98 protein-coding genes, 6 tRNA genes and 2 pseudogenes (1 of these 106 cut by a window edge) are annotated in these 113,899 nt (G+C 61.7%); 55 read left to right on the top strand and 51 right to left on the bottom strand.

Annotated features, from left to right (window positions below):
• The 3 genes from CAF63_RS17285 to CAF63_RS17275 form a co-directional block, all read right to left on the bottom strand.
• A protein-coding gene (locus CAF63_RS17285; protein WP_085686712.1) for a TonB-dependent receptor crosses the window boundary here: on the bottom strand, positions 1-151 show its start. Its footprint begins 2,279 nt before the window's first position; only the first 151 of its 2,430 coding nucleotides appear in the window; it begins with the start codon at positions 149-151; its stop codon lies off the left edge, out of view.
• A 99-nt stretch (positions 152-250) separates the two neighbouring features.
• A complete protein-coding gene (locus CAF63_RS17280) occupies positions 251-1,210 on the bottom strand; it encodes a FecR domain-containing protein (protein WP_085686710.1) in 960 nt (319 codons plus the stop codon).
• Positions 1,210-1,716 carry a sigma-70 family RNA polymerase sigma factor gene (locus CAF63_RS17275; RefSeq protein WP_085686708.1) on the bottom strand — a complete coding sequence of 169 codons (507 nt, stop codon included), beginning with the start codon at positions 1,714-1,716 and terminating at the stop codon, positions 1,210-1,212. The genes CAF63_RS17280 and CAF63_RS17275 overlap by 1 nt, the downstream gene beginning before the upstream one ends.
• A 241-nt stretch (positions 1,717-1,957) precedes the next feature.
• Between CAF63_RS17275 and CAF63_RS17270 the strand changes: the two genes are divergently transcribed.
• Entirely contained in the window at positions 1,958-2,398 is a 441-nt protein-coding gene (locus tag CAF63_RS17270) for a carboxymuconolactone decarboxylase family protein (protein WP_085686706.1), read from the top strand.
• A 4-nt stretch (positions 2,399-2,402) separates the two neighbouring features.
• Here CAF63_RS17270 and CAF63_RS17265 read toward each other — a convergent pair whose 3' ends face one another.
• Together CAF63_RS17265 and CAF63_RS17260 are read right to left on the bottom strand one after the other, a co-directional pair.
• A complete protein-coding gene (locus tag CAF63_RS17265; RefSeq protein WP_085686703.1) occupies positions 2,403-3,995 on the bottom strand; it encodes a DHA2 family efflux MFS transporter permease subunit in 1,593 nt (530 codons plus the stop codon).
• Entirely contained in the window at positions 3,992-5,113 is a 1,122-nt protein-coding gene (locus CAF63_RS17260) for an HlyD family secretion protein (protein ID WP_085686701.1), read from the bottom strand. Before CAF63_RS17260 ends, CAF63_RS17265 begins: the two co-directional genes overlap by 4 nt.
• A 247-nt stretch (positions 5,114-5,360) precedes the next feature.
• Here CAF63_RS17260 and CAF63_RS17255 point away from each other — a divergent pair, with 247 nt between their 5' ends.
• From CAF63_RS17255 to CAF63_RS17230, 6 genes are all read left to right on the top strand, one after another.
• Positions 5,361-7,088 (top strand): ShlB/FhaC/HecB family hemolysin secretion/activation protein, encoded by a 1,728-nt coding sequence (locus CAF63_RS17255; RefSeq protein ID WP_085686699.1) that lies wholly within the window; start codon positions 5,361-5,363, stop codon positions 7,086-7,088.
• A gap of 94 nt (positions 7,089-7,182) precedes the next feature.
• Positions 7,183-11,652 (top strand): hemagglutinin repeat-containing protein, encoded by a 4,470-nt coding sequence (locus CAF63_RS17250; protein ID WP_085686697.1) that lies wholly within the window; start codon positions 7,183-7,185, stop codon positions 11,650-11,652.
• 111 nt (positions 11,653-11,763) lie between these two features.
• The gene (locus CAF63_RS17245) at positions 11,764-12,477 is read left to right on the top strand and encodes a class I SAM-dependent methyltransferase (protein ID WP_085686694.1); all 714 of its coding nucleotides are present in this window, start codon (positions 11,764-11,766) and stop codon (positions 12,475-12,477) included.
• A 107-nt stretch (positions 12,478-12,584) separates the two neighbouring features.
• Positions 12,585-13,085, top strand: coding sequence for a sigma-70 family RNA polymerase sigma factor (locus CAF63_RS17240; RefSeq protein ID WP_045121794.1), 501 nt, complete (start codon positions 12,585-12,587; stop codon positions 13,083-13,085).
• A gap of 40 nt (positions 13,086-13,125) precedes the next feature.
• Positions 13,126-14,109 (top strand): FecR family protein, encoded by a 984-nt coding sequence (locus CAF63_RS17235; RefSeq protein ID WP_085686692.1) that lies wholly within the window; start codon positions 13,126-13,128, stop codon positions 14,107-14,109.
• A gap of 98 nt (positions 14,110-14,207) precedes the next feature.
• Positions 14,208-16,631, top strand: a complete 2,424-nt coding sequence (locus CAF63_RS17230; RefSeq protein WP_085686690.1) for a TonB-dependent receptor — start codon at positions 14,208-14,210, stop codon at positions 16,629-16,631.
• Positions 16,632-16,764: 133 nt separating this feature from the next.
• On the opposite strand, the gene CAF63_RS17225 is transcribed toward CAF63_RS17230, so the two are convergent.
• Positions 16,765-17,916, bottom strand: a complete 1,152-nt coding sequence (locus CAF63_RS17225; RefSeq protein WP_064597996.1) for an MFS transporter — start codon at positions 17,914-17,916, stop codon at positions 16,765-16,767.
• Between the two features lie 196 nt (positions 17,917-18,112).
• Between CAF63_RS17225 and CAF63_RS17220 the strand changes: the two genes are divergently transcribed.
• Complete coding sequence (locus tag CAF63_RS17220; protein ID WP_085686688.1) at positions 18,113-19,108, top strand: diaminopimelate epimerase; 996 nt, start codon at positions 18,113-18,115, stop codon at positions 19,106-19,108.
• Positions 19,109-19,118: 10 nt separating this feature from the next.
• Here the strand turns inward: CAF63_RS17220 and CAF63_RS17215 are convergent, their stop codons facing one another.
• The 7 genes from CAF63_RS17215 to CAF63_RS17185 form a co-directional block, all read right to left on the bottom strand.
• Entirely contained in the window at positions 19,119-20,684 is a 1,566-nt protein-coding gene (locus CAF63_RS17215; protein WP_085686686.1) for a glucan 1,4-alpha-maltotetraohydrolase domain-containing protein, read from the bottom strand.
• Between the two features lie 141 nt (positions 20,685-20,825).
• Entirely contained in the window at positions 20,826-21,482 is a 657-nt protein-coding gene (locus CAF63_RS17210) for a carboxymuconolactone decarboxylase family protein (RefSeq protein WP_085686684.1), read from the bottom strand.
• Positions 21,483-21,596: 114 nt separating this feature from the next.
• A complete protein-coding gene (codA, locus tag CAF63_RS17205) occupies positions 21,597-22,832 on the bottom strand; it encodes a cytosine deaminase (protein ID WP_085686682.1) in 1,236 nt (411 codons plus the stop codon).
• A 13-nt stretch (positions 22,833-22,845) separates the two neighbouring features.
• Positions 22,846-24,117: a cytosine permease gene (codB, locus tag CAF63_RS17200; protein ID WP_085686680.1), complete on the bottom strand. Its 1,272-nt coding sequence runs from the start codon at positions 24,115-24,117 to the stop codon at positions 22,846-22,848.
• A 241-nt stretch (positions 24,118-24,358) separates the two neighbouring features.
• Positions 24,359-25,171 (bottom strand): alpha/beta fold hydrolase, encoded by an 813-nt coding sequence (locus tag CAF63_RS17195; protein WP_085686678.1) that lies wholly within the window; start codon positions 25,169-25,171, stop codon positions 24,359-24,361.
• Positions 25,172-25,381: 210 nt separating this feature from the next.
• Positions 25,382-25,738, bottom strand: a complete 357-nt coding sequence (queD, locus tag CAF63_RS17190; RefSeq protein ID WP_007955941.1) for a 6-carboxytetrahydropterin synthase QueD — start codon at positions 25,736-25,738, stop codon at positions 25,382-25,384.
• Positions 25,739-25,824: 86 nt separating this feature from the next.
• On the bottom strand, positions 25,825-26,904 hold the full coding sequence (locus tag CAF63_RS17185) for a hypothetical protein (RefSeq protein ID WP_085686676.1): 1,080 nt from the start codon (positions 26,902-26,904) through the stop codon (positions 25,825-25,827).
• Between the two features lie 145 nt (positions 26,905-27,049).
• On the opposite strand from CAF63_RS17185, the gene CAF63_RS17180 reads away from it, so the two are divergent.
• From CAF63_RS17180 to CAF63_RS17165, 4 genes are read left to right on the top strand one after another with little or no spacing between them, the layout of a single operon-like run.
• A complete protein-coding gene (locus CAF63_RS17180; RefSeq protein ID WP_085686673.1) occupies positions 27,050-27,358 on the top strand; it encodes a PepSY domain-containing protein in 309 nt (102 codons plus the stop codon).
• The gene (locus CAF63_RS17175) at positions 27,358-27,669 is read left to right on the top strand and encodes a PepSY domain-containing protein (RefSeq protein ID WP_011335106.1); all 312 of its coding nucleotides are present in this window, start codon (positions 27,358-27,360) and stop codon (positions 27,667-27,669) included. The genes CAF63_RS17180 and CAF63_RS17175 overlap by 1 nt, the downstream gene beginning before the upstream one ends.
• Before the next feature lie 3 nt (positions 27,670-27,672).
• Positions 27,673-28,341, top strand: a complete 669-nt coding sequence (locus CAF63_RS17170) for a response regulator transcription factor (protein ID WP_011335105.1) — start codon at positions 27,673-27,675, stop codon at positions 28,339-28,341.
• Positions 28,338-29,651, top strand: coding sequence for a sensor histidine kinase (locus CAF63_RS17165; protein WP_085686671.1), 1,314 nt, complete (start codon positions 28,338-28,340; stop codon positions 29,649-29,651). Before CAF63_RS17170 ends, CAF63_RS17165 begins: the two co-directional genes overlap by 4 nt.
• Positions 29,652-29,780: 129 nt before the next feature.
• Here the strand turns inward: CAF63_RS17165 and CAF63_RS29310 are convergent, their stop codons facing one another.
• Together CAF63_RS29310 and CAF63_RS29305 are read right to left on the bottom strand one after the other, a co-directional pair.
• Entirely contained in the window at positions 29,781-30,536 is a 756-nt protein-coding gene (locus CAF63_RS29310; protein ID WP_371807414.1) for a methyl-accepting chemotaxis protein, read from the bottom strand.
• Positions 30,537-30,638: 102 nt separating this feature from the next.
• Positions 30,639-30,785: pseudogene (locus tag CAF63_RS29305) on the bottom strand (HAMP domain-containing protein); the annotation flags it as partial.
• 1,457 nt (positions 30,786-32,242) lie between these two features.
• On the opposite strand from CAF63_RS29305, the gene CAF63_RS17155 reads away from it, so the two are divergent.
• The 3 genes and pseudogenes from CAF63_RS17155 to CAF63_RS29295 all read left to right on the top strand — a co-directional run bounded on the left by CAF63_RS17155 (position 32,243) and on the right by CAF63_RS29295 (position 35,450).
• Entirely contained in the window at positions 32,243-33,559 is a 1,317-nt protein-coding gene (locus tag CAF63_RS17155) for a Na+/H+ antiporter family protein (protein ID WP_085686667.1), read from the top strand.
• Between the two features lie 208 nt (positions 33,560-33,767).
• Positions 33,768-34,544, top strand: a pseudogene (locus CAF63_RS29300) (cache domain-containing protein); the annotation flags it as partial.
• Positions 34,545-34,628: 84 nt separating this feature from the next.
• Entirely contained in the window at positions 34,629-35,450 is an 822-nt protein-coding gene (locus CAF63_RS29295) for a methyl-accepting chemotaxis protein (RefSeq protein ID WP_371807413.1), read from the top strand.
• A 125-nt stretch (positions 35,451-35,575) separates the two neighbouring features.
• Here the strand turns inward: CAF63_RS29295 and CAF63_RS17145 are convergent, their stop codons facing one another.
• Positions 35,576-36,511 carry a LysR family transcriptional regulator gene (locus tag CAF63_RS17145; RefSeq protein ID WP_085686663.1) on the bottom strand — a complete coding sequence of 312 codons (936 nt, stop codon included), beginning with the start codon at positions 36,509-36,511 and terminating at the stop codon, positions 35,576-35,578.
• Positions 36,512-36,622: 111 nt separating this feature from the next.
• Between CAF63_RS17145 and CAF63_RS17140 the strand changes: the two genes are divergently transcribed.
• The 3 genes from CAF63_RS17140 to CAF63_RS17130 all read left to right on the top strand — a co-directional run bounded on the left by CAF63_RS17140 (position 36,623) and on the right by CAF63_RS17130 (position 38,224).
• The gene (locus CAF63_RS17140; RefSeq protein WP_085686661.1) at positions 36,623-37,111 is read left to right on the top strand and encodes a DMT family transporter; all 489 of its coding nucleotides are present in this window, start codon (positions 36,623-36,625) and stop codon (positions 37,109-37,111) included.
• Between the two features lie 3 nt (positions 37,112-37,114).
• Positions 37,115-37,570, top strand: coding sequence for a DMT family transporter (locus CAF63_RS17135; RefSeq protein ID WP_085686889.1), 456 nt, complete (start codon positions 37,115-37,117; stop codon positions 37,568-37,570).
• Positions 37,571-38,056: 486 nt separating this feature from the next.
• A complete protein-coding gene (locus tag CAF63_RS17130) occupies positions 38,057-38,224 on the top strand; it encodes a metallothionein (protein ID WP_085686659.1) in 168 nt (55 codons plus the stop codon).
• Positions 38,225-38,247: 23 nt separating this feature from the next.
• Here CAF63_RS17130 and CAF63_RS17125 read toward each other — a convergent pair whose 3' ends face one another.
• Both CAF63_RS17125 and CAF63_RS17120 read right to left on the bottom strand, forming a co-directional pair.
• Entirely contained in the window at positions 38,248-38,520 is a 273-nt protein-coding gene (locus CAF63_RS17125; RefSeq protein WP_085686887.1) for a hypothetical protein, read from the bottom strand.
• Between the two features lie 38 nt (positions 38,521-38,558).
• A complete protein-coding gene (locus CAF63_RS17120; RefSeq protein ID WP_085686657.1) occupies positions 38,559-38,786 on the bottom strand; it encodes a DUF6555 family protein in 228 nt (75 codons plus the stop codon).
• Between the two features lie 138 nt (positions 38,787-38,924).
• Between CAF63_RS17120 and CAF63_RS17115 the strand changes: the two genes are divergently transcribed.
• The 3 genes from CAF63_RS17115 (at position 38,925) to CAF63_RS17105 (ending at position 41,116) form a co-directional block, all read left to right on the top strand.
• Positions 38,925-39,707, top strand: a complete 783-nt coding sequence (locus CAF63_RS17115; RefSeq protein ID WP_085686655.1) for a helix-turn-helix domain-containing protein — start codon at positions 38,925-38,927, stop codon at positions 39,705-39,707.
• A gap of 247 nt (positions 39,708-39,954) precedes the next feature.
• Positions 39,955-40,128 carry a DUF1427 family protein gene (locus CAF63_RS17110; RefSeq protein ID WP_007958996.1) on the top strand — a complete coding sequence of 58 codons (174 nt, stop codon included), beginning with the start codon at positions 39,955-39,957 and terminating at the stop codon, positions 40,126-40,128.
• A 31-nt stretch (positions 40,129-40,159) separates the two neighbouring features.
• The gene (locus CAF63_RS17105; protein ID WP_085686653.1) at positions 40,160-41,116 is read left to right on the top strand and encodes a zinc-binding alcohol dehydrogenase family protein; all 957 of its coding nucleotides are present in this window, start codon (positions 40,160-40,162) and stop codon (positions 41,114-41,116) included.
• A gap of 70 nt (positions 41,117-41,186) precedes the next feature.
• Here CAF63_RS17105 and CAF63_RS17100 read toward each other — a convergent pair whose 3' ends face one another.
• Both CAF63_RS17100 and CAF63_RS17095 read right to left on the bottom strand, forming a co-directional pair.
• The gene (locus CAF63_RS17100; protein WP_085686651.1) at positions 41,187-42,209 is read right to left on the bottom strand and encodes a purine nucleoside permease; all 1,023 of its coding nucleotides are present in this window, start codon (positions 42,207-42,209) and stop codon (positions 41,187-41,189) included.
• Between the two features lie 14 nt (positions 42,210-42,223).
• A complete protein-coding gene (locus tag CAF63_RS17095; protein WP_085686649.1) occupies positions 42,224-43,183 on the bottom strand; it encodes a nucleoside-specific channel-forming protein Tsx in 960 nt (319 codons plus the stop codon).
• 315 nt (positions 43,184-43,498) lie between these two features.
• Between CAF63_RS17095 and CAF63_RS17090 the strand changes: the two genes are divergently transcribed.
• The 3 genes from CAF63_RS17090 (at position 43,499) to mnmH (ending at position 56,265) form a co-directional block, all read left to right on the top strand.
• Positions 43,499-54,025 carry an autotransporter-associated beta strand repeat-containing protein gene (locus CAF63_RS17090; protein ID WP_085686647.1) on the top strand — a complete coding sequence of 3,509 codons (10,527 nt, stop codon included), beginning with the start codon at positions 43,499-43,501 and terminating at the stop codon, positions 54,023-54,025.
• Between the two features lie 102 nt (positions 54,026-54,127).
• Entirely contained in the window at positions 54,128-55,162 is a 1,035-nt protein-coding gene (gene selD, locus CAF63_RS17085; protein WP_085686645.1) for a selenide, water dikinase SelD, read from the top strand.
• On the top strand, positions 55,162-56,265 hold the full coding sequence (gene mnmH / locus CAF63_RS17080; RefSeq protein ID WP_085686643.1) for a tRNA 2-selenouridine(34) synthase MnmH: 1,104 nt from the start codon (positions 55,162-55,164) through the stop codon (positions 56,263-56,265). Before selD ends, mnmH begins: the two co-directional genes overlap by 1 nt.
• A 149-nt stretch (positions 56,266-56,414) precedes the next feature.
• Here mnmH and CAF63_RS17075 read toward each other — a convergent pair whose 3' ends face one another.
• Positions 56,415-57,089 (bottom strand): histidine phosphatase family protein, encoded by a 675-nt coding sequence (locus tag CAF63_RS17075; protein WP_085686641.1) that lies wholly within the window; start codon positions 57,087-57,089, stop codon positions 56,415-56,417.
• A gap of 295 nt (positions 57,090-57,384) precedes the next feature.
• On the opposite strand from CAF63_RS17075, the gene CAF63_RS17070 reads away from it, so the two are divergent.
• Together CAF63_RS17070 and hemB are read left to right on the top strand one after the other, a co-directional pair.
• Positions 57,385-58,083 (top strand): glutathione S-transferase family protein, encoded by a 699-nt coding sequence (locus tag CAF63_RS17070; RefSeq protein WP_039770231.1) that lies wholly within the window; start codon positions 57,385-57,387, stop codon positions 58,081-58,083.
• Positions 58,084-58,329: 246 nt separating this feature from the next.
• Positions 58,330-59,304: a porphobilinogen synthase gene (gene hemB / locus CAF63_RS17065; protein WP_085686639.1), complete on the top strand. Its 975-nt coding sequence runs from the start codon at positions 58,330-58,332 to the stop codon at positions 59,302-59,304.
• A 128-nt stretch (positions 59,305-59,432) separates the two neighbouring features.
• Here hemB and CAF63_RS17060 read toward each other — a convergent pair whose 3' ends face one another.
• On the bottom strand, positions 59,433-60,962 hold the full coding sequence (locus CAF63_RS17060) for an FAD-dependent oxidoreductase (protein WP_085686637.1): 1,530 nt from the start codon (positions 60,960-60,962) through the stop codon (positions 59,433-59,435).
• Positions 60,963-61,157: 195 nt separating this feature from the next.
• On the opposite strand from CAF63_RS17060, the gene CAF63_RS17055 reads away from it, so the two are divergent.
• On the top strand, positions 61,158-62,246 hold the full coding sequence (locus tag CAF63_RS17055) for a DUF1615 domain-containing protein (RefSeq protein ID WP_085686635.1): 1,089 nt from the start codon (positions 61,158-61,160) through the stop codon (positions 62,244-62,246).
• 78 nt (positions 62,247-62,324) lie between these two features.
• Here the strand turns inward: CAF63_RS17055 and CAF63_RS17050 are convergent, their stop codons facing one another.
• From CAF63_RS17050 to CAF63_RS16995, 12 genes are all read right to left on the bottom strand, one after another.
• Positions 62,325-62,882: a phage infection protein gene (locus tag CAF63_RS17050; RefSeq protein ID WP_085722086.1), complete on the bottom strand. Its 558-nt coding sequence runs from the start codon at positions 62,880-62,882 to the stop codon at positions 62,325-62,327.
• 113 nt (positions 62,883-62,995) lie between these two features.
• On the bottom strand, positions 62,996-63,691 hold the full coding sequence (locus CAF63_RS17045; protein ID WP_085686633.1) for an anti-sigma factor domain-containing protein: 696 nt from the start codon (positions 63,689-63,691) through the stop codon (positions 62,996-62,998).
• Positions 63,688-64,221 carry a sigma-70 family RNA polymerase sigma factor gene (locus CAF63_RS17040; RefSeq protein WP_085686631.1) on the bottom strand — a complete coding sequence of 178 codons (534 nt, stop codon included), beginning with the start codon at positions 64,219-64,221 and terminating at the stop codon, positions 63,688-63,690. The genes CAF63_RS17045 and CAF63_RS17040 overlap by 4 nt, the downstream gene beginning before the upstream one ends.
• 162 nt (positions 64,222-64,383) lie before the next feature.
• Entirely contained in the window at positions 64,384-64,905 is a 522-nt protein-coding gene (locus CAF63_RS17035; RefSeq protein ID WP_085686629.1) for a DUF3455 domain-containing protein, read from the bottom strand.
• Positions 64,906-65,022: 117 nt separating this feature from the next.
• Complete coding sequence (locus CAF63_RS17030; protein ID WP_085686627.1) at positions 65,023-66,708, bottom strand: ABC transporter ATP-binding protein; 1,686 nt, start codon at positions 66,706-66,708, stop codon at positions 65,023-65,025.
• 14 nt (positions 66,709-66,722) lie between these two features.
• Positions 66,723-67,745: an ABC transporter permease gene (locus CAF63_RS17025; protein ID WP_085686625.1), complete on the bottom strand. Its 1,023-nt coding sequence runs from the start codon at positions 67,743-67,745 to the stop codon at positions 66,723-66,725.
• Positions 67,745-68,809: a microcin C ABC transporter permease YejB gene (locus CAF63_RS17020; protein ID WP_085686623.1), complete on the bottom strand. Its 1,065-nt coding sequence runs from the start codon at positions 68,807-68,809 to the stop codon at positions 67,745-67,747. Before CAF63_RS17020 ends, CAF63_RS17025 begins: the two co-directional genes overlap by 1 nt.
• A 1-nt stretch (position 68,810) precedes the next feature.
• Entirely contained in the window at positions 68,811-70,682 is a 1,872-nt protein-coding gene (locus CAF63_RS17015; RefSeq protein WP_085686621.1) for an extracellular solute-binding protein, read from the bottom strand.
• Between the two features lie 151 nt (positions 70,683-70,833).
• Complete coding sequence (locus CAF63_RS17010; RefSeq protein WP_085608296.1) at positions 70,834-73,539, bottom strand: TonB-dependent receptor; 2,706 nt, start codon at positions 73,537-73,539, stop codon at positions 70,834-70,836.
• Between the two features lie 208 nt (positions 73,540-73,747).
• Positions 73,748-74,149, bottom strand: coding sequence for a biopolymer transporter ExbD (locus CAF63_RS17005; RefSeq protein ID WP_011335072.1), 402 nt, complete (start codon positions 74,147-74,149; stop codon positions 73,748-73,750).
• The gene (locus CAF63_RS17000; protein ID WP_085608298.1) at positions 74,149-74,853 is read right to left on the bottom strand and encodes a MotA/TolQ/ExbB proton channel family protein; all 705 of its coding nucleotides are present in this window, start codon (positions 74,851-74,853) and stop codon (positions 74,149-74,151) included. The genes CAF63_RS17005 and CAF63_RS17000 overlap by 1 nt, the downstream gene beginning before the upstream one ends.
• A gap of 49 nt (positions 74,854-74,902) precedes the next feature.
• Complete coding sequence (locus CAF63_RS16995) at positions 74,903-75,721, bottom strand: TonB family protein (protein ID WP_085686619.1); 819 nt, start codon at positions 75,719-75,721, stop codon at positions 74,903-74,905.
• A gap of 1,079 nt (positions 75,722-76,800) precedes the next feature.
• Between CAF63_RS16995 and CAF63_RS16990 the strand changes: the two genes are divergently transcribed.
• The gene (locus tag CAF63_RS16990) at positions 76,801-77,424 is read left to right on the top strand and encodes a glutathione S-transferase N-terminal domain-containing protein (RefSeq protein ID WP_011335069.1); all 624 of its coding nucleotides are present in this window, start codon (positions 76,801-76,803) and stop codon (positions 77,422-77,424) included.
• A 134-nt stretch (positions 77,425-77,558) separates the two neighbouring features.
• Here the strand turns inward: CAF63_RS16990 and CAF63_RS16985 are convergent, their stop codons facing one another.
• Positions 77,559-77,999 (bottom strand): CBS domain-containing protein, encoded by a 441-nt coding sequence (locus CAF63_RS16985; RefSeq protein ID WP_064380861.1) that lies wholly within the window; start codon positions 77,997-77,999, stop codon positions 77,559-77,561.
• A gap of 189 nt (positions 78,000-78,188) precedes the next feature.
• On the opposite strand from CAF63_RS16985, the gene CAF63_RS16980 reads away from it, so the two are divergent.
• Positions 78,189-80,549 (top strand): DNA polymerase II, encoded by a 2,361-nt coding sequence (locus CAF63_RS16980; protein WP_178081298.1) that lies wholly within the window; start codon positions 78,189-78,191, stop codon positions 80,547-80,549.
• Here the strand turns inward: CAF63_RS16980 and CAF63_RS16975 are convergent.
• From CAF63_RS16975 to CAF63_RS16965, 3 genes are all read right to left on the bottom strand, one after another.
• Positions 80,514-80,984: a DUF1810 domain-containing protein gene (locus tag CAF63_RS16975; RefSeq protein WP_085686615.1), complete on the bottom strand. Its 471-nt coding sequence runs from the start codon at positions 80,982-80,984 to the stop codon at positions 80,514-80,516. The genes CAF63_RS16980 and CAF63_RS16975 overlap by 36 nt on opposite strands.
• A 29-nt stretch (positions 80,985-81,013) precedes the next feature.
• A complete protein-coding gene (locus tag CAF63_RS16970) occupies positions 81,014-81,835 on the bottom strand; it encodes an aldo/keto reductase (RefSeq protein WP_085686613.1) in 822 nt (273 codons plus the stop codon).
• A gap of 91 nt (positions 81,836-81,926) precedes the next feature.
• Positions 81,927-83,075 (bottom strand): aldose epimerase family protein, encoded by a 1,149-nt coding sequence (locus tag CAF63_RS16965; RefSeq protein ID WP_085686611.1) that lies wholly within the window; start codon positions 83,073-83,075, stop codon positions 81,927-81,929.
• Between the two features lie 246 nt (positions 83,076-83,321).
• On the opposite strand from CAF63_RS16965, the gene CAF63_RS16960 reads away from it, so the two are divergent.
• From CAF63_RS16960 to CAF63_RS16945, 4 genes are all read left to right on the top strand, one after another.
• Positions 83,322-84,071 (top strand): hypothetical protein, encoded by a 750-nt coding sequence (locus tag CAF63_RS16960; protein WP_085686885.1) that lies wholly within the window; start codon positions 83,322-83,324, stop codon positions 84,069-84,071.
• Between the two features lie 81 nt (positions 84,072-84,152).
• Entirely contained in the window at positions 84,153-85,367 is a 1,215-nt protein-coding gene (locus tag CAF63_RS16955; protein ID WP_085686609.1) for an MFS transporter, read from the top strand.
• 105 nt (positions 85,368-85,472) lie between these two features.
• Positions 85,473-86,258, top strand: coding sequence for a sulfite exporter TauE/SafE family protein (locus CAF63_RS16950; protein ID WP_011335062.1), 786 nt, complete (start codon positions 85,473-85,475; stop codon positions 86,256-86,258).
• A gap of 212 nt (positions 86,259-86,470) precedes the next feature.
• Positions 86,471-87,037 carry a DUF4174 domain-containing protein gene (locus CAF63_RS16945; RefSeq protein WP_085686607.1) on the top strand — a complete coding sequence of 189 codons (567 nt, stop codon included), beginning with the start codon at positions 86,471-86,473 and terminating at the stop codon, positions 87,035-87,037.
• 70 nt (positions 87,038-87,107) lie between these two features.
• Here the strand turns inward: CAF63_RS16945 and ampC are convergent, their stop codons facing one another.
• A complete protein-coding gene (ampC, locus tag CAF63_RS16940) occupies positions 87,108-88,274 on the bottom strand; it encodes a class C beta-lactamase (RefSeq protein WP_085686604.1) in 1,167 nt (388 codons plus the stop codon).
• A 159-nt stretch (positions 88,275-88,433) separates the two neighbouring features.
• On the opposite strand from ampC, the gene CAF63_RS16935 reads away from it, so the two are divergent.
• Complete coding sequence (locus CAF63_RS16935; protein ID WP_085686602.1) at positions 88,434-89,306, top strand: LysR family transcriptional regulator; 873 nt, start codon at positions 88,434-88,436, stop codon at positions 89,304-89,306.
• Between the two features lie 121 nt (positions 89,307-89,427).
• Here CAF63_RS16935 and gudD read toward each other — a convergent pair whose 3' ends face one another.
• Positions 89,428-90,771, bottom strand: a complete 1,344-nt coding sequence (gene gudD, locus CAF63_RS16930; RefSeq protein WP_085686600.1) for a glucarate dehydratase — start codon at positions 90,769-90,771, stop codon at positions 89,428-89,430.
• Positions 90,772-90,785: 14 nt separating this feature from the next.
• Positions 90,786-92,132: an MFS transporter gene (locus CAF63_RS16925; RefSeq protein ID WP_085686598.1), complete on the bottom strand. Its 1,347-nt coding sequence runs from the start codon at positions 92,130-92,132 to the stop codon at positions 90,786-90,788.
• A gap of 364 nt (positions 92,133-92,496) precedes the next feature.
• On the opposite strand from CAF63_RS16925, the gene CAF63_RS16920 reads away from it, so the two are divergent.
• Complete coding sequence (locus tag CAF63_RS16920; protein ID WP_085686596.1) at positions 92,497-93,210, top strand: FadR/GntR family transcriptional regulator; 714 nt, start codon at positions 92,497-92,499, stop codon at positions 93,208-93,210.
• Positions 93,211-93,304: 94 nt separating this feature from the next.
• Positions 93,305-93,535: a hypothetical protein gene (locus CAF63_RS16915; protein ID WP_085686594.1), complete on the top strand. Its 231-nt coding sequence runs from the start codon at positions 93,305-93,307 to the stop codon at positions 93,533-93,535.
• Between the two features lie 35 nt (positions 93,536-93,570).
• Here CAF63_RS16915 and yegQ read toward each other — a convergent pair whose 3' ends face one another.
• Entirely contained in the window at positions 93,571-94,899 is a 1,329-nt protein-coding gene (gene yegQ / locus CAF63_RS16910; protein WP_085686592.1) for a tRNA 5-hydroxyuridine modification protein YegQ, read from the bottom strand.
• A gap of 156 nt (positions 94,900-95,055) precedes the next feature.
• Here yegQ and CAF63_RS16905 point away from each other — a divergent pair, with 156 nt between their 5' ends.
• Positions 95,056-96,117 carry an AI-2E family transporter gene (locus tag CAF63_RS16905; RefSeq protein WP_085686590.1) on the top strand — a complete coding sequence of 354 codons (1,062 nt, stop codon included), beginning with the start codon at positions 95,056-95,058 and terminating at the stop codon, positions 96,115-96,117.
• On the opposite strand, the gene CAF63_RS16900 is transcribed toward CAF63_RS16905, so the two are convergent.
• From CAF63_RS16900 to CAF63_RS16890, 3 genes are all read right to left on the bottom strand, one after another.
• The gene (locus CAF63_RS16900; RefSeq protein ID WP_085686588.1) at positions 96,114-96,296 is read right to left on the bottom strand and encodes a hypothetical protein; all 183 of its coding nucleotides are present in this window, start codon (positions 96,294-96,296) and stop codon (positions 96,114-96,116) included. The two genes, CAF63_RS16905 and CAF63_RS16900, sit on opposite strands and share 4 nt — an antisense overlap.
• 102 nt (positions 96,297-96,398) lie before the next feature.
• Entirely contained in the window at positions 96,399-96,593 is a 195-nt protein-coding gene (locus CAF63_RS16895) for a hypothetical protein (RefSeq protein ID WP_085686586.1), read from the bottom strand.
• 257 nt (positions 96,594-96,850) lie between these two features.
• Positions 96,851-97,201: a hypothetical protein gene (locus CAF63_RS16890; protein WP_007951578.1), complete on the bottom strand. Its 351-nt coding sequence runs from the start codon at positions 97,199-97,201 to the stop codon at positions 96,851-96,853.
• A 254-nt stretch (positions 97,202-97,455) separates the two neighbouring features.
• Between CAF63_RS16890 and CAF63_RS16885 the strand changes: the two genes are divergently transcribed.
• Both CAF63_RS16885 and CAF63_RS16880 read left to right on the top strand, forming a co-directional pair.
• Positions 97,456-98,274: a shikimate 5-dehydrogenase gene (locus CAF63_RS16885; protein ID WP_085686584.1), complete on the top strand. Its 819-nt coding sequence runs from the start codon at positions 97,456-97,458 to the stop codon at positions 98,272-98,274.
• A 189-nt stretch (positions 98,275-98,463) separates the two neighbouring features.
• On the top strand, positions 98,464-98,982 hold the full coding sequence (locus CAF63_RS16880) for a cupin domain-containing protein (protein ID WP_085686582.1): 519 nt from the start codon (positions 98,464-98,466) through the stop codon (positions 98,980-98,982).
• Positions 98,983-98,998: 16 nt separating this feature from the next.
• Here the strand turns inward: CAF63_RS16880 and CAF63_RS16875 are convergent, their stop codons facing one another.
• Positions 98,999-99,649, bottom strand: a complete 651-nt coding sequence (locus CAF63_RS16875; protein WP_085686580.1) for a YceH family protein — start codon at positions 99,647-99,649, stop codon at positions 98,999-99,001.
• A gap of 126 nt (positions 99,650-99,775) precedes the next feature.
• On the opposite strand from CAF63_RS16875, the gene CAF63_RS16870 reads away from it, so the two are divergent.
• Positions 99,776-100,285 (top strand): DUF1993 family protein, encoded by a 510-nt coding sequence (locus CAF63_RS16870; protein WP_007951572.1) that lies wholly within the window; start codon positions 99,776-99,778, stop codon positions 100,283-100,285.
• 64 nt (positions 100,286-100,349) lie between these two features.
• Here CAF63_RS16870 and sstT read toward each other — a convergent pair whose 3' ends face one another.
• Positions 100,350-101,582 (bottom strand): serine/threonine transporter SstT, encoded by a 1,233-nt coding sequence (sstT, locus tag CAF63_RS16865; RefSeq protein WP_085686883.1) that lies wholly within the window; start codon positions 101,580-101,582, stop codon positions 100,350-100,352.
• A gap of 336 nt (positions 101,583-101,918) precedes the next feature.
• On the opposite strand from sstT, the gene CAF63_RS16860 reads away from it, so the two are divergent.
• Positions 101,919-103,079, top strand: coding sequence for an MFS transporter (locus CAF63_RS16860; protein WP_085686578.1), 1,161 nt, complete (start codon positions 101,919-101,921; stop codon positions 103,077-103,079).
• Here the strand turns inward: CAF63_RS16860 and nhaR are convergent.
• The gene (nhaR, locus tag CAF63_RS16855) at positions 103,076-103,975 is read right to left on the bottom strand and encodes a transcriptional activator NhaR (RefSeq protein WP_007951569.1); all 900 of its coding nucleotides are present in this window, start codon (positions 103,973-103,975) and stop codon (positions 103,076-103,078) included. The two genes, CAF63_RS16860 and nhaR, sit on opposite strands and share 4 nt — an antisense overlap.
• Before the next feature lie 146 nt (positions 103,976-104,121).
• Between nhaR and CAF63_RS16850 the strand changes: the two genes are divergently transcribed.
• Entirely contained in the window at positions 104,122-104,361 is a 240-nt protein-coding gene (locus CAF63_RS16850; protein ID WP_085686576.1) for a hypothetical protein, read from the top strand.
• Between the two features lie 29 nt (positions 104,362-104,390).
• Positions 104,391-105,140: a TerC family protein gene (locus CAF63_RS16845; RefSeq protein WP_085686574.1), complete on the top strand. Its 750-nt coding sequence runs from the start codon at positions 104,391-104,393 to the stop codon at positions 105,138-105,140.
• Positions 105,141-105,214: 74 nt separating this feature from the next.
• Here CAF63_RS16845 and CAF63_RS28840 read toward each other — a convergent pair whose 3' ends face one another.
• Entirely contained in the window at positions 105,215-105,382 is a 168-nt protein-coding gene (locus CAF63_RS28840; RefSeq protein WP_178081297.1) for a hypothetical protein, read from the bottom strand.
• A 231-nt stretch (positions 105,383-105,613) separates the two neighbouring features.
• On the opposite strand from CAF63_RS28840, the gene CAF63_RS16840 reads away from it, so the two are divergent.
• From CAF63_RS16840 to CAF63_RS16830, 3 genes are all read left to right on the top strand, one after another.
• Positions 105,614-106,285 (top strand): peptidase C39 family protein, encoded by a 672-nt coding sequence (locus CAF63_RS16840; protein ID WP_085686572.1) that lies wholly within the window; start codon positions 105,614-105,616, stop codon positions 106,283-106,285.
• Positions 106,286-106,378: 93 nt separating this feature from the next.
• The gene (locus tag CAF63_RS16835; protein WP_085686570.1) at positions 106,379-106,585 is read left to right on the top strand and encodes a DUF6021 family protein; all 207 of its coding nucleotides are present in this window, start codon (positions 106,379-106,381) and stop codon (positions 106,583-106,585) included.
• A gap of 12 nt (positions 106,586-106,597) precedes the next feature.
• Entirely contained in the window at positions 106,598-106,804 is a 207-nt protein-coding gene (locus CAF63_RS16830) for a hypothetical protein (protein WP_085686568.1), read from the top strand.
• 52 nt (positions 106,805-106,856) lie between these two features.
• On the opposite strand, the gene pbpG is transcribed toward CAF63_RS16830, so the two are convergent.
• Together pbpG and folD are read right to left on the bottom strand one after the other, a co-directional pair.
• Positions 106,857-107,993, bottom strand: a complete 1,137-nt coding sequence (pbpG, locus tag CAF63_RS16825) for a D-alanyl-D-alanine endopeptidase (protein WP_111539360.1) — start codon at positions 107,991-107,993, stop codon at positions 106,857-106,859.
• A 31-nt stretch (positions 107,994-108,024) separates the two neighbouring features.
• Complete coding sequence (gene folD / locus CAF63_RS16820; RefSeq protein ID WP_085686566.1) at positions 108,025-108,879, bottom strand: bifunctional methylenetetrahydrofolate dehydrogenase/methenyltetrahydrofolate cyclohydrolase FolD; 855 nt, start codon at positions 108,877-108,879, stop codon at positions 108,025-108,027.
• A 274-nt stretch (positions 108,880-109,153) separates the two neighbouring features.
• On the opposite strand from folD, the gene CAF63_RS16815 reads away from it, so the two are divergent.
• The 9 genes from CAF63_RS16815 to clpX all read left to right on the top strand — a co-directional run bounded on the left by CAF63_RS16815 (position 109,154) and on the right by clpX (position 113,765).
• Positions 109,154-109,230, top strand: a tRNA-Arg gene (locus CAF63_RS16815).
• Positions 109,231-109,262: 32 nt separating this feature from the next.
• A tRNA-His gene (locus CAF63_RS16810) sits at positions 109,263-109,338 on the top strand.
• A gap of 58 nt (positions 109,339-109,396) precedes the next feature.
• Positions 109,397-109,481, top strand: a tRNA-Leu gene (locus tag CAF63_RS16805).
• Positions 109,482-109,557: 76 nt separating this feature from the next.
• Positions 109,558-109,633: transfer RNA gene (locus CAF63_RS16800), tRNA-His, on the top strand.
• Between the two features lie 58 nt (positions 109,634-109,691).
• Positions 109,692-109,776 (top strand) — tRNA-Leu (locus CAF63_RS16795).
• A 76-nt stretch (positions 109,777-109,852) separates the two neighbouring features.
• Positions 109,853-109,928: transfer RNA gene (locus CAF63_RS16790), tRNA-His, on the top strand.
• A 401-nt stretch (positions 109,929-110,329) separates the two neighbouring features.
• Entirely contained in the window at positions 110,330-111,640 is a 1,311-nt protein-coding gene (tig, locus tag CAF63_RS16785) for a trigger factor (protein WP_085686563.1), read from the top strand.
• A gap of 92 nt (positions 111,641-111,732) precedes the next feature.
• Complete coding sequence (gene clpP, locus CAF63_RS16780; RefSeq protein WP_007951559.1) at positions 111,733-112,368, top strand: ATP-dependent Clp endopeptidase proteolytic subunit ClpP; 636 nt, start codon at positions 111,733-111,735, stop codon at positions 112,366-112,368.
• Between the two features lie 113 nt (positions 112,369-112,481).
• Positions 112,482-113,765 (top strand): ATP-dependent Clp protease ATP-binding subunit ClpX, encoded by a 1,284-nt coding sequence (gene clpX, locus CAF63_RS16775; RefSeq protein ID WP_085686561.1) that lies wholly within the window; start codon positions 112,482-112,484, stop codon positions 113,763-113,765.
• Positions 113,766-113,899: the final 134 nt, after the last annotated feature.

Genomic DNA, 113,899 nt, shown 5'->3' with positions numbered 1-113,899 from the left:
GGCCGATGTTGACGCTGCGGCTGGCGCTTTCACTGACGCTGTCGGCGGCGTGGGCGGCGGTCGGCAGCAGTGCGCTGAAGGCCAGGGCCAGGCTCAGGTTCAGGGCTTTGAGCGCAAACGTGGCGGGACGGGGCGATGGCATTGCGGTCATTCGGTGTTCCTGTCGGGGGCGTGGAATTGAAAGGTCTATCCACTCACCGGACGAGTCGCGAAAAGGTATCAGCAAATATTGAAAATATTTTCCGAGGGCTCAGACACGCGGTTCCACCGACAGCCAATAGCGGGTCAGGCTGTTGATGTTCAGCGGCAGGGTGTCGCTGAGCAGACGCAGGCTGGCGTCGGTGTCGCGCAGGGAAAACGCTCCGGACACGCGCATCGCCGCCACGTCCGGATGGCAGCGCAGCACGCCCCGGCGATAGCGGCTCAGTTCGCCGAGCAATTCGTCCAGACGCATGTTGCTGGCCAGCAGCATGCCTTTGTCCCAGGCAAGGGACGCGGTGTCGAAGGTTTCGGCGCTGTCGAAGCCGTTGAGCTTGAAGCGCTGCCGCTCGCCGGCCTTGAGAGTCGCACTTTGTGTGAGCAATTGCGGGGTGATCTGAACCTGGCCGTCGAGCACCGACACCTGACTGCGCGAACCCTCGGTGCGCACGCAGAATCGCGTGCCCAGCGCGCGGGCTGCACCTTGCGGCGTTTCGACAATGAACGGACGAGCGCTGGCGTCTGCGGCGGTGTTGATCAGCACTTCGCCGTTGAGCAGCAGGACGCGACGCTCCACCGGGCTGAAAGCGATGTCCACGGCGCTGTCGGTGTTGAGCACCAATTGCGTGCCGTCCGGCAATTGCAGGTTCTTTTGTTCGCCCACGGCGGTGCGCTGGTCGGCGGTCCATTGCTGCCACGGCACATGTTGCGAGGCGATGCCCAGCGGCCCGGCCATCAACAGCAAGCCGAGGCGGGTGAGGGTCTGGCGACGGCTCAGGCCTTCCTTGCGGGACGCGCGTTTCAAGGTCTGGATCGCGACGTTGGCCGGCACGCTGCGCAAATCCCCCAGCAGGGCTTCGGCCCGTTGCCAGGCGATGGCGTGCTCGGCGCTGCGGGTGCGCCATTGGGCGATGGCCTGATGATCGGACGGGGTCGCGGTGCCGGAATGCAGTTGCACCAGCCAGTCGGCGGCTTCGCCGAGAATCTGCGGATTGATCATCGACGAATTCATCAGGCGACACTCAGGCAGGCAATGAACGCGGCACGCATGTGCCGTTTGACGGTAATCAGCGAAACATTCAGGCGCGTGGCGATTTGCGCGTAGGTCAGGCCTTCGATCTGCGACAACAGGAAGGTCTCGCGGGTCTGCTCCGGCAGTTCGCGCAGCAGCGCTTCGATGCGCCACAGGGTTTCCAGAATCAGGTAGCGGGTTTCCGGCGACGGCACTTCGGCGGCGGGCAGGTGCGCGATGGTGTCCAGATATGCACGCTCGAGGTCCTGACGCCGCCAGCGGTCGATCACCAGACCCTTGGCGATGTGCGTCAGCAGTGCTCGAGGCTCGTTGCCCAGCGGTTTGATCACCTGACGGGTAAGCAGTCGCAGGAACGTATCGTGCGCCAGGTCGGCCGCATCGCAGCGATTGCCCAACTTGCGCTGCAGCCAGCCCTGCAGCCACCCGTGGTGTTCGCTGTAGAGCGTCTGGACTTGCTGATTCAACGGCTGATCGAGGGACGACATGAAGGGCAGATACTCGTTTCGGGCGTCCGTTGCCAGGGGGTGCGGTCGTGAGTGCGAAAACTGTGCAATTAAGAATTGATCGCATTCTAGTGGCACAGAACGAGCGCTGGCAATTGTCCTTCAACACTTTCTTTTCTAACGCCAATGCAATGGCCTACCCGACTTCCTGGAGATTGGCTATTTGCCTGACCCGGCCCCGGGACTAACGTAGCCACACATTCACTTGCCCCGGAGATCCCCGATGAAACCTCGTATCGATTTCTACACCGCGTCCCCAGATGCCCTGAAAGCGATGATCGCCATGGAAACCGCTGTCTCCAAACTACCGTTGGAAAAGACCCTGATCGAACTGGTCAAGCTGCGTGCTTCGCAGATCAACGCCTGCGCGTTCTGCATCGACATGCACACCGCCGACGCGATCAAGGGCGGCGAAACCCCGCGCCGGTTGTTCGCCGTGACCGCATGGCGTGAAGCGCCGTTCTTCACCGAGCGTGAACGCGCTGCGCTGCTGTGGACCGAAACCCTGACCCAACTGAGTCTGACCCACGCCCCTGACGAAGACTATGAAGTGGTCGCCGCTCAGTTCTCGCCCAAAGAAATGGTCGACCTGAGCGTCGCGATCAGCACCATCAACAGCTGGAACCGTCTGGCCGTGGGCTTCCGTAAAACCCCGCAAGCCTGATCGATCAATGGGCATCGGCACTCGGCGCGGCCGGTGGTTGCACCTTGCGCATCAAGGGCACCATCGCTGTGGCGATGCCGAAGCACACCATGATCATCAGGAACGTGTCGCCGTAGGTTTGCGTCTGCGCTTCACGGTAGGTCAGCAACCATAGCTGACGCAGGCTGGCGGTGAGGCCGACGTCGCCGCTCTGACCCAGCGCGGCAAAGTTGCCGCCGACCTGGGCCAGCCACTGATTCACCGCTTCATTGCTGCTGTTCAGATGCTCCGCCAACCGCGTGAAGTGCAGGTTGGTGCGGTCGTTGAGAATGGTCGCGCACGCGGCAATCCCGATTGCACCGCCCAGATTGCGCATCAGGTTGAACAGGCCCGAGGCATGCTTCAGCCGCGCCGGTGCAAGTCCCCCGAGCGTCAACGTCACCGCCGGCGGCACCGCCAGTTGTTGGGCAATCCCGCGCAGGGCTTGCGGCAGCATCAATTCTCCGGCGCCCCAGTCGTGGGTGATCGGACTGAATTCCCACATCGACAACGCGAACAACGCCAGGCCCGCCATCATGATCCAGCGCAGATCGACGCGGTTGGCCAGAAAGGCGTACAGCGGAATCGCCATGATCTGGAACACCCCGGTGGAGAAAACCGCCAGACCAATGTCCAGCGCCCCGTAGCCGCGCACCCGGCCGAGAAACAGCGGCGTCAGGTAAATCGTCGCGAACAGGCCGATCCCGGTGACGAAGGAAAAGAAGCAGCCGAGGGCGAAGTTGCGATCCTTGAGCGCGCGCAGGTCGACGATTGGATTGGCCACGTGCAACGTGCGGCCGATGAAGGCCAAGCCGGCGAGGCCACTGATCCACGCGGTGGTCAAAATCGTCTGATCGCTGAACCAGTTCCAGCGAGGGCCTTCTTCGAGGGTGTATTCCAGGCAGCCGAGAAACAGCGCCAGAAACACCATGCTCAGATAATCCGCGCCCTTGAGCAGCGACAGTTCCGGCTGGTCGATCTTGACCAGCATCGGCACGGCCACGGCGACGAAAATCCCCGGCACCAGGTTGATATAGAACAGCCAGTGCCAGGACGAAACGTCGGTGATCCAGCCACCGATCACCGGGCCCAGCGTCGGTGCCAGCGAAGCCACGGCGCCGATGGTCGCGGCGGCGATGACCCGCTGCTTGCCGGTGAAGAAAAAGAACGCGGTGGTGAACACCAACGGAATCATCGACCCGCCGAGAAACCCTTGCAGCGCGCGAAAGGCGATCATGCTCTGGATGTTCCAGGCGATGCCGCAGAGCAGGCTGGCCAGGGTGAAACCGACCGCTGATGCGCAGAACAGCCAACGTGTGGAGAACACGCGCGACAGCCAGCCCGACAGCGGAATCACGATGATTTCGGCGATCAGGTAACTGGTCTGCACCCACGCCGTTTCATCGGTGCCGGCGGACAATCCGCCGCCGATATCGCGCAGCGAGGCCGAGACGATCTGGATGTCCAGCAGCGCGATGAACATGCCGATGCACATTGTGGCGAAGGCGAACACTTTGGTCGCCGTCGCCATCTCGGCGGCATTGAATGGCTGCGCGGAGGCGGTGAGGGCGGTGCTCATGGCGCGCTGGCCACGGCGGTGGTTTCAGGTTGGGCGCGGGTGTCGACTTCAGCCGTCACCGACAGGCCCGGACGCAGATGGCCGAGCACGCCGTCCGCCGGGTCGAGCAGGATCCGAACCGGCACGCGCTGGACGATTTTGGTGAAGTTGCCGGTGGCGTTTTCCGGCGGCAGCACGCTGAACTGCGAACCGGTGGCCGGGGCGAGGCTGTCGAGGCGGCCGTGGAATTCCTGGCCGGATAAAACATCGGCGCGGATGCTCACGCGCTGGCCGGGTTTCATCCGCGCCAGTTGGTCTTCCTTGAAATTGGCATCGACCCACAGACCGCTGGCCGGCACCACCGACAACTGTTGCGAACCGGCCTGTGCATAGGCGCCAACCCGCGCACGACGGTTGCCGATCACGCCGTCGACCGGGGCGCGCAGTTCGGTGTAGCCGAGGTTGAGTTGCGCCAGATCACGTTCGGCCCGGGCTTGCTGGAGGGCGGCGCGGGCCTGTTGTTTCTGGGTTTCGATCACGGTGAGTTGGCGTTGCGCGGCGAGCAGTTCGGCCTGGGCTTTGGCGCTCAAGGCTTGCGCGGTCTTGAAGGTGGCGTCGGCCCGTTGCGCGCTTTCCACCGAGACTGCGTTGGTGGTCACAAGGCGTTTGTAGCGTGCGTTGTCGTCTCGCGAACGCGCGGTTTCGGCGCCGGCGGCATCGATGCCGGCGCGGGCCTGGCCGATCACCGCTTGCTGCAATTGTTCAGTGGCGTCGAGGTTGGCCAGCAGCGCTTCCTCGGCGGCGACCGCACCTTCGGCCTTGGCCAGATTGGCGCGGTAGTCGCGGGCGTCGAGGCGGATCAGCACGTCGCCGGCCTTCACCTTCTGGTTATCGCTGACCAGCACTTCCTCGATGTAACCGGCGACTTTCGGCCCGATCACGGTGACGTCGCCGCCAATGTACGCATCGTCGGTTTCCTCGAGAAACCGCCCGGCGCCCCACCAATGCACGGCGTACAGCCCGGCGAACACCAGCGCGGCCAGACCCGCAGTGGGCAGCAGCAGGCGTTTGAGCAGGGGAGGTTTGGGGGCGCTGACCGGAACGGCGAGATCGGGTTCTACGGTGGGCATGCTGGTCATGGCGTAATACCTGCGGCTAATACCAGAAAAATCAGATCGTTATTACGGCTGTAATATGACGCTAGTAATATTTTGTGGCAATTGTTTTTTATTGCCGGTCGTCAGATGGGGGTGTTGAAAGAAAAGCTGATCATTTGTTTAAGAAATGTAAGCGCTGTAGGAAGCGTCTTGCATTTGCGTAGGAAGGCTCTGACTATCACCGCTATTGATGGGGTGGCATTAAGCCAGTTGATTGCAAGGATGTTGAGTGCCGTATTTGCTTTGCGCTGTTTCTCGTAGTCGTTCTCTGCCACGCCCGCTGTTGTCGGCCTTGTTGTTGAGTGTGTGTGCGCCCAGCGTTCTCGCCGCCGAAGCTCCAGTCCCTGGCCAGGAGGTGCTGCGCCAGCAGCAACTGCAACAGCGTGATCTGCAACAGCTGCAACTCGAACAGCGCAAGCGGCAACTGGAGCGCGGCGCGTTCGGCCCGACGCCTGCCACCCCGGCCATTCCTGAATCGATCAAACCCGACGAACGCTGCTGGCCCCTGAGCGGTACGCGCATCGGCGGCGTTACGCTGATCGATAAAGACAAGCTCAACACCCGCATCAAACCGCTGCTGGCGCCGTGCATGGGCGTCGGCCAGATCAACCATTTGCTGGCGACCATCACCGCGCTGTACGTGGAGAAGGGCTATATCGCCAGTCGGCCGTACTTGAGCAGTGCGCCGGCAGCGGGGCAATCGCTGGATATCCTGATCGATGAAGGCTACATCGAGTCCATCGAGCTGGCGGACCAAAGCCTGCCGGTGTCGCTCGGCGGGGCGTTTCCCGGAATGCTCGGCAAACCGCTGAATCTGCGGGATCTGGAGCAAGGACTGGATCAGTTGAACCGCCTGCGCTCGCTCGATCTGACCGCCGACATCGCCCCCGGCAGCCAGCCCGGTGCGTCAAAAATCATCTTGCGTTCACGTACTTCCGGGCAGTCACGCTGGGCACTTGGTGCCGGTTTCGACAACCTCGGCAGCGCCAGCACCGGTCGTGACCGGGACACGCTGAGCCTGACCGTCGACAGTCCGCTGGAACTCAACGATCTGCTGAGCCTCAGCGCCAGCGACACCCTCAACCGGGGCGACCGCTACAGCCGCAATGCCAGCCTCTATTACGCAATTCCCTACGGCTACTGGACGTTCAGCACCTTCGCCAGCCACGCCGAATATCGTGCGCCGTTCAAGCTCAGCACGGCGACCCTTTACAGCACCGGCATCACCGATCAGCTCAGCCTGCGCGCCGACCGTGTGTTGTGGCGCGACCAGAGCCATCAGCTCAGCGCCAACCTGCAACTGGCGCACAAGGATGTCGACAGCTATCTGGAAAACGTCCGCCTCGGCATTCAGAGCCCGACCCTGACCGTGGCCGAGGCCGGGCTCAATCTGTTCTGGCTCGATCGCGCGGTGTGGAATCTTGACGTCAACTACGCCCAGGGCTTGCGCTGGTTCGGTGCCGACGACGATGCCGATCGCCAGGTCAAAAACCTGCCCAAAGCGCAATTTCGCAAGTACCGCGCCGGCCTCAGCCAGTGGCGCAACGGCCAGCTCGGCGCGCAAGCCTGGCAATGGCAGAGCCAGCTCAATTTGCAGTACAGCCCGGATCCGTTGCCGGCGATCGAGCAGTTGCTCGGCACCGACGATTCCGCCGTGCGCGGTTACCGGGTCAGCAGTGCTTCCGGGGCCAGCGGCGCGATCTGGCGTAACACCCTGCGCCTGCCGCTGCGCAGCGATTTGCCGGTGCAGCTGACCCCGCGCGTCGGCCTCGACCACGGCTGGATCAAGGCCGATCACGGCACTTCGGGCCAACGCCTGAGCGGTGCCAGCATCGGCCTCAACCTGGGCTGGAAAAACCTGCAAGTGGATGTCGATTACCAACGCAGCCTCCAAACCCCGACCGGCCTGCACCACGATCCCGAAACCTGGCTGATGCGGGTCGGATTACAGATATGAACGTCAGTGAACAACAGCCATCGGACCTGAGCGCGACAGCCGTGGCCTTTAACTCAACGCGCAACGTGATGCCGCACTACATGGAGAGTTTTTTATGCCAATGAACACCTTTGCGTTTCATCTTTCCCCACGGGGCAAACTGCGCTGGGCCATCGCCAGCCTGTTCCTGGTCGCTCATCTGCCGGGCGCCATGGCCGGCGGTGTGGTGGTCGCACCCGGCCCCGGCGGCACCGCGCAATTGCAGACCCAGGGCGGCGTGCCGATCGTCAACATCGTCGCACCGAACGGCTCGGGCCTGTCGCACAACCGGTTCCTCGACTACAACGTCGACCGCCAGGGCCTCGTCCTGAACAACGCCTTGCAGGCCGGGCAATCGCAGCTCGCCGGGCAACTGGCGGCCAACCCGCAATTGCAGGGCCAGGCCGCGAGCGTGATCCTCAACGAAGTGATCAGCCGCAACCCGTCGGCCATCAACGGCGCCCAGGAAATCTTCGGTCGCGCGGCCGACTACGTGCTCGCCAACCCGAACGGCATTTCGGTGAACGGCGGCAGCTTCATCAACACGCCGAACGCCAATCTGGTGGTCGGCCGTCCCGAGCTGAACGACGGCAAACTGCAAGCGCTGAGCACCCGCGACGCCACCGGCCAGTTGCAGATTCAGAGCGGCGGCCTGCGCAACGGCGAAGGCTCGATCAACCTGATCGCACCGCGCATTGACAGCCAGGGCGCAATCACTGCACGCGATCAACTGAACCTCACGGTCGGGCGCAATCAGATCGACTACGCCAGCGGCCAGGTGACAGCCGTGGACCCGGCGGGCAACACCACCGATCAACGCATCGACGCCAGCCTGTTCGGCGCGATGCAGGCCGGGCGCATCAACATCGTCAGCACCGCAGAAGGCGCGGGCGTGAAAGTGGGCGGGGTGCAAGTCGCCGGGCGTGACGGTGTGCAGATTCGTTCGGCGGGCGACTTGATCGTCAGCGGTCAGGCAATCCCGGACAGCCTCGACGTGACCCGCGCCGGCATTCGCAGCGGCCAGGGCGACGTCGGCTTGCACAGCGGCAAGGACCTGACCCTGGCCGCCACCGATGTCAGCGGTCGTGACGTGAAGGTCGAGGCCAAACGCAATCTGACCCTGACCACTGTCGAAAGCCGCAAGCTCCAGGAGCAACGCGAGAACTGGAACAACAGCACCATTGGCATTACCTGGGAAACCTACGAACGCACCAAGACCGACAGCGATTCACGCCAGCATGGCAGCCAGATCGTCGCCAGCCGCGACGCGCAACTGTCGTCTGGCAAAGACACCGAACTGAAAGCCGCCAAGGTCGACGCGAAGAACAACCTCAGCGTGCAAAGCGGCGGCGACCTGCGCCTGACCGCCGCTACTGAAAGCCACACCCATACCGATCAGGGCAAGCACCGCAAACACCTGTGGAAAGCCGATTGGGACAGCAGCAGCGAAGAGCAGCGCAGCATCACCAGCCAGTTGAAGGGTGGCAACATCGCGCTGCAAACCGCTGCACTGTTGCGTTCCGAAGGCGCCGAACTGAACAGCGCCGGTGATCTGCAACTGGCCGGCAAACAGGTGGAAATCACCACCGCGACCCGCATCCATCGCAGCAGCGACAACCGTTATTCCGGTGATCTGGTCGGCGGCGGTTTCTTCGGCAAGACCGGCGACGCCGACAAGGGCCAGACCCAGCATCAGGGCAGCAAGATCAACGCGGCTGGCAAACTGGTGGTCAAGGCTGACGACGTGCGCATCAGCGGCAGCCAGGTGCGTGGCGCCAAGGACGCCAGCGTGATCAGCGACAACGGTTCGCTGACCATCGACGGCGTGCAGGACACCTCGCACAGCAACAACCACGACAAGGACAGTAAGTTCTTTGGCATCACCAAGGACGAGTCGCGCCAGAACAGCAAGGACAGCACCACGGTGCGCAGCGAGCTGGCTTCCGACAGCAACCTCAAGCTCAAGAGCGCCAAGGACATCGAAGTTGCCGGCTCCACAGTCAAAGCCGGCGGTTCGCTGACGGCGGAGGCGGCCGGTGAGGTGAATGTGCGTTCGACGCAAAACACCCACGACAGCAGCAACAGCACACAGACCCGTGGCTTCGACGCCTACGCCAAGGAGCAGACGGCGGAGCAGTATCGCGCCGGCGTGCATTACGAAGACAAGGCGCAAACCGTCACTGCCAATGATGTCACCCAGCAAGGTTCCAGCCTCAGCGGCGGCAGCGTGCAAGTGAAGGCGGGCGGCGACGTGACGCTCAAGGGCGCCGAGGTGAAATCCACCGCTGGCGACACCACCCTGAGTGGCAAGAATGTCTCGTTGCTGGCCGAGCAGGACAGCCACAGCACCTCGACCGAAACCCGCAGCACCGGCGGCGGTTTCTACTACACCGGCGGTCTCGACCGCGCGGGCAGTGGCGTGGACTTTTCGCACAGCACTTCGCAAGACACCACCGCTAAAACCACCGCGCAAACCACCGACGTGCAGAGCAGCGGCAGCCTGAACATCAACGCTGACCAACTCGCCACCGAAGGCGCACAGTTCAAGTCCGGCAACGGTCTGAACATCGTCGCCAACGAAGTGGACAACCGCGCCGCCAGCAACACCGAAAGCAGCACTCACAGCGAGAGCAACTGGTCGGCGGACATCGGCGCCAACGTCGAGTACAAAGACATCGCCCGGCCGATTGCCGGCGCGGTGAAGGAAGTACTCGACGGCAAGGTGCCGGACAAGGACGCATTGGCCAATCTCGGTCAGCCGAACGTCGGTATCGACGTGGCAATCGGTCATGCCAGCGCCGATAAAACCGAGCAGGGCAGCAACGCCGTGGTCAGCCGGTTCGACGGCCAGACCGTGGACGTGAAGGTCGGCGGCACGCTGCACGACCAGGGCACCCAGTACGACGCCAGCGCCGGAAAAGTGAACATCAGCACCGACAAACTGGTGGCCGACGCGGCCAGTAACACCCGCAGCAGCACCGAGAATTCGGTGGATGCCAAGGTCGATGTGCGCGTCTACACCAAGACCGGTGAAGACGTGAACGTGGCCGGCAGCGGCGCGGGTGGCAGCAGCCAGTCGAGCAAAGACAGTTCCACGGCAGTGGTCGGCGGTTACGCTGGCAATCAGGGCGTAAACATCAATGTCGGCGGCGATGCCCAGTTCGAAGGCAGCCGTTTCGATGGCGGCCAGGGCGGTGTCAGCGTCAAGACCGGCGGTGATCTGGCGCTGAATCAGGCCAACGACCGCCAGAGCAGCGACAGCTCCAGCCTGCGCGGCGACGGTTCGCTGACCGTTGGCACCTTGCCGGGCACCGACGGCACCAATGTCGATCTCGGCGCTGGCTTCCAGCTCGATCACAAAGGCAACCAGACCACCGACAGCCAGGCCCACGTCGCCAGTATCAGCGGCAACGGCCCGGTGCAATTGAGCAGCGGCGGCAATCAGGTTCAGCAGGGCACGAAGATCGACAGTGCTGGCGCAATCGATCTGAAGGCTGGCGGCAAACTCGACCTGCAAGCAGCCACCGATTCGCACGTCGCCACCGGCAGCAATCTCGGCGGCGGCCTGAAGGCGGGTGGCAGCAAAACCAGCAGCGAGAAGAGCCGTGATCAGGGCGGCAACCTCAGCGGCAACTTCAACATCGGTCGGGTCAACGAGAACACCCAGACCCTCAACGGTGGCCAGCTCAACAGTCAGAACGGCATCGCGCTGAGCGGTGATTCGGTGCATCTGCAAGGCACTCAGGTCAGCGCCCCAAACGTCAACATCGACGCGCAGAAGGGCGGCTTCGTTCAGGAGTCCGCGCAGTCCACCGACCACCGCAACAACTGGAATGTGGCGTTGAGCGCCGGCGGCAATCTGAGCCAAAGCACACCAACCGCCGCCGATGAAAAAGTCAGCAGCGACCACGGCTTCAACGCCGGAGCCAAAGTTGGCGTGGATTACCTGCAAGGCACCACCCAGCAGAACAGCCAGATCAAGGCTGACACGGTGGTGTTGAACAGTGGCGGTGATGCGAGCCTGAACGGTGCGCGGATTGATGCGCGCAATGTCAGCGGCAACGTGGCGGGTGATCTGTCGGTCGAAAGCCGTCAGGACTCCCGCACTCACGCCAAGGTCGATGTCGATCTGGGCCTGACCGCCAAGAAGACCCCGGCCGACGACAAGGGCAAACTCGCGGGCACCGACTACAAGCCAAGGCTGAAAGTCGACGGCGAATACGCGCACAAGGACAGCGTGAAACAGGCCTCCGGCATCAGCGCTAGCCAGGGTGTGAACCTCACCGTCGACGGCGCTACGCAGCTGACCGGCGCGCGGATTTCCGCCACCGAAGGCAAGGTCGATCTGGGCGGTTCGAAGGTCAGCAGCACCGACTTGAGCAATCTCGACTACGGTGTGAAAGCCGGCCTGGACCTGCCACACAAAACCGAAGAAAACGCACCGAAGGTTTCCCTTGAAAACGGCAACCTGAAAGTCGGCCCGGTGACGCTTAGCGGTCATCTGGACAGTCAGTCACTCCAGGCAGGTATTGACGAAAAAGGCTGAGCCACCCTGCGTTCAGGGCTGTTCAGCCGGGTGGCTTGACAGCCCTGCAATAATGGAATGTGCACCGCGATCTGCGCGGTGCACTTGATCACGATGCAGAGGAAGGTTTCCATGGACAATCAAGCACTCAAGGCCTTGTTCGACCAGCAGTCAGCTGTATACGACAAACAGTGGAGCGGCATGGCGCCCTTGCGTGATGCCCTGTATTTACTGCTGGATTCCGTGTTCGCGGGCTTGCCGGCGAATGCCCGGATACTCTGCGTCGGCGTGGGCACCGGTGTAGAAATGGCGCATCTGGCGCAGCAGTTTCCCGGCTGGGAATTCACCGCAGTCGACCCTTCGGGCGCCATGCTCGACGTATGCCGTCAGCGAGCGAAAGAGGGCGGTTTTCTCGCCCGTTGCCGGTTTCATGAAGGCTATCTCGATACGCTGACGGATGAATCCGGTTACGACGGTGCGACCTGTTTTCTGGTATCGCAGTTTTTGCTCGATCCCCAGGCCCGTATCGACTTTTTCCATGAGATTGCCCGTCGTCTGCTGCCGGGCGGGGTTCTGGCGAATGCTGATCTTGCCTCTGACACCGCATCGCCGGCCTATGAAGCATTGCTGCGTCACTGGATGACGCTGATGGCATCGGCCCAGGTGCCGGCGCAAATGCTCGAGCGAGCGCGTCTGGCCTATGCCCGGGATGTGGCGATTCTGCCGGCGCCGCAAGTCGCCGGTCTGATCGAGTCGGCCGGGTTCGAGGCGCCGGTCCAGTTCTTTCAGGCGGGATTGATGCATGGGTGGTTCTGCTCGCGCAAGGCAGAGATTAACGCGGGTTAGAGCGCTGGAGGGGTGGGGAAACAGCTTCGTCGGCATTCCCGAGGAATACGTTGCCTCGGCTTAATAGGAAGCATTACTATTCACGCCCCTTTCCTCAGCACGCCGCAATGATCCCCATGCTGCCCCGCAGACCCGGCTTTCTCGAGCATTACGAAGAGTTGATCGGCACCTGGACCCGTCGCCTGCGCAATCGCTCGCAGGCCGAGGATCTGGCGCACGACACCTTTGTGCGGGTGCTCGAATCCGATTCGTCGGCGGTGCAGCAACCCCGGGCGTATTTGCACCAGACCGCGCGCAATATCGCGGTGGACGGCTATCGGCGTGAGGACCGGCGGGGCGCCATGGAGTCGGAGGCGATCGATCTCAGTGAGTCGCCGACCGGCGATCCGGAGCATTACATGCATGCGATCCAGCTGGCCGATTCCATCGAACGCGCGCTCACGGAGCTGCCGGTCAACTGCCGACGAATCTTCGTCTGGCAGAAGATCGAAGGCCTGACCCAGGCGGAAATCGCCGAACGCCTGGGCCTGTCCAAGAACATGGTGGAAAAGTATATGATCCGCACCCTGCGGCATCTGCGTGATCGCCTGGACGGGGCGCAATCATGAGCCGTGGCGTCTTTTCATCCCCAGCCAAACAGGACATTCCATGATGGATACTCGTGATTGCGCGTGCGGGCAAACAACGGTGCGCGATGACGCGGCACGCTGGTTTGTGCGTTTGCAGGAGCCGGCCGTCAGTGTCGACGAACAGCAGCGCTTCGATGCGTGGCTGAACGAGCATCCGCAGCACCGTGACGAATTCCAGTTGCTGCAAGGCTTGTGGACGGCGGCGGATCTGCTGCCGGCGCCACGGCTTAAAGCTTTGTGCGAAACCCCGCCAGCGCGGCGCGAACGCCGTCCGTTGTTGCGTTATGCCGTGGCGGCCAGCGTGGTGGCGGTGGCGCTCGGGCTCGGCCTGTTCAGCGGTCTGAATCACCCGCAAGGTTACAGCGCCGAGTTCGCCACCGCGCTGGGTGAGCGCAAGCATGTGGCGTTGCCGGACGGCTCGGTGATCGACCTCAACAGCCGCAGCCGCTTGCAGGTGCGTTTCGAGAAGGATCGGCGGCTCATCGAATTGACTGAAGGCGAGGCGATGTTCAGCGTCGAGCACGATACTTCTCGCCCATTCGTGGTCGAGGCCGGCAGTGGCAAGGTTACGGTGACCGGCACCCGTTTCGATGTGCGGCGCGACGTGACGCAAACCAGAGTCGCGGTGGAGCAGGGCACGGTCAAGGTGCAGGGCCGTGATGCGGCCGATGCCGATTTCATCAGCCTCACCGCCGGCCTCGGCACGCGGATCGATGCCCAGGGCAAAGTGGCGCCGGCCTACGCGGTCAACCCGGCGGAACTGACGGCCTGGCGCAGTGGCAAACTGGTGTTCAACAACGCCAGCCTCAGCGAAGTCGTCGAGGAAGTGTCGCGTTATCGCGACAAGCCGCTGAAGGTCTCTAACCCCGCTGTGGCCAATTTGCGCCTGACCAGCGTGTTCAAATCCGATAACACCGATGCCTTGCTCAAGGCCTTGCCGAACATCCTGCCGGTGGCCGTGCGCACCCTTGCCGACGGCAGCCAGGAAATAATTTCAAAATAAAATTCAGGTTTTTTTCGAGTTCGTCGTCTTCCTGTTCAACTGCAACTGGTTTGCATTAACAGCCGCACACTCTTGCGATCCACAGGACTCCGTTCGACGTGAAAAACTCCACCACCAAAAACAAAAAATCCCCTTGGTTACCGCTGGCGCTTGCGCTGGCGGTCAACACTGCCGTGCCGATGGCCTTCGCCGCCGAAGCCATTCACATCCGCGCACAGCCGCTGGGTCAGGCCTTGAGCGAACTGGGCCAACAAACGTCGTTGCAGGTGTTTTTCAGCCCGGACCTGGTCGCCGGCAAACAGGCACCAGCTGTGGACGGCAATCTTTCCCCGGAGCAGGCCCTGCGCCAATTGCTGCAAGGCAGCGGTCTGGACTACCAGATCAATGACGGTTCGGTGACCTTGTCTCCGGCCCCGACTTCCGCCGCCAACGGCCCGCTGGAGCTGGGCGTGACCGACATCAAAGTGGTCGGCGACTGGCTCGGCGATGCCAACGCCGCTGTGGTGCAGAACCACCCCGGCGCGCGTACCGTGATCCGCCGCGAAGTGATGGTCGAGCAGGGCGCGATGAACGTCGGCGACGTGCTGCGCCGCGTGCCGGGCGTGCAGGTGCAGGAAGCCAACGGCACTGGCGGCAGCGATATTTCGCTGAACGTCGGCGTGCGGGGTTTGACGTCGCGCCTGTCGCCACGCTCCACCGTATTGATCGACGGTGTGCCGGCTGCGTTCGCTCCGTACGGCCAGCCACAGCTGTCGATGGCGCCGATCTCTTCCGGCAACCTTGACAGCATCGACGTGGTCCGTGGTGCCGGCTCGGTGCGTTACGGGCCGCAGAACGTCGGCGGCGTGATCAACTTCGTAACCCGCGCAATTCCAGAAAAAACCACCGGTGAAATCGGCACCACCCTGGAAACCTCGCAGCACGGTGGCTGGAAACACATCGACACCGCGTTCCTTGGCGGCACCGCCGACAACGGCATCGGCATGGCGCTGTTGTACTCGGGTGTGAACGGCAACGGTTACCGCGAGCGCAACAACGGCAACGACATCGACGACGTGATCCTCAAGACCCACTGGGCACCGACCGAGCAGGACGATTTCAGCCTCAACTTCCACTACTACGACGCCAGCGCCGACATGCCCGGCGGCCTGACGCAGAAGCAGTACGACGACAAACCGTTCCAGTCCGACCGCGACTATGACGGCTTCAGCGGCCGCCGCAAGGACGTGTCGTTCAAGTGGATCCGGCAGATCGACGAGCGCACCCAGGCGGAAGTGCTGACCTACTATTCCGACAGCTTTCGCGGCAGCACCATCGCCGCCCGCGATCAGAAAACCCTCAGCTCGTTTCCGCGCTCCTACTACACGCTGGGCATCGAGCCGCGTGTTTCGCGTGTGTTTGACGTCGGCCCGACCACCCAGGAAGTCAGCGTCGGTTACCGTTATTTGAAAGAGGCGATGCACGAGCAGTCGAGCCGTCTGGCGCTCGTCAACAATGTGCCGGTGGTCACCAAAACCTCCGACGGTCACGTGTTCCAGGATCGCACCGGCGGCACCGAGGCCAACTCGGTCTACATCGACAACAAGATCGACGTCGGCAACTGGACCGTGACCCCGGGCATTCGCTTCGAGCACATCAGCACCGACTGGCATGATCGCGCCGTGCTCGACACCGCCGGCAAACGCGTGCCGGAGAAGAATCGCAGCATCGAGAGCAACGAGCCGTTGCCGGCTCTGAGCGTGATGTATCACCTGTCCGATGCGTGGAAGCTGTTCGCCAACTACGAGACGTCGTTCGGTAGCCTGCAGTACTTCCAGCTCGGCCAAGGCGGCTCGGGTGATCAAACCGCCAATGGTCTGGAGCCGGAGAAAGCCAAGACTTACGAAATCGGCACGCGCTACAACGATGACGTGTGGGGCGGTGAAGTGACGCTGTTCTACATCGACTTCGATGACGAATTGCAATACATCAGCAACGATGTGGGCTGGACCAACCTCGGCGCGACCAAGCACCAGGGTATCGAAGCCTCGGTGCACTACGACTTGGCGGCGCTCGATCCGCGCCTCGATGGCCTGACCGCCAACGCCGGCTTCACCTACACCCGCGCCACGTACGAAGGCGAGATTCCAGGCTTCAAGGGCCGCGACCTGCCGTTCTATTCGCGTCAGGTGGCCACCGTCGGCCTGCGCTATGACATCAACCGCTGGACCTACAACATCGACGGTTTTGCCCAGTCCAAACAGCGTTCGCCCGGCACTGGCGTGAATGCTGATGGCAGCTTCAATGGCAATTACATCACCGAAGGCACGGCGGACGGGCAGTACGGCGACATTCCGGGTTACGTGACCTGGAACGTGCGTGGCGGGTATGACTTTGGTGCGCAGTTGTCGAACCTGAAGCTTGGCGCCGGGGTGAAGAACATCTTCGACAAGCAGTACTTCACCCGCTCCAGTGACAACAACTCGGGGATCTACGTGGGCACGCCACGGACGTTCTTCGTGCAGGCCAGCGTAGGCTTCTGATCTGTACTGATTGTTCCCACGTCGAACCGTCTGCGTGGGAACACCTCCGCGTCCGCTTTTCTTGGGACGCGGAGCGTCCCTGGCTGCATTCCCACGCAGAGCGTGGGAACGATCTGAACAGATCAGATCAGGCTCAGACCTTCAGCGCTTTCCCGCCAATCGCCACCGCCACCAGCAACGTCGCCATCAGCCCGAAGGCAAAACTCAGGCTGCTGGCGTGGGCGACAAACCCGATCACCGCCGGCCCCGCCAGAATCCCTGCATAACCCAGTGTGGTGATTGCCGGCACGGCGATGCTTTCTGGCATCACCGTCTGCTTGCCCACCGCTGTGTACAACACCGGCACGATGTTCGAACACCCGGCACCGACCAACGCATAACCGAGCAGCGCGGCTTGCCAGCTCGGGGCGAATGTCGCCAGAAACAATCCCGCCGCCGCCAGCAGACCGCCAAACAGAATGATCCGGGTCGCACCCAATGCCCGGACGATCCGGTCACCGGTCAAACGGCCGGCCGTCATGGTCAGCGCGAACGCTGCGTAACCCAGCCCCGCGTAGGCGGTGTCGATCCCGCGTTCCTGGGCCAGAAACACCGCGCTCCAGTCCAGCGCTGCGCCTTCGGTGAGGAACACAATGAAGCACATCCCGCCGATGAACAGCACGATTCCGTGGGGCACCGCGAACGCCGGCCCCGAGCTTTCACTGCCGTAAGGCAACATGTGCGGCACGGCCTTGAACAGCGCCGCGATCAGCACCACGACCACCACCAGCATCGCCGCCAGTGGCGAAAGACCGAGACCGAGCAGGGCACTCACGCCCGCCGCGCCGACGATCCCGCCGAGGCTGAACAGGCCGTGAAACCCCGACATCATGTTCTTGCCGCTGGCCCGCTCGACGATCACTGCTTGCAGGTTTACCGTCGAATCCACCGTGCCGAGCCCGGCGCCGAACATGAACAACGTGGCGATCAGCGCCGGAATCGACGACACCGTCGCCAGCAACGGCAATGCGGCGCAGATCAGCAGCGTGCCGCCGGTGGCCACTTTTTTGCAGCCAAACCGCGTGGCCAGAATCCCCGCCAGCGGCATCGCCAGAATCGAGCCAACGCCCAGGCACAGCAGCAACAACCCCAGCGTGCCTTCATCGAGCCCGGCCCGCGCCTTGGCGTAGGGCACCAGTGGCGCCCACGCGGCGATGCCGAGCCCGGCGATGAAGAAGGCGATGCGCGTGGACATCTGTTCGAGGCGTCCGGGAACGAACGTGTCTTGAGGGGTGAGGCTGGTCATAACGATCCTTGGCAAAAAACGTTTCAGCAGCGGACATCCTTGCACAGCTTTTCTGTGGGAGCGAGCCTGCTCGCGATAGCGTCGTGTCAGTCGAACTTTCATTGACTGATACACCGCCATCGCGAGCAAGCTCGCTCCCACAGGGAATTGCGTTTTACAGTGACGCCTTTGGCAACTTGAAACCGAGGGGCGGTTCATGACGCAGTTCTACGATGCACGGGGCAATATCTACGGAGTGATTTCACCGCAGGCGCTGAGAGACTCGGGAATCGATTTGCCCGCCAGTGCCACGCAGTGTGCCTTGTCTCGACTGGCGTGGAGCCGCGCCGCGATTGCCTTGTGCTGCGATTGGCCCGAAGGCCGGCGCCCCGCGGGCAGCAAGTCCCACCGCAGCGATGGCCTGTTGATCGGCCCGTTTCAATCCTCGCCACCCTTTGACCTGCTGATCGTCAACACCGACGGCACGCTGGCCGAGCGCAGCGGCAACGGCCTGACGATTTTCTCCCAGTCGTTGCTAGAACAGGGGCTGATGCCGCAGGAGGGTGCGACGCTGCGGGTGCATCACGATAAACAGGACGCGCAATCGCCAGTGCCAACCTCGGTGAAACCAGCGCAAGTGGCGGACGTTCAAGGCTTCTGGCTGGACCTCGGCCAGCCCGGTTTCGGCCCGTCAGCGGTCGGTGCGCTCGGCGTTGAGCCGGTGCCATTCAACGGTGCGGAGGTCAGCCGTGTTCGACCGCTGGAGCAACTCGATCCCGCCTGGGCGCACAGCCAGTTCGTGCGTATCGGCAATCCACATTGCGTGACGCTGGTGCAGGATGAAGCCGCATTGCCAAGCAACGCGCAGATGCTTGAATCGCCGCTGATGGACAGTCTGACCGCCATCGCCTTCGCCATGCCCACCGGCGCCGGCCAACCGTGCCTGGCCGGGGTCAACCTGCAATGGGCGATGCGCGCCGGCGATCAACGCATTGTGGCGCGGGTGTTCGAACGGGGTGAGGGGCCAACCGCCTCATCCGGCACCAGCGCCAGTGCGGTGGCGAGCGCTGCGTGGCGGGTGGGCTGGGTGTCGACGGGAGAAGTGCAGGTGGTAATGCCTGGCGGTACGGCGCCGATCCTGCTGGAGGAACGCGATGGAGAACTGACTGGCGTGCGCCTGTTCGGCACCGCAATGCCCGACGAAGATAGTTGAAACCCCGAGATCAGAAGCGCCCGACAGTGTCGTTCACGGCACCGCTGGTGAATGCGTTATTCGCGCCGGCCTGCCAATACACCGCTGTCGGAGCCTGGCCACGCACGATGCACTTCCACTCGAGCTTTTGCTGACCTGGCACCTCGACGGTTGTGCTCCAGCGGTTGTTGTTCAGCGTCAGCGCTATCGCATGTTGTGGGTCCCACGCCCCGAACTCAAGCGATGAACCCACCGCATAGACGCTTTCGCCCGGTTGCGGATTGGCGTTGTCGCAATGCACGTTGACTGCCACGGTCGCAGGTTCGACAGGGCCGCTCCAGATCCGGATATCGCCGTTGTCCCAGCTCAAGGTCGGCGTGCCCAACCCCTGCGGCAACTGCTGCAGATCGGACTTCAGCGCTATGACCAACGTCCCGCTCACGCCCGACGTGGTTGCAACCAGCCCCGAATAAAAGGTGTTGAAGCGAATCGGCGAATCCGCGCGGATACCGGCGCCCTTGCGCAGTTTGATCAATTGCCGGATCAATTGATCGCGCTGCCAGACGTACATGTGCGGCCAGTACACGGTCGGTGTACCGGGGCTGCTGAGAATGTAGGCGTAAGCCAGATTGACCAGTAGATCGGGCAGCGCCCAGTGATGTTGGCCGCCGTAGGCGCCAGGCGAGTAACCGGTGTCGTGGTTGTCGACGAAGGTCACGGCGATTGCGCGCCAGGCAGGATCCGGATTGCCATTCAAACCGTGGCGCCACTCGGCGAGCGAGCCGTTCTGCATGCGCTCCTTGAGAGCAAAATCGAACACCGTGCAGTGCGAGCGATCCGACCAGTCCTTGAGCACATCCTGCCAGCTCGCGTTGCGTCGCCAGTCACCCTGCGGGTATTCGTTTGGGCCTTTCCAGTTTTCGCCGACACAGAATTGCTGGTTGCCGAAGGCGTTCATCCAGCGATCCACGGTTTCCGGTGCGTAGCCACGGACGAAGTCAAAGCGCAGACCCTGAGCCCCGTAGTTGTCGCGCAGATTGATGAATTCTTTTTTGAAGGCGTCGAAGACTGTCGGATTGGCAGTGTTCAGGTCGGCTGCGCCATCCATGAACGGGTCACCTTCATCACAGTGCATGCAGTCCTGCCGCCATTCGTTGGTCCCTTGCGGGAACATCGAATAGACCGCTTTATCGCTCATGTGATTGGGCACGACGTCGTAGACGACTTTCACGCCCGCGTTGTTGAGCGCCAGCACTGCTTGTTTGAGTTGCTGATCGCTGCCGTAACGGCCGTTCTTGTCGAAGCTGTTCCAGAAGTAACCTTCACCGCCGCCGGCAGCCGTGGGCGTATTCCACTGCGAGGAATCGGTCCATGGCGGCGGCATCCAGATCAGGGTGAATCCGTCTTTGCCAATGGTCGTCGCCTGTTGCGCAAGTACCGAATACCAAGGTGTTTGATTGCGGCTTGAGTTCCAGTGAAAGCCTTGCAACAGGATTTCTTCACCGCTGCCGTTGCGAACGCCAGCCATCGCCGCTGCCGTTGTGGCGATCATCAGGCAGACAGCGAAGCTCAGGCGAAATGGTGAAGTCCCTTTCATGATCGTCCCCCCGGGAACGATGGATCCCTTGGGGCGTACTGTGGGCCGGTTCGCTGCGCTTGTCGCCTGTCAGATCTGACAGGGCGACACTATCGTTTTGCGATAATGGCGCCCCAATCCATAACCAGGAAATCGCGTGTTTCACTGAACCCTGAAAAGTTTCACCGCTACCACGGCATCAGCCTCCACCGTCAGATGCAGCAGGGCTCGCGGTTCGGTTTCCGAATCTCTGAAGCATTCGACGATGACAGCTTGAGCTGCACAGGCTTGTACCGTCAGCCGGTTCGCCTCGCGTAACTGGCGTTTCACTGCAGCACTTATCGGAATGGGTGAATGGCCCTCGCGAACTGCTGCGCAAAACTTCAGAGTGATTTCTCTTGGCGTGGACGGTGGCGGTGATGCCAGTCCTGCTTCCTCGAACAGACGATTGAGCTGTTCCGCTGCGCTGACGGCTCGCGGGAAACCTGCAAAAGCCGAAGCTTGTAGCAGCACTTCAGTCATTTCACCGGGCGCCAGGCCTGACGCCAGCCCTGTCTTGAGATGGACGCTCAGCGGCGGTCCAACCATGCCCGAAGCAATGATTGCGGCGAACGACACCGCTTCGCGCAATCGTGGATCAAGGCCGGGTCGCGAGTGCAAATGCCCGTACACCACGCCAACCGCCAGTTCGCCTAATGCAGGGGCAGTGTGAAACAAGGCGTCGAGCCGGGCACCGCCGTCGGGCACCAGATCGACAAACGCATGACGGCCTTCGCGGTACAGCGTGGCCACTGGATCGGAAGAAGGTTTTTGTTTCATGTCGCGTCCTCACGGATAAATGAGGATGGCAGCGGAGCAACTACGCGCGAACTACGGCATGACAGGGCGTCCATCGAGAGAAGTCGGCGCCGTTGCGACGCCGACTTCTACACCTTAGACGAACTCCACCACCGGCATCTGCCGTTTCATCAGCACCTTGCCGTTGCGGATCGAATACAGCGGCAGGCCCTGGCTGCGGATCACTTCGTAATCGCTGTCCGCCGAGAGGATCAGCAGGTTGGCCGGGCGGCCCTGTGCCAGGCCGTAGCGTTCACCGAGGTGCATGGCTTTGGCGCTGTTGTCGGTCACCAGATCCAGCGCGCTCTGCAGGTTGCGGTAGCCGAGCATGTGGCAGATATGTAGCCCGGCTTCGAGCACCCGCAGGATGTTGCCGTTGCCCAGCGGATACCACGGATCGACGATCGAGTCCTGACCGAAGCAGACGTTCATGCCGGCTTCGAGCAGCTCGTTGACGCGAGTCACGCCCCGGCGTTTCGGGAAGTTGTCGAAGCGTCCTTGCAGGTGAATGCTTTCGGTCGGGCAGGAGACAAAACTGATCCCCGAATGCCCGAGCAGACGGAACAGTTTGGCGCAGTAGGCGTTGTCGTAGGAGCCCATCGCGGTGGTGTGGCTGGCGGTCACGAGCGCGCCCATGTCGCGGCTGCGAGCCTCTTCGGCCAGCACCTCGAGGAAGCGCGAATGCGGGTCGTCGGTTTCGTCGCAGTGCACGTCCACCAGACAGCCGGTGCGCTCGGCCAGGTCCATCAGGAATTTCACCGAGCTGACGCCCTGATCGCGGGTGTACTCGAAATGCGGAATCCCGCCGACCACGTCCGCGCCCATGCGGATCGCTTCTTCCATCAGCTCGCGCCCGTTGCGGAATGACTCGATGCCTTCCTGGGGGAACGCGACGATTTGCAGGTCGATCAGGTGACGGCTTTCTTCGCGCACTTCGAGCATCGCTTTGAGCGCAGTGAGTTGCGGGTCGGTGACGTCGACGTGGGTGCGCACGTGCTGGATGCCGTGGGCGGCGAGGGTCTGAATGGTTTTCTTCGCCCGGGTCTTGGTGTCTTCCTGGGTGATGGTGACCTTGCGCTCGCCCCAGCACTCGATGCCTTCGAACAGCGTGCCGCTCATGTTCCAGCGCGGCTCGCCGGCGGTCAGGGTGGCGTCGAGGTGAATGTGCGGCTCGACGAAGGGCGGCACCACCAGATTGCCGCCGGCGTCGAGGTCGTCGGGGCCCAGGGTCGGCGCTTCGGTCTGGCGCGCGATGCTGCGGATCAGGCCGTCTTCGAGGTGCAATTCGTGCAGACCTTCCTGGTTGCGCAGTCGGGCGTTGATGATGTGCATCGGGCGAATCCTTTTATAGATCTTGTAGAGGGGCGGCCGCGTTGCGGGCGCCGAGCAGGTCGGTCACTGCGATATACGTTAACGCGGCAACGGCGATGCCGACCAGCGGCGCGACCCACGGCGAGCCGAACGCCGCGACCGTCCCGGCCGCGTAAGCCGCGAGCCCCGGCCAGTTGAACGCCGGTAACCGTGCGTCGGCCAGACGCGGATAACGCCCGCGCCAGCGGAAGAAAAAGTCCGCCATGATCACGCCGCCAATCGGCGGGATCACCGTGCCGAGCAGGATCAGATACGGCACCAGCATGTCGTACATGCCCAGCAGTGCGAGCGCCGTGCCGATCACTGCACCGGCCAGGGTCACGGTCTTGCGGCGCCCGGTGCGCAGCAGGTTGCAACCGGCGACGGCGAAGTTGTAGATGGTGTTGTCCTGGGTGCTCCAGATGTTCAGCAACAGCATCGCCATCGCCGCCATGGCGAAGCCTTGCAACAGCAATACTTCAACAACATCGGGCTGCTGATAGACGATTGCGCCATAGGCGCCGATCAGCACCATCAGGCCGTTGCCGATGAAAAAGCCGATCAGGCTGGCCAGCACCGCGACCCGTGCCGAGCGGGAAAAACGCGTCCAGTTGGTGGCTTGGGTCGCGCCGCTGACGAAGGTGCCGAACACCAGCGTGATGGCAGTCGACCAGTCCAGCGAACCGCTGGGTACGACGCTGAGCAATCCGTCGAGGCCGCCGACTTTCACGGTCGCGACCCACATCGACAGCATCAGCAGCAACATCATCGCCGGCACCGCGATGTACGACAGAATCTCCAGCCCGCGATAACCGACATACGCCGTGGCGCAGAACACCAGGCCGAACAGCACCATCAGCCCCAGCACCGTGCCTTCGTTCAGATCGAAATACTTGCCCAGCACTACCGCCGCCGTCGCGGTGCCCCAGGCGTACCAGCCGATCTGGGTGAAGCCGAGGATCAGGTCGCTGAGCTTGCTGCCGACTTCGCCAAAACAGAAGCGCCCCATCAGCACCGAATTCAGCCCGCTCTTGAAGGCGATGTAACCCAGTCCTGCGGCGTACACGCCAAGCAGCAGGTTGCCGATGACGATCACGGCGAGCAACTCGCCAAAGTTGAACGCCACGCCGAGCTTGCCGCCGGCAAACATGGTCGCGGTGAAAAAGGTGAAGCCGAGCAGCACCATCGCCGTGGAGGCCAGGCCTTTGCGCGCGTGCATCGGCACTTCGCTGAGGGGGTAATCGTTGCCGGGATCGTTTTGCGTCATGGGGCGTTCCTTGCTGGAAAGGGGAGGACGCGGGGGATGTTGCAGCGGTCGTGCCAGTCACGGATTGACGGGGTTATGTATAGACGAGGTGGCGGATTTGGCGCGAAAGCGGTGCGCCTGCACCCACCAAAGCACAATGTGGGAGCCAGCCTGCTGGCGAGGGCGGTGTGTCAAACAACGCAAACGTTGAATGTGCCGGCCCTGTCGCCAGCAGGCTGGCTCCCACGGGTTGTGTTTCGGTTCACAGGAAGCGCAGCAGAGCAGCGACGATGGCTTCAGGCGCATCCTCCTGCACCAGATGCCCGGCGTTCGGGATCGGGTGAAACTGCGATCCGGGAATCAGCTTGTGCAACTCGCGCCCGCGTTCAATGGGAATCCACTGATCCTCTTCGCCCCAGAGAATCTGCACCGGGCAGCGGATCGTCGGGTACAGCGGCTGCGCCTCCAGCGTGTAGCGCTGATCCATCTGCGCGATTTGCCGGTAGAACGCCGCTTGCCCCGGATCACCCAGCCACGGCTGCACGTAGGGCGCCAGTTCATCATCGGGAATATCCCGGTGAATCGCCCCGCGAATGTAGGCCGGCACGATGGCGCGCTGGATGTAATCCGGCAGGCCGCTGAACGCCGCTTCATGCTGGCGCACGTGCTGCACGAACGGTGAACCCCACGGGGTCAGCGCCACCGGGTCGATCAGGGTCAGGCTGCGGTAATCCTTGCCGTTGAGCAGATGAGCGCGCAGCACGGTGGCACCGCCGAAGTCGTGGGCGACCACGTCCGGGCGTTGCAGATTCCAGTGATCCAGTAACCGCACGAGCAATTCGTTTTGCACGCCGAGGGAGACATCGGCGTCCGGTTGCTCGGATCGGCCGTAGCCCAGCAGGTCGAAGTAATGCACCCGGTGCGTGGCGAAAAAGTGCGGCGCGATGCGGTGCCACACGTAGGAAGAGAAGGGCGTGCCGTGCACGAACACCAGCGGCGGGCCGTCGCCGCGCACTCCGTGGCGAATCTGTCGTCCGTTGAAATCAAAGACCTGATCCAGCAGCCAGTCCGTCATGGGCCTGTCCTCTTGGCGGTTTCGAGCCAAAAAGCATAGGCGTAAAAAAACAGCCTCGGGGGCTGTTTATTCAAACACTGAGGCGCCTTCTATCCCTGTGGGAGCGAGCTTGCTCGCGAAGGCGCCGTGTCAGGCAACATTTGCTTCACTGGTAAACCGCTATCGCGAGCAAGCTCGCTCCCACAGGGCTTTCAGCGACTTCCGGGCTGGTTATTCGCCGCGATAGATGCAACCGCTGGTGCAGGTCTCGTGGATGCGGATCGCACTGAGTTCCGGCAGCAGGGGCTTCAATTCATTCCAGATGAATTTGGCCAGCACTTCGCTGGTCGGGTTCTCGAGGCCCGGAATGTCGTTCAGGTAGTTGTGATCCAGACGCTCGTACAGCGGCTTGAAAATCGCCTTGATCTCGGAGAAGTCACGGATCCAGCCGGTGTGCGGATCGAGGTCGCCGCTCAGGTGAATCGCCACTTTGAACGAGTGACCGTGCAGGCGTCCGCACTTGTGGCCGTCCGGTACGTGGGGCAGGCGGTGGGCGGATTCGAAGGTGAACTCTTTGAAAATTTCCACAGTGATTTCAGCTCTGTTCAGATGGCGTTCGCCGCAGCGAATTCGGGCAGGCGGCGAGTTTACCAGCTTGTCCAGGGCTGTGCTGACTAAAGGGTCAGCAAGCGCTCGGCGAGGCGACCATTGGCAGTCAGTTCGAGGAATTCGTCGCCCAGCCGTCGGCTCTCGTCCATCGCCGCGCGCCAGTATTTCTGCCGGCTCGGCGCATCGCCCATGAAGCGCTTGAAGTCGTTACGGTCGGGGAGTTTGCCGTAGGGCAGGCGTGCCAGGTAGTCCTTGGATGGCGCGAGCAATAGCACATCCTGCAGGCGCTCGGTCGAGGCTTTGCGCCAAGGCAGAGTCTTGTCGAACCAGCCCGGAATCACCCGATCGGTGAAGTGCGGATAGAGCACGATGCCGTCGCCGCTGTAGGGCAGGTCGAGGTGATAGTCGAGCAAACCGCCGTCGCGGAACGTGCCGGCACCGGCGCCCGGCAGGTCGCGCACGCCTTCCATGACCATCGGGATCGAACCGGACGCCAGCAGCGCCTGACGCAGGTTGCCGGCATCAAGGGCAACGAAGCGCGACGGGAAATCATTCAGCGCATGCACCGGCGGCGCCAGGCGCGGGTCGTGGATAATCAGCCGTTCGAAGTGCCGCGACAGCCGCGCGCGACCCCGCAGGTTGTCGGCGATCACCGAACCCAGCGCCAGCCCGAGCCGGCCGCGATGATCGTCGGCCAACCGCCCGTGGCTTTTGACCACCATGATGTTCAAGCGGTAATGAGCGTTGTCGAGCAGTACTGCATCGCGACCGTCGAGCAGGTCGTCGAGCATGCGCTGCGAACTGCGGCTGACTTCACCGATGGTCACGCCCTTGTTGAAGTTCTGCTCGGTGTACAGATGACCGAGGCGACGGATGCCTTCGGCGGCGTCCGGCAGACAGGCGCTGGCGAAGCGCCACGACCCCACCGATGCACCGATCAGCGAACGCTCCCGCGGTGCCGCCGGCAGCCACTCGCCGAACAACGCCAGATCCAGCCCCTGAATCCCCAGCGCCTTCGGCCCACCGGCAGCGCCGGGCAGGGTGCCGACGTCGGCGGCGTTCAGGCCTTGGGCACGAATGCGCGCCATGGCCCGGGGGCCGGCCTTGAGGGTCAGGGAAGGGAACTTGATGTGAATGGCGGTCATACCGGTCTCGATCGTTAGCAAGCGAAGATTATAAGCACATGTTGCTATGGCTGCAGAAGCAGACCCAATGATGGCAATTCAGTTTCAGTTAAGTTCGCACCGTTATGGTGCTGGCCGTAGCGACACACAAAAACACGGAGACACCATGAAAACCCTGACTGCCCTGACCCTTGCCTCGATCATCGGCCTCACCGCCGGCACCGTTCACGCCCGCGATCTCGGCCCGGATGAAGCCCTGCGCCTGCGCGACGCTGGTACTATCGTCTCCTTCGAGAAGCTCAACGCCACCGCGTTGGCCAGACACCCGGGTTCTACGATCACCGACACCGAGCTGGAAGAACAGTACGGCAAGTACATCTACCAGATCGAACTGCGTGATCCGCAGGGCCTGGAATGGGATCTGGAACTGGACGCGGTGAGCGGGCAAGTGCTCAAGGATCATCAGGATACGTAATGAAGGTGAATGTTCGCGCCACTCGCTGTACGGCATTGGCGCTGGTGATGTTTTGCTCGACGGCCATGGCCCGCGACCTGGGTCCCGACGAAGCCCTCAATCTGCGCAAGCAGGGCGTGATCCTGCCGCTGGAGCAGGTATTGCAGCAGGCGATGGACCGTTATCCCGGCGCGAAACTGCTGGAAGTCGAGCTGGAAGAGAAACACGACGTCTACATTTATGAAGTCGAGTTGCTGACCGTCGAAGGCGTGGCCCGTGAGCTGCACCTGAAGGCCGACACCGGCGAACTCGTGAAAGACAAGGAAGATTGACCGATGCGCTTGCTTCTGGTGGAAGACCACGTACCGCTGGCCGACGAATTGCTCGCCGGCCTGCAACGCCAAGGCTACGCGGTGGACTGGCTGGCGGACGGGCGCGATGCGGTCTATCAGGGCAGCAGCGAGCCCTACGACCTGATCGTCCTCGACCTCGGTCTGCCCGGCGTGCCGGGGCTTGAGGTGCTGGCGCAATGGCGCGCCGGCGGTCTGACGATTCCGGTGCTGATTCTTACCGCCCGCGATTCCTGGGCCGAGCGCATCGAAGGCCTGAAGGCCGGTGCCGACGATTACCTGACCAAACCCTTCCACCCGGAAGAACTGTATTTGCGCATTCAGTCGCTGCTGCGTCGCTCCAAAGGCCAGGCCAACCAGCCGACGCTCAAGGCCGCCGGGCTGCACCTGGACGAGGGCCGCCAGTGTGTCGTGCGTGACGGCGCCGATATTCAACTGACTGCCGCCGAGTTTCGTTTGCTGCGCTATTTCATGCTGCACCCGGAGCAGATCCTCTCCAAGAGCCACCTCGCCGAACACCTCTACGACGGTGAAACCGAGCGCGATTCCAACGTGCTTGAAGTCCACGTCAATCACCTGCGGCGCAAGCTCGGCAAGAGCGTGATCGAAACCCGTCGCGGTCAGGGTTATCTGTTTGGCGGACAGGCTTCGTGAGATCGATCCAGCGCCGTTTGAGCCTGGGGTTGATCAGTGTGCTGGTGGTCGTCGGCGTGCTGCTGGCGCAAACCAGTCTGTGGCTGTTCGAGGCGGGTTTGCAGCGCTATCTCGAAGCCGGGTTACGCAACGACAGCGAGAGCCTGCTGGTGGCATTGGTTCGTGGTCCGCAAGGCTTGCAACTGGACGAGCGACACTTGTCGCCGGCTTATCTGCGGCCGTTTTCCGGGCATTACTTCCGCATCGACTTCGCGGAAAGCCACTGGCGTTCCCGATCCTTGTGGGATCAGGATTTGCCGCTGCTCGAACGACCCGGTTTGCACAGCAACCTGCAATTGGGGCCGGACGGCCAGCAGTTGCTGGTATTGCGTTCGGACTATCGACGGCTTGGTCAGTCGATTTCCATCAGCGTGGCTCAGGATTACACGCCGGTGCGCGAGAGCTTCCAGCGCATGCGGCAGATCGGCCTCGGCCTCGGCCTGGCCGGTTTATTGCTGATTCTGATTCTGCAACGGCTCACGGTGCGTCGTGCTTTGCGTCCGCTGGAAAGAGCCCGTGAACAGATCGCCCAACTGCAGCAAGGTCAGCGTTCGCAACTCGACGAACAGGTGCCGGAAGAGTTGGAACCGCTGGTGGCGCAGATCAACCATTTGCTGGCGCACACCGAAGACAGCCTCAAGCGTTCACGCAATGCCTTGGGCAATCTCGGGCACGCGCTGAAAACCCCGCTGGCGGTGTTGTTGAGTCTGGCGTCGAGTGAACGACTCGACGCGCATCCAGAGTTGCGCAAGATCCTCAAGGAACAACTGGAACAGGTCCAGCAACGGCTGAATCGCGAGCTCAACCGTGCACGCCTGTCCGGCGATGCGCTCCCGGGGGCGCTGTTCGATTGTGATGCAGAGCTGCCGGGCCTGCTGTCGACGTTGAACATGATCCATGGCGAACATCTGGAACTGAGTTACGTCTCTCCACCCGGCCTGCAATTGCCGTGGGATCGTGAAGACCTGCTGGAACTGCTCGGCAACCTGCTGGACAACGCTTGTAAATGGGCCGATGCCGAGGTGCGTCTGAGCGTGGTCGAGTCAGCTGAAGATTTTGTGTTGAGCGTGGAAGATGACGGGCCGGGGATTCCCGAGGCTCAGCGCGATCAGGTGTTCAGTCGCGGGACGCGGCTGGATGAACAGACCCAGGGGCATGGGTTGGGTCTGGGAATAGTGCGGGATATCGTCGAAGCGTGGGGCGGGGTGTTGGTGTTGGGCGAGAGCGAATGGGGCGGGTTGAAGGTAGAGATTCAACTGCCTCGGCGCTAATCCTTAGCACAATGAAAATCTACCCTGTGGGAGCGAGCTTGCTCGCGAAGGTGCATGTCCGTCACTATTTTTGTATCTGACAGATCGCTTTCGCGAGCAAGCTCGCTCCCACAAAAGTTACGGTGGTTTTTAAACCCGGAACTGATCCATCAAACTCTGCTGCTGATTCGCCAGGCTATTGAGCGACTGACTCACCCGCGCCGATTCATTCGCCTGCCCCGACAGCGATTCCGTCACATCACGAATCGTCGCCACGTTGTTGTTGATCTCTTCGGCCACCGCGCTCTGCTCTTCGGCAGCGCTGGCGATCTGCAGGTTCATATCGCTGATCACCGTCACTGCATCGCCGATCTGGCGCAGCGCCGTCACGGCCTGGCCGACCTGCTCGACGCTGCCCTGAGCCTGACGATGGCTGTTGCCCATCGAGCCGACCACGTCCTGAGTGCCGTTCTGCAGTTGCTCGATCACCTGGCGGGTTTCCTCCACCGACTCTTGAGTGCGGCGGGCGAGGTTGCGCACTTCGTCAGCAACCACCGCAAAACCGCGTCCGGCCTCACCGGCACGGGCGGCTTCGATGGCAGCGTTGAGGGCCAGCAGGTTGGTCTGCTCGGCGATGGCGCGGATGGTTTCCAGCACGGTGCCGATCTTCTCGCTGTTGGCGGCCAGGCCTTCGACCTGCACCATCGCTGCGCTCATGTCGGCGGCGAGGGTGTCGATGCTGGCGGTGGTGCGGTCGATCACGGTCAGGCCCTGACGCGTGGCGCGGTCGGCATCCTTGGCGGCTTCGGCAGCCTGAGCGGCGCTGCGGGCGACGTCCTGGGCGGTGGCGCTCATTTCGTGGGACGCGGTGGCGACCTGATCGACCTGACGGTATTGCTGCTCCATGCCGGCGCTGGTCTGGGTCGCAATCGCCGAAGACTGGTCGGCGGTGTTGCGCGCATCCTGCACCGAGCGTTTCACCTCGGCGATGATCGGTTGCAGCTTGTCGAGGAAGCGGTTGAACCAGCCGGCCAACTGGCCGAGTTCATCTTTCTTGTCGTAGGCCAGACGCCGTGTCAGGTCGCCTTCGCCGCTGGCGATGTCTTCCAGCATGTGGGCCACGCCGAGTATCGGTTTGGTCACGCTGCGTGCCATCAGCCACACCAGCAACAGCCCGATCAGCGCGGCGATTACGCCCAGGCTCAGTTCGATCAGGGTGCCCGACGTGTTGCTGGCATCCAGTTGCTGCTTGAGCGCTTCGGCGCGTTCTACCAAGACTTTTTCCGGCACATCGAGCAGCACGCCCCACGACGGGCCGCCAGGAATCGGCTGGAACGGCGACAGCACTTTCAACTGCGCGTTGCTGTGCAGGCTGCTGACAGTTTTGCTTGAAGCGAGCAGACGCAGCAGTTCGGCGCCGCTGGCGGTGTCCACGGCATCCAGACGCTGGCTGAGTTTATTGGCGTCCGGGCTGTAACCGGCAAGCAGGCCGGCGGGGCTGACGATGCTCACGGCAGTCTGGCCGTCGTAGAGCTTTTTGCTGGCGCTCTGGCTGATTGCTTGCAGGCTGTTGAGGTTGATGTCCACCGACAGCGAGGCGATGACTTTGCCGTTGACCATCAGCGGGAACACGATGCTGGTCATCAGCACCTTTTGCCCGTCGATCACATAAAAGTAGGGTTCGATCACGCACGGCTTGAGCGTGGTGCGCGGGCAGGTGAACCAGGCGTTGGCGGCCTGGCCGCTGGGGCCGGTGCTGGTGTCGGCCATGTCGCTTTCCGGCAGCGCCATCGAGGTCACTTTGCCCGGGGTCGGCTGCGACCAGTACAGCGCGAAGCGGCCCTTGTCGTTGCTGCCCAGTTCAGCCTGGCCAGCAAACAGTTCGTCCTTGCCGTCCAGCGCGTTGGCTTCGAACACCAGCGACAGGCCGAGCAGATCCGGGTTGGCCTGCAGCGCCGATTTCACCTGACGGGTCATGTCCTCGCGCAGGTCGAAGGCATCGAGGAAGCGCTTCTCGGCCTGTTCGCGCAGGAACAGCACCTGACGCGAAAAACCGTGGCCATATTGATAGGCGTCCATGAACTGCTGGCGAATGCCCGCCGCCTGGACTTCGCCCTGGGATTCGATGCGGGCCTGGGCCGACTCGGTGAGCATTTCCATGCTCGAAGCTTTCACCAGTTCGGAACTGTGCTCCATGCGATACAGCGAAAGACCCACCAACAGGGTCACGATACCGGCCAGGCAGAGCCCGGCGAGCAGGGTGATTTTCCATTGGATGGAAAGTTGTCTGAGTGACATGGAAACGTCCTTATTCGATAAATATCTGAGACTTTGCACTGTAGCGGCCGCGTTTCAGCTTTCTTTATGGCGCAAAGGCAATATGGCGAATTGACGCATGTTGTGGCGGATATGCCCTGTTCAGCGGATTGATCATGGAAAGTTACACAGTGTTGCGACCAGTCGCTTTGACACTGCGCCCGCGCTGCGGCACAGTGCGCGCCCTTCTAATAAGACCCTCTATGCAAATCCGCTGGCGACCCTCGTGGCTTGTCGGCCGGACTCATCCTGTCTGGCGGTGAATGGCTTTACCGTCGTGTTTTCGAGGTAGTGAAATGAATGCAGTGATTGCTGCGGTCGGCGTCATGCTGATCCTCAGCCTGTCCCGGGTGCATGTGGTGATCGCATTGATCGTCGGTGCGCTGGTCGGTGGCCTGACCGGTGGTCTGGGCATCGACGCCACGCTCAAGGCTTTCAACAGTGGCTTGGGTGGCGGGGCGACGGTGGCGTTGTCCTACGCGTTGCTCGGCGCTTTCGCCGTGGCGATTGCCAAGTCTGGCCTGGCCCACGCGCTGGCCGACAAGGCTTTGGCGATGGTCAACCGCCAGCATTCGACCGGTGGCGGCAGCGTCAAATGGCTGCTGATCGGCCTGCTGTGGGTGGTGGCGATCGCTTCGCAGAACATCCTGCCGATCCACATCGCGTTCATCCCGTTGCTGGTACCGCCGCTTTTATATGTACTGACCAAGCTGCAACTGGACCGCCGGTTGATCGCCTGCGTCATGACCTTCGGCCTGATCACGCCGTACATGTTCCTGCCGGTGGGCTTCGGCAACATTTTCCTCAACGAGATCCTGCTGGCCAACGTTGCCCGCAGTGGCGTGGACATCAGCGGGATCAACGTCACCCATGCCATGGGCATTCCGGCGCTGGGCATGCTGGTGGGGCTGGGCATCGCCTTTATCAGTTATCGCAAGAAGCGCGTCTACGACCTGGGGAAAATCGAGCAGGTCGAGCAGGTGGCGGTGCAGTACAACCCGCGAAGCCTGTTGATCGCCGGTGTCGCCATTGCCGCAGCCTTCATTATTCAGTTGCTGCTGGATTCGATGATTATCGGGGCGCTGGCCGGTTTCCTGATCTTCTCGGCGTCGGGCATCGTCAAATGGCGCGAGACGGATGACTTGTTCACCGAAGGCATGAAAATGATGGCGATGATCGGCTTCATCATGATCGCCGCTTCCGGATTCGCCGAAGTGATGAAGGCCACCGGTGAGGTGCAGACCCTGGTCGAATCGTCGGCATCGTGGATCAATCACAGCAAGGGCATCGGTGCTTTGCTGATGCTGCTGGTCGGGCTGCTGGTGACCATGGGCATCGGCTCGTCGTTTTCCACGGTGCCGATTCTGGCGGCGATTTTCGTGCCGCTGTGCGTGCAACTGGGCTTCAGCCCGATGGCGATTGTCTGCATCGTCGGCACGGCCGGTGCCCTGGGCGACGCCGGTTCTCCCGCCTCGGACTCGACCCTCGGCCCGACCTCCGGTCTGAACATCGACGGCCAGCATCACCACATCTGGGACACCGTGGTTCCGACCTTCCTGCACTACAACCTGCCGCTGCTGGCGTTTGGCTGGGTGGCTGCGATGGTCCTCTGACGTGATCGTTCCCATGCTCTGCGTGGGAACGCCTCTTGTGACGCTCTGCGTCACGCTTCGGGACGCGGAGCGTCCCGGGCTGCATTCCCACGCAGAGCGTGGGAACGATCGGCGTCGAGGTGTCGATCTCAAGCCGCAGCTCAACTTTTGGTTTCGCGTGCCGTTAAAGCCTTTAACCACGCCAATAAAACCAAAAGAGTGAGCCCCCATGCGCCTGAGTCTCAAGGCTAAAGTCCTGTCCCTTGCCGTCCTTCCGGTCTTGCTCTTTGCGCTGGTGATCAGCCTGACCACGTTGTTCATCCTTCAGGAACAGGCGCGCAAGGAAGTCGAACAGACCCGCGAACGCCTGCTCGGCGACGCCAAGGCCACCCTGGCCAGTTATGTCGCCGTGGCCATGACCACCATCAAACCGTTGTACGACGCTGCCGCCCCCGGTGACGCCGAGGCGCGGGCGCAGGTGATCAAGCTGCTGTCGAGCATCAAGTACGGCAAGGACGGCTACTTCTTTGGCTACGACTCCGAGACCGTGCGCCTGTTCAAGGCCAACGACCCGGAAGGCGTGGGCAAAAGCTTCAAGGACAACCGCGACCCGAACGGCGTCTACGTCAACCGCGATCTGGTGAAGGTCGCGAAAGACGGCACCCACTACCTGCAATACAGCTCGCCGTTGCCGGGCAACGCGCAAGTGCTGGTGCCGAAACTCGGTTACACCGAATACCTGGCGAAGTGGGACATGGCAGTCGGTACGTCGGTCAACCTCGATGGCATCGAAGCGCAAGTGGCGGTGGTCGAGGCCAAGGTGCAGGAACGCATGCAGGGCGTGGTGCTGAGCATCGTCGGCGTGGCAGTGGTGGTGCTGCTGGTGATCGCGGCAGCGGGGATGCTGCTGGCCAACACCATTCTGCGACCGCTGACCCTGATGAAAGCCAACCTCGATGACATCGCGGCGGGTGAGGGCGACCTGACCCGGCGCCTGACCATCACCAGCCAGGACGAACTCGGCGAACTGGCCGGCTCGTTCAACCGTTTCGTCGACAAGATCCACGGTCTGGTGCGGCAGATCACCGAGATGACCTCGCAACTGACCGGTCTGGTGACCCAGGTGTCGGATCAGGCCCAGCGCTCCGATCAGGCCATGGAACGTCAGCGTCACGAAACCGATCAGGTCGCCACGGCGATCAACGAAATGTCCGCCGCCGCCCAGGAAGTCGCCAAGAGCGCGCAGAACGCTGCCGTTGCCGCGCAGCAAACCGACGAAGAAGGCCAGACCGCCAAGCGCGTGGTGGCCGGCAGCATCAAACAGATTCATGCGCTGGTGGACGACATCCGCAGCAGCGGCGTGTCCCTCGACAGCCTGCAGCAGGACGTGTCATCGATTGTCGGCGTGCTCGGGGTGATCCGTTCGATTGCCGAACAGACCAACCTGTTGGCGCTCAACGCTGCAATTGAAGCGGCACGGGCGGGCGAGGCCGGGCGCGGATTTGCGGTGGTGGCGGATGAAGTGCGGGCGCTGGCTTCGCGCACGCAGATCAGCACTCAGGAAATTCAGGGGATGATCGACCGCTTGCAGGCGGGGACGCAGTCGGCGGTTGAAGCGATGCGCCGTTCCAGCGAGGCGGGTGACGGCACGTCGGCCCAGGCCAATCAGGCGGGGGCTTCGCTGGATGCGATGGCGGATCTGATTGCGACCATCAACTCGATGAACGCACAGATTGCCAGCGCTGCCGAGGAGCAGACCGCTGTGGCGGAAGAGATCAACCGCAGCGTGCACCAGATTGCGGTGGCGGTGGATAACGTGGCGGATGAGACACAGTTGGGGGCGCAGACGTCGCGCAGTCTGGCCGAACTTGGCCAGCGACTGGGCAAACTGGTGGGCCAGTTCCGTATTTAAAGGTTGCTGCAAAAACGTTGTGGGAGCGGGCTTGCTCGCGAATGCGCTGTGTCAGATACAGAATGGCTGACTGACACGACGCCTTCGCGAGCAAGCCCGCTCCCACATTGGGTTTTGTGTAAGGCTCATGCTCTGTCCCAGTAGGGCACTTCGCCGAAGCATTCCATGAAGAAATCAATCACCGTCCGCACCTTCACCGACAATCGCCGGCTCCCCGGCCACAGCACCGCAATCTGCTGCGGTTCGACACTGTTCGACACCTGATAATCCCCCAACACCGGCACCAGCGTGCCCTCACGCACGGCCTCGCCGATCAGCCATGACGGAAACATCACCAGCCCCAGCCCTTGCACTGCGGCCTGGGTCAGGGTGTCCGCATGGTTGCCGGTAATCGGGCCCTTGACTGCATACGGTGTCCACTCGCCCTGACCCTGACGGAAGAACCAGCGCTGCTGACCGGTCGCGCCCTTGTAGGCCAGGCACTGATGGCGCGCGAGGTCGTCGGGATGATGTGGCGTACCGAAGCGCTTGAGATACGCCGGGCTGGCCGCGACCTGAAAACGGTGCGGCGCCAGAATCCGCGCCTGCATGCTCGAGTCGTGCAGCGGGCCGATGCGGAACAGCAGGTCGGCGCCTTCCTGCAACGGATCGATGTAGTGGTCGGTCTGCTGGATGTCCAGTTGCAGCTTCGGATAGCGCTCGCACAAACGGCCCAGCCACGGCGTCAGATGGCGCTGGCCAAATACCACTGGGGCGTTGATCCGCACCAGCCCGGTCGGTTCGCTTTGCTGTTCCTGCAAGGCCTGTTCGGCTTCTTCCAGTTGCACCAGCACCAGCCGCGCGTGGTGGCCGAGCATGCGCCCGGCCTCGGTCGGCGTGACCGCGCGGGTGTGGCGGTAGAGCAATTGCTGGTTCAGCGCCTGTTCCATCAACTGGATCTGCCGGGAAATAGAGGAGGGCGCCACGCCCTCACGGCGGGCGACTTCGGAAAAACTGCCGTGATCGAGCACCGCCACAAACAGCCTTAGCGCCTTGAATCCCAGTTCGTTGAGCCCGTGCATCCTGTGTCCTGCTGTGCGAGTCGCGCAAAAGTGTTGTCCGGATGCTCCCATTTATCGCACAGCTGCGCCAGCCGATAATCCGCGCCATCGTTTCCTTCAGAGGTTTTTCAGATGCAGTCGTTTGATGAAGTGAGTGCCGCGCCGGCCCAGGTCGCCCGGCCCGGTTTGCGTTTGTTGCTGTTGCCGCTGGTGATTCTGGCCGGCATGGGGTTGTCGGTGGAGGCCGGGTTGCTCGGGCCGTTGGGAGAACAGGTCGGGCATCTGTGGGCGACCTTGAGCATCTTCGGGGTCGGGTCGGCCATTCTGTTTTTGCTGTTGCTGTTTGCGGGGCCACAGAAGGGGCCGGCGCTGACGGATCTGCCGCGCTGGCAGTTGATCGGCGGGTTTCTGGGGCCGATGTATGTGGTGGTGTTGACGCTGGCGACGCCGCATATCGGGATTGCGATGACGATGATTGCGATTTTGTCGGGGCAGGTTGGCAAGAGTGTGTTGATTGACCATTTCGGGTGGTTTGGGGCTACGCGCAAGAAGGTCAATGCTGAGCGGTGGCTGGCGTTGGGGTTGATTGTGGCGGCTTTGGTTTTGATTGCGCGGGGGTGAGTGATGAGTCTGGTTATTTTGTTGGCGGTGGTGGTGTTGGCCGGTGCGGTATTGAGTGTGCAGGCGGCGATCAATGGGCGGTTGGGGGAGACCGTTGGGGTTCTGCGCAGCAGTTTGTTGACGTTTGTCGTCGGCGCTGTTTCTACGGGGTTGTTGATTTTGTTTTTTGAGCCTGCTCAGGCAGTGAGTTTGCTGGAGGTGCCGAAGTGGCAGCTTAGCGGTGCCTTGTTCGGCGTGGTTTATATGATGGTGATGGTGGGGGCGGTGCCTCGGGTGGGGACGGCTGTGGCGACGGTGGCGGTGATTGTCGGGCAGTTGGGGATGGGGATGTTGATTGATAATTTTGGGTGGTTGGGGAATCCCGCTATTGAGTTGTCTTCGAGTCGGGTTTTGGCGATGGTTTGTCTCGGGTTGGCGCTGGTTTTCATGTATCGCAGTAGCGTGCGTCAGGCTGATTGAACGTGGCGGCCTTTGGGCCGACCAGGTTCTTGTTCGTTTTGCGTGTATATCCGTTTCTTCGGGGGGGGCGGCTGGCGGTTTCGCCCTTACGGCGAGTCACCTTTTCCAAACGCCGAAAAGGTAACCCAAAAGGCTTTACCCTGACGTACGGCCCTCGCTGTGGCTCGGGTTCCTTCGCTCCGGGATTTATCCGGGGGCATCGCCTACGGTTTGCTTCGCTGCACCTCCTCTCGATGCATGCGGCTTCGCCGCACGGTCGCTGCGCTCCCACCCCCGGATAAATCCCTCCACTCAGCCTGCCGATGGGGCCGGCACGTCAAAAGCGGTACTCGAGCTAACGCTCATCGTGGTGAGTGGTGGGGGGATGGTTGAAGGGTGAGTGGTGAGTTTTGAGTGGTTTGGTTGTTGGGTGCTTTTCACCTTCTACACTGGTAGCACGGCTTGTTCCTTCAGCCTCAGACAACCACCACCAAAGGAGTCTGTTCCATGGCCGATAGAAAATGCGATTGCCCGGGATGTAGCTGCAAGATCAAGGAAGGTGAGCATTCCTATGTGGCGCACGGCAAGCACTATTGCTGTGAGGCCTGCGCTCATCACCACAAGGGCGGTGAGGAGTGCTCCGGCAAGGGTTGCCATTGCGCGCACCCGAAATAACGCACTGCATGGAAAAGTGGAGCCTAGTCGGGCTCCACTTCCAGTTTCAGGCTGTCGTCGTCCAGGCGTTCGGTGTGGCGGACGATGCCTTGCAGGCGGCGGCCTTCGACGTTGACGACGATGGTCTTGGCCTTTTCAAGGTCTTCCGGCAAGGGGGGCGGAACGCGCAGGGCGAAGCGGTAGGGGTCGTTTTCGACGGGTTCCAGGCCAACCGGGCAGTCGACGCTTTTGGTGAGGCGGCCGAAGAGGGTGTCCAGGCCGTAGTCCAGGTGTGCCGGGCTGTTGATGATTGTCATGTTGTTCCCCCCGAAATAGTCCCCGCCTGCGCGCAAGCTTAGCTTGCCGGTCGCCATGTGACGTTTTCCACGCCGAATTTTTCTGCCATCGGCTTGCTGGTCTTTTGCACTTTCTCTCGGCCGAAACGCGGGATGCGGCCGACCCCTGCGTCGCAGCTTGCCCAGTGCCACGCCTCGGTGTTGTCCATTTTGTCCGAGCGGATAATGAACGACTTTGGCGCGCCGTGAAGGGTGTAATCGATGACAAACAGTTTTGCGTTGTTCATAAAGCCCGTCTTCCTCCCTGTGGTAATTACAAGGATCGCTGGGCACCGGGAAAATTCACTCGGATTGTCCGACGGTATCTACCAATGGCGAGGGACGGGGCGCACTGGTTACCATGGCGTTACCATCAAACCCGATGAATGTTCGCCATGGCCCTCGCTGCGCCCCCTGATCTGAGTGATACCGATGTGCCGGTGCAACCGCTGGCGCGGACGTATCCGCGCGGGTTGTTCATCGAGCCGCACGAGCATGTCTGGGGGCAGTTGCTGTATGCGATGAGCGGGGTGATGTGGGTCGAGACGCCGCATGAGGCGCTGGTGGTGCCGCCGCAGCGGGCGGTGTGGTTGCCGCCGGGGGTTCCGCACGGGATTCGGGTGGTGTCGGATTTGCAGATGCGCAATATCTACCTGCGCCCGGCGCTGGCGGCGACGCTGGATCAGACGGTGCAGGTGATCGAGGTCGGCGGGCTGCTGCGCGAGTTGATTGTCGGGCTGGTGGCGCAGGGCGACAGCGGTGATGCCGAGTACTACGAGGCGCTGGTCGGGCTGGCGCTGCTGGAGCTGAAACGCGCAAGGCGTTCACAGCTGAAGATCCCGTTGCCGGACGATGCCGACCGGCGGCTGATGAGTCTGTGCCAGGCGGTGATGGCCGCGCCGTCGCTGGATATTCCTTTCGAGCAGCACGCCGAAAACGCCGGGGCCAGCGTGCGCACCCTGGCGCGATTATTCAAGGAAGGGCTGGGCATGGGCTTCGCCGAGTGGCGGCGTCAGGTGCAGTTGGCGACGGCGGTGGCGGAGTTGATCCAGGGCGTGCCGGTCAGCGCGATTGCCCGTGAGCTGGGTTATTCGCCGAGCAGTTTCAGCGACATGTTCCGCCGGGAGCTGGGTGTCGCGCCTTCGCAGTTCACTACGACCGGTCCCTGACACCACAAAACCGGATACAGCGCCGAACCCTGTGGGAGCGGGCTTGTCCGCGAAGGCGTCGTGTCAGTCGATACACTTTCAGCTGATATACCCGCTATCGCTGGCAAGTCGAATCGTCGCACCGCAACTCCCAAAGGGGACGCGGTGACTTCCGCAGGTTTGGCCGAAATTCAGAAGTCCTTGGCCGATGCCTGCCGCAGCCTTTCCCTAGACTTTGCCCATTCCCTTTGTGTGGCGGAGTGATCCCATGAATTACCTGATTTCACTCGGCGTCGGTCTGGGTGTCGGCCTGCTGTATGGCGCGCTGGATGTCCGTTCACCGGCGCCGCCGACCATCGCGCTGGTGGGCCTGCTGGGCATGCTGGCGGGCGAGCAGTTGTGGCCGATGGGTCGGCAACTGGTCAGTGGCTGGCTGTCCTGAATCCTGTCTTTTTCCTTCGGTGGAGATTTCCATGAAAGCACTGCAATTCGATAAAACCGGCGACCTGTCGTCCCTGCGCTTCGTCGAGGTGCCGACGCCGGTGCCGGGCGCTGACGAGGTGCTGGTACAGATCAAGGCCGCGGGCCTCAATCCCAGCGACGTGAAGAACGTGCTCGGGCGCTTCCCGTACACCACGCTCCCGCGTATTCCCGGTCGGGACTTTGCAGGTGTGGTGGTCGAAGGGCCGCAGGCGTTGATCGGTCAGGAGGTCTGGGGCACCGGGCGTGAGCTGGGTTTCTTCGCCGATGGCTCCCACGCGCAGTACGTCAAACTGCCGGCCAATGGCGTGGCGCACAAGCCTTCGCATTTGAGCTTCACCCAGGCTGCCAGCCTCGGCGTGCCTTACACCACGGCGTGGGATGCACTGGAGCGCAGTCTGGTCAGTGCCGAAACCCGTTTGCTGGTGATTGGCGGCGGGGCGGTGGCAACGGCGGCGCTGGCGTTGGCCAAGGTGCGCGGCGCGCAGTTGCTGGCGGCGGCGCGGCGGCCGGAGCAGGTCAAGGATTTGCAGGCGCAGGGTTATCAGACGATTCAGCTGGATAAACCCGAGGATCTGAGCGCGCAGGTCAACGCCGTGTACCGCGGCGGCGCCGATGTGATCTTCGACACCACCGGATTCTGGCTGCCGGCCTCAGTCGCGGCATTGGCGCCCTTCGGGCGGATCGCGATCATCGCTGCGCCGGTGGACGGGCATGTGCAGTTGCCGGCGCTGGCGCTGTATCGCAAGGGCGGTTCGGTGGTCGGCATCAACTCGTTGCTGTATGGCGTTGAAGCCTGCGCAGCGATGCTCGAGCAGTTCGGCCGGTTCTTCGACGAAGACCTGCTGCCACTGCCGCAAGGGTTGGTGGAAGCGCCGCTGGCCGAAGGGCTGGCGCGCTATGCCGATGTGAATCAGGGCAGTGGTGACAAAGTGATTCTTATCCCCTGATCGTCGCTGTTATTCATGTCATCACAAAGCCCTGTGGGAGCGCGTTCGCACCCACAGGGCTTTGTGGGTTTCAGGACTGCGGGACGCCGTTCTCCCACGCCGACCAGTTTTTCAGGATGTCCTGCACCAGCGGATTACCCGTGCGATAGAGGTTTTCCAGGGCCGGCACAAATCCGCCCTGATCGGCGTACTTGAGCAGGTTGTCCACTTCGCTGCCGCCCGGCGCCGGACGGTCGAAGTCAGAGCCGGCGCGCACCACGGCGAGGCGCTGCACGTCCACCAGGCCCTCGCGACTGGCACGCAGCAAGGCTTCGTAGGTGGAGTTGTCTTCTTGTTGGGTGGTGCAGTATTCGCCCTGGTTGTCGGTCAGCAGTTTGGTCCAGACCTCGGCGCGTTCGCTCAGGCGTGTGCCGGAGAACCAGGTGTTGCCCGCCAGCGTGTCGCAACGGGTGACCACCGGCGGCTGATTGGCCGGTGCTGCCGGGTATTTCAGGCGCCACGCGGCTGATTCCTTGCTCTCGCTCAGCTCGACCTTGTGGCTGAGGGCGAAGGCCTTGGCCTGCAGTTTCGGGTTGAGCTCGAAAACTTCGGTCTTGTAGTCCAGCGGCGGTTTTTCGTTCGGGCCTTTGGTGTTGATGCCGAGGTAACCGGTCGGCCAGCTCGAGGGTGCATCGCGCGAGTCCAGTTCCCACTGGGTGCCGAATTCGACCAGATAATGCGCCCACGCAGCGGTACCGATGGTCCCGTGTTTCGGGCTGATGCCGGCAATTCCGGCAATCAGGAAGTAGCTTTTGCGCAGGTCGAATTTCGGCGACAGCGCCAGTGCCAGGGTTGAGGCGGCGGCGTTGGTCTGACCCATGCCAGTCGTCATCAGGCACACCTGCTGTGTGTTGCAGCGAATGGTCGGGTACTCGGCCGACAGGCCCGGTACGCGGATTTCCTGCTTGAGTTCGAGGCGATCGATCCAGTGCTGTGCCTCCGGAGCGAACATGGTGATCAGCACCACTTTCGGTTGAATCGGTGCCTCGGTCGCCCACGCGTGGGACGAGAGCAGGGTGGCAGCGGCCAGTGATACACGCGTCATTGCTTTCATGTTTGCTCCTTGATTCAGAACTGATAACCGATGCCGGCGTAATAACCCCAGCCATTGGAACGTGCGCGGAAGTTGCCGTCGCCGAAGTTCAGCTCGCTGCCGTCCTCCCAGTTGCCGCCGTTGTGGAAGTAACGGCCGACCAAGGTGAAGCGCAAGTGGGTGAATGAGTACAGCAACACGTTGGTCGCCACCGTGGCATTGGCGGTGCGCGCCGGGTTGTCCTTGTGCAGGTCCGAGCCGAAATCGAAGTTGGTAAAGCCGATGTAGGTCAGCGACGCACCGTTGCTGAATTGGTCGATGGGCACGATGTATTTGAGCTGCGCGCGGTAGCCGTCCCACGAGTATTCATTGCTGGCGCCGTAGTTTTCCCACTGGTAGCGCCCGTACAGGTTGGCCGACAGATTGACCCGCGAATGGGTGTCGATGTCGGTGCCGAAACCGCTGTACAGCGTGTTGGCGCGATTCTCTTTGCGGCTGCCGTGATCGTAGATCCAGTCAAACGCCACGTACCATTCCTTGAACGGGCCGATGGCCAGGCTGCGGCCGGCGAGGTAATCGATGGAGATGCGCGGTTCGTGCTCCATGAACACTGGCGAGCCGTGGTCCCACACACCTTTGTCGTGGCTGTTGCCGATGTTGAAGATCTTCGGGATGTCGATGTAGCCGTACAGCTCGAACGGGCCCTTGCGCCCGAAATACTCGTATTCCAGGTAGATGTCGTCGGCCGGTTGCGGGCCGAAGCTGATGTCCTTGCTGCCGATCAGGGTCAGGTCCTGGTTGTACCAGTCCGACAGGTATTCGCCTTTTTTCGGTGGGCTGACTTCGGGGCTGAGGGCTTCGCCCTGGGCGGATTCTTCGGGCAAGGCAGGTTGTGCCAGTGCTGTCTGGCTGAGAACTCCGGTAACGCCGGCCAGTAGCAGGGAAACAGCAAAGGTACGCATACCGCGACGGCGGTGGCTGGAAGAAACGTGCATTCAAAGTCCTTTTTGTGGATCGGCCCCGTAACGGCGGGGTGGTGCGATTGTGGAGGCAAAGTGTCGGGATTGACGCTTCGCAAACGTTTGCACAAGTCATACCAGTTTTGCGCGCGCACCTGATGGATCCTTATTCCTGAAGGCTCTATCACAAAAGTATTAATGCCATTTAACCAATGTTTCATTGCAGGGCATCAACTAGCGTCTGTGGGGAATGTGACGGTTGTGAAGACCGTTGCGCTCTTGATGCGCGTGTTCGATTTGCCTGCCGTTGCGCGCTTTCAAGGATGAAATTGACCACGAAAGGAGTAGCCCGTGGAAGCAAGGTTTGGTGTCGCCCTCGTTTCGCGTTTTTCCCCACTTTCCCTTGCTGTGCATCTGAGCGTTGCCGGATTTCTGTTCGGCGGCGCCAGTGCACCGGCGCTTGCAACCTGTTCCACTGCCGGATCCACGGTGACCTGCACCGGGGTGCCGAGTCTGCCGCTGTTTCTCAATGACTTCAGCAGTGCAAGCAACGGCCTGACAGTCAACGTCAACTCGGGCGCGCAGATGAACGCGACGCTCGGCGGCAAGGTGCTCAACCTGACGGGCGTCAACATCAGCCTGAACAACTCCGGCACCATCGACCCTGCATTGCTGGGCCTGGTTTCCGTGCTCAGCGGCGGCGCGTTCATCGGAACGGGCGCCTCCAGCACGGTCAGCGTGCTCAACAACGCCAGCGGCCTCATTCGTGGCACCGGCATGTTGCTCGGCCTCAACCTGACCAGCATCGATGGCCTGGGGATAGGGGTCAACAATGCGGCGGCCGGCACCACCACCATCACCAACAACGGGACGATCACCTCGACCGGTCTGTCGGTGGGCGGGATCACCCTGGCCGATACGCCGGTGGTGGGTGTGTATGGCGGTTCACAAGTCGTCATGAACAACAGCAGCACCGGCACGATCAACGGCCGGGTGGCCTTCGAGACATCGGCGGCGGGCAATACCTTCACCAACGCCGGTAACATCACCGGCAGCGTGTCGATGGGCGCGGGCAGCACCAACACGTTCTACGCGATCACCGGTTCGAGCGTAAACGTCGGTGACGGCGTGCAAGTCACCGTCGGCCTCGGCGGCCTGATCGGCATCAACCTGACCTTCGCCCCGACCGGCACGATCGATGGCGGTGCAGGTGGCACCAATACCCTGATTCTGCAAAACCCCATCGGTGTCGGCGGCGGCACCACCGGTTCAGGCACGGCGTCCAGCGCCACCTATGTCAACTTCAACAACCTGACCCTCAACAGCGGCACCTGGACCCTGCAGGGACCGTTGGTCAGCGGGGCGACGACCCTCAATGGCGGTGTCGCGCTGTTCAATGACAATGGTGCGTTCGGTAGCGGTGTATTGACGTCCAATGGCGGCATCCTGCAGGCCAGCAATGCCGGACTGAACATCAGCAACCTGATCTCGCTGGGTGCCGGCGGCCTGACGGTGCAGGGGACCAACGCCACAACGCTCAGCGGCGTGCTGTCCGGCAGCGGCGGCCTGACCAAGATCGGCAGCGGCCAGCTCAACCTCAACGGGGTCAATACCTACACCGGCAGTACCGTGCTCAATGGTGGCGTGGTGCAGGTGGGGAACAATCAGGCCTTCAGTACCGGCGGCATTACCGTTGGCGGCGCGTCGAGCATTTCGGCCTCCGGCCCGATTTCGTTGAACAACGCGCTCACCCTCAACAGCACACTGACGGCGACCGGCACCGGGGCCCTGACCCTGGGCGGGCTGATCAGCGGCGCCAGCGGCCTGACCAAGACCGGCACCGGCAGCCTGACGCTCAGCGGCGCCAACACCGGTTACAGCGGCACCACGACCCTGAGTGCCGGCACCTTGCGCGTCGGCAACAACAACGCCCTGGGCACCGGGGTGCTCAACACCGCCGCCGGCACCAGCCTGGACAGCACTGCCAACGTGACGTTGGCCAACAACATCGGCATCACTGGCGCGTTGAACGTGCTCGGCGGCAATGCCCTGACTCTGTCCGGCATTCTCTCCGGCACCGGCGCGATTACCAAGAGTGGCACGGCCAGCCTGACCCTGACCGGCAACAACACCAATAGCGGCGCCACCGCGCTCAACGGCGGTACCTTGCTGGTCGGCAGCAACACCGCCCTCGGCACCGGCGCGCTGAATGCGGCGGCGGGTACCACGCTGGATGCGACCACGGCGGTGACCCTGGCCAACGCGGTGGCGCTGGCGGCGGACCTGACCATCGGCGGAACGCAGGCACTGGGCCTGAGCGGGGTCATCAGCGGTGCCGGCAACCTGATCAAGAACGGCACCGCGAACCTGACCCTCAGCGGCAATAACACGTTTTCCGGCGGTACGACGCTGAATGCCGGGACGCTGATTGTCGGTTCCAATACCGCGCTGGGCACGGGCGCACTGACCACGGCGGCGGGCACTACGCTCGATGCCAGCACCACCGTGGCGCTGGGCAACGCCGTCGCGCTCGGCGGCAATCTGAACATTGCCGGCAACGCCAACCTGACCCTGGGTGGCGTGGTCAGCGGCAACGGCGGGCTGACCAAGAATGGCGCGGCCAACCTGATTCTCAGCGGCGCCAACACCTTCCTCGGCGGCACCACGTTGAATGCCGGTACTCTGACTGTCGGCAATGCCGGCGCACTGGGCAGCGGCAGCCTGACCGTCGCCGGCGCCGCGACCCTGGACAGCAGCGCCGCCGTCAGCCTGAGCAACGACGTAGCGCTCAACGGCAATCTGAGCATCGGCGGCAGCAATGGCCTGACCTTGGGCGGTGTCATCAGCGGCGCCAGTCAATTGATCAAGAACGGCACCGCCAACCTGACCCTCAACGGCGTCAACACCTTCACCGGTGGCACGGCGCTCAACGCCGGCAGCCTGACCGTCGGCAACGCGGCGGCTCTCGGCACCGGTACGCTGACCGTGGGTGGCTCGGGCGGCTCGCTCAACAGCAGCGCCAACGTCACGCTGAACAATGCGATTGCCCTCAACGCCAACCTCACTGCCGGTGGCGCCAACCCGCTGACCCTCGGCGGCGTCATCAGTGGCGGCAGCAACCTGATCAAGACCGGCGCATCGACCCTGACCCTGACCGGCAACAACACCTACACCGGCGCTACGTCGCTGAACGCCGGGACACTGGTCGTCGGCTCCAACACCGCCCTCGGCACCGGTGTACTCAACGCTGCCAACGGCACCACACTGGACGCCAGCACTGCGACGAGCCTGGCCAACAACGTCAACCTCGGCGGCAACGTGACCCTTGGCGGCAGCAACGCGCTGACGCTGACGGGCGTGGTGGCCGGGGTCGGTGGCCTGATCAAGAACGGTACTGCCGACCTGATCCTCAACGGCGCCAACACCTATTTCGGCAATACCGCATTGAACGTCGGCAAGCTGATTGTCGGCAGCAACACGGCGCTGGGCAGCGGTGCACTGAACGCGGCGGCCGGCACTACGCTGGATACCAACACCGCCGTCACTCTGGGCAATCAGGTCAACCTTGCCGGCGCGCTGAATGTCGGCGGCAGCGCCGACCTGACCCTCACGGGCACCGTTGCCGGGGCCGGCAGTCTGGTGAAAAACGGTGCGGCCAACCTGAATCTGAACGGCACCAATACCTACATCGGCGGCACTACCTTGAACGCCGGTACCGTGACCGTCGGCAACAGCTCGGCACTGGGCACGGGGGCCTTGACCGTCGGCGGTGCCGCGACGCTCGACAGCAGTTCCTCGCTGGCCAGCCTGGCCAACGCGGTTGTCCTTAACGCAGCGCTCAGTGTCGGCGGTACCCAGAACCTGGCCCTCGGCGGTGTCGTCAGCGGCGCCGGCCAATTGATCAAGAACGGCGCGGCCAACCTGACGCTCAATGGCAGCAACACCTTTGGCGGCGGTACCACGCTCAATGCGGGCACGCTGACGCTGGGCTCGGCCGGTGCCCTGGGCAGTGGCGGCCTGACCGTCGGTGGCGCAGCAACGCTGGATAACAGCAGTGCGCTCAGCGTCGGCAACAACATCACGCTCAATGCCGACCTGACCGTGGCCGGCAACAACGGTCTGAACCTCAGCGGGGTGATCGACGGTGCGGGCAACCTGATCAAAACCGGCCTGGATGACCTGGCCCTCAGCGGCACCAACACCTTCACCGGTGCGCTGAACATCCTCTCCGGCAGCGTCAGCACCCTGACCAGCGGCGCACTCGGCAATACCTCCGGCGCCAACGTCAGCGCCGGCGCCAGCCTCAACCTCGGCAGCAACGCCAGCCTCAATGGCCTGAGCGGCAGCGGCGGCGTGCAGATCGGCGGCGGTAACACATTGACCGTGGGCGGAGTCAGCAGCACCAGCACCTTCGACGGCGATCTCAGCGGCAATGGCGGTTTGACCAAAGTCGGCACCGGCACACTGAACCTGACCGGGATCAACGGCCTCGTCGGCAACACTGCCGTCAACGGCGGCACCCTGAACCTCAGCGGTTCGCTGGCCAGTGCCCAGGTCAGCGTTAATACCGGCGCGAGCGTTACGGGCAGCGGTTCGGTTCTCGGAACCCTCAACGTCAACGATGGCGGCCACCTGGCGTTGTCTTCGGGCAATACCCTGTCTGCCGCGTCACTGGTTCTGGCTGCCAACAGCAATATCGATGCGAACCTCGCGACGCCATCGACCACGTCGCTGATGGACATCGGCGGCAACCTGACCCTCGACGGTAACCTCAACGTCACCGATGCCGGCGGTTTCGGCGTCGGTGTATACCGCCTGTTCAACTACGTTGGTGCGCTGACCGACAACGGCCTGACCGTGGCCGGTGTACCTGTGGGGTTTGGCCTGGGCGATCTGGTGGTGCAGACCTCGGTCGGTAACCAGATCAACCTGTTGGTGTCCGCGCCGAACGCCAATATTCGCTTCTGGGATGGTAGCCAGACGATCCCGAACGGTACGGTCGATGGCGGCAGCGGAGCATGGGATGCCGTCAACACCAACTGGACCAACGTCAACGGGACGCTCAACCAGACCTGGGCCGGCGACTTCGCGGTGTTCCAGGGCACGGCCGGCACGGTGTCGGTCAATGGCACGCAATTGTTCACCGGGATGCAATTCCTCACCGATGGCTACAACGTGGTCAACGGTACGTCGGGACTGCTGACCGCCGTCAACGGCAGCGGCGGCACCACGGCGATGCGGGTTGATCCGGGCGTGACCGCCACGGTCGGCGTGAACATCGACGGCAGCGGCATCCTCAACAAACTCGACGCGGGCACCCTGGTACTCAACGGCGCCAACAGCTACACCGGCGGCACGCAACTGGACGGCGGCACCCTGGTGGTCGGCAGCAACACCGCGCTGGGCAGCGGCGCGCTGATTGCCAACGCTGGCACGCAACTGGACAGCAACACCGCCGTGACCCTGGCCAACGCCGCCACGCTGAACGGCAACCTGACGATACTCGGCAGCAATGCGCTGACCCTCAACGGTGTCATTTCCGGCACCGGCGGCTTGATCAAGAACGGCTCGGCCAGCCTGACCCTCGGTGGCAACAACGCCTTCCTCGGGCCGGTGGCATTGAACGCAGGCGGACTGGTTCTGGCGTCGAACAGCGCGCTGGGCTCGGCCACCCTGAACGCCGCGAACGGCACCACCCTGGATGCCAGCGGCGCTTTCACGGCGAGTAATGCGATCAACCTGGCGGGCAACCTCGGCATCGTCGGCAGCAACGATCTGACACTCGGCGGAGCCATCAATGGCGCCGGCAGCCTGACCAAGAACGGCGCAGCCAATCTGATCCTCAGCGGTGCCAACAACTTCCTCGGTGGCATCACCCTCAATGCCGGCACCCTGACCACCGGCAGCAACGGCGCTCTCGGTCTGGGCAACCTGACCGTGGCCGGAGCCGCGGCGCTGGACAGCAACACCTCGGTGTCGCTGGGCAACAACGTGGTGCTCAACGCCAACCTGACCAACACCGGCAGCGGCGACGTAGCGCTCAGCGGCGTGGTCAGCGGAACCGGCGGATTGATCAAGAACGGCGCCTCCAACCTGACCCTCAACGGCATCAACACCTACAGCGGCGGTACCACGCTGAACGCCGGCACCGTGACCCTCGGCACCTCGGCGGGTCTGGGCTCCGGCGCGGTGACCGTGGCGGGCGCGTCGACCCTCGACACCACGGCGCCGCTGGTGCTGGCCAACAACCTCAACGTCAATGCCAACCTGAGCGTAGCCGGCAACAACAACCTGACCCTCGGTGGCGTGATCGCCGGAGTAGGCACTTTGACCAAGAACGGTCTGGCCGACCTGACGCTGACCGGCAACAACACCTTCAGCGGCACCTTCGATGTGCAGTCCGGCAGCTTGACCACCTTGGGCAATTCGGCACTGGGCAGCAACGCCGGGGTCAATCTCGGCGCTGCGGCGACCCTCAACCTCGGCGGCTCCGGCAGCCTCGCCAGCCTGACCGGCAGCGGCACCGCACTGATCGGCGGCGGCAACACGCTGAGCATCGGCGGCAACAACGCCAGTAGCATTTTCGGCGGTGTGCTCACCGGTACGGGTGAACTGAGCAAACTTGGCACCGGCACGCTGACCCTGACCGGCCTCAACAGCCTGACCGGCAACACCACGGTCAACGCCGGCACCTTGAACGTCAGCGGCTCGCTGGACAGCGCCAGTGTGCTGGTCAACAGCGGCGGCACCCTGACCGGCGGCGGTTCGCTCGGCGGGGCGGTGACCGTGGCGGATGGCGGTCACCTGGCCGGCACTACCGGCAGCACCCTGTCGGTGAATTCGCTGGTGTTCAACGCCAACTCCAACTTCGATGTCGGACTCGGCACTCCGGTGTCCGGTGGCGGCAATGCGCTGGTCAACGTCGGCGGCAACCTGACCCTCGACGGCACGCTCAACGTCAGCGACATCGGCGGTTTCGGCAGCGGTGTGTACCGGTTGATCAACTACACCGGCGGCCTGACCGACAACGGCATGCTGATCGGCACCGTACCGGGCAGCGTCACGCCGGGCGACCTGACCCTGCAAACCGCGCTGGCCAACCAGATCAACCTGCTGGTCACTGCACCGGGCGTTACCGTGCAGTTCTGGGACGGCAACCAACTCGTCGCCAACGGTTCGGTGGATGGCGGCAGCGGCACCTGGGGTACCGGCACCACCAACTGGACCGACGTCAACGGCACCACCAATCAGGCCTGGACCAACAGCTTCGCGGTGTTCCAGGGCACGGCGGGCACCGTCACGGTGAACGGCGCGCAAACCATCACCGGCATGCAGTTCGTCACTGATGGCTACAGCCTGCAGAACGGCACGGCCGGTTCGCTGAATCTGGTCAACGGATCGCTGGGTAACGCGACCGTGCGGGTCGACCCGAACGTCACCGCCACCGTGGGCGTGGCGCTCAACGGCGCCGGCACACTGGGCAAGTACGACACCGGCACCCTGGTGCTCAACGCGGCCAACGGTTACACCGGCGGCACCGCGCTCAACGGCGGCAAGATTGTGGTCGGCAATAACTCGGCCCTTGGCACCGGCGTATTGACCGCCGCCAACGGCACGGCGCTGGACAGCAATACGGCGGTCAGTCTGGCCAACGATGTGGTGCTCAATGGCGGACTCACCGTCGCCGGCTCCAACGCGTTGACCCTCGGCGGTGTGGTCAGCGGCACTGGCAGTCTGATCAAGACCGGCGCATCGAGCCTGACCCTCAACGGCAGCAACACTTACAGCGGTGGCACTCAGCTGTCTGGCGGATCGCTGATCCTGGGCAACAACAGCGCGATCAGCAGCGGCGCGCTCAGCGTGCTGGGTAATGGCACCCTCGACAGCACTTCTGCACTGCAACTGGCCAACGCCATCAACCTGGGTGCGCAGCTGACCCTGGCCGGTAACCAGAACACCACCTTGATCGGCGCGATCACCGGCAGCGGCAGTCTGGTGAAAAACGGCAGCGGTGATCTCGTCCTCAGTGGCGCCAACACCTACAGCGGCGGCACGACGCTGAACGGCGGCAGCACCCGTGGCGACACCAGCAGTCTGCAAGGCGCCATCGTCAACAACGCAGCGCTGACCTTCGAGCAGAACAGCGACGGCAGCTACACCGGCAATCTGACCGGGGCCGGTACTCTCAACAAAACCGGCACCGGTGCCTTGCTGTTGACCGGCAACAACACTTTCACCGGCAACACTTCGGTGCAGGCCGGTTCACTGAACGTCAACGGTGTACTGAACAGTGCCAACGTCAACGTTGCCAGCGGGGCGAAGATCGGCGGCAGCGGCGTGTTCGCAGGCGCCGTGCAATTGGCCAACGGTGCGACGCTGACGGGCGGCGGCACTGCAACGCCGTTGTCGGTCGGTTCGCTGGCGTTGTCGTCGGGCACCAACCTGGACTTCTCCCTGGGCTCGGCTGCGAGTTCCACCACGGTGGTCAACGTCGCCGGCAACCTGACCCTCGACGGCACGCTGAATATCAGCAACGCCGGCGGTTTCGGCACCGGGGTCTATCAACTGTTCAGCTACGGCGGCAGCCTGACCGACAACGGTCTGGTCTACGGCAGCCTGCCGGTGTCGGCGGCCAACCTGACCCTGCAGACCGCGCTGGCCAATCAGGTCAACCTGCTGGTGCAGAACACGCCGGGTGAAGTGCAGTTCTGGAACGGCGGCACCACCAACCCGGATGGCAGCATCGGGGGCGGAAGTGGCGTGTGGGGCCCGGGCACCAACTGGACCGATCCGAGCGGTACTCAGGCGCTGGCGTCGAACGGTCAGTTCGCCGTGTTCGGCGGGCAGAGCGGGACGGTCACCGTGCAAGGCAATCAGAACTTCACCGGGTTGCAGTTCCTCGCCAGCGGTTACAACCTGGTTCCAGGTGCTGGCGGTACGCTGACCCCGGTCAACGGTCCGGGCGGCAGCCTGGCACCGGTGCGGGTGAATGCCGGCGGCAGTGCGGAAATCTCCGTACCGCTGGTAGGCAGTGGCGGCATCGAGAAGCTCGATTCCGGAACTCTGGTTCTCAGCGGCGCCAACACCTACAGCGGCGGGACCACGGTCAGCGGCGGTACGCTGATCGGTAATACCACCAGCCTGCAAGGCAACATCCTCAACAACGCCTCGCTGGTGTTCCAGCAGAATGCCAATGGTCAGTTCAACGGACGCCTCAGCGGTGTCGGCGCCTTGGCCAAACGCGGTGCAGCACGCTTGCTGTTGACCGGTAATCAACCCTTCAGCGGCACCGTGGCGGTGGATCAAGGCGTGCTGCAAGTCGGTAGCCGCGCGGCGCGAGCCTCTCTCTCCGGGCAGGTCACCGTGGCCAATGGCGCAGGCCTGAGCGGGAATGGCAGCGTCGGTTCGGTGGTCAACCATGGCGTGGTGGCTTCCGGTGGCGAGGACGGCACCTTGAGTGTCGCCGGCAACCTGAGCAACGCCGCCGACGGTGTGCTGGCCCTGACCGTCAGCTCGCCGACCGCCACGCCACTGGCTGTCGGTGGTACGGCCACCCTTGGTGGCGGCTTGCAGGTCAACAGCCTCGCACCGTTCACCGGCAATACCGTGTACTCGCTGATCACCGCCGGCGGCGGGGTGACCGGCACCTTCAGCGCCGCCGATCTGCCGCAGTATGCGTTCCTCGACTCGGCGCTGGTGTACGACGCCAATGCCGTGAACCTGGTCGTCAGCCGCAACAACAACTCGTTCGTTGATGTTGCGGCCACCCGCAACCAGCGCAACGCGGCCTCGGCTTTGATGCGCAACGGTGTGGCAGGCGCAGCGTTGCAGAATGAAATCGTCAATCTCAGCGTGGCCGGTGCGCGCAATGCCTTCGACAGTCTGTCCGGGGAAATCCATGCCAGCACCGCCAGCGCCATCCTCGAGGATTCGCGCTACGTGCGGGACGCGGTCAACGATCGCATGCGCCAACCGTCGTGCAGCGCGCCGGATGATCCACGCCGCGCACTGGCCCCGAGCGACAATCAGCTGAGCAGCAACGGCTGCCACGGCGAAATGGTCGGCTGGGCCCGCGCCCTTGGCGCATGGGGCGAGTCGGACGGCGACAGCAACAGTGCGAAGCTGGATCGCAACCTGAGCGGCTTCATGCTCGGCACCGACAAGCAGATCGACGATCAATGGCGTGTGGGCATGGCCGCCGGCTATACCCGTAGCGATCTGGATGCCCATGATCGTCGCTCGGATGCCACGGTCGAGAGCTACCACCTGGCGGCGTACCTCAACTCTCAATTCGATGCCTTGGCGGTGCGCCTCGGCGCGGCGTACAGCTGGCACGACATCGAAACCAAGCGCGACGTCAGCGTCGGCGCCTACAACGACCGGTTGAAGGCCAATTACGACGCGCGCAGCGCTCAGGTGTTCGGTGAAGTCGGCTATGCCATCGAAGCGGCCGGAATTGCCCTGGAACCGTTTGCCGGCCTGGCCTACGTCAACTACGACAGCGACAAGGCCAAGGAGAAAGGCGGAGCAGGGCGCCTGCGTGCCGAGTCCGATCAGGACATCACCTTCTCGACCCTGGGCGTGCGCGCCGGCAAGGTCATCACCCTGGACAACGGCGGGCAATTCACGCCGCGTGCGGCGCTCGGCTGGCGGCATGCCTTCGGCGACACCAAGCCTGACGCCGACCTGACTTTCATCGACGGCGGCGCCTCGTTCAGCACCCAGGGCGTGCCGATTGCCAAGGACAGTGCGGTGGTCGAAGCGGGCGTGGACTTCCAGATCAGTCCGACCGGCAAACTCGGTATCGGCTATTCGGGGCAGCTGTCGAATGAGAGCAACGACCACGCGATGACCATCAGCTTCAGCCTTGGGTTCTGATTCAGGAGCGAAGCACTTCAGCCGCCCGCAAGGGCGGCTTTTTTTTGCCTGCAAAGCCCTCTGCTAGAATCCGTCCCATCACTTTCCGGAGACTGCCCCCCTATGAGCGAACCCATCCGTCTGACCCAGTACAGCCACGGCGCCGGTTGCGGCTGCAAGATTTCGCCCAAGGTGCTGGAGGTGATTCTGGCCGGCAGCGGGGCGCAGAACCTTGATCCGAAACTGTGGGTCGGCAACGCGTCGCGCGATGATGCGGCGGTGTATGAAATCGATGCCGAGCGCGGGGTGGTCTCGACCACCGATTTTTTCATGCCGATCGTCGATGACCCGTTCGATTTCGGCCGGATCGCCGCGACCAATGCCATCAGCGATATCTACGCCATGGGCGGCAATCCGTTGATGGCGATTGCGATCCTCGGCTGGCCGGTCAACGTGCTGGCGCCGGAAGTGGCGCGGGAGGTGATTCGCGGCGGGCGCGCGGTGTGCGATGAAGCGGGAATTCCATTGGCTGGCGGGCATTCGATCGATGCGCCGGAACCGATCTTCGGTCTGGCCGTGACCGGGCTGGTCGAAAAACGCTTCATGAAGCGCAACGACACCGCCACCGCTGGTTGCCTGCTGTACCTGACCAAACCGTTGGGCATCGGCATCCTCACCACGGCAGAGAAGAAGGGCAAGTTGCGCAACGCCGATATCGGACTGGCCCGGGACTGGATGTGCACGCTGAACAAGCCTGGCAGTCGATTCGGCAAACTGGCCGGGGTTACCGCGATGACCGATGTCACCGGTTTCGGCCTGCTCGGACACCTGGTGGAAATGGCCGACGGCAGTCATCTGACGGCGCGCATTTTTTATGATCGGGTGCCACGTCTGGCGAGCGTCGAGTATTACCTCGAACAGGGCTGCGTGCCGGGCGGCACTCTGCGCAATTTCGACAGTTATTCGAGCCGCGTCGGGCGGGTGCAGGAATTGCACAAGCGAGTGCTGTGCGACCCGCAGACCAGTGGCGGGCTGTTGATTGCAGTAACTCCCGAAGGCAATGCCGAATTCCTTGGTGTCGCTGCCGAACTGGGTCTTGAACTTGAGCCGATCGGCGAACTGGTCGAACGACAGAGTCATGCGGTCGAGGTGGTTTGATGTCCGTCGACTTCACCGATTACCGCGACATCTTCCTCAACGACCGACCGCTGATGGATGCCCGCGCGCCGGTCGAATTTCACAAAGGCGCGTTTCCCGGTGTGGTCAACCTGCCACTGATGAACGACATCGAACGTCAGCGAATCGGTACTTGCTACAAGCACCACGGGCAGCAAGCCGCCATCGAACTGGGCCATCAATTGGTGTCCGGGGCGGTCAAGGCCGAACGTGTTCAGGCCTGGGCGGATTTTGCCCGGGCGCATCCCGAGGGTTATCTGTATTGCTTTCGTGGTGGGCTGCGTTCGCAGATCGTGCAGCAGTGGCTCAAGGACGAAGCCGGCATTGACTACCCACGTATCGGCGGCGGTTACAAGGCGATGCGCGGTTTTCTGATCGACACCCTTGAACAGGCGACGGCCCAGTGCGATTTCGTGCTGCTGGGCGGCATGACCGGCACCGGCAAGACCGAAGTGCTGGCGCAACTGCGCAACAGCGTGGATCTGGAAGGTCATGCCAATCACCGGGGCTCCAGCTTCGGCAAGCGCGCCACCGGTCAGCCGTCGAACATCGATTTCGAGAACCGGCTGGCCATCGACTTCCTGAAAAAACGTGCCGCCGGCATTGATCAGTTTGTACTTGAGGATGAAAGCCGGGTGGTGGGCAGCTGCGCGTTACCGTTGCCGCTGTATCAGGGCATGCAGCAATACCCGATGGTCTGGCTGGAGGACAGTTTTGAAAACCGTGTCGAACGGATCCTGCGCGATTACGTGGTGGATTTGTCCGCCGAGTTCAGCGCCGTGCATGGGGACGAAGGCTTTGCGCTGTTTTCCGAGCGACTGCTGGCCAGCCTGGACAATGTGCAGAAGCGCCTGGGCGGGGAGCGGCACCAAAGGATGCTGCTTCTGATGGAAGAAGCGCTGGTGCAGCAGGGCCGCAGCGGCGCGGTGGATTTGCACCGCGCGTGGATCGAGGGTTTGCTGCGCGAGTATTACGACCCGATGTATGTGTTTCAGCGCGAGAAGAAGGGCGGGCGGATCGAGTTTGCGGGGGAGCGGCAGGCCGTTATCGAGTACTTGCGTGAGCGAGTGAATCAGCAAAATTGATGGTGCTTCTGCCGGCCTCATCGCGGGCGAGCCCGCTCCCACAGGTATCGCGGATGTACATGATATTCGTGCAGCGCCTTAAACCCTGTGGGAGCAGGCTTGGTCCGGGCGGTGATCCGACGATGGGGCTGTCCCAGACGAAGGATGACTCAGGTCGGACAGCTTTCCTGCCCGTTATCCAGCCCCTGTTTGTAGCTGTGGCTCTGCAGGCTGGCCTTGCCGTTGTGCCAGGTCAGGGTCAGCACATACAGCGAGTCGTAATCGCTGGATTCCCAATCCTCGGTGATCTTCTGCTTCCCGCCCACCGCATTGCCGGCAACCTTGTTGATCAATTCAGGAAGGTAGCCGTGTGACCACGCCGTGTAGATGGTCGAGTTGTGGTACTTGTCGTCGGTCAACTCCCGGGCCAGATCGCTGGTGTCGTTGGCCGAGAATTCGATGTTCACCGGCAGGCCGAGCTTGATCGCGGCCGGGCTGATGGTCATCAGCGGCCGGATGTAGCTGTAGGAGTTGTCCAGTTCGCCCTCCTCGACATTGCGCGTCGGGTTGGCGGCGAACACATAGTCGGCCTTGCCGAATTTTTCCGGCAGCAGGGTCGACAGGTCAATCGCCCGGTTCAAACCCTGGCAATTGAGCTGACCGAGACCACCGGCCGGTTTCTCCGCATGGCGCAGGAACACCAGGGTCTGGGTGCCGTCCACTGGCTGCGCACGGCTTTCGCTGGATTCCAGCGACAGGAACAGCGCGCTGACCGCCAGCAGGGTGGGCAGGGCCACATACGCGCGATGTTTGAAACGTTTGGCGAGTTTCATCAAGTTCGTCATGGGCTAAGGGTTCTTCAGTCTGTTCGGTTAAGGCTGACAAACCTCTGCACCGGTGCATGCGCGCCGGGTGTTTTCCCTGTCATCAATGGCTTGCTTGGAGCCCCCTGAGGCCCGTTTGGTTCGATCCTTTCAAGTGCGCCGCACTTTAACGTTCAATCTGAGTGGTTGGAGGGGAGGTTAACCACAGGATGTTGCGGATTTAAGTAAGCCTGCCGGCGAGGGCGCAAAGAACCCGAGCCAGAGCGTTGATGGTGGATTATGCTCAGGGCTTTCAATTTGTGACTGGATGCTACACATGACTGATCTGTCCGCGTTCCCGATCACCCAGAAATGGCCGGCCCAGTACCCTGACTGGATTCAGCTCTATTCCCTGCCGACCCCCAACGGCGTCAAGGTCTCGATCATGCTCGAAGAGATTGGTCTACCTTACGAGCCGCACCGCGTGGGCTTCGACACCAATGACCAGATGTCTCCGGAATTCCTGTCGCTTAACCCGAACAACAAGATCCCGGCGATCCTCGACCCTCACGGCCCCGAGGACAAACCGCTGCCGTTGTTCGAATCCGGCGCGATCCTGATCTATCTCGCCGACAAAAGCGGCCAGTTGCTGGCCCAGGAAGGCGCGCTGCGCTACGAAACCATCCAGTGGCTGATGTTCCAGATGGGCGGTATCGGCCCGATGTTCGGCCAGCTCGGTTTCTTCAACAAATTCGCCGGCAAGGACTACGAAGACAAGCGTCCCCGTGACCGCTACGTCGAAGAAAGCCGCCGCCTGCTCAGCGTCCTGAACACCCGCCTGGAAGGGCGCGACTGGATCATGGGCGAGCGCTACACCATCGCCGACATCGCCACGTTCCCGTGGGTGCGCAACCTGATCGGCTTCTACGAGGCGGGCGATCTGGTCGGCATCAACAACTTCCCGAACGTCACCCGGGTGCTGGAGCGCTTCCTGGCGCGACCGGCCGTTGTGCGCGGCCTGACCATCCCGTCCTGATTGGGCACATACCTTTTGTGGGAGCGAGCCTGCTCGCGATAGCGTTGTGTCAGCCAACACTTCTGTTTCTGATACGGCGCTATCGCGAGCAGGCTCGCTCCCACAAGTATGTTGAACCGCGACGAGGATTATTGCGTCCTGGGTAATGCACTGTTGATTGATCCAGGTTTGTACCCCGTCCCCCGCAAGGCATAAGCTTCGCCCCCTACGACTTTCGTCTCATCCGCTGTTTTCAGGAAAGGCCCCATGTCCAGTCAGTTCCCCGAAGCACGTCCACGCCGTCTGCGCCGCAATGCGAGCCTGCGCAGCCTGTTCCAGGAAACCGAGTTTTCCCTCAACGATCTGGTGCTGCCGATCTTCGTCGAAGAAGAGATCGACGACTTCGTGCCGATCAAGAGCATGCCCGGCGTGATGCGTATTCCCGAGCGCAAACTGGCCGGCGAGATCGAGCGTTATGCCCGTGCCGGGATCAAGTCGGTGATGACGTTTGGCGTGTCCCATCACCTGGACGCCAGCGGCAGCGACACCTGGCGCGAAAACGGGCTGGTGTCGCGCATGTCGCGGATCGCCAAGGACGCCGTGCCGGAAATGATCGTGATGTCCGACACCTGCTTCTGCGAGTACACCGACCACGGCCATTGCGGCGTGATGCACAACCATGAAGTCGACAACGACCAGACCCTGATCAACCTCGGCAAGCAGGCAGTGGCAGCAGCCCGTGCCGGTGCTGACGTGATCGCACCGTCGGCGGCGATGGACGGCCAGGTGCGGGCGATTCGCCGGGCGCTGGACGATGCCGGCTTCACGCAGATTCCGATCATGGCCTACTCGACCAAATTCGCCTCGGCGCTCTACGGCCCGTTCCGCGAGGCTGGCGGCAGCGCGCTGAAAGGCGATCGCAAAAGCTATCAGATGAACCCGATGAACCGCCGCGAAGCCCTGCGCGAATCGTTGCTCGACGAGCAGGAAGGCGCCGACGCACTGATGGTCAAACCGGCCGGCGCGTACCTGGACATCATCCGCGACATCCGCGAAGCCTCGACCCTGCCGTTGGCGGCGTATCAGGTCAGCGGCGAATACGCGATGATCAAGTTCGGCGCCCAGGCCGGGGCCATCGACGAAGATCGCGTGGTGCGCGAAAGCCTCGGCGCGATCAAGCGCGCGGGTGCGGATCTGATCTTCACCTACTTTGCGATGGACCTGGCCCTGGCCGGGATCTAAGCAACACCGCAAAACCCAATGTGGGAGCGAGCTTGCTCGCGATATCGGCGTATCAGACAACCCTGCATTGACTGACAGACCGCTATCGCGAGCAAGCTCGCTCCCACAGTGGTTTGTGGTGTTCTGAATCAGGTGAAAAACGGCCGGATCCCGTGATCACGGAAGTACCGTTCGATCACCTTCGGATCCGCGCTGTTGTCGGCAATCGCTACGTAAGTATCAGGGCGCAGCAGGTAAAAGCCGTTGCGCCCCAGCCCTGCCGTTTCAAACGCCGGACGCCAGTCGAACACGTGCAGCGGCAAGTGATGTTCATTGCACCAGGCGATCATCTCGTCGCTGGTGTCGCCGTACACATGCACCTGCCAGCACGGCTGGCGCAACGGCTCGTAATTGTCCCCCTCGCCATCATGGGCCCACGGCAAGCGGTCACCGCCGTGGACGTGCCCGGCCACGCCTTCGCTCAGCGCCATGCCCCGATAGTTGACGGTGATTTGCGAGACGGTGCGAAACAGGAATTCGCGGCTGGTCTCGAATGAGGCCATTTTCGGAATCAGGAATGGCGCCAGCCGTGTGCGCAACAGGTCGGCCATGCGGCCTTCGGCGGTGACGAAGCTGAAGACCTTGTCGGTGGTCGACACCAGTCGCCGGGCGAAGGCGATGCGCTCGGTTTCGTAGCTGTCGAGCAGTTTGGGCGTGGCCGCGCCGCCGAGCACTGCCGCGAGTTTCCACGCCAGATTGATCGCATCGCCGATGCCGGTGTTCATGCCCTGACCGCCGGCCGGGCTGTGTACGTGCGCCGCATCGCCGAGCAGGAACGCCCGGCCCTGGCGAAAGTGATCCGCCACCCGGTGATGCACGCGGTAGGTGGAGAACCAGTTGACGTCCTCGATGTGCACGTTCAAGTGTTCGATGGCGCGATTGCTGACATCGGAAAATTCCAGGGTTTCGGCGCGATCAGCGCGTTCGTCGCGCACGGTGCCGATCAGCCGCGCACGGCCTTCGCCGGCCAGCGGGAACACCGCCAGAAAATCCGCTTCGTCCAGATCCAGATGCAACTCGCCGTTGAGCGCCGGGCCGCTGGCCTGCACATCCGCGACATAGAAAATCTGCTGATAAGTGCCGCCGGGAAAACCGGTGTCGAGGGTTTTGCGCACGACCGAACGGGCTCCATCGCATCCGGCCAGATAGCAGGCCTGGCAGATTTCCTGCTCGCCATCCGGCAGGCGCAAATGCGCGGTGAGGCCGTCGCCATTCTCGGTGAAACTCTCCAGCGTGGTGTTGCGCTCGACGGTCACGTCGTAGTCTTCGAGGCGGTCGATCAACAGTCGCTCGTGTTCGTCCTGCGGGTACATTTCCAGAAAGGCATAGGGCGTCAGGCCTTCGCCGATCCGGTTCAGCGGTAGCTGCGCCACCGGTTTGCCCTTGACCCAGAAGTTCGCGGCTGCCACCCGGTGACCGTTGCGCACCACCGCGTCGGCCAGGTCCAGTTGCCGGTACAGCTCAAGGGTGCGCGCCTGCACCGCCAGCGCCCGTGAAGTGGTGCCGGGGGCGGAGCTCTTGTCGATGATGCGCACGCGTACGCCCAGTTTGCTCAGCCACAGGGCCAGCACCAGTCCGGTGGGGCCTGCGCCGATGATCAGAACATCACTGCGGTTCATGGTCTGTCCTCCTTCGCGTGTCCTGACCTGAGGCTTGCCACTGAGTGTGCAGCAGCAAGTATGGATCAGACGGCGAGGGCGGCCAGTCGGCCTGCCAAACGGGACGATGGAACAGCGCCGCCGGCCCGCAGTCCTATCCTGCACCCTGCGATTGCGCGTAGGGTTAACCCGGCTCAACGGACTGGATGAAGCGTTATGCACACCCCTCGATTATTCGTCAGCCTCGCCGCGCTGCTGGTGCTGGCCGGTTGCGCCGGTCAACGCAGCATCGAACCGGCGCCGCGCCCGTCCGCCGAGGTCAAGGCGCAGATCGTGCGCCTGCTGCCGGCAAAAACCGTCGACCGCCAGGGCTGGGCCACCGATATCTACGCCGCGTTCGCCGCCCAGGGCATCAGCCCGACCACGCAAAACCTGTGTTCGGTGCTGGCCGTCGCCGAGCAGGAATCCACTTTCCAGGTCGATCCACCGGTGCCCGGCCTGGGCAAGATCGCCCGTGACGAAATCGACCGCCGCGCCGCCAAGGTGCATATCCCGAGCCTGTTGGTCAGCGGCGCCTTGCAGGTGCGTTCGCCCAACGGCAAGACCTACAGCGAACGCCTGAGCGCCGCCCGCAGCGAAAAGGAATTGAGCGCGATTTTCGATGACTTCATCGGCTCGGTGCCGATGGGCCGCACGCTGTTCAGCGGTTTCAACCCGGTGCACACCGGCGGGCCGATGCAGGTCAGCATCGAATTCGCCGAGCAGCATGCCAAGGACTATCCGTACCCGGTGGACGGGACGATTCGCCATGAAGTGTTCACCCGTCGTGGCGGCATGTATTTCGGCATCGCCCATTTGCTGGGTTATCCGGTGAGTTATCGCGAGCCGCTGTACCGCTTCGCCGACTTCAACGCGGGCTGGTATGCCAGTCGCAATGCGGCGTTTCAGAACGCGGTCAGCCGCGCTTCGGGCATTCCGCTGGCGCTGGATGGCGACTTGATCCGCCCGGGCGCGATCATGCCGGGCAGCACGGAACTGGCGGTGCGCACCCTCGGCAAATCGCTGGGCATGCGCAATCCGGTGATCCGCGATCAACTGGAGAAGGGCGATAGCCTGACCTTCGAGGAGACGAAACTGTATCAGCGGGTCTTCGAGCTGGCGGAGCGTGCGGAAGGCAAGTCACTGCCCCGTGCGGTGTTGCCGGGCATCGTGCTGCAGAGCCCGAAGATCACCCGCAAACTGACCACGGCCTGGTTTGCCAAACGGGTCGACGAGCGCTATCGGCGCTGCATGGCCAAAGGCTGAGGACGATCAAAAAGGCATAAAAAAACCCGGCTGACGGGAGCCGGGTTTTTTCTGGGTTGTTGCGGTCAAGCCATTCATTCAGGCAACGCGACGTTCGATCAGACGATCCGAGCCACCTTCGGCAACGCGACGTTCGATCAGACGATCCGAGCCACCTTCGGCAACGCGACGTTCGATCAGACGATCCGAGCCACCTTCGGCAACGCGACGTTCGATCAGACGATCCGAGCCACCTTCGGCAACGCGACGTTCGATCAGACGATCCGAGCCACCTTCGGCAACGCGACGTTCGATCAGACGATCCGAGCCACCTTCGGCAACGCGACGTTCGATCAGACGATCCGAACCACCTTCGGCAACGCGACGTTCGATCAGACGATCCGAACCGCCTTCGGCAACGCGACGTTCGATCAGACGATCCGAGCCACCTTCGGCAACGCGACGCTCGATCAGACGATCCGAACCACCTTCGGCAACGCGACGCTCGATCAGACGATCCGAGCCACCTTCAGCGACGCGACGTTCAATCAGACGATCCGAACCGCCTTCGGCGATCATGGTGTGGGCCGGTTTGGCGGCAAATGCGTTGAAGGCCAGAACCGAAAGGGCAATGCTGAGGATGACTTGGCGTTTCATGATGGTGTGCTCCGGGGGTGTTGTTTGTTTGGTATGGAGCCGATGTTACGCCCGGGATTTTTTAAGAGAACTTCATTGACGTGATGGTGAACATCGACGCCGATGATGGTTTGTCACAACACCTTCACCGCGCGGCCAATCGCCTGGATCGGCCCGGTGGGTTTGCCGATCGGCGAGCCGTTGGCGCCTTCCAGCGTCAGCTCGAACAACTGGTTCGGTTGCAGCGGCGGCAGCTTGTCCAGCGGGATCGATAGCGCCTGGCCCGGTTTGACCAGCCCCAGCGACACCGGACCCTGCCAGCCGTCGGCCTTGGTCCAGAACTCCAGAGCCTTGTCGGCCGGCACCTCGACCACGCCCAGCGGAATCAACTGAATCTCCCGCGGACTGCTGGCCTGGATCACCCAGCCCGGCGCCTTGTCCTGCGGGGCGACCAGCACCACCAGAAAGCTCGGTTTCGGTGTGGTCTGGGTCAACAGGATCGAACCCAGCAACAAAGTCGCGGCCAGCCCGGCAGCGCTCAAACCGCGCCACAGCGACAGGCGATTCCACCATGAAATCTCTGGCACCCTCTTGTGGGTGAGTTGCCCGACACTGCGTTCGATGCGTTGCCACAGCTGCGACGAGGGCTGATGCGCCGGGGCGAGGTCCGTCAGCTCCAGCAGACGCCGCTCCCACGCATCCACCGCCGCTTGCAGCTCGGGCTCGTTGGGCAAGCGCCGTTGCACTTCGGCGCGCGCTTCGGCCGAGAGGGTGCCGAGCACGTATTCGCTGGCCAGTTCATCGCGTTCCTGCGCCGATTCGGTGGTCATCCCATGCACTCCCGCAACGCATTGAGGCTGCGTTTGATCCAGGCTTTGACGGTGCCCAGCGGCGTGTCGAGGCGCTGGGCGATCTGCGCGTGGCTGAAACCGTCGACGTAGGCGTGAAGGATGCAGCGGCGGCGTTGCGGTTCCAGTTGATGCAGGCAGCGATGGATGCGGGTCGATTGCGCCAGCGCATCGAAGTCGTCATCACTCGCGGGTGATTCGTTGCTGTCGTTCAGCGGGGTTTCACGGTCGTGATTGCGCAACACATTCAGCGCCAGATGCCGGGTCACGCTGAACATCCAGCCCCGGGCCGAACCGCGCGCCGGATCGAAACTCGCCGCGCCGGCCCAGATTTTCAGGAATGCATCGTGAACGATGTCTTCGGCCAGCGCCGTATCACGCACCAGACGCCGGGCCACACCGAGCAGGCGCGGACTTTCCTGCACATACAATTCGCGCAGGGCCCCGCGCTCGCCGCGGGCACAGGCGGCGAGGCGGGCTTCGTAATCGAACGCGGTTTCGGGTAATGGCATGTCCTGCAATCTAGCAAACCTCACCAAAACATCCAGGCAACACCGCGATCCGCATGGGAGGGAGCTTGATCCGGGCGGCGATCCGACGAAAGCGTTACCTCATTGAAGTTGATGCTGACTGACGTGACGCCTCGCGAGCAGGCTCGCTCCCACGGGCCGGGTTCAGTTCGCCGCCCAGAAAATGTAGTCGGCCTGGTACTTCACCACTTCCTGTTTACCCTTGTTCGCAGCCGTGCATTCGCTGCCCGGCGCCACGCCGCCCTTGAGCGCGACGCGCTGGATGTAGCTCACGCCGCTCATGGCGCCTTTGCCTTCGGCGGGGTTGGCCTTGACCAGTTGATAGGGCAGGTTGCCCGGGCTCGACGGTGCTACGGCCAGTTGCGTGCCGGTGACTTTCGAGCCGTCCTGCGCCTGCCAGGTAGCGGGCGGGCCGAAGTAGGTGCCGACCTGTTTGCCGCTGCGATCGTTGAGCACCGCTTTCGGGCCGACGAACACCCACTCGGTCTGGCCGGCGACATTGGCCTTGTCCCGGCATTCGTAGGTGATCTCGCCGACCCCGGTGGTTTCCATTGCGATCTTGTGGCCGTCCGGCACCTTGATCGCGTCGGGATAACTGCTTTGGGCAAAGCTTGTCGAGGCGACGGCGAGCAAACCGGTGAGGCCAATCAGTTGGGTGATGTTCATCAGTGCTTCTCCGAAAAGGGTAAACGGCTGACAGCCGAAAGAGGGCTGTTACAGGGACTACCCGTGACGGAGGCGTTTGGATGCAGTGGCCGGAAAATAAACTTCAAACCCCATCGATTACCCCTGTGGGAGCGAGCTTGCTCGCGAATACGGTGTGTCAGCCACATAAATGCTGACTGATCCGACGCCTTCGCGAGCAAGCTCGCTCCCACAGGGATCTTTGTCAGGCTTCAGGCCGGAGGCTTTCAGGAGTTCCTGGGTATAGGCATGCTGCGGCGCCGCAAAAATCTGGCGCGACGCTCCCTGTTCCACCACCTTGCCGTCCTTGATCACCATCAAATCGTGCGCCAGCGCATGCACCACCGCCAGGTCATGGCTGATGAACAGGTACGTCAAGCCATGGCGGATCTGCAACTGCCGCAATAATTCCACCACCTGTTTCTGCACCGTGCGATCCAGCGCCGAGGTCGGTTCGTCGAGCAGAATCAGCGCCGGTTCCAGCACCAGCGCCCGTGCGATGGAAATGCGCTGGCGCTGGCCGCCGGAGAATTCGTGGGGATAGCGATGGCGGCTCTGCGGGTCGAGGCCGACTTCCTCCAGCACACGGATCACCGCTGCCTCACGCTCTTCGGGCGTGCCGATGCCGTGGGTCAGCAGGCCTTCGGCGATGATCTGTTGCACCGACATCCGAGGGCTGAGGCTGCCGAACGGGTCCTGGAACACCACCTGGATCTGCCGGCGCAACGGGCGCATCAAACGCTGATTGAGCAGGCTCAGTTGCTTGTTGCCGAACCGAATATCGCCCTCGGATTCCACCAGCCGCAGAATCGCCTGGCCCAGCGTCGACTTGCCCGATCCGGACTCGCCGACAATGCCCAGGGTCTTGCCCCGTTGCAGACGGAAACTCACGCCGTCCACGGCCTTGATGTATTCCTGGGTGCGGCTGAACAACGCTTTGGGCAGCGGGAACCAGACTTTCAGATCATCCACTTCCAGCAGGTTGTGATCGTAGCGACTCGGCACCGGTGCCCCCGACGGTTCCGCCTCGATCAGCAGGCGGCTGTAGGGATGCTGCGGGGTGCGGAACAGCGTTGCGCAATCGGCCTGTTCGACGATTTCCCCGTGGCGCATCACGCACACCCGTTGGGCGATGCGCCGCACCAGATTGAGGTCGTGACTGATCAGCAGCAGCGACATGCCGAGGCGTTGCTGCAACTCGATCAGCAGCTCGAGAATCTTCTGCTGCACGGTCACGTCCAGCGCTGTGGTCGGCTCATCGGCGATCAGCAATTCCGGTTCGTTGGCCAGCGCCATGGCGATCATCACCCGTTGCCGCTGGCCGCCGGAGAGCTGATGCGGATAGGCCTTCAAACGCTGCAACGGCTGGCGAATGCCGACCAGTTCCAGCAGTTCCAGCGTGCGCTGGCGCGCGGCGCGGCCCTTGAGTCCCTTGTGGATTTCCAGCACTTCGCTGATCTGTTTTTCCACCGTGTGCAACGGGTTCAGCGAGGTCATCGGCTCCTGGAAAATCATCGCGATGCGGTTGCCGCGCAAGCCGCGCATTTGCTGGTCGCTGGCGTGCAGCAAATCCACGCCGTTGTAGCGGATGCTGCCCGTGCTGCTGACGGTCTTGGCCGGCAGCAAACGCAGGATCGAGTGCGCCGTCACCGACTTGCCCGAGCCGGACTCGCCGACCAGTGCCAGGCATTCGCCACGGCGGATGTCGAGGTTCACGCCGTGCACCACTTCGTGCCCGGCGAAGGCGACGCGCAGGTCGCGGATTTCAATCAGGTTGTCGGTCATTTCAGCTCCGGGGATCAGGATCGCGGATCGAACGCGTCACGGCAGGCTTCGCCGATAAACACCAGCAAGGAAAGAATCAGCGCCAGGGCAAAAAACGCCGTCAGCCCCAGCCACGGTGCTTGCAGATTGCGCTTGGCCTGGCCGATCAGTTCCCCCAGCGACGCGGTGCCGGCGGGCATGCCGAAGCCGAGAAAATCCAGCGCGGTGAGGGTGGCGATGGCGCCGGTCAGAATGAACGGCAGGTAGGTGAGGGTGGAGGTCATGGCGTTGGGCAGAATGTGCCGGCGCATCAGTTCGCTGTCCGTCAAGCCCAGGGCCCGCGCGGCCTTGACGTATTCCAGGCTGCGCCCGCGCAGAAACTCGGCGCGCACCACGTCCACCAGTGCCAGCCAGGAAAACAGCGCCATGATCCCCAGCAGCCACCAGAAACTCGGCGAGACGAACCCGGACAAAATGATCAGCAGGTACAGCACCGGCAGCCCCGACCAGATCTCCAGCACCCGTTGCCCGAGCAAGTCGACCCAGCCGCCGTAATAACCCTGCAACGCCCCGGCGACGATGCCGACCAGCGCACTGACCGCGGTGAGGATCAGCGCAAACAGAATCGAAATCCGCGTGCCGAAAATCACCCGCGCCAACACGTCCCGGGCCTGATCGTCGGTGCCCAGCCAGTTGCTGGAGGACGGTGGACTCGGCGCCGGTTCAGTGAGGTCGTAATTGACCGTGTCGTAGCTGAACGGGATCGGCGGGAACAGCATCCAGCCGCCCTGATCCTCGATCAGTTTGTGCACGTAATTGCTAGCGTAATCCGGCTGGAACGGCAGTTCGCCGCCGAAATCGGTTTCCTGATAATCGCTGAGGATCGGGAAGTAAAAAGCGTCGTGGTAGCGGATCACCAGCGGTTTGTCGTTGGCGATCAGTTCACCGCCGAGGCAGATCAGGCACAGCCCGACGAACAGCCACAGCGACCAGCGCCCGCGACGGTTGGCCTTGAATTGCGCGATGCGCCGCCGGCCGAGAGGGGAGAGTGTGAACATCAGGCAGTCCTCGCCGAGAAGTCGATGCGCGGGTCGAGCAGGGTGTAGCAGAGGTCGCCGATCAGCTTGATCAACAGGCCGAACAGGGTGAACAGGAACAGCGTGCCGAACACCACCGGATAGTCCCGAGACACCGCCGCTTCGTAGCTCATGCGGCCGAGGCCGTCGAGGTTGAAGATGGTTTCGATCAGCAGGGAGCCGGCGAAAAACACCTCGATCAACGCCGACGGCACACCGGCCACCACCAGCAGCATCGCGTTGCGAAACACATGGCCGTAGAGCACGCGCCTTTCGGTCAGGCCCTTGGCGCGCGCGGTGATCACGTACTGGCGGCTGATCTCGTTGAGGAAGCTGTTCTTGGTCAGGATCGTCAGCGTCGCAAAACCGCCGATCACCAGCGCCGTCACCGGCAACACCAGGTGCCACAGGTAGTCGCCGACCTTGCCCCACAGGCTCAGGCTGTCGAAATTGTCCGAGACCAGACCTTGCACCGGAAACCAGTTGACGTAGCTGCCCCCGGCGAACACCACGATCAACAGGATCGCGAACAGAAACGCCGGCATCGCGTAACCGACGATGATCGCCGTGCTGCTCCAGACATCGAACGCGCTGCCGTTGCGGATCGCCTTGCGAATGCCCAGCGGGATAGAAATCAGGTAGGTGATCAAGGTCGCCCACAGCCCGAGGGACAGCGACACCGGTAGCTTCTGCACGATCAGATCCGTCACCTTCGCACCGCGAAAGAAACTGCTGCCCAGGTCCAGTTGCGCGTAGTTCTTGAGCATCAGCCACAGGCGTTCGTGCATCGGTTTGTCGAAACCGTAGTGGTGCTTGATCTCTTCGATCAGCGCCGGGTCCAGGCCACGGCTGCTGCGTCCGGCCCCGCCGATCGCAGTCACTTCGCTGGCGCCGCCCATGCTGTGTCCGCCGAAGCCTTGCAGGCGAGCGATGGCCTGTTCCACCGGGCCGCCGGGCGCGGCCTGCACGATGACGAAGTTGACCACCAGAATGCACAGCAGCGTCGGGATGATCAGCAACAGACGTCGACTCAGATAACGCCACATGTCACTGGCCCCCCGCGAGCTGGTGCAGGGCACTCATTTGCTGATTGGTCAGCGGCTTGGCCGAGACCTCCCACCAGGTGTCGAGGCCTTCGCTGTAAATCGGTTGCACCGACGGCCTGCCGAAGCGGTTCTGAAACACCGTCGGCGTGCCTTTGGAGTAGTAGTTGGGAATCATGTAGTCACCCCATTGCAGCACCCGGTCGAGGGCGCGGGCGTAACGCACCATGGCGTCGCGGGTATTGGCCTGGACCAGACCGTCGATCAGCCGGTCCACCGCAGGGTCGGCCAACACCATCGAATTGGAGCTGCCGACTTGCGTGGCGCTTTGTGAGGCATACAGGCTGTACAGCTCGCGGCCCGGCGAGACGATCGGATCGCCGCTGCGCGGGAAACTGGTGACGATCATGTCGTAGTCCCGGGCGTTGAGCCGGTTGATGTACTGCGCCGAATCGATACGTCGCAAATTGAGGGTGATGCCGATCTGCGCCAGGGTGCGTTTGTACGGCAGCAGCATGCGGTCGAAGCCGCCCTGGCCGTCGAGGAAGGTGAATTCGAAGGGCTCGCCGGCGGCGTTCACCAGACGGTTGTTTTTCGGCGTCCATCCGGCCTCGGCCAACAGCTTCAGGGCCTGCAACTGCTTGTCGCGAATGTAGCCGCTGCCATCGGTTTTCGGCGCCTGATAGACCCGGCTGAAAACCTCGTCCGGAATCTGTCCGCGCAGCGGTTCGAGGATCGCCAGCTCCCCGGCGTCGGGCAGCGCGGTGGCGGCCATTTCACTCTTCGGCCAGTAGCTGTTCTGGCGCACGTAGAAGCCGCGCATCATTTGCTTGTTGGTCCACTCGAAATCCCACAGCAGGCTCAGCGCCTTGCGCACCCGGCGATCCTTGAACAGCGGGTTCTGCAGGTTGAACACAAAACCCTGGGCGCTGGTCGGTTTGTCCGGGGCGAGAATTGCCTGTTGCAGGCGCCCGTCGCGCAGGGCCGGGCTGTCGTAGCCGACCACATAGCCGGACGAGGAAAACTCGCGGTTGTAGTCGAACGCGCCGGCCTGCAGCAGTTGCCGGGCGACGTCGGTGTCGCCGTAGAAATTCACGGTCAGGCTGTCGAAGTTGTACATCCCGCGGCTGACCGGCAGGTCTTTGCCCCACCAATCCGGATCGCGCTGGAAGCCGATGCTGCGCCCCGCGTCGACCTTGCTCACGCGGTACGGGCCGCTGCCCAGCGGAGGCTCGAAGCCGCCGCCGTTGGCGAAGTCGCGGGTTTTCCACCAGTGCTCGGGCACCGGCCGCAGCGACGCCAGATCCAGCGCCAGGGTGCGGTTGAGGTTGTTCTTGAAGGTGAAGCGAATCTGTCGCGGGCCTTCGATCAGCACGTCCTGCACATCGGCGTATTGCTGGCGATAACTCAGGCTGCCCTTGGTCATCAACAGCTCGAAGGTGTAGCGCACGTCCTCGGCGGTGATCGGCGTCCCATCGGCGAAGCGTGCCTCGGGATTCAGGTTGAAACGCACCCACAGGCCACCGGGGTCGCGCTCCATGGATTGCGCCACCAGACCGTAGACGGTGTAGGGCTCGTCCAGCGAGCGGAACGCCAGCGGCGAGTACACCCAGTCGTTGACCTGCACCACGGAAATGCCCTGATCGGCGTACGGAGTGATGTAGTTGTACTGACCGATCTCCATCGAAGCGCGGCTGAGCGAGCCGCCCTTGGGGGCGTCGGGATTGACGAAATCGAAGTGCTGGAAACCGGCGGGGTATTTCGGCGCCTCGCCGTACACCGTCATCGCGTAGCTGCCGCCGGCCAGCGCAGATGCCGCGTTGCACAGCAGCGCGCTGCCGAGCAGCAGGCCGGCCATGTTGCGCAGAAAACTCATGAGATCACTCCTCAAACCTCTGAAGTACACGGAACCCATGTGGGAGCGAGCCTGCTCGCGAATGCGGTGTTTCAGCGAAGTGTGAGTCGACTGACAAGACGCCTTCGCGAGCAGGCTCGCTCCCACAAGGTGAGAGGTGTTTTATTTCGGGTTAGAAGTGGTACGTCATGCGCGCAAACAGCGTGCGGCCCAGCGGGTCGGTGTAGCGCGGGTCATAACCGCTCTGGAAGTTGTAGGCCTGGTTGGAGAACGGCGGATCGCGGTCGAACAGGTTCTTCACTCCGGCATCGACATCCAGCACCTTGTCGAAGGTGTAGCCGGCCGACAGGTCCCACACCGAGTACGACGCGACCCGCGCGTTGGTCTCGCGGTCGTAGTCGTTGTAGCCGGTGGTGAAGCGGTTGGTCAGCGCCGCGCGGGCTGCACCGAAGGTCCAGGAACCGGTCAGGTTGTGTTTCCAGCGGGCAATCACACCGTCGCCCTTGAAGTCGCCGACCTTGTCGGTGAACGGGCCCTTGATGGTGCTCTGGAAGTCGTACTCGTCGACATAGGTGCCTTGCAGGCCCAGACCGAACTGACCGTACGGCGTGTTCGGAAAGCGATAGTCCAGCGACACATCGACGCCGTTGGTTTCGACGATGCCGAGGTTGGCATTGCCGGTGACGATGTAATTGAGCGTGCCGTCGGCGTTGCGCACGAAGCGGTCAGGGTAGCTGCCGGCCTGATCGAACACGGTGGATTCCGGGAACGGCTGGATCTGGTTGGAGATGTGAATCCACCAGAAATCCAGGCCGACTGACAGATTGCTGACCGGCTGATAGACAAAGCCCAGCGTCACGTTGCGCGCTTTCTCCGGGGCCAGGTCTTCGTTGCCGCCGATCTGGTTGAGGAACTGCTGACCGCAATCGCGCCCACCGTTGCCGCCCGGTTGCACCACGCCGCCGGTACACAGCACCGGGTCGTTGTAGTAGCCCTGGGTGTAGGTGATGCTGCGCGGCGAATACAACTCATACAGCGACGGCGCGCGGAAGCCTTCGCTGTAGGCGCCGCGGACCACCAGCTCCTTGAGCGGCTGATAACGGAACGAATATTTCGGGTTGGTGGTGCTGCCGAAGTCACTGTATTTGTCGTGACGCACGGCGGCGGACAGTTCCAGGCTGTCGAGCACCGGCACGTTGATTTCCGCGTAGGCGGCTTTCACGCTGCGGTCGCCCTCGACACTGCCGGCCGGGTCGATGCCCAGGCTCTGGATGTCGCCGGCAAAGGCTTCGAAATCCTGGTGGAATTTCTCTTTGCGGTACTCGCCGCCCAGGGCCAGGCCGGACGGACCGGCACCGAACCAGTCACCGATTTCGCGGCTGATTCGCCCGTCGAAACCGGCGACCCGACCGACCGCCGTGGAATAGGCGCCGTGGTACGCGGCCTGATCGATGTACTGCTGACCGGCGCTGGTCTGCGGGCCGAACGGGTTGAGCAGGCCGCTGGCCAGACCGTCGATCATCGCCTGATCGCTGACGTAGCCGCTGGTAACGCTGGAGACGATCTTGTTCTGGTTGTACGAGGCGCCGACGTTGTAGTCCCAGCCGCCGACCAGACCGTCGAAGCTCAGCAAGAAGCGCTGGCTGGTGTTCTGGTCTTTCGATTCGCGCGGGCCGGCGGCGGTCTCGCGCCAGTTCACGTCCACCGGTTGCGTCGGGTCGAGGGCGAAACCGGTGGGCGCCGGGGTGATGCCGTTGCCGGGGTAGTAGGGCGAGGACGAATCCAGGCTCAGGCCGGTCAATGGCGCAGGTCCCACGGCGGTGGCGTTGTTGTTGCGCGACCAGAAGTATTCGAGGTTGACGTTGTGGTCGTCGGCCAGTTTGCCGGTGGTCTTGCCGAAGAACGAAGTCTTCTCGGTCTGCGGCACCAGGTCGATGTATTCGCGGGTGCTGAAACGGCAGAGGCCGTCGCGGGCCACCAGGTTGGGGCCGTTGCAATTGCTGTTGGCCAGCGGGTTGGTGGCGTTGCCGTTCTGGCTGTAGTTGCCGGGGAACGCGGTGCCGGAGGTCTGGTCCAGGCCACGGCCGGGCACGTAGTCGCGGGCGAAGGAGCGGTCGTTGGCGTCGAGGTTCTGCTGCTTGTTGTAGTTGAACACGCCGAGCACGTTGAAGCGGTCCTGTTCCAGGTCGCCGTAGCCCCAACTGGCGCTCATGTCCTTGGTCGCACCGCCGCCACTGTGGGTCGGGGTTTCGCCGCCGAGTGTGAGCTGGCCGTCGGTCATGGATTTTTTGGTGATGAAGTTGATCACGCCGCCGATGGCGTCGGTGCCGTACAGGGCCGAGGCGCCGTCGCGCAGCACTTCCACGCGCTCGATCGCGGCAAACGGGATCATGTTCAGATCCACCGCGCCGCCGGCCGAGTTGGTACCCGACAGGGCGTTGTTCGCCAGTCGCCGACCGTTGAGCAGCACCAGCGTCTTGTTCGCGCCGATACCGCGCATGTCGGCGAACGAGGCGCCGCCGGTGGCCGCGCCAACCGAGCCCGCGCTGTTGTTGATCGACTGGCTGCCGGTAATGCGCTGCACCAGTTCGGCGGTGGTGGTCACGCCCTGTTTGCGCAGCTCATCTGCCTTGAGCACGGTGATCGGCACCGCCGTTTCCGCGTCGACCCGACGGATCGCCGAACCGGTGACTTCGACCCGTTGCAGTTGCGTGGTCGGTGCGACCACCGCCGCAGCGGCCGGGACGCTGTTGTCGTCCTCGGCGGCCTGAACCCCGGCGCCCATCCCCATGGCCACCAGGTACAACGGAACGAAACGGTGGCGGGAAATCGTCGCCACCAAGGGTTTGAGCGTGAAGCGTGGAGTGTTCATCAGCATGGTTGTTTCCGACTTTGTTAGACGTTTATCGAAATGGCCTTGTGAGCCCTCTTTGCACGGAGCACGGTGGTGCCGCGCCGCGAAAACCACTTTCTTCAAGCAAGCCGATCCCCTCCGAAGACGCGCTGCGTTTTTTCGGTCGGCCGATTGCGACGGGATTCAACGAGCGGTGTCGGGCGCGTCCCTCACTGCGCGCCCGACACCGCCGTCAGCGGGTGGTCATCACCGATATTTTGGTGATGCCCGAGCGCTCGATGGACGCCATGGCTTTGGCCACCTGGCCGTAATTAACGGCGGAGTCGGCCTGCAGCTGCACGCGCACGTCGGCGTCCTTGGCCTTGACCTCCTTGAGGCTGGCCTCCAGTGATTCCGGCGCCAGCTCGGTCTTGGCCAGGAAGAACTTGCCGTCCTGGTCGACGCTGACCACCACCGGGTCTTTCTTTTCAGCGGGAGCGACGGCGTCGGTTTTTGGCAGGTTGACCTTGATCGCGTTGGTCATCAGTGGCGCGGTGACGATGAACACCACCAGCAGCACGAGCATCACGTCCACCAGCGGCGTGACGTTCATTTCGCTGAGCACTTCATCGCTGTCTTGAGTGGAAAAGGACATCAGCTGGCCTCCCGCACGGCGGCCGTGGATTTGGCGATGGCCTGACGGCTGATGGAAAACGCGCTGCGCGAGGCGAGGGCGTCGAAGTCGTGGGCGAAGTCATCCATGTCCGCCGACGCCAGCTTCAGGCGCCGCAGGAAGAAGTTGTAGATCAGCACCGCCGGCACCGCGACGGCAATCCCCACGCCGGTGGCGATCAGCGCATGACCAATGGGGCCGGCCACGGTTTCCAGGCTGGCCGAACCGCTGGCGCCGATGCTTTGCAGGGCTTCCATGATTCCCCATACGGTGCCGAACAAACCAATGAACGGCGCGGTGCTGCCGATGCTGGCGAGGATCGCCTGGCCGTTTTCCAGCGAGCGACGTTCCTTCTGGATCTGCTGGCGCAGGTTGCGTTCCAGTCGATCGGAGCGGTTGATGGTGTGCGCCAGTTGCTGGGTGGTGCGCGGGGATTCTTCCACCAGCAAGGCTTCAAAACCGCTGCTGGCGATCCGCGCCAGCGAGCCCGGATACTGGCTGGCGTGTTCGGCGGCGGTCAGCAAGTCCGGCGCACCCCAGAAGGCTTTGCTGAATTGCTTGTTCTGGGTTTTCTGGCGCAGGTATTGCGCCGACTTGACTAGCAGGATCGCCCAGCTGACCACGGAAAACAGCACCAGCCCCCAGAGCACGCCGGGGACAATCATCGAAGACAAAGAATCGTTCATGGCTACACCTCGCTTGCGTTAATCGGTTGTGAGTTCGGTTGTCGCGCCGTCATTGCGGCAATTTGAAATCGATGGTCTGGGTGGCGAAGCCGTCGATCGGTGTGTCGCCGCGTTTGGCCGGGATGAACTTCCAGGCCTTCACCGCCGCGACTGCCGCGTCATCCAGTTGCGGCTTGCCGCTGGATTTGGTCACCGTCACCGAGCCGGCGCGACCGTTGGCCAGCACCTGAATCCGCAGCACCACGCTGCCTTCCCAGTTGCGCCGCAGCGCCAGCGACGGGTATTCCGGCGGCGGGTTGCCGAGGCTGGCGAGGCCGGAAATCGCCGCCGACTCTTTCACCGGGCCCGGTGCCGCCGCAGGTGCCGGAGGCGCGCTCGGGGTGGCCGGGGCGGCAGGCGCGGCCGGTTGCGCAGGGGCGGGCGGCGCTTTCGGCGGCTCGGCCTTTTTCACCGGTTTGGGTTTCTCGACCGGTTTCGGTTTTTCGATCGGCTTGGGTTTCTCCACCGGTTTGGGCGGTGGCTTGACCGCGTCCTCGTCTTCCACCGGTTGTTCCGGTTCGGGCGGTGGCGGCGGTGGGGGCGGCGGCTCCGGTGTCGGCGGGGCCGGCGGTGTCGGGCTGGTCAGCTCGACGGTCATTTCCGGAATTTCCGGTGGCGTGGGCAGCGGTTCGGCCCGCGCCTGCTGGAAAAACCACCAGGCGCCGCCGTGTATCAGCGCCGACACCGCCACCAGCAACAGCATCTGCTGTTTGTTCAGGCCGCCGGGCTGCGAAGTGTTGGCCTTATAGACGGGCCGGCCCGCTACCGACGCAAGCGCTGCGTTCGGTACTGGCCCCGGCGGCGTTCTGTGCTTTACCGCATCGTTCATTAAAGCTCCCTCGGGTGGATGAAGGGCAATAAGGTGCCGTTCGAACAACACAGGGTTGTTCGAGTGAGTGGTCGCAACTTTCATACAGGTGTGCAGAAGCCGATAGTTGAACTATCTATTGAACAGGGCTTGTGCCACTTATTGCTTCAGTAATGTCGACTTCGATGGTTCATTGATCCGGTCCGTGGCTGTTCTTTTATAAGTGAGTATGCAATTGAGGGGCGAACATCATTCTTGCCCTCATGATTGATGCAATAGCAACCGCTGTGCCAAAGAGTGACCAATTGTGTAGCGCCTATTTCACGGATGATACCTATGTCGCATTTATATAAGTTTCATTGAGCACGCCGGTTTTCATGGGCGCATAACCTCCCGACGGCCCTGTTTGCAGGGCTTTTTTCGGGGCGAGACAGGCTTGGCGCGGTATCGCGCTGTTCAGCGAGATAGAGCGGCTGTTCTCGTGTCGGCCAGGACGCGTGATGGTGCGTGGCGGACTGATTTGGTGCGGGTCAGTGTTTTAGCGGGTCACAGGCGATTTTCCTTGTTTTTGTCTAAATAAAATCGGGCTCTGGGTAATGATTGATAGTGCAGTTTTGGTGCGCTTTGGACATTAATGCCGAACAGCAAAAGTTGTATCGATGTGCTATCTGAAAGTTATTGTCGAACAATGTGTTCTTGCATTCATTAATGCGGCGCGCACGCAATGACTTCTTGCGTGCTATTTAAAAAATAAATAGTGCAGGCGTTCAGGTAATAAAAGGAATGCACGGACTGTTCGCAGGACGAACACGACGCAGGTACAGGGGCACGAAGAGAAGAGTGTGGCGCAGCAGATGAAGATTCACGCGGTGAACTCCTTGTTGCCAGCTCGGATACGCGAACTTTTGGTTCGGTATCGCACCTTACAAGAACGCGGATAGCGTTCGCTGATTGCTCTTGGTGCGGGATGGGCACCGCCAGCGCTGTTTTGCGAGATCAGGGATTCGCAAGCTGCCGATGAATGCGCAATCCGTGCCAAATTCGATACAACAGCTATAAATAGGGCCAGGCAGGATGCCTTTCGCAGTGGAGGAGGGGATATGTATCAGCTCTACGGACATCGCAATTCAGGGGCGGCGGCCATCGAGGCGGCGCTCGAGTTGTGCCAGGTGGCTTACCGCTTCATCGATATCGAGGCCAGCGCGGAAGCGGCGCAGGAGCTGGCGCGGCTCAATCCGCTCAAACAGATCCCGACCCTGCAACTGCCGGACGGCAGTGTCATCACCGAAAGTGCGGCGATTCTGATTCATCTGGGGCAAAGCTTTGCGCAATCCGGCCTGCTGCCGGCCAACGGCGCTGACCGCGATCAGGCGATTCGGGGCCTGGTGTACATCGTCAGCAATTGCTATGCGGCCATCGGGATCATTGATTACCCGGAACGCTGGCTGGTGATGCCGGACGAGGCCTCGCGACAGAATCTGATGGCGGGTGCGCGGGAACGACTGCACTGGAGCTGGGAGGTGTTTGCCGATCAGTTCTCGGCAGAGCTGTACCTGGACGATGAAACACCGGGCGCACTGGATGTGCTGGCGGCGGTGGTCACGCGCTGGGCCGGTGCCCGCGAACACCTGCGCCAGGCCCGACCCGGTTTCCATGCGTGGCTGCAGCGCATCGACCGGCACCCGGTGCTGGCGCCGGTCTTTGCGCGGCATTGGCCCGGTTAAGAAATCGAATCAGATGGTGATCGTTCCCACGCTCTGCGTGGGAACGCCTCTTGTGACGCTCTGCGTCACGCTTTGGGACGCGGAGCGTCCCCGGCTGCATTCCCACGCTGAGCGTGGGAACGATCAAACAGGAATTATTCCCCGCGAATGTACTGCTCCAGCTGCTTGATCAGCTCGGCCTGTTCGGCAATCGCTTCCTTGACCAGGTCGCCGATCGACAGCAGGCCGATCAGTTTGCCGTTCTCCACCACGGGCAAGTGACGCAGGCGTTTGTCGGACATGATGCCCAGGCAAGTATCGACGGTCTGGTGGGTGTCCACCGTGATCACGTTCGCCACCATGATGTCGCGCACCGGCGTGCCCACCGAGGAGCGCCCGTGCAGCACCAGTTTGCGCGCGTAATCGCGCTCGCTGATGATGCCCACCACTTTGTCGTCTTCCACCACGAGCAGGGCGCCGACGTTCTTCTCGGCCATTTTCATCAGCGCTTCGAGCACCATGTGATCGGGTTTGATCTGGTGCACTTCCTGATTTTTCGGATCTTTGAGCTTGAGCAGCTGGGCGACGGTTTTCATGGCGGTTACTCAGGTGTTGTCGTTGTTCTCCAAGCATCGTAGACGCAGGCGCGCAGGGCAAGGCCGCAAAACGGCAGATAACACGCAAAAAACGTCATTTGACCGGGTTTTTCATGGCGAGGCCTTTGTCACGGGTTACGGCAATGCCGCGTAGAATGCCCGCCTGAATCAATTCCTGAGGTTGCAGTGGTGGATTTACAGCAGGGCTTCGTCCTGACCCGGCATTGGCGCGATACCCCGGCCGGCACCGAAGTCGAGTTCTGGCTGGCGACCGACGCCGGGCCGCGCCGTGTGCGCCTGCCGCATCAGCCGTCGGTGGCGTTCATCCCGGCGGCGCAGCGCGAGCAGGCCGAGCTTGTGCTGGCGGACGAAAAGAACGTCGAACTGCGCCCCTTGGCTTTGCAGGATTTCGAGCATCGCCCGGTGCTCGGGCTGTATTGCCAGCAGCACGGTCAGTTGATGCGTCTCGAAACCGCGCTCAACCGCCACGGTGTCGATGTCTACGAAGCCGATGTGCGACCGCCCGAGCGTTACCTGATGGAGCGTTTCATCACCGCGCCGGTGTGGTTCAGCGGCACGCCCGATGCCGACGGTGTGCTGCTCGACGCCCACCTCAAACCTTCACCCGACTATCGTCCGCAGCTGCGGCTGGTCTCGCTGGACATCGAAACCACCGAGCAGGGCGAGTTGTATTCCATCGCGCTGGAAGGTTGCGGCGAACGGCAGGTGTACATGCTCGGTGCGCCGAACGGCGATGACAGCATCGTCGACTTCGACCTCGAGTACTGCGAATCGCGCACCCTGATCCTCAAGAAACTCAATGACTGGTTCGCCCGCCACGACCCCGACGCGATCATCGGCTGGAACCTCGTGCAGTTCGATCTGCGCATCCTTCACGAACACGCCCGGCGCCTCGGCGTGCCGCTCAAGCTCGGGCGTGGCGGCGAGGAAATGCAGTGGCGCGAACACGGCAGCCGCAATCATTACTTCGCGGCAGCGGCAGGAAGGCTGATCATCGATGGCATCGAATCCCTGCGTTCGGCGACCTGGAGCTTTCCTTCGTTCAGCCTGGAAAACGTCGCCCAGACTTTGCTCGGTGAAGGCAAATCGATCGACAACCCGTACCAGCGCATGGACGAAATCAACCGCATGTTCGCCGAGGACAAACCGGCGCTGGCCAAGTACAACCTCAAGGACTGCGAACTGGTCACGCGGATCTTCGCCAAGACCGAGCTGCTGAAATTTTTGCTGGAGCGCGCCAGCGTCACCGGCCTGCCGGCGGATCGCAGCGGCGGTTCGGTGGCGGCGTTCACTCATTTGTACATGCCGTTGATGCACCGTCAGGGTTTCGTGGCGCCGAACCTTGGCACCAATCCGCCGCAGGCCAGCCCCGGCGGGTTTGTCATGGACTCGCAACCGGGGCTGTACGAATCGGTGCTGGTGCTCGACTACAAGAGCCTTTATCCGTCGATTATCCGCACCTTTCTGATTGATCCGGTGGGGCTGATCGAAGGCTTGCAGCATCCGGAAGACAGCGACTCGGTGCCGGGTTTTCGCGGCGCTCGTTTCTCCCGTACCCGGCATTGCCTGCCGTCCATCGTCGCCCGGGTCGCCGAGGGCCGGGAGACCGCCAAGCGCGAACACAACGCGCCGCTGTCCCAGGCGCTGAAGATCATCATGAACGCTTTCTACGGCGTGCTGGGTTCCAGCGGTTGCCGGTTTTTCGATACGCGACTGGCGTCCTCGATCACCCTGCGCGGCCACGAAATCATGCTGCGTACCCGGCAGTTGATCGAGGCCCAGGGGCATGCGGTGATCTATGGCGACACCGACTCGACATTTGTCTGGCTGCGTCGCCCCCACGGTCAGGAAGAGGCGGCGAACATTGGCCGGGCGCTGGTTCAGCACGTCAACGACTGGTGGCGCGAGCATGTGCGTGAGCAGTATGGGCTGGAAAGCGCCCTCGAATTGCAGTTCGAAACCCACTACAAACGCTTCCTGATGCCAACCATTCGCGGTGCCGAGGAGGGCAGCAAAAAGCGCTACGCCGGTCTGGTGACTCGTACCGACGGCAGTGAGGAAATGGTCTACAAAGGCCTGGAGACCGTGCGCACCGACTGGTCGCTGCTGGCCCGGCAGTTTCAGCAGGAGCTGTACGAGCGGATTTTCCAGCGCAGGCCGTATCAGGATTACGTGCGCGAGTACGTGCGCAAGACCCTGGCCGGTGAGTTCGACGAGCGACTGGTTTACCGCAAGCGCCTGCGCCGCACCCTCGACGACTACGAACGCAACGTACCGCCGCATGTTCGTGCCGCGCGGCTGGCCGACGATTACAACGCGCAACACGGTCGCCCACGGCAATACCAGAACGGTGGCTGGATCAGCTACGTCATCACCCTGGCCGGCCCCGAGCCGCTGGAAGTGCGCCGCGCCGCCATCGACTACGACCACTACATCACCCGCCAGCTGCAACCGGTGGCGGATGCGATCCTGCCGTTTGTCGATGACGATTTCTCAACCCTGATCGGGGGGCAACTGGGCCTGTTTTGAGTCCAGCAGTTGCAGGGTCCATTCGTCCTGGATGCCGTGGAAGTAACGTTCCAGCGCCTGATGCCATAGGCTGTCTTCGGCTGCGAACTGGGCGAACAGGGTCATCGATGAGTGGAATTTCAGGTCGTCCGGGTGGCCGAAGATTTCGGCAATCGAGCGTTGCTGCACATTCAGTACAAGCTGCGTGCAGGTCCGCAGACGGGCGCCGAGCAGTTCATGGGCCAGATAAGCTCGGGCTTCCCCGGCGGAGCTGATCGCGAACCGCCGCGACATCTCGCTGCCCCCGAGCCCGGCGAACTGCGGGAACACGAACCACATCCAGTGGCTGCGTTTGCGGCCCTCGTCGAGCTCGCGCTGGACCCGTTCGAACACCGGGTCCTGGGCGAGCACGAAGCGTTGCAGGTTGAATGGATCGTCCTGATCAGTGCTTCTCATGGCGAAGCCCTCTGTCAGTCGGCGGTGGCTCAGACCATGGCCAGCCGCTGCTTGCGTTGTGGCGCGTGAAACGCCTGGTCCAGCGCCGCCAGATCCCCGGCATCGAGTTGCAGTTGCGCGGCTTGTGCATTGAGCTGCACGTGTTCCGGGCGCACGGCCTTGGGAATCGCAATCACCCCATCCTGACGCAGAATCCACGCCAGCGAAACCTGTGCCGGGGTCACGCCGTGACGAGCGGCAATCTGTTTCAACACCGGCTCGGCAAGCATCGCGCCGCCCTGGCCGATCGGGCAGTACGCCATCAATGGCATGCGCTGTTGCTGGCACCACGGCAGCAGGTCGAATTCGATGCCGCGCTCCTCCAGGTTGTACAGCACCTGATTGGTCGCGCAGGCCGATGAAGACAGTTCCTCAAGATCATCGACGTCGAAGTTCGACACGCCCCAGCGGCCGATCTTGCCGTCTTCGCGCAAACGCTCGAAGGCCTCGACGGTTTCTTCCAGCGGATACTGGCCGCGCCAATGCAGCAGATAGAGATCGATGTAATCGGTGTCGAGCCGGCGCAGACTGCGCTCGCAGGCCTGGGGAATGCCTTTGCGGCTGGCGTTGTGCGGGTAGACCTTGCTCACCAGGAAGACTTGATCACGCAGGCCGGCAATCGCTTCGCCGACGACGGTTTCGGCACCGCCTTCACCGTACATTTCCGCAGTGTCGATCAAGGTCATGCCCAGTTCGATACCGCTGCGCAGTGCCGCCACTTCACGCTTGTGCGCCGAGCGGTCTTCGCCCATGCGCCAGGTGCCCTGGCCAATCACCGGAACCTGCACGCCAGCCAATTCGAGGGTACGCATTCAAACCTCCTTTCTGAAACGGTCGATACCTTGAGTGGGCAGCAGGATAGCCCACGGGTTCCGTCCGGTTCCAGAAAGGAGGCGGGAGTGGTTACTTGGCGGAAAACTTCAACACCACGCTCTGGGTGTAGGTCTGGCCGGGATCGAGGCGGGTGCTCGGGAAGTTCGGCTGGTTCGGCGAGTCCGGGTAGTGCTGTGTTTCCAGAGTGAACGCGCCCCAGTGCGGATAAACCTTGCCACCCTTGCCCTTGACCGTGCCGTCGAGGAAGTTGCTGGTGTAGAACTGCACGCCAGGTTCGGTGGTGAACAGTTGCAAGTGGCGGCCCGATTGCGGGTCGCTGACTTCGGCGGCGAGTTTGCTGACGTCCCCCTTGGTGTCCAGCGCCCAGTTGAAATCGAAACCACCCTGTTTTTCTTCGGCGAATTTCAGTTGCGGATGATCGGCCTTGATGTGCTGACCGATGGCGGTGGGTTTGGTGAAGTCCATCGGCGTGCCGGCCACGGGGGCCAGTTCGCCGGTCGGGATCAGTTTGGCGGTGACCGGGGTGTAATGGCTGGCGTGCAGGACGGCGACTTGCTTGAGGATGTCGCCATTGCCGGCGCCGGCGAGGTTGAAGTAGCTGTGGTTGGTCAGGTTGAGCACCGTGGGTTTGTCGGTGCTGGCCTTGTAGTCGATCCGCAGCTCGTTGCTGTCGGTGAGGCGGTAGGTCACTTCGGTGGTGAGGTTGCCGGGGAACCCCATTTCACCATCCGCCGACAGGTAGGTCAGGGTCACGCCCACCGAATCCTTGTCTTTGGTTTCCGTTGCCTTCCAGACCTTTTTGTCGAAACCCTGCGTGCCGCCGTGCAAGGCGTTGGTCTTGTCGTTCTGCGGCACTTGATAGCGTTTACCGTCGAGTTCGAAGGCACCATCGGCAAGACGATTGCCGAAGCGGCCGATGGTGGCGCCGAAGTACGCGGTGCCTTTCTGGTAACCCTGCACATCGTCGAAACCGAGGACGATGTCGTCGAGCTTGCCGTGTTTGTCCGGCACTTGCAGCGCCTGCAAGGCGGCGCCGTAGGTGATGACCGTGGCCTGCATGCCGTGGCTGTTGCGCAGGATGTATTGCTCGACGGGCGTGCCGTCATTGGTCTTGCCGAAGGCTTTGTGTTCGCTGGACAGGCCGGCGGCCTGGGCGGAGAGAGTGGCGATCATCAGGGACAGTCCGAGGCCGCAGAGTGAGTGTCGGGATTGAAGCATGGTTGACCTTCCTTTTTGTTGTTGTTTTAAAAATCTCTAAATAGTCATGCTAATTGATGTTCAAGTGAAGATTTATAGCGGATTAAACGGTTAATGCAAAAATAAAGTCGGACTAAATTGCTTGGGCAGTGTGCACCGAAGATCGGGAGTCCACGCCGGCACTGCACTTTTGCGAAATCCCCGGCTCTATCCATGGCCAGGGTGCGGTGACTTCCGCCGCACAGGAACGTGTCCGTCAAAGAATTCATGCCGAGAGTTTTGCACCCCATCGCTGCATTCATTCATCGCCCGTGCCTGCTGCTGGCCTGCCTGTCGACGCTGTTGCTCGGCGGTTGCAGCCATCAGGACGGCAACAATTTCATCACCCAGATGCGCGAGGGCAGGCCGCAGGAGTTTCTTCAGACCAGCGTCGATCGCATGGCCACGCTGGCGATGCGCGACAACCTCGACAGCCTCTATCGCTTGATGGGCAAGTTGTACCTGCGCAACCCGGACGAGTTGCGCAAATCCGGTTTTCTCGACATTCGCACCGCGGTCAAACAGGTGCGGCTGGCTGTCGAACAGCAACAACCGTTGCCGACCCTCGGCGGCAAAAAAGACCTGGCCGCGCTGAGCTATGCCATGAGCCCTGAATTTCTCGGCGACCGCGTCGGCGCATTCATCTATGCGATCGGCAGCATGCTGGTCACCGCCCACGGCAACCGCACCGAGTTCTACATGACTGATGCGATCAACCCGACCTTCGTCAACAACGCCGCGCGCAACATCGAGAAAGCCACGTGGATCCTCGCCCAGCGGCAGAACAAGGAAGGCCAGCCGCTGCTGTTCTCCAACGAGATTTCCGAGGAGGGCAGCAACCTGAGCTTCGCCACGGAGTTCGGCAAAATCGTGGCGCGCCTTGATTTGCTGACCCAGATGCTCGATGAGCGCTACCGGCGCATTGGTCTGAATTACGCCCAGAGCCTGCTGTTTTTGAATTTTTTGCCAGTGCAGTGAGCCAGGTCGGTTAGAGTGGCGGACGATCGTGTTTGTATACAATCTTTCGTCCGATTTGACTCAATGGGAGCTGCACCCGTCATGACCGACCCCGCAAGCGCCGAATACTCGAACCTGGAACGAGCCGCCCGCACGGACAAACTGCCTTACGCCGCGCTGCTGGCGTTTGCCATGACCGGCTTCATCGCCATCCTCACCGAAACCCTGCCTGCCGGCCTGTTGCCGCAGATCGGCGCCGGCCTGGGCGTCAGCGAAGTGCTGGCCGGGCAACTGGTGACGCTGTATGCGCTGGGCTCGATTGTCGCGGCGATTCCGCTGACGGTCGCTACCCGAGGCTGGGGGCGCAAGCGGGTGCTGCTGATGACGGTCGGCGGGTTTCTGCTGTTCAACACCATCACCACGTTTTCCAGTCATTACGGACTGACGCTGGCCTCGCGGTTTCTGGCCGGGATGGCGGCGGGGCTGTCGTGGGGGATCATGGCCGGTTACGCGCGGGGGATCGTGCCGGTGCATCAACAGGGTCGGGCGCTGGCGATTGCCATGCTTGGCACGCCGGTGGCCTTGTCGCTGGGTACGCCGGCCGGCACCTGGCTGGGCAATGCGATCGGCTGGCGCGCCTCGTTCGGGATCATGTCGGCACTGGCGCTGGTGCTGGCGGCGTGGATCGTTATCGCCGTGCCGGATCGCCCGGGCCAGACTCGCGCGGAACGGTTGCCATTGATTCAGTCGCTGCGTCTGCCCGGCGTGCGCCCCGTGCTGTTTGTGGTGCTGACCTGGATGCTCGGCCACAACATTCTCTACACCTACATCGCCCCGTTCCTGACGCAGGCCGGTCTTGGCGCGCGGGTCGATCTGGTGCTGCTGGTCTTCGGTCTGTGCTCGTTGCTGGGGATCTGGATCATCGGCCTGTTGGTGGATCGTTGGCTGCGCGGGCTGGCGCTGATCAGTCTCGCGGTGTTTGCCGTGACCGCACTGGTGCTGGCACTGGTCGCGCCGTCGCCCTGGCTGATTTACGCGTGCATGGCGGTGTGGGGGTTGTCGTTTGGCGGTTCGGCGACGTTGCTGCTCACCGCGGCAGCGGACTCTGCCGGTGAACATGTCGATGTGGTACAGGCGATGCTCACCACCTCGTGGAACGTGGCGATTGCCGGAGGCGGGTTGTTTGGCGGGTTGCTGCTGGATCGGGCGGGGGCGATGTCGTTTCCGTGGGCGTTGCTGATTCTGTCGCTGATCGCGCTGGCGACGGTCTGGCTCAACAGCAGCCACAGTTTCAAACCGGGACAGCGGGGGCACTGATGCTCAATAAATGGCATAACGATAGATCCGATCGATATAGGGCGTTATAAGAAAACTGGTTATGCTGCGGGCCGGATTTTTCCTGTGGTTGGTCTGGACGTCTTAATGGAATTGGCAAATTTCGGCCTGGTGATTGCCGGGCTGGTCGTGGGGTTCATCGTGGGCATGACCGGTGTCGGCGGCGGTTCGTTGATGACGCCGATCCTGCTATGGTTCGGCATCAATCCGGCTACGGCGGTGGGCACGGATCTGCTGTACGCCGCCATCACCAAATCCAGCGGCGTGCTGGTCCACAGGAAGAACAAGAACATCGACTGGGCCATCACTGGCTGGCTGACCCTGGGCAGTGTCCCGGCGGTGGCGATGACCTTGTGGTTCCTCAGCACTCTGCACACCGCGCCGGATGCGATGAACGCCATCATCAAGCAAGCGCTGGGCTTCGTGCTGTTCGCCACGGCGCTGGCGATTCTGTTCAAGAAGCGCCTGCTGGAGTTCGCCCATAAACGCGCCGGCGGCAACTACAACCCGAGCGGCGCGCGCCTGAATGTCATGACCGTGATCACCGGTCTGATCCTCGGCACCATGGTCGCCCTGACCTCCATTGGCGCCGGAGCCCTCGGCACCGTCGCACTGTTCATCCTCTATCCGCTGTTGCCGACCCGGCGTCTGGTCGGCACCGAAATCGCCCACGCCGTTCCGCTGACCTTGGTCGCCGGCCTCGGCCACGCGAGCATGGGCAACATGGACTGGGGCGTGCTGGGCTTTCTGCTGGTCGGCTCGTTGCCTGGTATCTGGCTCGGCAGCCACCTGACCGGCCGCGTCTCCGATGAACTGCTGCGCCCGTGCCTGGCGACGATGCTGGTGTTGATCGGTTACAAGCTGGCGTTCTGATCGGCGAGCATCTATGACCCCGAAGGCTCAAGCATCCGGCTGACGCGGTCATAAAAGGTAAACAAACGGGCGACAGGATCGCGCCCGTCCGGTTGCGCAAAACCGGTGCTGACCTAAGCTTTGGGCAAGGCGAAACACTTTTGCCGGGCACCACCCGGAACAATCGCCACGATGCGCAATCATTAGAGCGTGGATATCAAAAGGAGATGCGCATGCTCATCAGGTCACTGACCCTGACACTCTTGCTGGCGATTGCCGGCCCCCTGTTCGCCGCTGATGGCGATTCCCCTCTGGACATCGACAAGGGCATTAACCGCCCGGTGATCGTGATCGCTTCCAGTACGGTCGATTCTTATTGGGTCAGCCTGAAAAAAGCGCTGGACGACCCGGCCAACAAACAAGGCATCGCCGACCGCAAGATCAAGGTTTATACCATCCTGAGCATGAGCGGTCAGGTCGATGGCAAAAGCATGGAGCAGCAGCAGACCATGGCGTTGCTGCGCTCGCTGAAGCTGGGCGCCGGGGCGTATCCGAAGGTCTTTCTGGTGGGCAAGGATGGCGAGACCAAACTGACGGCTTCGGGGGATGAAGCGGCGGCGGTCGACCTGAAGAAGATTTTCGACACCATTGATGCGCTGCCTGCCGCCGAGAAAGAAACCACTTCCACCGTGGTCACTGCCCCGGCTGCTGCAGAACCTGCGCCGGCCAAGGGTGCGAAAGGGACCAAACCGACGAAGCCGACCAAACCGGCCAAGCCGCCGGAAATGCCGGATGATTGAAGGCCTGATTCAGGCGGGAACAGAAAGGAAAAATGGGCGACCTTCTCAGGTCGCCCATTTTTTTGCGTGGTTACCGCGTCAACTCACCCAGAATCTTGTGCGCAATCTTCACCCGCTCTCCATTCGGGTAATTACGGTTCGCCAGAATCACGATCCCGACTTTTTTCGACGGCACGAACGCGACATACGCGCCATAGCCAGCGGTGGAGCCGGTCTTGTTCAGCAGCACGTTCGCCGGTTCAGGCTGTGGCGGATTCAGCCATTTGACCTTGTGCGGTTCCATGGCCATCGGCGTCGAGTTGCCGTCCAGCAGGCGTTCGAGGCTGATCGGGTAGGCGTAGCGTTCCCAGCCCAGGCCCTGGGTCATGTCGCCGACGGTGTAGTAGCCGGTGTGGGTGAGGGCGATGGCTTTTTGCAGGGGGGTTTCGAGTTTGGCGGTGTTGAGGTTGGACTGGACGTATTGCAGCAGGTCGGCGGCGCTGGTTTTTACGCCGTAGGCTTCGGAGTCGAGGGCGCCGGGGCTGACTCGAACCGGTTTGTTGTTCTTGTCATAGCCCTGGGCGTAGAGCTTTTGTTCCGACGCCGGCACCGACAGGAAGGTGTGCTTGAGCCCGAGTTTCGGCAGCAGGGTTTCGGTCATGACCTGATTGAACGGTTGACCGAGGCTTTTTGCGGCCAGGTAGCCGAACAGGCCGATGCTCGGATTGGAATACAGGCGATGGCTGCCGGCCGGATAAGTCGGTTTCCACCGTTGGTAATAGCCGAGCATCTTGTCGGAAGAATCCGCGGCATCCGGGAATTGCAGCGGCAGACCCCCGGCGCTGTACGTGCCCAGTTGCAGCAGGCTGATGTGGTCAAAAGCGCTGCCTTTGAGTTCGGGCCAGTGCTGGCTGGCCTTGTCGGAGAATTCCAGTTTGCCGCTGGCCTGGGCGTAGGCGGCGAGGGTCGCGGTGAAGGTTTTGCTCACCGAGCCGATTTCGAACAGGGTGTTTTCACTCACCGCTTGCCCGGTGCTTTTGTCGGCGACACCGTAGTTAAAGTAATGCGCTTTGCCGTCGACGGTCACGGCTACAGCCAGCCCCGCAATGTCCTGCTGCTGCATGACCGGAGTCACAGTGGCTTTGACCAGCGCCTGCAACTGATCGTCGGTTTGTGGGGCGGCCAGGCAGGTGGCGGCGCTGAAGAAAAGTCCGATAGCGCTGAAGGGCTTGAGTTTGTTCAGGTTGATCGAAGACATGCTTGAACCACTCTCCATGAGTGTTGATGGTGTTATCCCGCTACACTGCGAGCGTTTTTTCATCGGGTTGCTGATCAGCGCCGCAAATCTAGGCAGTCCGACGGTATTCGACAAACGATGAAAACTCGGACGAGCCATTAGAAAAATTTGGGATCTGGCATGATTCGACCTCAATTGCCGTTGAATGCGTTACGCGCTTTTGAAGCTTCTGCGCGCCACCTGAGCTTCACCCGTGCGGCCGTGGAGTTGTGCGTGACCCAGGCGGCCGTCAGCCATCAGGTCAAAAGCCTCGAGGCGCAACTCGGCGTGATCCTGTTCAAACGCTTGCCCCGTGGGCTGATGCTGACCGGCGAGGGCGAAACCCTGATGCCGGTGCTGACCACCTCGTTCGATCATATCGCGCAGATGCTCGAGCGTCTGGCGGGCGGGCAATATCGGGAAATGCTCACGGTCGGCGCGGTGGGCACTTTCGCGGTGGGCTGGTTGTTGCCGAGGCTGGCAGACTTTCAGGCGAAACATCCGCTCATAGATTTGCGGCTGTCGACCAACAACAACCGGGTGGATGTCGCCGCCGAGGGACTGGATTACGCGATCCGGTTTGGCGCCGGGGCGTGGCACGGTATCGAGGCGACCCGCTTGCTGGAGGCGCCGTTGTCGGTGCTCTGCGTGCCGGAAATCGCCCGGCAACTGCACACGCCGGGGGACCTTTTGCAGCAGCGTTTGCTGCGTTCCTATCGCACCGATGAGTGGCCGGAATGGTTTCACGCGGCGGGTCTGGCGACGCATGCCGCGCCGCCCCAGAGCATTGTGTTCGACTCGTCGCTGGCGATGATGGAAGCGGCGCTGCAGGGCGGCGGGGTGGCACTGGCGCCGCCGTTGATGTTTGCCCGACAACTGGCGGCGGACCTGATCCGCCAACCCTTTGCCATCGAAATCACCACCGGCAGCTATTGGCTGACGCGCTTGCAGTCACGGCCGGAGACGTCGGCGATGGCAGCGTTCAAGCATTGGTTGCTGGAAATTTCAGACTAGTGAACGTCCTTGTGGGAGCGAGCTTGCTCGCGAAGACGGCCTCAAATTCGAAAGAATTATCGACTGACACTCCGCCATCGCGAGCAAGCTCGACCCCACAGGGTATTGCGGTGAATCCGGCTTAGCGCACCAGACACGGCTTCTTGTTATCGAACGTCCAGCCCGGAATCAGAAACTGCATCGCCACGCTGTCATCCCGCGCGCCGAGCCCCATGCCTTTATAGAGTTCGTGGGCCTTGGCCACCTGGTCCATGTCCAGTTCCACGCCCAGCCCCGGTTTCTTCGGCACTTGCACGCAGCCGTCGACGATCGGCAGCGGCGCCTTGGTCAGGCGCTGGCCGTCCTGCCAGATCCAGTGGGTGTCGATGGCGGTGATGTCGCCCGGCGCGGCGGCCGCGACGTGGGTGAACATCGCCAGGGAAATGTCGAAGTGGTTGTTGGAGTGCGAGCCCCAGGTCAGGCCCCATTCGTGGCACATCTGCGCCACGCGCACCGAGCCCTGCATGGTCCAGAAGTGCGGGTCGGCCAACGGGATGTCCACCGACTGCAACTGAATCGCGTGGCCCATTTCGCGCCAGTCGGTGGCGATCATGTTGGTGGCGGTTTTCAGCCCGGTGGCGCGACGGAATTCAGCCATCACTTCACGGCCCGAGTAACCGTTTTCCGCACCGCACGGGTCTTCGGCGTAGGCCAGCACATGATGCTGGTCGCGGCACAGACGGATCGCTTCTTTCAGTGACCATGCGCCGTTCGGATCAAGAGTGATGCGTGCCTCGGGGAAGCGTTCGGCCAGTGCGGTCACCGCTTCGATTTCGGCATCGCCGCTGAGCACGCCGCCCTTGAGCTTGAAGTCCTTGAAGCCATACCGCGCGTGGGCAGCCTCGGCCAGACGCACCACCGCGTCGGCGGTCATGGCTTTCTCGTGACGCACGCGGAACCAGTCGTTGTCGGCATCCGGTTCGCTGCGGTAGGCGAGGTCGGTTTCCCGGCGATCGCCCACGTAGAACAGATAACCGAGCATCTTCACTTCATCACGCTGCTGGCCTTCGCCGAGCAATGCCGCCACCGGCACGTCGAGGTGCTGGCCGAGCAGGTCGAGCAGGGCGGCTTCCAGTCCGGTGACCGCGTGAATGGTGATGCGCAGGTCGAAGGTTTGCAGGCCACGGCCACCGGCATCACGGTCGGCGAAAGTCTGGCGCACCTGATTGAGGATCTTCTGATAAGTACCGATCGGGCTGCCGACCACCAGGTTGCGGGCGTCTTCGAGGGTCTGGCGGATGCGTTCGCCGCCGGGCACTTCACCGACGCCGGTGTGGCCGGCGTTGTCCTTGAGAATGACGATGTTGCGGGTGAAAAACGGCCCGTGGGCGCCGCTCAGGTTGAGCAGCATGCCGTCGTGGCCGGCCACCGGGATGACTTGCATCTCGGTGATGATCGGGGCTTTGGCGATGTCGTGTGCGGTCATGTGTGGTTGTCCTTTCAAGCGTGTTTCGGCGTGGCGTCAGCCACGGCGACGTCAGGTGCGGATTTGGGTGTCATGCGGGCGGCGAACACGATGATCGCAGCGATGATCGAGGTCGCGGCCAGACCATAGAGGCCACCCTGGATCGAACCGGTGTGTTGTTCCAGCAGGCCGAACGTGGTCGGGGCGACGAAGCCGCCGAGGTTGCCCACCGAGTTGATCAGCGCGATGACGGCAGCGGCGATCCGTGCGTCGAGATAAGCCTGCGGAATCGGCCAGAACAGCGACGAAGCGGATTTGAAACCCAGTGCAGCAAAGCAGATCGCGACGAAGGCAAAAATCGGCCCTCCGGTGGTGGACATGAACATCCCCGCAGCGGCGATCAGCAATGCAGTGGCGACCCACGCCTGCTGGTGTTTCCACTTCGCCGAGAACGAGGCGAACGCATACATGCCGATGATCGACAGCAGCCATGGAATCGAGTTGAACAGGCCGACCTGGAAATCGCTCATCTCGCCCATCTTCTTGATGATGCTCGGCAGCCAGAAGGTCGCGGCATAGATGGTTAATTGAATGAAGAAGTAGATCAGGCAGAACAGAATGATCTGGCGATCCTTGAGCAGTTTGCCCAGCGACGGCCGGATCGGGGTCGCGGCTTCGCGGGCCTTTTGCTCATCGTCGATGGCTTTGACCAGCGCATCCTGCTCGGCGCGGGTCAGCCACTGGGCGTCGTGGGGTTTGGCATCGAGCCAGAACCAGACGAATACGCACAGGCCGACCGAGAACATCCCTTCAATGAAATACATCCACTGCCAGCCATGCATACCCAAGCCTTCGATCTGCAACAGCAGGCCGGACAACGGGCCGGAAATCAGCGAGGCCACGGCCGAACCGCTGAGGAAGATCGCAATCGCCTTGCCGCGCTCGGCACCCGGCAACCAGCGCGTGAAGTAGTAGATCACCCCAGGAAAGAACCCGGCCTCGGCCACGCCCAACAGAAATCGCAGGATGTAAAAGTGTGTTTCGTTCTGGATGAACGCCATGCCGGCGGCCACCAGACCCCAGGTGAGCATGATGCGGGTCAGCCAGATTCGCGCGCCGACCTTTTGCAGCAGCATGTTGGAAGGGACTTCGAACAGCGCGTAACCGATGAAGAACAGACCGGCACCGAAACCGTAGGCCGCGGCACCGATGCCGAGGTCGTGTTCCATGTGAGTGCGGACGAAGCCGATGTTCACCCGGTCAATGTAATTGACGATGAACATGATGACGAACAGCGGCAGGACGTGGCGTTTGACTTTGGCAATGGCGGAGGACAGCACGGAATCGGCGCCCTCGTTCATCCCGGCAATGGATGATTTCACTTGGTTTTCTCCCACTCGTTATTTTTATGCGGGGTATGTCTGGTGTTGCGTTGTTGATAGACATCATACAACTAGATTTTTTTGTCCTACAAGCGGGAGTGCTCAATCAAATTTGTCTACGGAGAGCGGTTTTTATGCTTTTTCAGATTTGGAGTGCCGTATTTGTTGGGTTTTAGAAAGGATGTGTTAGGCGTTGTGTAGAATTTTTGGTCATTGATTGTGGGGTGATTGCCCATTGCTGTGGAGGGTTTTCTAGCTGAAATTGAGAGTTGTCATACAAGTTAAGCGCCGGAATTCATAGGAGCTCATACAAGTCATCGCGTCCAGTGCTACGATCGGCTTGCCCCGATCACCGGAACCGACCATGCAAGAAGACCTCGACGCTCCCGCCCGCAAACGCGCGCATAACCTGGCCCATGACCTGGTGGAAAAACTCACCCAGAGCATCCTGCTCGGCCAGATGCTGCCCGGTGACAAGCTGCCGTCAGAGAACTCGATCGTTCAGGAACACGGGGTCAGTCGCACCGTGGTGCGCGAGGCGATTTCCAAGTTGCAGGCATCGGGGCTGGTGGCGACGCGGCACGGCATCGGCACCTTCGTGATCGAGCGCGCGCCGGAGCAGGGATTGCGACTGAATGTCGACACCGCGCTGGGAGTGCGCAGCATTCTCGAATTGCGCATGGGGCTGGAGACTCAAGCGGCTGCACTGGCGGCGCAGCGCCGTACCGAGCAACAGTTGGTGCAGATGCGTCAGGCGCTGGACGACTATCAGCGTCTATTGGCCAACAACGACAGTTGCGTCGAAGCCGACCGGCGCTTCCACCTGTTGATTGCCGAAGCCACCGGCAATGTCTGCTTCACCGAAATCATGCAGCACCTGGGCAGTGCGATGATCCCGCGCACCCGGGTCAATGCGGCCGAACGCGGCGCCGTGGATTTGAGCAAGCTCGGACAACTGGCGAATCTTGAGCATGAGGCGATCCTCAACGCGATCAAGCGTCAGGATCCGGACGCGGCCCGTGCGGCGATGTGGCTGCACCTGACCAACAGTCGTGACCGGTTTTCAGCCACGAGCTGAATGCCGCTGGTCTGTTCGATAGCACGCCCGGTGCGGCGGCACTTCCAACGAGTACGACCCGGATATTCCGGGCCTCACTCATTGAGGTGCAATCATGGCTGACGATACGCTGTTTCAGGGAGGCACGGCTCCAACCGACCCTACCCGCAAAGTCCCCGGTACGGGTGAGCCGACGCTGGCCGATCACGAGATGCCGCCGGGCGTCATGCCCGGGCGCGACCCGTTGAGCGATGCCGACCGGCCGGAAGACTGGAAGGATCCGACGTCCGATGAAGACATACCGCCGGCTGATGAGCCGACACCGCTGTCCGATGACAGGCGCTGAACAAAACCTGGCTGATTGCCGGTTTTTTTGATGCTTTAATCCGCGCCGAGATTGCGCATCAACAAGCCGAAGCGCAAATCCACCGCATCTGGAATCGGCAGATACACCATGTGGCCGTCCCCCGGCGCCACATCGATGGCTTCGCCCTTGAGGTTCTGCAATTCATGCAGATCAAAGTGGAAGTTGCCCTTGGGCGTCATCAGTTCCAAGTGATCGCCCAGCGCAAAGCGGTTCTTCACTTTCACCTCGGCCAGACGATCCCGGCGCTCGCCGGTCAACTCGCCCACAAACTGCTGACGCTCCGATACCGAGCTGCCGTTCTGGTAGTTCTGATATTCGTCGTGCACATGCCGACGCAGGAAACCTTCGGTATAGCCGCGCTGGGCGAGGGATTCCAGATCGGTCATCAGGCTGCGGTCGAATTCGCGACCGGCCACCGCATCGTCGATGGCGCGGCGATAGACCTGGGTCGTGCGCGCGCAATAGAAGTGCGATTTGGTCCGGCCTTCGATCTTCAGTGAATGCACGCCCATGCGGGTCAGGCGTTCGACGTGCTGCACCGCACGCAGGTCCTTGGCGTTCATGATGTAGGTGCCGTGCTCGTCTTCGAAGGCCGGCATCAATTCGCCGGGGCGGTTGGCTTCCTGCAACAGGAACACCTGATCGGTGGGGGCGCCGAGGCCGAGGGTCGGTTGCGGTTCGAAGGTCTGCACGATTTCGCCGAGCTGGTTTTCGGTCGCTTCCTGCGCCGAGTACTTCCAGCGGCAGGCGTTGGTGCAGGTGCCCTGATTGGCATCGCGCTTGTTCATGTAGCCCGAGAGCAGGCAGCGGCCGGAATAGGCCATGCACAGTGCGCCGTGCACGAACACTTCCAGCTCCATGCCCGGCACTTGCTCGCGGATTTCGCCGATTTCTTCCAGCGACAATTCACGGGACAGGATGATCCGGCTCAACCCCTGTTGCTGCCAGAACTCGACGCTCGCCCAGTTCACCGTGTTGGCCTGCACTGACAGGTGGATCGGCATCTGCGGGAAGTGTCGGCGCACCAGCATGATCAGGCCGGGGTCGGACATGATCAGTGCGTCTGGCGCCATCTCGATCACCGGCGCCAGGTCCTTGAGGAAGGTCTTCAGTTTGGCGTTGTGCGGCGCGATGTTGACCACCACGTAGAAGCGCTTGCCCTGGGCCTGGGCTTCACGAATGCCGAGCGCGAGGTTGGCGTGATCGAACTCGTTGTTGCGCACCCGCAGGCTGTAGCGCGGCTGCCCGGCGTATACCGCATCGGCGCCGTAGGCGAAGGCGTAACGCATGTTTTTCAGGGTGCCGGCGGGGGCGAGCAGTTCGGGCTTGAAGGCGGTGTTCATGGCGGCATCGCTCGCAAAAGCGCGGCAGGGTAGAGCAGTTGTACCGAGGGTTTATTGATCTGGATCTATGCTCCATGAAGAAACAGGGCACTCGCGCGGCCGCAGGCTGACTAAACGGGACGGGCGCGGGTGGCGCCTGACTGACCTGGACCGGACATGAACCAAAAGAGTCTGCAATTCAAATCCCTCACCGTGCTGCTGTTTCTGGTGACGGTCGCCTTCATCTGGATCCTGCTGCCGTTCTACGGTGCGGTGTTCTGGGCGGTGATCCTCGGCATCCTGTTCGCACCGATGCAGCGCCAGTTGCAACTGAAATTCGGCTGGCAACGCAACCTCACATCACTGTGTACCTTGAGCATCTGCCTGGTGATCGCGATCCTGCCGGTGATCGTCATCAGCGTGCTGCTGGTGCAGGAAGGGGCGACGCTCTACGACAACATCGAAAGCGGCAAGCTCGATATCGGCGCATATCTGGCGCAGTTCAAGCACAGTCTGCCGCCGTACTTTCAGCACCTTCTCGACCGCTTCGGATTGGGCGAGCTCAATGCCTTGCGCGAGAAGATCGTCAAGGCCTCGATGCAGGGCAGTCAGGTGCTGGCGAGCCAGGCGTTCAGTTTCGGCCAGGGTACGTTCGAGTTCGTGGTGAGTTTCTTCATCATGCTGTACTTGTTGTTTTTCTTTCTGCGCGATGGTGCCGATCTGGCGCGCAAGGTGCGCACGGCGATACCGCTGGAAGAACATCACAAGCGTCGTTTGCAGCTGAAATTCAACCGTGTGGTGCGCGCGACGGTAAAGGGCAACCTCGTGGTCGCGATTACTCAAGGGGCTTTGGGCGGGGCGATATTCTGGTTTCTCGACATTCCCAGCGCGTTGCTCTGGGCGGTGCTGATGGCATTTCTGTCGCTGTTGCCGGCAGTGGGGGCGGGGATCGTCTGGGCGCCAGTGGCGGTGTACTTCCTGCTCAGCGGGATGATCTGGCAGGGCGTGGTGCTGGGGCTATTCGGGGTGTTCGTGATCGGTCTGGTGGACAACCTGCTGCGCCCGATCCTGGTGGGCAAGGACACCCGGATGCCGGACTACATGATCCTGATCTCGACCCTGGGCGGGTTGGCCGTCTTCGGGCTCAACGGTTTCGTGATCGGGCCGCTGATCGCTGCATTGTTCATGTCGAGCTGGGCGCTGTTCATCGAAACCAGACCGAAAGTGCAGCTGCCCTAAGCCTTGAACGGGTCGTTGAGCAGTTGTTGCGACAGCGCCTGTGCCGCTGGCAAGGACGTGAGCGGGCCGCTGACGGGCTCGCCGTCGCGCACTAGATACCAGCATGCGAGCAGGCCCAACTCTCTGAGGGATGCGGGAACGGCGCTACCGATAACGGACATGATTTGAACCTGAGCCATGAAAAGTACCTCCATCAATCTGTGGAGCTACCTTAGGGAATTGGCCGTTTCAGGGACAATCAACGCTTTCGATAGTGGACATTGACGCCGCTGAGGGCTGGTTCAATCCACCACTTGATCGAGCATGTGCACGATCTCGTGTTCGTTGAGAAAACCCTTGCGCACCAGGTTTTCCGCCAGCAGCGAGAGAAATTTCGCCGTGCGGTGGCCTTCCAGGTGCTTGAGTTCGGTCAGGGTGTTGTAGACCTTGCTCGAAGTGCATAAGCCGACGATACGGTGAGGATTCTGTGTAGGCATTCAAGTCGTCCTTGTTGTTATCAACCTGTTGTATGCGGACGGATTCAGAGTGCAGTTCCGTCATGACAAATAGATGACCGTTGTGTTTTGCCCCTCACGGTCGAGTCCATCATGCCGACTTTAGCGGTTCAAACTGTCCCCACAACGACCTTGGCGAAATTTTTTCAGACCTTGGCCGACGGACGGTCTGCTTTTCCGCCGGCAATAATATGCGCGCAATAAAAAGCCCCGCTATCAAGCGGGGCCTTGTGTACCGGTTACCAACGCGGACCACCGTAGTAGTGTGGCCGACCGTAGTAACCACGCGGCGGACCGTAATACACCGGGGCCGGTTGGACGTAGACCGGTTGCTGCACATAAACCGGGGCCGGCTGGTAGTAGACCGGTGGTGGCGGTTGCTGCACGTAGACCGGTGCCGGTTGAGCGTAAACAGGCTGTTGGACGTACACCGGCCGATCCTGGTTGATGAGCGCCGAGCCGATGATGGCCGAGCCGACGATCGCACCAAATACCGCCGGGCCCTGCCAGCCACCGCCGTGGGCTTCTGCCTGACCCGTGATCGCGAATGCACCAATCAACAAGGCCACGATGGGGAGTTTACGAATCATGATAATTCCTCGGTTCTTCGACCCGGCGTCCGGGCCTGCAACAGGCTCGGGATGGCGCGGGGATACTTCTAAGACAGCAACATTTTGAAAAACAGCACGGCCGCTAGGTAAATTTTGTGTAAGGTCTGTACCGGTTTGTTTACCGGATTTCCGGCATAGGCTGTGATGCCCGGAACAGACCGCCTTATGATCGTTCAGAACCCGATGGCCTGGCTAATCCCGTCCATCCGAAAGTGCATTCGAAGGAGCCTCCCATGCAGATGAACCCCAACAAAGACACCCAACTGTGCATGTCCCTGTCTGGGCGTCCCGGGAATTTCGGTCTGCGTTTTCATAACCATTTGTATGAACAACTGGGCCTGAATTTCTATTACAAGGCGTTCAGCAGCCAGGACCTGACCGGAGCGGTCGGCGGGATCCGCGCGCTGGGGATTCGCGGTTGCGGGGTGTCGATGCCGTTCAAGGAAGCGAGCATTGCGCTGGTCGATGAACTGGATGCTTCGGCGGCAGCGATCCAGTCGATCAACACCATCGTCAACACCAACGGCCATCTCAAGGCCTACAACACCGATTACATTGCCATCGTCCAGTTGCTGGAAACTCACGCGGTGCCGAAGGACACGACTTTCGCCCTGCGCGGCAGCGGCGGCATGGCCAAGGCGGTGGCCAGTGCCTTGCGCGATGGCGGTTACAAAAACGGTTTGATCGTGGCCCGCAATGAGCGCGCCGGCCGTGCGCTGGCGGATTCTCTGGGTTATCGCTGGCAGGCAGAACTGGGCGATGAGCGTCCGCAGATGCTGGTCAACGTCACCCCGGTGGGCATGGACGGCGGCCCGGAGGCGGGTCAGCTTTCTTTTGAAGTGGATGTGATCAAGTCTGCAGACACTGTGTTCGATGTGGTAGCGATCCCCTCGGAAACCCCGCTGATCGTGCGCGGTCGTGCCGAAGGTAAAAAGGTGATCACCGGGCTGGAAGTGATCGCGATTCAGGCGCTGGAGCAGTTCGTGCTGTACACCGGCGTGCGGCCGACGGTCGAGCAGTTCGATGCGGCGGTGGCGTTTGCCCGTAGCTAAAAGGCTTGGAGAGGCGGTGCCTGATCGGTCTTTTTCGCGAGCAAGCTCGCTCCCACAGTGGAAATGCATTTCAATGTGGGAGCGAGCTTGCTCGCGAAGGCCGCGACATGGTTTTTGATCCGAACAGTTTGCCTATACTGCCGGATCAGCAAGCACAGACTTGCCCATCACAAAAGAGCCGAGGCCTGCATGCATCCGCCCATTCTCAACCTGAATGACGTCGAACTCGAACCGCTTCCCGAAGCCCTGGCCCCCGAGGGTGAAACCGCCGGGCGCTATCACCAGCGTTTGGCCCGGGTCGGCCAGCAACTGGGTGCACAGAAGCTGGGTTATCGACTTTATGCGCTGCCGCCGGGCATGCGCGGCAGTCCGTTTCACAGTCATCGGGTCAATGAGGAAATGTTCTACGTGGTGGCCGGGGAAGGGGAGGTGCGCTTGGGCGCCGAACGTTTCCCGATCCGCGCCGGCGACGTGATTGCCTGCCCACCGGGCGGCCCGGAAGCGGCGCATCAGATCATCAACACCAGTGCTGCGGAACTGCGCTATCTGGCAGTCAGCACCCAGCAACAACCGGAAATCTGCGAGTACCCGGACTCGAACAAATACGCGGTGATGGACAACTTCAGCATCGATGCCGAAGGTAATGCCTCGGGATTCGTCGCGGTGGCGCGGCAGGCGGACGGGGTGGATTACTGGGACGGCGAATAACGCCGCCCCGATGCGCTTATTCTTCGAGGCGGGCCAGACGCTCTTCCAGCGCCGCAATCCGCGCTTCCAGCTCTTCGATGCGCTCCACTGACACGCCGCTGGCAGCCCCGCGATCACTCGGGTTCTGCCGCGCCGCGATAATCGCCTCAATGTCCGCCGGATCGCCCAGCGCGTGGGTGTAGCGATCTTCGCGCTGGCCGGCCTGACGCGGAATCAACACCGCCAGTTCCCGTGCGATCAGGCGTTCCAGCTGATGCACCACTTGTTCCGCATCTTCGAACTCATGCATGCGACCGCTGCGGGTCAGCAGTTCGTTGACGGTCTGCGGGCCGCGCAGGAACATCAACCCGGTCAGGATCAACTGCGCCGGCACCAGCTCCAGCGCCTTGTCGACCTTGTGCTCCCAGCGGTCGGCGCGACTGCCCATCACCAGCTTGGCAAAGCCGCGGCTTTCGAGGGCGCGCAGGCTCTGGCCGACCTGGCCCTGGGTCAGGTTCATGACCGGTTCCCGGCTGGTTTTCTGATTGCAGGCCAGTACCAGCGCGTTGAGGGTCAACGGGTAGGTTTCCGGGCTGGTGGCCTGTTTCTCGATCAACGAGCCCAGAATGCGGATTTCCATGGCGTTGAGCCGTGGTTCGTCGGAGCGGGTTTCAAATTCTGTGGTCATCGCGCGTTCCCTCTGCAGTCGAAGGCGCCTAGCCTAATCCTTGCTGGATAAAAGACAAGCCGCGCCGCCGTGCGAGCATGGCTATAATCGCCCCCACGATTCACCCAGCCACCACGTGAGACTGCCATGACCATTTCCCTGTACGCCGCATCCGTCCCGGTTTTCCAACAAATGCTCAACGCCGTGAGCGATGTGCTGAAAAAGGCTGAAGCCCACGCCACCGAGAAAAACATCGACCCGAACGCCTTCCTGCAAGCGCGTCTTTACCCGGACATGTTCCCGCTGGTGCGTCAGGTGCAGATCGCTGTGGACTTCGCCAAAGGCGTGTCCTCGCGTCTGGCCGAAATCGAAATCCCGAAATATGACGACACCGAAACCACCTTCGCCGAGCTGCAAGCGCTGATCGCCAAGGTTCTGGCCTTCATTGGCGAGATCAAGCCAGAGCAGATCAATGGCAAGGAAGGCATCGAGATCGTGACTCGTCCAGGCACGCCGAAAGAGAAGCGCTTCAGTGGCCAGGCTTACCTGCTGAGCTACGGCCTGCCGCAGTTCTTCTTCCACGTCACCACCACCTACGCACTGCTGCGTCACAACGGTGTGGAAGTCGGTAAGCGCGATTACATGGGCGCGTTCTAAACGTTCTGCAACAAAAAGCCCGCCAAGGTTTGCGCCTTGGCGGGCTTTTTGTTGCGCCGGTTTTTTACGCCGGACGCTGGTTTTTTTGCTCTTCGCCCAGGCACGCAGCGGCGGTGAACAGCACGTCGGTGGAGGAATTCAGCGCCGTTTCGGCCGAGTCCTGCAGCACACCGATGATGAAACCGACCGCCACCACCTGCATGGCGATTTCGCTCGGGATGCCGAACAGGCTGCACGCCAGCGGGATCAACAGCAGCGAGCCACCGGCCACGCCCGAGGCACCGCAGGCGCAGATCGCGGCGACGACGCTGAGCAGGATCGCGGTCGGGATGTCCACGGCAATGCCCAGGGTGTGCACGGCAGCGAGGGACAGCACGGTGATGGTGATCGCCGCGCCGGCCATGTTGATGGTGGCGCCGAGCGGGATCGATACCGAGTAGGTGTCTTCATGCAGGCCCAGGCGCTTGCTCAATTCCAGGTTGACCGGAATGTTCGCCGCCGAGCTGCGGGTGAAGAATGCGGTGATGCCGCTTTCGCGCAGGCACTGGAGTGTCAGTGGGTAAGGGTTGCGACGCAGCTTCCAGAACACAATCAGCGGATTCATCACCAGCGCCACGAACAGCATGCAGCCGAGCAGCACTGCCAGCAGATGCGCATAACCGATCAATGCTCCAAACCCGGAGGTGGCCAGGGTCGATGCCACCAGGCCAAAAATACCCAGCGGTGCGAAACGGATGACCACCCGAACAATCACCGTCACGCCGTTGGACAGATCCCCCAGCACTTCGCGGGTGGTGTCGCCGGCGTGCCGGATCGCCACGCCCATGCCGATGGCCCAGGCCAGAATGCCGATGAAATTGGCGTTCATCAGTGCGCTCACCGGGTTGTCGACCACGCTCAACAACAGGCTTTGCAGCACTTCACTGATGCCGCCCGGCGCGCTTACCGCGATGTTGTCGGTGGACAGCACCAGATGCGACGGGAACATCATGCTGGCAATCACCGCGACCACGGCAGCGGCGAAGGTGCCCAGCAGATACAGGAACAGGATCGGCCGGATGTGGGTTTCCTGGCCGTGCTTGTGGTTGGCAATCGACGCCATGACCAGCACGAACACCAGGATCGGTGCCACGGCCTTCAACGCCGAGACGAACACCTTGCCGATGAAGGCCGTGGCTTTGGCCGCTTCCGGCGCGAACAGCGCGAGCGCGATGCCGGCAATCAGGCCGATCAGGATCTGGGTCACCAGGCTGAGGCTTTTAAGACGTTGCAATAGAGAAGGGGATGAAGCGGTCATGAACGGCATCTCTGTTTTTTATAGGGTGCAAGGTTGCGCAATCCGGGCGTTGAATCGGGGCAGGCCACAGACACGAACCAAAAGGACTGACGCGCCAGCCACGCCGTTAAACGGGTGGTTGAACAGGGTGTACGTTTCGCAGGGCGCGGACTTTATCACAGCGTCGTCCGATTCCTTCAGGCATGTGACGATCTGCCACCGGAACCCTCTGCAACTTAGACAGGTTTGTGCAAGTCACTCGGGAAACACTCTGTTAAGATTGCGCATCCTTATTTTCAAGTTCTGCCAGCGGGCCTTCGGGTCAGCGCTGGTGTCGTCGTTTTGCTGGAGTTCCTCATGCTGTTGCCCATCCTTCTGTTGTCCGCCGCCGGATTCACGGTGCTGACTACGGAGTTCGTCATTGTCGGTCTGCTGCCGGCGATTGCCCGCGACCTGGCCGTCACCATCCCGCAGGCCGGGTTGCTGGTGACTCTATTCGCTTTCACCGTGGCCATGTTCGGTCCTTTCTTGACGGCATATTTCGCCCGCTTCGAGCGCCGCAAACTGTTCATCACCATCCTGATCATGTTCGGTCTGGCCAATACCGTGGCGGCATTGGCGCCGAACATCTGGGTCATGGCGATTGCCCGGTTGATCCCGGCATTGGGGCTGCCGGTGTTCTGGGCGTTGGCCAGTGAAACGGCGGTGGATATCGTCGGCCCGGACTTCGCCGGTCGCGCGATCGCCAAGATCGGCTTCGGCATCGTCTGCGCCACCGTGTTCGGGATTCCGGTCGGCACGCTGATTTCCGATGCGTTCGGCTGGCGCAGTGCGTTCGCCATTTTGGCGGTGATCGCGTTCGCCAAGGCGTTGCTGCTGTTTGTCTACCTGCCGAAAACCAGCCTGCACCAGCATCAGGTCAGTTTCGCTTCGCAGTTCAAGATCCTGCGCAGCCCGCTGATGCTGGGCCATGTGCTGTTGTCGATTCTGGTGTTCAGCGGCATGTTCACCGCCTACACCTATCTGGCGGACATCCTTGAACGTCTGGCTGGCTTCAATGGCACCGTGGTCGGCTGGTGCCTGATGGGCTTCGGCGCGGTCGGTCTGATCGGCAACTCGCTGGGCGGTCGTGCGGTGGATCGTCATCCGCTGATGGCTTCGGTGATGTTCTGCGCGTTCATGATTCCGGGGATGGTGGCGCTGGTGCCGAACATCAATTCGTCGCTGGGTCTGGCGGCGGCGATGGGCATCTGGGGCGTGACGCAGGCGGCGCTGTTTCTGGTCAGCCACGTGCGCTTGATGAAAGCGGCTCCTGAAGCGCCGGCCTTCGCCGCGTCGCTGAACATCGCCGGGGCCAACCTGGGAATTGGTCTGGGCGCGATCATTGGCGGTCGAGTGATCGACAGCGCCGGCCTGGGCTTTGTGGGTTTCGCCGCCGCCGGGTTCATCCTGCTGTCGATTTTCCTCGCCATGGTGTTGATGGTGCTCAAGCCGCGCGAGGTCTGCGCGCCGGCTTAAAAGGCTGTAAACAGCTCGCGTCGAGCACCTTCGGTAATCGCTTTGATGCCGGGGTGCTTGACCTTGCGCTCCACCGAGATCGCGTAGAACGACTCGCTCACCGCATCGGTCTGGCCGATCAACTCGACGCCGTACTGGCGCTTCACCTCATCGGCAATCACGCTCGGGCCGATGAAAATCCCGCTGCCGGACTGACCGAACGCCTGCATCAAGGCGCTGTCATCGAACTCCCCGACGATCCTCGGCTGAATCTGCTGTTCGGCGAACCAGCGCTGCAAACGGCTGCGCACCACGGTTTCCGCGCCGGGGATCAACAGCGGCGCGCCGTGCAGACTGCGCGGGAAATCCTGACCATATTGCGCTGCCAGTTCGGCGGTGGCGAAAAAACTGATCCCGCATTCCCCGAGTTTCTGACTGTAGCCCTTGATGTCCAGGTGCGAGGGCATGGGGCTGTCGGAGATCACCAGGTCCAGGCGCTGAATCGCCAGGTCCGCCAGCAGGCGCTCGAGTTTGTCCTCACGGCAGGTGATGCGCAGCGGTTCGCTCAATTCCATGGTCGGCGCGATCAGGCGATAGACGATGGATTTGGGCACCACGTCCGCCACGCCGACCCGGAACAGGATCTGCTGCTCATTGGGCTGGGCGCGCAGCATCAGTTCCAGTTCACCGCCGAGCTGGAACATCTGCTCGGCGTAGGGCAGGGCCTGACGTCCGGCTTCGGTGAGTTCAAGCTGGCGACCGACCCGTTGAAACAATTCGATGCCATAGGTCTGTTCGAGCAGGGAAATCTGCCCGCTGATGGTTTGCGGCGTCAGGTTCAGTTGCTCGCAGGCGCGCACGATGCTGCCGGTCTTGGCCACCACCCAGAAGTAATGCAGTTGTCGGTAATTGAGCATGGGGTTCGGTCCGTCAAATACAGTTCGTATAAATCGAAGTATAGCCGCTAAAAATACGAATTTTCCTGAAGTGTTTGTCTCCCTAGAATGCCCAGCCATCGACGGCCGGTCTGTATGGCGCTGTCTGTTCTATCGAGGGAAGCATCATGAAACTAAAAACTACAGCGTTGTTGATCGCGTCTTTACTGGTAATGGCCGGTTGCGACCAGGCCGAAAAGAGCGCCCAACAACTGATGGGGCAGGCGGCCGAGGCGGCGAAACAAGCCATCGACGACACGCACAAAGCCGCCGAAGAGGCGCTTAGCGATGCCACCGGCAATCTGATCAGCAAGAAAGAACCGAAAGACGACGAAGAAAAATCCGAATCGTCCTCCCAGGAAATCTAAACCGTCTTACACAGAGTCAGGACTGACCCATGGAATATCTGTTAGAACTCGCTTCCAGCCCGACGGCCTGGATTGCCTTGGCCACGCTGGTAGTGATGGAAATCGTGCTCGGCATCGATAACCTGATCTTTATCTCGATCCTGACCAACAAACTGCCCGAGCAGTACCGGCAGAAGGCCCGTCGCCTGGGCATCGGCATGGCGCTGATCATGCGTCTGGCTCTGTTGAGCACCATCGCCTTCATCGTGCAGTTGACCGAGCCGGTCATCGAGATCCTGGGCCAGGCGTTCTCCTGGAAGGACATGATCCTGATCGCCGGTGGTCTGTTCTTGGTGTGGAAAGCGACGACCGAGATCCATCACAGCATGGACCCGGCGCCGGAAGATCCGAAGAGCGCTACCTCGACGGTGACTCTGGGCTTCGCCGCCGCGATCGGGCAGATCCTGATGCTGGACATGGTGTTCTCGATCGACAGCATCATTACGGCTGTCGGCATGACCGAACACTTGCCGATCATGGTGATTGCGGTGGTGGTATCGGTGCTGGTGATGCTGTTTGCAGCTGATCCGCTGGCCAAGTTCATCAACGACAACCCGACGGTGGTGATGCTGGCTCTGGGCTTCCTGATCATGATCGGCATGACGCTGATCGCCGAAGGCTTCGGCGCCCACGTACCGAAAGGTTATGTGTATGCCGCCATGGCGTTCTCGGCTGCGATTGAAGTGCTGAACATGATGTCGCGCCGCGCCAAGCAGAAGAAATTGACTGCCGAAGCGTAATCGCTGGAAAACCAAAGGCCGCCTGAACTCGCGAGAGTCCAGGCGGCCTTTTTGTTTGTGTCGGCTACAGAAAATCAGTGCGCGGTGGCGGGACGGGTGCTGTGTTTCTCGATCTTCCTGGTCGGTGCAGGTTGTACCGGGTGGTGATGGCGGCGGGAAATCCGCAACACGCCCCACAGCATGGCGGCCGCAACGGCCAGCCAGCCGGCAATCAGCATTACGATGGTCATGGTCAGGCTCATCTGTGCCTCCTCTTTGCCCTGCGTCGGGCGCTCGCTCTTTGGCTCTTATCTGAATGACAGTCTAGTCGCTGGTGTGTTTCAAGCTATTGACCAAAGGTCGGTGGTGACCAATCAGTTCGCTCTATCCAGCTGGTGGAGCTGCGGCTTTGGGCTATACCGCAGCGTTGCGTCGCCCTATGATCTTCGACCAAGCCGGAACACGATGACCGGTAACTGATCAAGAGAGTGACGATGGTGCAGCTATTTTCCCGGATTCGCGCGGCGCTGCTGGTGGCCGGTTGCGTGACAGCATTGGTGGGGTGTGCGGGCAGTGTGGCGCCGGAGGTCAAACGCCTGCCGGAGCGGGTCGAACTCAGCGGCACTTTCTATCGTGGCGAGGCCTATCAAAGCGGGCCGCAGGTGCTGGCCAGTCTGCTGTCGCAGCAGGGCATCGTGATCACGCCGGGTCTGCTGGAAAAGCCGCTGCATTTACCGGGCGCCGAGGACAAGTTGCAACAGAATCTGCAGAGCCTGGCGCGTGAATACGGCATGGTCGTGTATCCGCTGGACAGCAATCTGCCGGCGCTGCTGACTCAAGTGGCGGCCGGGTATCCGGTGATGGTGCGTTTCAGCGAGGGTTCGGCGTTTTGGGCGGAGCCGCGTTACGCGATCCTGTCCGGCTACGATCGCTTGAAGCAGAAGGTGCTGCTGCGAGCCGGGATGAATCGCCGTGAATTGATGAGCTTCAGCTCGTTCGAGTCGGCCCTCGAAAAATCCGGCGGATGGGCGGTATTGATCCAGAAACCGACGCAGATTCCGGCGGCGGTCGATCAACAGCGCTGGCTCAAGGCCGCCGACGCGCTGTCCCAGGCCGGGCAGGAACGGGAAGCGGCGCAGGCAAGGAAGGCACTGGCAGCGCATTGAGGCTCCGTTCGTCGCCTGTCGGGCACCCTGGCGGAGCATGTGCTTCTGAACTGTAGCGTCCCGTGTTTTACGGGCCAGTATCAGGAGGCGAGCATGGCAATTCCAAATTCACCCAGCGGGCCGCATTCTTCCGAGCATGGCAATGACGACGATCTGGGCTTCGATCCGGACTCGCCGGATCTGGACGATCCGCAAGTCGATCCCATCGGCCCTGCAAAGGCGCCGAAGGATGTGCAGCCGGGCGATGATCCCAAGCGTCCGGCCAAGCCTTACGATCCCTTGGCTGATCTCAAGCCTTGAAGCGAGGTGCGTATGAGTACCGATTCGAGTTTCGACGACCACAAACCTGATAGTGTGCCTGCCGCACCTGAGCCGGAGGTTGATCCGGTGCTGGATCCGGACAGCCCTCTACGCGACCCGTTGGCGCGTCCGGCGGTGGTGACGCCAGAGCATTCGCGCGACCCGAGTGCCGGTGACGGTATTCCCGATGACGACAAGATGCCGTTGCCCAACGACTGAGTGCAGAAACGAAAAAGCCCCGACGCTTCGGGGCTTTTTCATGGCTGACGGATTACTTGGAGGCTTCGATCACGCCGCTCTGGCGACTCTTGAGGTTCTTGTCGGCTTTGTACTGCTGAGCCACCGCCGGGACGTTGGCGCTCTTGCCGGTTTCCACCCAGCTGCGGATGCGGCTGGCATCGGCGAAATGGGTGTATTTGCCGAACGCGTCGAGAATCACCAGGGCGACGGGGCGGTTGGCCATGCGGGTCACCAGCACCAGGCAGTGGCCGGCCGGGTTGGTGAAGCCGGTCTTGGTGATGCGGATATCCCAGTCGGCCTTGTTGACCAGGTGGTCGGTGTTACGGAAACCCAGGGTGTAATTGGGTTTGCGGAACGAGACGGTCTTTTCCTTGGTGGTGGTCAGCTCGATTAGCAGCGGTTGTTTATGCGCAGCCACCAGCAACTTGCTCAGGTCGCGGGCGGTGGAGACGTTGCGCTCCGACAGGCCGGTGGGTTCCACAAAATGCGTGCTGGTCATGCCCAGCGCCTTCGCCTTGGCGTTCATCGCTGCGATGAACGCTGCGTAACCGCCCGGATAGTGGTGAGCCAGGCTGGCGGCGGCGCGGTTTTCCGAGGACATCAGGGCAATCAGCAACATCTCTCGGCGGGGCAGTTCGCTTCGCAGTTTGACTCGCGAGAACACGCCTTTCATTTCCGGGGTGTGGCTGATGTCGACGTCAATCCATTCGTCCATGTTCTGGTGCGCTTCGACCACTACCAAACCGGTCATCAACTTGCTCACGGAAGCGATGGGCACCACCACGTCCGGGTTGCTGGAATAAATGACTTTGTTGGTCTGCAGATCCATCAGCAGGGCGCTGCCGGAGGCAATCTTCAATTGCGAAGCGTCTCGGGGGGCAGCGGTGGTTTCGGCGGCGTTGACCGTTGGCGTGAGGAGTGTGCCTGAAAATGCAAAAACCAGGCTCAGGATGGACAGACGAATATTCACGCGGGCGAACTCATGAAGGTTGGAAATGCCGTTCTTTGTAACGGGCTGTGTCGTAAAAACGACGCATTGTAGGAGTATGGTTGAAGAACTGTCGATGGTTGTCCGCAAGGCATGAAAAAGTCGTGAAAAGCCCTGTAAAAATAGGGGTTTCCGGCGAACGGTAAAGGTTTTTTCGAGGGCATGAAAAACCCCGCACAAGGCGGGGTTCTCGAGGTGCGGAAAACGCGACTCAGGCGTGCAGGGTTTCTGCCGCGTAGAGGGTGTTTTCCAGCAGGCAGGCGCGGGTCATCGGACCGACGCCGCCCGGTACTGGTGTGATCCAGCCAGCGCGAGGCAGGGCGGTTTCGTAAACGACGTCACCGACCAGTTTGCCGTCTTCCTGACGGTTGATGCCGACGTCGATCACGATCGCGCCTTCCTTTATCCACTCGCCCTTGACCAGGCCTGGCTTGCCGGCGGCCACGACTACCAGATCGGCGCGGCCGACGTGGCCGGCCAGATCCTTGGTGAAGCGGTGGGTAACGGTCACGGTGCAACCGGCCAGCAGCAGTTCCATTGCCATCGGGCGACCGACGATGTTGGATGCGCCGACAACGACTGCGTCCATCCCGTACAGATCGGCACCGGTGCTTTCCAGCAGGGTCATGATGCCCTTCGGGGTGCACGGGCGCAGCAGCGGAATGCGCTGGGCCAGACGGCCGACGTTGTAAGGATGGAAACCGTCGACGTCCTTGTCCGGGCGGATGCGCTCCAGCAGTTTGGAGGCGTCCAGGTGCTCCGGCAGAGGAAGTTGAAGCAGAACGCCGTCGATTGCCGGGTCGTCGTTCAGTCGATCGATCAGATCGGTCAGCGCTTGCTGAGTGGTTTCGGAAGGCAGGTCGTAGGCTTGAGAGAGGAAGCCGACCTCTTCACAGTCTTTACGCTTGTGCGAGACATAAACCTGAGAGGCAGGATCGCTGCCGACCAGGATCACCGCGAGGCCGGGAGTACGCAAGCCTTGCTCGCGACGTTCGGCTACCCGTTGGGCGATCTGCTGGCGCAGGCTGGCGGCGATTGATTTGCCGTCGATTAGTTGTGCAGTCATTGCGCGTGATTAACCATCGAGAGGGGAAAAAAAGAGAACGCATTCTCGCATGTCAAACGGTGAGGGCAAAGGCGCTTGGTCAGCAAATTCCCCTAAGCCCTTTAATTAAATGAATTTTTTTCAAAAAGGATTTGACGACCCTCAGGTCGCTCTATACTATTCGTCGCACTTGTCGGGCACAGCCTAGCACTGGTTAAGAAAGTCGAACGAAATTACGGTTTCGAACGGCTGGAAAGCACTTAGTTTGTAGTCCTCCAAGGGTACAGCTAACAAGGCGCCCGTAGCTCAGCTGGATAGAGCATCCGCCTTCTAAGCGGATGGTCGCAGGTTCGAGTCCTGCCGGGTGCGCCATTAGGCAGCATTGGCACAAGTAGCGCGATATGGTGGGCGTAGCTCAGTTGGTAGAGCACGGGATTGTGACTCCCGTTGTCGTGGGTTCGATCCCCATCGTCCACCCCATATTTCGAAAGGCGCCAGATGTAACAGTCTGGCGCCTTTGCTTTAAAAAGCTTCATCTGCGGATGTGGTGGAATTGGTAGACACACTGGATTTAGGTTCCAGCGCCGCGAGGCGTAAGAGTTCGAGTCTCTTCATCCGCACCAATCAAAGCTTCATTCACGCCGTTGGCCGGGTGAAGTTCTACAAAGAAGTTGTTTGGCTTCTTTGGCACGCAATATGGTGGGCGTAGCTCAGTTGGTAGAGCACGGGATTGTGACTCCCGTTGTCGTGGGTTCGATCCCCATCGTCCACCCCATATTTCGAAAGGCGCCAGATGTAACAGTCTGGCGCCTTTGCTTTAAAAAGCTTCATCTGCGGATGTGGTGGAATTGGTAGACACACTGGATTTAGGTTCCAGCGCCGCGAGGCGTAAGAGTTCGAGTCTCTTCATCCGCACCAATCAAAGCTTCATTCACGCCGTTGGCCGGGTGAAGTTCTACAAAGAAGTTGTTTGGCTTCTTTGGCACGCAATATGGTGGGCGTAGCTCAGTTGGTAGAGCACGGGATTGTGACTCCCGTTGTCGTGGGTTCGATCCCCATCGTCCACCCCATATTTCGAAAGGCGCCAGATTTAACAGTCTGGCGCCTTTTTTGTTTTACGGTTTCGGATTTTGGCGACTGCAGGTTACGAGTCGCAGGGCAGGGCGCTTCGTCGTATCATTGTTGCACGATGCTGCTGCGCTGCCCGCCGACCTTGCTGGCGAGGTCGGCTGTCAGGGAGATGATTCAACCGCCTCTATATATAGAAGAGGTTGGCGCAGAGCCCTGGCTTGAATTGGCTGTATTTGCTAACAGGGCGAGGCGCAATCGTTTGTCCCTCGCCTTCAAATGGCCTGCTGTTTTTTTACCCGTTTTCAGTAGGGTGACTTCTTGAGTTTGACCTACTAGAATGCTTGCCCTTGATTCTTGGGTCGGAAACGGCCGGCTAACGTCTGTGCAACGAGGAATATCCATGCAAGTTTCTGTTGAAAATACTACTGCTCTTGAGCGCCGCATGAGCATCACCGTGCCGGCTGAGCGCATCGAGACTCAGGTCAACAAGCGTCTGCAGCAGACTGCCCAAAAGGCCAAGATTGCTGGCTTCCGTCCAGGCAAAGTGCCAATGAGCGAAATCAAGCGCCGTTTCGGTGCTGATGCGCGCCAGGAAGCGATCGGCGACGTGATCCAGTCCTCCTTCTACGAAGCTGTGGTTGAGCAGAAGCTGAACCCGGCCGGTTCGCCATCGATCGAGCCTAAGTCGCTCGAAGCTGGCAAGGACCTGGAATACGTAGCCGTATTCGAAGTGTTCCCTGAGTTCACCGTTACCGGCTTCGAAGGCATCACTGTCGAGCGTCTGAGCGCTGACGTGGCTGACGCCGATCTGGACAAGATGCTGGACATCCTGCGCAAGCAGAACACCCGTTTCGAAGTGGCCGATCGCGCTGCTCAGAACGAAGACCAACTGAACATCGATTTCGTTGGCAAGGTTGACGGCGAAGTATTCGCTGGCGGCTCCGCCAAGGGCACTCAGCTGGTACTGGGTTCCGGCCGCATGATCCCTGGCTTCGAAGAAGGCCTGGTTGGCGCTAAAGCCGGCGAAGAGCGCGTTCTGAACCTGACCTTCCCTGAGGACTATCAGAACCTGGACCTGGCTGGCAAGACCGCTGAGTTCACCGTGACTGTCAATACTGTTTCCGAGCCAAAACTGCCTGAGCTGAACGAAGAGTTCTTCGCTCAATTCGGCATCAAGGAAAGCGGCATCGACGGTTTCCGCACCGAAGTTCGCAAGAACATGGAGCGTGAACTGCGTCAGGCGATCAAATCCAAGGTCAAGAATCAGGTAATGGACGGTCTGCTGGCCACCAACCCGATCGAAGTGCCTAAGGCTCTGCTGTCCAACGAAGTTGACCGTCTGCGCGTGCAGGCTGTTCAGCAGTTCGGCGGCAACATCAAGCCTGACCAACTGCCGGCCGAGCTGTTCGAAGAACAAGCCAAGCGTCGCGTAGTACTGGGTCTGATCGTGGCCGAAGTGGTCAAGCAGTTCGACCTGAAGCCAGACGAAGCCCGCGTTCGCGAAATGATTCAGGAAATGGCTTCGGCTTACCAAGAGCCTGAGCAGGTCGTGTCCTGGTACTACAAGAACGAGCAGCAACTGAACGAAGTTCGTTCGGTTGTGCTGGAAGAACAAGTTGTGGATACTGTTCTGCAGAAAGCTAGCGTGACCGACAAAGCGGTCTCTTACGAAGAAGCGGTCAAGCCGGTAGAAGCTCCAAAAGCCGACTGATTGTTTTTGCGTTAGAAGCACACACCATAAGCCAGCCTTCGAGCTGGCTTATGCGTATTCAAGACATGACTATTTGGGAGTGACTGCAGAGCATGTTCCGTAATTCCTATATTCAGCAGAACTCTGATATCCAGGCCGCCGGCGGCCTGGTCCCGATGGTTGTCGAGCAATCTGCTCGTGGCGAGCGCGCCTATGACATCTACTCGCGTCTTCTCAAGGAGCGAGTGATCTTTCTGGTGGGTCCTGTAGAGGACTACATGGCCAACCTGATTTGCGCGCAATTGCTGTTCCTTGAAGCGGAAAACCCGGACAAGGACATCCATCTTTATATCAACTCCCCTGGCGGTTCGGTGACAGCGGGCATGTCGATCTACGACACCATGCAGTTCATCAAACCAAACGTATCGACTACCTGTATCGGTCAGGCGTGCAGCATGGGCGCGTTCCTGCTGACGGCCGGTGCACCTGGCAAGCGTTTCTGCCTGCCGAACTCGCGCGTGATGATTCACCAGCCACTGGGCGGTTTCCAGGGCCAGGCATCGGACATCGAAATCCATGCCAAGGAAATCCTCTTCATCCGCGAGCGTCTCAACACGCTGATGGCCAAGCACAGCGGCCGTACGCTTGAAGAAATCGAGCGCGACACCAACCGCGACAACTTCATGAGTGCGGAAGCTGCGAAGGAATACGGTCTGATCGACGAAGTGATCAACCAGCGCCCAGCTTAAAAACAAGCAGCTCAAAATAGGCTTGGTCGGCGCGTCTGATCAGCGGCGGGCTTGAAAAAGCCCGCAATAGCCTTCATCTTGTGTTGCAAGCCTATCGGATTTGGATCGAACGAATGACTGACACCCGCAACGGCGATGACAACGGCAAGCTGCTCTATTGCTCCTTCTGTGGCAAAAGCCAGCATGAAGTGCGCAAATTGATTGCCGGCCCCTCGGTCTTTATCTGCGACGAGTGCGTCGACCTGTGCAATGACATCATCCGCGAGGAGGTGCAGGAAGCACAGGCCGAAAGCAGCGCGCATAAATTGCCTTCGCCTAAAGAAATCAGCGGCATCCTTGATCAGTATGTAATTGGTCAGGAACGTGCCAAGAAGGTTCTGGCGGTAGCGGTGTACAACCACTACAAGCGTCTGAACCAGCGTGACAAAAAGGCTGACGACGTCGAACTCGGCAAGAGCAACATCCTGCTGATCGGCCCGACAGGCTCCGGTAAAACCCTGCTGGCCGAAACCCTGGCCCGCTTGCTGAACGTTCCGTTCACCATCGCCGACGCAACCACCCTCACAGAGGCGGGTTACGTGGGTGAAGACGTCGAGAACATCATTCAGAAGTTGTTGCAGAAGTGCGATTACGACGTAGAGAAAGCCCAGATGGGTATTGTCTACATCGACGAAATCGACAAGATTTCGCGCAAGTCCGATAACCCGTCGATCACCCGGGACGTTTCCGGTGAAGGCGTGCAGCAGGCCTTGCTCAAACTGATCGAAGGCACGGTCGCTTCCGTTCCGCCGCAAGGTGGTCGCAAGCATCCGCAGCAGGAATTCCTGCAAGTCGATACCCGTAACATCCTGTTCATCTGCGGTGGCGCATTCTCCGGTCTGGAGAAGGTCATTCAGAACCGTTCCACCAAGGGTGGCATCGGTTTCAACGCAGAAGTGCGCAGTAAGGAAGAAGGCAAGAAGGTTGGTGAATCCCTGCGTGAAGTCGAGCCTGACGATCTGGTCAAGTTCGGTCTGATCCCGGAATTCGTCGGTCGTCTGCCGGTTCTTGCGACACTGGACGAGCTGGATGAGGCTGCTTTGATGCAGATTCTCACCGAGCCGAAAAATGCCCTGACCAAACAGTATGCCAAGCTGTTCGAGATGGAAGGCGTGGATCTGGAATTCCGTTCCGACGCGCTGAAAGCAGTCGCCAAACGTGCCCTGGAGCGTAAAACCGGTGCCCGTGGCCTGCGTTCGATTCTCGAAGGTGTATTGCTCGACACGATGTACGAGATCCCCTCGCAGTCCGAGGTGAGCAAGGTCGTGATCGATGAAAGCGTCATTGAAGGCAAGTCCAAGCCACTGTATATCTACGAAAACAGTGAGCCGACTGCCAAGGCGGCTCCGGACGCCTGAGCGTCCGTGCTGACGGAATAAAGAAGGGGCCTTCGCAGACTGTGTGAAAACCTAGCAATCTGTCCGGCCCTTTAAGAAAATGCTCCGTATCGAAAGATACGGAGCATTTTTCGTTATGGCCTACATACAAGGAG

Source organism: Pseudomonas sp. B20(2017) (assembly GCF_002113125.1).
In the GTDB taxonomy this organism is placed as follows: domain Bacteria; phylum Pseudomonadota; class Gammaproteobacteria; order Pseudomonadales; family Pseudomonadaceae; genus Aquipseudomonas.
This window is presented reverse-complemented; position numbering and strand designations above follow the sequence as displayed.

Excerpts from the sequence above, each read along its gene's own strand:
- CAF63_RS17280 (WP_085686710.1), bottom strand. The coding sequence starts at position 1,210 with ATGAATTCGTCGATGATCAATCCGCAGATTCTCGGCGAAGCCGCCGAC.
- CAF63_RS17275 (WP_085686708.1), bottom strand. The coding sequence starts at position 1,716 with ATGTCGTCCCTCGATCAGCCGTTGAATCAGCAAGTCCAGACGCTCTAC.
- CAF63_RS17270 (WP_085686706.1), top strand. The coding sequence starts at position 1,958 with ATGAAACCTCGTATCGATTTCTACACCGCGTCCCCAGATGCCCTGAAA.
- CAF63_RS17265 (WP_085686703.1), bottom strand. The coding sequence starts at position 3,995 with ATGAGCACCGCCCTCACCGCCTCCGCGCAGCCATTCAATGCCGCCGAG.
- CAF63_RS17260 (WP_085686701.1), bottom strand. The coding sequence starts at position 5,113 with ATGACCAGCATGCCCACCGTAGAACCCGATCTCGCCGTTCCGGTCAGC.
- CAF63_RS17250 (WP_085686697.1), top strand. The coding sequence starts at position 7,183 with ATGCCAATGAACACCTTTGCGTTTCATCTTTCCCCACGGGGCAAACTG.
- CAF63_RS17245 (WP_085686694.1), top strand. The coding sequence starts at position 11,764 with ATGGACAATCAAGCACTCAAGGCCTTGTTCGACCAGCAGTCAGCTGTA.
- CAF63_RS17240 (WP_045121794.1), top strand. The coding sequence starts at position 12,585 with ATGATCCCCATGCTGCCCCGCAGACCCGGCTTTCTCGAGCATTACGAA.
- CAF63_RS17235 (WP_085686692.1), top strand. The coding sequence starts at position 13,126 with ATGATGGATACTCGTGATTGCGCGTGCGGGCAAACAACGGTGCGCGAT.
- CAF63_RS17225 (WP_064597996.1), bottom strand. The coding sequence starts at position 17,916 with ATGACCAGCCTCACCCCTCAAGACACGTTCGTTCCCGGACGCCTCGAA.
- CAF63_RS17220 (WP_085686688.1), top strand. The coding sequence starts at position 18,113 with ATGACGCAGTTCTACGATGCACGGGGCAATATCTACGGAGTGATTTCA.
- CAF63_RS17215 (WP_085686686.1), bottom strand. The coding sequence starts at position 20,684 with ATGAAAGGGACTTCACCATTTCGCCTGAGCTTCGCTGTCTGCCTGATG.
- CAF63_RS17210 (WP_085686684.1), bottom strand. The coding sequence starts at position 21,482 with ATGAAACAAAAACCTTCTTCCGATCCAGTGGCCACGCTGTACCGCGAA.
- codA (WP_085686682.1), bottom strand. The coding sequence starts at position 22,832 with ATGCACATCATCAACGCCCGACTGCGCAACCAGGAAGGTCTGCACGAA.
- codB (WP_085686680.1), bottom strand. The coding sequence starts at position 24,117 with ATGACGCAAAACGATCCCGGCAACGATTACCCCCTCAGCGAAGTGCCG.
- CAF63_RS17195 (WP_085686678.1), bottom strand. The coding sequence starts at position 25,171 with ATGACGGACTGGCTGCTGGATCAGGTCTTTGATTTCAACGGACGACAG.
- CAF63_RS17185 (WP_085686676.1), bottom strand. The coding sequence starts at position 26,904 with ATGACCGCCATTCACATCAAGTTCCCTTCCCTGACCCTCAAGGCCGGC.
- CAF63_RS17180 (WP_085686673.1), top strand. The coding sequence starts at position 27,050 with ATGAAAACCCTGACTGCCCTGACCCTTGCCTCGATCATCGGCCTCACC.
- CAF63_RS17175 (WP_011335106.1), top strand. The coding sequence starts at position 27,358 with ATGAAGGTGAATGTTCGCGCCACTCGCTGTACGGCATTGGCGCTGGTG.
- CAF63_RS17170 (WP_011335105.1), top strand. The coding sequence starts at position 27,673 with ATGCGCTTGCTTCTGGTGGAAGACCACGTACCGCTGGCCGACGAATTG.
- CAF63_RS29310 (WP_371807414.1), bottom strand. The coding sequence starts at position 30,536 with ATGGAGCAGCAATACCGTCAGGTCGATCAGGTCGCCACCGCGTCCCAC.
- CAF63_RS17155 (WP_085686667.1), top strand. The coding sequence starts at position 32,243 with ATGAATGCAGTGATTGCTGCGGTCGGCGTCATGCTGATCCTCAGCCTG.
- CAF63_RS29295 (WP_371807413.1), top strand. The coding sequence starts at position 34,629 with ATGACCTCGCAACTGACCGGTCTGGTGACCCAGGTGTCGGATCAGGCC.
- CAF63_RS17145 (WP_085686663.1), bottom strand. The coding sequence starts at position 36,511 with ATGCACGGGCTCAACGAACTGGGATTCAAGGCGCTAAGGCTGTTTGTG.
- CAF63_RS17140 (WP_085686661.1), top strand. The coding sequence starts at position 36,623 with ATGCAGTCGTTTGATGAAGTGAGTGCCGCGCCGGCCCAGGTCGCCCGG.
- CAF63_RS17135 (WP_085686889.1), top strand. The coding sequence starts at position 37,115 with ATGAGTCTGGTTATTTTGTTGGCGGTGGTGGTGTTGGCCGGTGCGGTA.
- CAF63_RS17130 (WP_085686659.1), top strand. The coding sequence starts at position 38,057 with ATGGCCGATAGAAAATGCGATTGCCCGGGATGTAGCTGCAAGATCAAG.
- CAF63_RS17125 (WP_085686887.1), bottom strand. The coding sequence starts at position 38,520 with ATGACAATCATCAACAGCCCGGCACACCTGGACTACGGCCTGGACACC.
- CAF63_RS17120 (WP_085686657.1), bottom strand. The coding sequence starts at position 38,786 with ATGAACAACGCAAAACTGTTTGTCATCGATTACACCCTTCACGGCGCG.
- CAF63_RS17115 (WP_085686655.1), top strand. The coding sequence starts at position 38,925 with ATGTTCGCCATGGCCCTCGCTGCGCCCCCTGATCTGAGTGATACCGAT.
- CAF63_RS17110 (WP_007958996.1), top strand. The coding sequence starts at position 39,955 with ATGAATTACCTGATTTCACTCGGCGTCGGTCTGGGTGTCGGCCTGCTG.
- CAF63_RS17105 (WP_085686653.1), top strand. The coding sequence starts at position 40,160 with ATGAAAGCACTGCAATTCGATAAAACCGGCGACCTGTCGTCCCTGCGC.
- CAF63_RS17100 (WP_085686651.1), bottom strand. The coding sequence starts at position 42,209 with ATGAAAGCAATGACGCGTGTATCACTGGCCGCTGCCACCCTGCTCTCG.
- CAF63_RS17095 (WP_085686649.1), bottom strand. The coding sequence starts at position 43,183 with ATGCACGTTTCTTCCAGCCACCGCCGTCGCGGTATGCGTACCTTTGCT.
- selD (WP_085686645.1), top strand. The coding sequence starts at position 54,128 with ATGAGCGAACCCATCCGTCTGACCCAGTACAGCCACGGCGCCGGTTGC.
- mnmH (WP_085686643.1), top strand. The coding sequence starts at position 55,162 with ATGTCCGTCGACTTCACCGATTACCGCGACATCTTCCTCAACGACCGA.
- CAF63_RS17075 (WP_085686641.1), bottom strand. The coding sequence starts at position 57,089 with ATGACGAACTTGATGAAACTCGCCAAACGTTTCAAACATCGCGCGTAT.
- CAF63_RS17070 (WP_039770231.1), top strand. The coding sequence starts at position 57,385 with ATGACTGATCTGTCCGCGTTCCCGATCACCCAGAAATGGCCGGCCCAG.
- hemB (WP_085686639.1), top strand. The coding sequence starts at position 58,330 with ATGTCCAGTCAGTTCCCCGAAGCACGTCCACGCCGTCTGCGCCGCAAT.
- CAF63_RS17060 (WP_085686637.1), bottom strand. The coding sequence starts at position 60,962 with ATGAACCGCAGTGATGTTCTGATCATCGGCGCAGGCCCCACCGGACTG.
- CAF63_RS17055 (WP_085686635.1), top strand. The coding sequence starts at position 61,158 with ATGCACACCCCTCGATTATTCGTCAGCCTCGCCGCGCTGCTGGTGCTG.
- CAF63_RS17050 (WP_085722086.1), bottom strand. The coding sequence starts at position 62,882 with ATGAAACGCCAAGTCATCCTCAGCATTGCCCTTTCGGTTCTGGCCTTC.
- CAF63_RS17045 (WP_085686633.1), bottom strand. The coding sequence starts at position 63,691 with ATGACCACCGAATCGGCGCAGGAACGCGATGAACTGGCCAGCGAATAC.
- CAF63_RS17040 (WP_085686631.1), bottom strand. The coding sequence starts at position 64,221 with ATGCCATTACCCGAAACCGCGTTCGATTACGAAGCCCGCCTCGCCGCC.
- CAF63_RS17035 (WP_085686629.1), bottom strand. The coding sequence starts at position 64,905 with ATGAACATCACCCAACTGATTGGCCTCACCGGTTTGCTCGCCGTCGCC.
- CAF63_RS17030 (WP_085686627.1), bottom strand. The coding sequence starts at position 66,708 with ATGACCGACAACCTGATTGAAATCCGCGACCTGCGCGTCGCCTTCGCC.
- CAF63_RS17025 (WP_085686625.1), bottom strand. The coding sequence starts at position 67,745 with ATGTTCACACTCTCCCCTCTCGGCCGGCGGCGCATCGCGCAATTCAAG.
- CAF63_RS17020 (WP_085686623.1), bottom strand. The coding sequence starts at position 68,809 with ATGTGGCGTTATCTGAGTCGACGTCTGTTGCTGATCATCCCGACGCTG.
- CAF63_RS17015 (WP_085686621.1), bottom strand. The coding sequence starts at position 70,682 with ATGAGTTTTCTGCGCAACATGGCCGGCCTGCTGCTCGGCAGCGCGCTG.
- CAF63_RS17010 (WP_085608296.1), bottom strand. The coding sequence starts at position 73,539 with ATGCTGATGAACACTCCACGCTTCACGCTCAAACCCTTGGTGGCGACG.
- CAF63_RS17005 (WP_011335072.1), bottom strand. The coding sequence starts at position 74,149 with ATGTCCTTTTCCACTCAAGACAGCGATGAAGTGCTCAGCGAAATGAAC.
- CAF63_RS17000 (WP_085608298.1), bottom strand. The coding sequence starts at position 74,853 with ATGAACGATTCTTTGTCTTCGATGATTGTCCCCGGCGTGCTCTGGGGG.
- CAF63_RS16995 (WP_085686619.1), bottom strand. The coding sequence starts at position 75,721 with ATGAACGATGCGGTAAAGCACAGAACGCCGCCGGGGCCAGTACCGAAC.
- CAF63_RS16990 (WP_011335069.1), top strand. The coding sequence starts at position 76,801 with ATGTATCAGCTCTACGGACATCGCAATTCAGGGGCGGCGGCCATCGAG.
- CAF63_RS16985 (WP_064380861.1), bottom strand. The coding sequence starts at position 77,999 with ATGAAAACCGTCGCCCAGCTGCTCAAGCTCAAAGATCCGAAAAATCAG.
- CAF63_RS16975 (WP_085686615.1), bottom strand. The coding sequence starts at position 80,984 with ATGAGAAGCACTGATCAGGACGATCCATTCAACCTGCAACGCTTCGTG.
- CAF63_RS16970 (WP_085686613.1), bottom strand. The coding sequence starts at position 81,835 with ATGCGTACCCTCGAATTGGCTGGCGTGCAGGTTCCGGTGATTGGCCAG.
- CAF63_RS16965 (WP_085686611.1), bottom strand. The coding sequence starts at position 83,075 with ATGCTTCAATCCCGACACTCACTCTGCGGCCTCGGACTGTCCCTGATG.
- CAF63_RS16960 (WP_085686885.1), top strand. The coding sequence starts at position 83,322 with ATGCCGAGAGTTTTGCACCCCATCGCTGCATTCATTCATCGCCCGTGC.
- CAF63_RS16955 (WP_085686609.1), top strand. The coding sequence starts at position 84,153 with ATGACCGACCCCGCAAGCGCCGAATACTCGAACCTGGAACGAGCCGCC.
- CAF63_RS16950 (WP_011335062.1), top strand. The coding sequence starts at position 85,473 with ATGGAATTGGCAAATTTCGGCCTGGTGATTGCCGGGCTGGTCGTGGGG.
- CAF63_RS16945 (WP_085686607.1), top strand. The coding sequence starts at position 86,471 with ATGCTCATCAGGTCACTGACCCTGACACTCTTGCTGGCGATTGCCGGC.
- ampC (WP_085686604.1), bottom strand. The coding sequence starts at position 88,274 with ATGTCTTCGATCAACCTGAACAAACTCAAGCCCTTCAGCGCTATCGGA.
- CAF63_RS16935 (WP_085686602.1), top strand. The coding sequence starts at position 88,434 with ATGATTCGACCTCAATTGCCGTTGAATGCGTTACGCGCTTTTGAAGCT.
- gudD (WP_085686600.1), bottom strand. The coding sequence starts at position 90,771 with ATGACCGCACACGACATCGCCAAAGCCCCGATCATCACCGAGATGCAA.
- CAF63_RS16920 (WP_085686596.1), top strand. The coding sequence starts at position 92,497 with ATGCAAGAAGACCTCGACGCTCCCGCCCGCAAACGCGCGCATAACCTG.
- CAF63_RS16915 (WP_085686594.1), top strand. The coding sequence starts at position 93,305 with ATGGCTGACGATACGCTGTTTCAGGGAGGCACGGCTCCAACCGACCCT.
- yegQ (WP_085686592.1), bottom strand. The coding sequence starts at position 94,899 with ATGAACACCGCCTTCAAGCCCGAACTGCTCGCCCCCGCCGGCACCCTG.
- CAF63_RS16905 (WP_085686590.1), top strand. The coding sequence starts at position 95,056 with ATGAACCAAAAGAGTCTGCAATTCAAATCCCTCACCGTGCTGCTGTTT.
- CAF63_RS16900 (WP_085686588.1), bottom strand. The coding sequence starts at position 96,296 with ATGGCTCAGGTTCAAATCATGTCCGTTATCGGTAGCGCCGTTCCCGCA.
- CAF63_RS16895 (WP_085686586.1), bottom strand. The coding sequence starts at position 96,593 with ATGCCTACACAGAATCCTCACCGTATCGTCGGCTTATGCACTTCGAGC.
- CAF63_RS16890 (WP_007951578.1), bottom strand. The coding sequence starts at position 97,201 with ATGATTCGTAAACTCCCCATCGTGGCCTTGTTGATTGGTGCATTCGCG.
- CAF63_RS16885 (WP_085686584.1), top strand. The coding sequence starts at position 97,456 with ATGCAGATGAACCCCAACAAAGACACCCAACTGTGCATGTCCCTGTCT.
- CAF63_RS16880 (WP_085686582.1), top strand. The coding sequence starts at position 98,464 with ATGCATCCGCCCATTCTCAACCTGAATGACGTCGAACTCGAACCGCTT.
- CAF63_RS16875 (WP_085686580.1), bottom strand. The coding sequence starts at position 99,649 with ATGACCACAGAATTTGAAACCCGCTCCGACGAACCACGGCTCAACGCC.
- CAF63_RS16870 (WP_007951572.1), top strand. The coding sequence starts at position 99,776 with ATGACCATTTCCCTGTACGCCGCATCCGTCCCGGTTTTCCAACAAATG.
- sstT (WP_085686883.1), bottom strand. The coding sequence starts at position 101,582 with ATGACCGCTTCATCCCCTTCTCTATTGCAACGTCTTAAAAGCCTCAGC.
- CAF63_RS16860 (WP_085686578.1), top strand. The coding sequence starts at position 101,919 with ATGCTGTTGCCCATCCTTCTGTTGTCCGCCGCCGGATTCACGGTGCTG.
- nhaR (WP_007951569.1), bottom strand. The coding sequence starts at position 103,975 with ATGCTCAATTACCGACAACTGCATTACTTCTGGGTGGTGGCCAAGACC.
- CAF63_RS16850 (WP_085686576.1), top strand. The coding sequence starts at position 104,122 with ATGAAACTAAAAACTACAGCGTTGTTGATCGCGTCTTTACTGGTAATG.
- CAF63_RS16845 (WP_085686574.1), top strand. The coding sequence starts at position 104,391 with ATGGAATATCTGTTAGAACTCGCTTCCAGCCCGACGGCCTGGATTGCC.
- CAF63_RS28840 (WP_178081297.1), bottom strand. The coding sequence starts at position 105,382 with ATGAGCCTGACCATGACCATCGTAATGCTGATTGCCGGCTGGCTGGCC.
- CAF63_RS16840 (WP_085686572.1), top strand. The coding sequence starts at position 105,614 with ATGGTGCAGCTATTTTCCCGGATTCGCGCGGCGCTGCTGGTGGCCGGT.
- CAF63_RS16835 (WP_085686570.1), top strand. The coding sequence starts at position 106,379 with ATGGCAATTCCAAATTCACCCAGCGGGCCGCATTCTTCCGAGCATGGC.
- CAF63_RS16830 (WP_085686568.1), top strand. The coding sequence starts at position 106,598 with ATGAGTACCGATTCGAGTTTCGACGACCACAAACCTGATAGTGTGCCT.
- folD (WP_085686566.1), bottom strand. The coding sequence starts at position 108,879 with ATGACTGCACAACTAATCGACGGCAAATCAATCGCCGCCAGCCTGCGC.
- tig (WP_085686563.1), top strand. The coding sequence starts at position 110,330 with ATGCAAGTTTCTGTTGAAAATACTACTGCTCTTGAGCGCCGCATGAGC.
- clpP (WP_007951559.1), top strand. The coding sequence starts at position 111,733 with ATGTTCCGTAATTCCTATATTCAGCAGAACTCTGATATCCAGGCCGCC.
- clpX (WP_085686561.1), top strand. The coding sequence starts at position 112,482 with ATGACTGACACCCGCAACGGCGATGACAACGGCAAGCTGCTCTATTGC.